Genomic DNA, 115,343 nt, shown 5'->3' with positions numbered 1-115,343 from the left:
GTTCCCATTCTGACAGATTAGCTTCCGGACAGTTCAAGCTGAATCGTTTACAAATATAATCGTCAAGGCCCTGGGATTTCAACAGGCCCGGAATTTTATAGATGGAATCGACATCTTTCAGAGAAATCACCGCTTTTTCCGGAACGTTACAGAATAATGCAATTTTTGCACGTTCATTAGCCGGAACTGCGCGATCGGAGCGACAAATCAGGATATCTGGCTGAATACCGATAGAAAGCAACTCTTTTACCGAGTGCTGAGTCGGTTTAGTTTTGACTTCACCTGCCGCCGCCATGTACGGAACCAGCGTCAGATGCATAAACAGCGTGTGCTCGCGGCCAATTTCTACGGCCATCTGGCGAATCGCTTCAAGGAACGGCAGAGATTCGATATCCCCAACGGTTCCGCCGATTTCAACCAGAACAACATCATGACCTTCACCGCCTTCCAGAACACGTTCTTTAATGGCATTCGTGATGTGCGGGATAACCTGAACGGTAGCGCCCAGGTAGTCGCCACGGCGTTCTTTACGCAGAACGTCGGAGTAAATACGACCCGTGGTGAAGTTGTTGCGGCGACTCATTTTAGTACGAATGAAACGCTCGTAGTGACCCAGGTCCAGGTCGGTTTCAGCGCCGTCTTCGGTAACGAACACTTCCCCGTGTTGGATTGGGCTCATAGTACCTGGATCAACGTTGATGTACGGATCCAGTTTCATCATGGTCACATTGAGGCCACGGGCTTCAAGAATGGCTGCCAGGGAGGCTGCGGCAATGCCTTTTCCCAGAGAGGATACGACCCCGCCGGTCACAAAAATATAGTTCGTTGTCATGCTGGACCTGAGAAGTTAGGGTGAAACGATGGAATTACCAAGACGGGAAAGTAGTATACCCGAACATGACGAGCGCCACAAACTTTCATTATTCCTCCTCTTCACCAGGCTCACATTAACATCGGGAGTGAAAAAATAGCCCCTTTGGGGTAAATGTTTTTGACGTAAATCAAGCGCTTGTTATTTAAAAAATCACACAAATCGCCCTTGACCGACGAAATCCCTTAGAGATCAATTTCCTGCCGTTTTACCTGTTGCCAGACTTCTTCCATAGTTTCCAGATCAACACCAGTCATTTCCAGACCCCGAGCCGCCACAATTCGTTCAACCTCACGAAAACGTCGCTCAAATTTCTCGTTCGCTTTTTGCAATGCGGTCTCTGCTTTAGTGCCTAAATGGCGCGCCATATTGACCGTGGCAAACAGCAGATCGCCCATTTCCTCCTCCAGTTTAGCCTGGTCGACAACAGCCTGCCTCGCCTCAAACATGACTTCATCGATCTCTTCGTAAACCTTGTCGACAACCGGTCCTAATGTTTTCCAGTCGAAGCCAACATTTGAGCAGCGTTTCTGGATTTTTTGTGCACGCATTAACGCCGGTAAACTACGGGGAATATCGTCGAGTGCGGAATGCTGTGCCTTCTCAGCGCGCTCTTCGGTTTTGATTTGCTCCCAACGGGTTAGCACCTCGGTGCTGTTACTGGCGGAAACATCAGCAAAAACATGCGGGTGGCGACGTTCAAGCTTATCGCTTATCGCTGCACAGATATCATCAAAGTTGAAGCGCCCTTCTTCCTGCGCCATCTGGGCATAAAATACCACCTGAAACAGCAGGTCACCCAGTTCTCCACGCAGGTCATCGAAGTCTTCACGCGCAATCGCGTCCAGCACTTCATAGGTTTCTTCGAGAGTGTAAGGGGCAATAGTGGCGAATGTCTGCTCTTTGTCCCACGGACAGCCGTTTTCCGGATCACGCAGGCGCTGCATTATACCGAGCAGCCGATCGATTTGGTTCATGTGACAATCCTGGAGATTTGAGTAACTGTTGGCCGGATAAGGCATTTATGCCGCCATCCGGCCTACGTTCGTATTAATTACCGTGCAGACGGCGTGCGTCGATCACATCCGGCACCTGGTTAAGCTTGCCGAGCACGCGTCCGAGCACCTGCAGGTTGTAGATTTCGATGGTCATATCGATGGTGGCAAGCTGTTGTTTGGTATCACTCCGGCTGGCAACGCCCAGCACGTTCACCTTCTCGTTGGCAAGAATAGTGGTGATATCACGCAACAAGCCGCTGCGATCGTTAGCCTGGACGCGAACCACCAGCGAATATCCTGCCGAGTAGCTTTCGCCCCAAACCGCGTCAACAATACGTTCCGGCGCATGCGAGCGCAGTTCATTCAGCTGTTCGCAATCCGCCCGGTGGACCGAAATACCACGTCCTTGAGTGATAAACCCGACAATTTCATCACCTGGAATCGGCTGGCAACAGCGAGCGATGTGGTGCATCAGATTACCCACCCCTTCAACCACCACGCGACCATCGTCTTTACGGCGGCTCTGCGGCGCTTGCGTTTTCTGCTGAAGCTGTTTCAGCGCGGCGGCATCCTGCTCTGCAGCGCTTGGCTTATTAAACTGCGCCTGCAGGAAGTTCACCATCTGGTTAAGGCGGATGTCGCCTCCACCAATCGCCGCCAGAAGCTCATCCAGTTCATTGAAGCTGTAGCGCGGCAGCAGGTGCTTTTCCGCTTCTTTCAGGCTAATACCTAAATGCGCCAGCTCATCGTCGAGGATCTGGCGACCCGCCAGGATATTTTTATCGCGATCCTGTTTACGGAACCAGGCGTGGATCTTCGAACGCCCACGACTGGTGGTCACGTAGCCGAGGTTAGGATTCAACCAGTCGCGGCTTGGGTTTGGCTGTTTCTGGGTGATAATTTCAATTTGATCGCCCATCTGCAGTTGGTAAGTAAACGGTACGATGCGCCCGCCAATTTTCGCGCCAATGCAACGATGGCCCACATCGCTGTGGATGTGATAAGCAAAATCGAGCGGCGTGGAGCCTGCAGGCAGATCTACAACGTCGCCTTTCGGCGTAAAGACGTAAACCCGGTCATCAAAGACCTGGCTACGGACTTCATCCAGCATTTCGCCGGAATCAGCCATCTCTTCCTGCCAGGCGATCAGTTTACGCAGCCATGCGATACGATCTTCATGACCGGAGCGTGCCGCGCCTGAGGCTGTGCCCTCTTTGTATTTCCAGTGCGCAGCAACGCCCAGTTCGGCATCTTCGTGCATCTGTTTGGTGCGGATCTGAATTTCAATGGTTTTCCCGCCCGGCCCCAGCACAACCGTATGGATTGACTGGTAGCCGTTGGGTTTCGGGTTCGCGACGTAGTCATCGAACTCATCCGGCAGATGGCGATAGTGAGTATGTACTATTCCGAGCGCGGCGTAGCAATCCTGTAAACGCTCCGCCACGATACGCACCGCGCGCACATCGAACAGTTCATCAAAGGCTAACTGTTTTTTCTGCATTTTGCGCCAGATGCTGTAGATGTGCTTCGGACGTCCGTAAACTTCGGCTTTGACGCCTTCCGTTTTCATCTCTGAGCGCAAATGACCGACGAATTCATCAATGTAGTGTTCGCGATCGATACGACGTTCATGCAGCAGCTTGGCAATACGTTTGTATTCAGCCGGGTGCAGATAACGGAAGCAGTAATCTTCCAGCTCCCATTTTAACTGCCCAATACCCAACCGGTTAGCCAGCGGGGCATAGATATTGGTGCACTCTTTTGCTGCCAGAACGCGTTCATCTTCCGGTGCGTCTTTCACTTCACGCAGATGTGCAATGCGCTCCGCCAGCTTGATGACCACACAGCGGAAATCATCCACCATAGCCAGCAGCATGCGGCGGACGTTATCGACCTGCTCGGAAGAGACTGAATCGGTATGCGTGGCTTTAAGCTGGCGTATCGCCGCCATGTCACGCACACCGTGGATAAGATGAACAATGGATTTGCCCACGCTCTCGCGCAGGATGTCTTCACTGACGACGTTGGCATCAGCCAGAGGGAAAAGCATTGCTGCGCGCAACGTGTCGATATCCATGCTCAACATAGAGAGGATTTCTACCATCTCCACGCCACGCCACAGCAGCAGCTCTGCATCCGGATGCCCCTGTGTTTGCTGCAGGCAGTACGCCCAGGTTTCGGCTAAGCGTTCACACGACTGCTGGCTGGAGATCCCCAGACTCGCGATCCATTTCTTTGGATCAAACTCACCAGCTTTATTTAAATGTGCACTTCTTACCGCAACCATCGTCCTCTCCTTAAGGGGCATGGCCTGTCGAAGTCGACAAGCCGAACCCATTGTTTTTCACACAGCATTACAACCCGAAATCCAATGGGTATTAAGTTCATTACAAACGCTCAAACAGGACCATTGATTCCAGGTGTCCTGTGTGCGGGAACATATCGAGCATCGCCAGCCGCCGGATGGCATATCCCGCATTGAGCAAAGCATCGCTGTCACGAGCCAGCGTTGCCGGGTTACAGGATACATAAACAACGCGTATAGGTTCTAATTTTATAATATGTTGCATCACACCAGCAGCACCCGCACGCGCAGGATCGAGCAAAACTTTGTCGAATCCGTTTTTAGCCCAAGGCTGCCGGGTAACATCTTCCTCAAGGTTTTCATGAAAGAATGTCACATTGTGTAATCCGTTATTCAGCGCATTTTCCCGGCCTTTTTCCACCAGCGCCGGTACCCCTTCCACGCCGACCACGCTTGCAGCTCGGGTCGCCAGCGGCAGAGTAAAATTGCCCATTCCGCAGAACAGATCGAGCACACGCTCTCCTGGTTGAACATCGAGCCATTCCAACGCTCGGGCCACCATTTGCTGGTTTACCCCTTCATTGACCTGAATAAAATCACGCGGGCTGAAGGTTAACCGTAGTCCATTTGAATCATACCAGGGCGATTCTTCTGATATTGATTCCAGTATCTCGCTTTGCGGGGCCAGAAACAAAGACAGCCCCTGAGAATGCGAAAAGCATTCCAGTTTTTCTTTATCCACAGCACTTAATGGCGCCGTGTGGCGCAAAATCATCAGGGTTCCGCTCCCTGCCTGCACCAGTTCGACATGCCCAAGATGGCGTAACCCTTGTAGACTTTCCAGGCACGCCCTGATGTGGGGCAATAGCGCCTCAAGCTGGGGCACCAAAACAGGGCATTGTTTGACATCGATAATGTCGTTAGAGCCGGATTTGCGAAAACCCATCTGCAATTTTTGCTCTTTTGGCCGATAGCTCAGGCTCAAACGTGCACGGCGACGATAGCCCCACGGCGTATCAGCTATAACATCCGACACTTCACATTTCATTAAACGCGACAACGCCGCGCTTTTACTACGCTGCTGTAACGAGATGCTGGCATGCTGTTGCTGGCAGCCACCACACACGCCAAAATGCGGGCAACGTGGCACTTCACGCTCAGGGCTGTTGTTCAAACGTCGTTTTACTTGCGCGCGGGCGAACTGTTTTTTATCTTCGGTAATCACCACCTCGGCGCTTTCCTGAGGTAGCAATTCCGGTATAAACAACGCCTTTCCGTTATGGCGAGCAACACCCTGACCAAAAGGATCGAGGTCATTGACGGTAACGGTTATGATCTGACGCGTCGTCACGCGTCGTTTTGCAGAGTAGAATTGCGCCATCGACGAGATATGTCTCTTTTTAACAGTGTGACCCTAATTGTCCCATAACGGAACTCCATGACCAACTACAGCCTGCGCGCACGCATGATGATTCTGATCCTGGCCCCGACCGTCCTGATTGGTTTGCTGCTCAGTATCTTTTTTGTTGTGCATCGCTATAACGACTTGCAGCGTCAACTGGAAGATGCTGGCGCCAGCATCATTGAGCCACTCGCGGTCTCAAGCGAATATGGCATGAACCTGCAAAACAGGGAATCCATCGGCCAACTGATCAGCGTACTGCATCGTCGCCATTCCGATATCGTGCGGGCAATTTCTGTCTATGACGAAAATAACCGACTGTTTGTCACATCCAATTTTCATCTCGATCCGTCTGAAATGCAGCTGGCTACCGGGTCACCGTTTCCCCGTAAGCTGAGCGTCACGCGACTCGGAGATATCATGATCCTGCGCACCCCGATTATCTCGGAAAGGTATTCGCCGGATGAATCTGCCTTAAGCGACGCGAAAAATGACAAAAATATGTTGGGGTACGTGGCGCTGGAGTTAGACCTTAAGTCAGTAAGATTGCAGCAGTATAAAGAGATTTTTATCTCCAGCGTAATGATGCTGTTTTGTATCGGGATTGCGTTAATTTTTGGCTGGCGCCTGATGCGCGACGTGACCGGCCCGATTCGCAATATGGTGAATACCGTTGACCGAATACGACGAGGACAGCTCGATAGCCGCGTGGAGGGTTTCATGCTGGGCGAGCTGGATATGCTCAAAAATGGTATTAACTCGATGGCGATGTCACTTGCGGCCTACCATGAAGAGATGCAGCACAACATCGATCAGGCCACCTCTGATCTGCGCGAAACGTTGGAACAGATGGAAATCCAGAACGTCGAACTGGATCTGGCTAAAAAGCGGGCCCAGGAAGCGGCGCGTATTAAGTCTGAGTTTCTGGCTAACATGTCGCACGAGCTGCGAACCCCGCTCAATGGCGTGATTGGTTTCACCCGTCTGACACTAAAAACCGAGCTCAACTCCACGCAGCGCGATCACCTGAATACGATTGAACGCTCGGCCAACAATCTGCTGGCCATCATCAATGATGTGCTCGACTTCTCCAAACTTGAGGCGGGCAAGCTGATTCTGGAAAGTATCCCATTCCCGCTGCGCAGCACACTCGATGACGTCGTCACGCTGTTAGCGCACTCATCCCACGATAAAGGGCTTGAGCTGACGCTGAATATTAAGAATGACGTACCGGACAACGTCATCGGCGATCCGCTGCGCTTACAGCAGGTGATCACTAATCTGGTCGGCAATGCCATCAAATTTACCGAAGGCGGTAATATCGATATATTGGTCGAGAAACGCGCGCTCAGTAATACAAAAGTACAAATTGAAGTGCAAATCCGCGATACCGGAATTGGTATCCCCGAGCGCGATCAGTCACGCCTGTTCCAGGCCTTCCGCCAGGCGGATGCCAGTATTTCCCGCCGCCACGGCGGTACCGGACTGGGCCTGGTCATTACGCAAAAACTGGTCAATGAAATGGGCGGAGATATCTCCTTCCACAGTCAGCCGAACCGGGGATCCACGTTCTGGTTCCATATCAGCCTCGATCTCAACCCTAACGTTCTCATTGATCGCTCAACCACGCTTTGTCTGGCCGGTAAGCGACTGGCTTACGTCGAACCTAACGCCACTGCAGCACAATGCACATTAGATATTTTGAGTGAAACGCCGCTGGAGGTGATTTACAGCCCTTCATTCTCTGGGCTGCCGAAGGATCACTACGATATTCTGTTGCTTGGCGTACCGGTCACGTTACGCGAACCGCTCACCATGCAGCATGAGCGCCTGGCAAGCGCAGCGGCGATGACCGACTTTTTGTTACTGGCCTTGCCTTGCCATGCGCAAATTAACGCCGAGAAATTGAAACAGGGCGGCGCGGCGGCGTGCCTGTTGAAACCGCTCACCTCAACCCGTTTACTGCCTGCATTGACAGAGTATTGTCAACTGAACCACAGCATAGATCCGCTGTTGTCAGACGAGAGCAAAATCGCGATGACCGTCATGGCAGTGGACGACAACCCGGCGAACCTCAAGCTTATTGGCGCACTGCTGGAGGATAAAGTGCAGCAAGTTGTGCTCTGCGACAGCGGGCACCAGGCAGTGGATCGCGCCAAACAGATGCAGTTTGATCTGATCCTGATGGATATTCAGATGCCAGACATGGACGGTATTCGCGCCTGCGAGCTGATCCACCAGCTTCCTCATCAACAACAGACGCCGGTCATTGCGGTCACCGCGCATGCTATGGCCGGGCAGAAAGAGAAGTTGCTCAGCGCCGGGATGAACGATTACCTGGCGAAGCCTATCGAGGAAGATAAGCTACATAATCTGCTGTTACGCTATAAACCCGGCGCAAGCGCAGCGCTTAGGGCGCTCGCCGTTGACCCCGTTGAGCCGATCGTCAATCCGAATACCACGCTCGACTGGCAGTTGGCATTAAGACAAGCCGCAGGTAAAAACGATCTGGCGCGGGATATGCTGCAAATGCTGCTCGATTTTCTGCCCGAGGTACGTAATAAAATTGAAGAACAGCTGGTCGGTGAAAACCCTGAAGGGCTGGTGGATATGATCCATAAGCTGCACGGTAGCTGCGGTTATAGCGGCGTTCCCCGCATGAAAAACCTGTGTCAGCTTATTGAGCAGCAATTACGTAGCGGGACCAAAGAAGAAGAGCTGGAACCTGAGTTTTTAGAGCTTCTGGATGAAATGGATAACGTTGCCCGTGAAGCAAAGCGCTTATTAGGGTAAAAATCGCCGGATGCGGAATGAGCACCGCATCCGGCCTGAAAATTCAACGTAATTGCTGCCCTGCTTTGAGCGTCGCAGCCACGTTTCGCGCTGTCATTCGGACATTCTCACTCGCGTTCTTCAACGCCTCATCCAGCGTACAAATGGTATAGATAACGCTGAAAACTGCATCCAGCCCATGCTCATGCACAACACCGACATCGGCCGTCAGGCTACCAGCAATACCAATCACCGGTTTGTTATAACGCTTTGCAACTTTTGCCACGCCAACCGGAACCTTACCGTGAATGGTCTGGCTGTCGATGCGTCCTTCACCAGTAACCACTAAGTCCGCATCCGCAACGCAGGCGTCAAGATGTAACGCATCCGTCACTATCTCAATACCGCAGCGTAGCTGTGCGCCACAGAAGGCATACAGCGCCGCCTCCATACCACCAGCAGCACCACCGCCGTCCAGATCCAGCACGTTGACATCCAGATCGCGAGCGATCAGCTGCGCATAGTGCGAAAGCGCCCGATCGAGGCGGGTAATCATCTCCGGCGTTGCCCCCTTTTGCGGGCCAAAAACCGCAGAAGCGCCCTCTTCACCGGTCAACGGGTTGGTGACATCGCAAGCCACTTCAATACGACACGCGGCAAGGCGCTGGTCTAACTGAGATATATCAATCCGCGAGAGCGATTCGAGGCCAGCACCGCCATGGCCAATATCGTTATCTTGCGCATTCAGCAATTTTGCTCCCAGCGCTTGTACCATCCCCGCGCCGCCATCATTGGTGGCGCTGCCGCCAATCCCGATAATGATATGCTCAACGCCAGCGTCCAGCGCATGACGGATTAACTCCCCGGTTCCCCAGGAAGTGGTTTTCAGCGGATCGCGTAACCCCACGGGAACTTGCTCCAGCCCACTGGCGGCAGCCATTTCGATAAACGCCGAACGCTCATCACCAGATAAACCGTAAAATGCCCGAATCGTGTTGCCCAAAGGGCCGGTAACATCAACATGCACAAGGTGACCTTGTGTTGCGGCAACCATCGCTTCGACCGTTCCCTCACCGCCGTCAGCGACCGGGAGCTTCACGTAATCCGCGTCAGGCCAGATCTCACGAAATCCCATCTCAATAGCCGTTGCCACTTCAAGCGCACTCAAACTTTCCTTATAGGAATCCGGTGCGATTACTATTTTCATAAAGCATCCTTACGCATGTTGACTGTGTTAAGCATACACCAGGAGAAAAACCGCCCACCAATTGGGAGCGGTCCCAGCTCACTTAGCGTACCATGCACGGACGCTTATTATCAAACGTCCAGTTAGGGATCAGATACTGCATGCCCATCGCATCATCACGCGCCCCCAGCCCATGTTGCTGATACAGCTCGTGGGCTTTCATCACCTGATCCATATCCAGCTCCACACCCAGACCCGGTTTTGCCGGTACCTGCACCATGCCGCCTTTAATCTCAAACGGCTCTTTGGTCAGGCGTTGGTTACCTTCCTGCCAGATCCAGTGGGTATCGATCGCGGTAATTTTGCCCGGAGCCGCCGCCGCAACATGCGTAAACATCGCCAGTGAAATATCAAAGTGGTTGTTAGAGTGCGAGCCCCAGGTTAACCCGAATTCATGGCACATCTGCGCCACGCGGACAGAACCCTGCATCGTCCAGAAATGCGGGTCCGCCAGCGGGATGTCCACTGACTGCAATGACAGGGTATGCCCCATCTGACGCCAGTCGGTGGCGATCATATTGGTGGCGGTCGGCAGGCCAGTGGCACGACGGAATTCCGCCATGACTTCACGACCGGAGAAGCCCTGCTCGGCGCCACAAGGATCTTCCGCATACGCCAGCGATCCTTTCAGGTACTTACCAATTTTAATCGCTTCATTTAGCGACCACGCGCCGTTTGGATCCAGCGTCACGCGGGCCTGCGGGAAACGCTTCGCCAGCGCAACGATAGATTCCGCTTCCTCTTCCCCGGCCAGCACGCCGCCTTTCAGTTTAAAGTCGTTGAAACCATACTTCTCATACGCAGCTTCCGCCAGGCGCACTACCGCATCCGGAGTCATCGCCTCTTCATGACGCAGGCGATACCAGTCGCACTTCTCATCCGGCTGACTCTGGTACGGCAGCGGCGTCGCTTTACGGTTGCCGACAAAGAACAGATAACCCAGCATTTCAACTTCGCTACGCTGTTGTCCGTCACCCAGCAGAGAGGCGACGTTAACACCCAAATGCTGACCCAGCAGATCCAACATGGCCGCTTCGATCCCGGTAACCACATGAATAGTGGTACGTAAATCAAAGGTCTGCAAACCGCGACCGCCCGCATCACGATCGGCAAAAGTATTGCGTACCGCATTCAGCACGTTTTTGTATTCACCTAACGTTTTGCCTACCACCAGCGGGATCGCATCTTCCAGCGTTTTGCGGATTTTTTCTCCGCCGGGAATTTCACCCACGCCGGTGTGGCCGGAGTTATCTTTGATAATCACAATATTACGCGTGAAGAATGGAGCATGTGCGCCGCTCAGGTTCATCAGCATACTGTCATGACCCGCAACCGGGATCACCTGCATCGCGGTCACGACTGGGGTAGTAAATTGTGCACTCATCATTAAGTCCTTATTCAAAATTAGTGGCGGCCGAAAACGGGACGTTTACGGTCAAAAGTCCATCCGGGGATCAGATACTGCATTGGACCCGCGTCATTACGCGCACCACCGGGCAGTCTCTTGTAGGCTTCATGAGCCTTGTTAACCTGATCCCAGTCCAGCTCTACGCCCAGTCCAGGCGCTTCAGGAACAGCAATTTTCCCGTTCTTAATCTCCAGCGGATTTTTGGTCAGACGGCAATCGCCCTCCTGCCAGATCCAGTGGGTATCGATAGCCGTCGGGGTGCCCGGCGCAGCGGCGCCAACGTGGGTGAACATCGCCAGCGAAATATCAAAATGATTGTTAGAGTGGCAGCCCCAGGTCAGTCCCCAGTCATCGCATAACTGTGCCACGCGTACCGCGCCGGAAAGGGTCCAGAAGTGCGGATCGGCCAGCGGAATATCGACTGAGTTCAGCATCACCGCATGGCCCATCTCACGCCAGTTGGTGGCTATCATGTTCGTTGCTACCGGTAAACCAGTTGCACGGCGGAACTCGGCCATCACTTCGCGCCCGGAAAAGCCCTGTTCAGCGCCGCACGGATCTTCGGCGTAGGTCAGCACATCGTTCAGGCCTTTACACAGGGAGATGGCCTCATCCAGCAACCAGGCACCGTTGGGATCAACCGTAATACGCGCATCCGGGAAGCATTTTTTCAGCGCACGAGCGGTGTCGATTTCCTGCTCGCCAGGCAGTACACCGCCTTTGAGTTTGAAGTCTTTAAAACCGTATCGATCCTGAGAAGCCTGGGCCAGACGTACCACGGCTTCGCTATTCATTGCGTGCTGGTGACGCAGGTGATACCACTCATGGTTTCCCGGCGTGCTTTCCAGATACGGTAAATCGGTCTTTGTGCGATCGCCCACGTAGAACAGATAGCCGAGCACGGTGACCGCATCGCGCTGCTTGCCCGGCCCTAAAAGTTCACAGACCGGTACGTTGAGCGCCTTACCCAACAGGTCGAGCAGCGCTGCTTCCAGCGCTGCCACCGCGTTTACCCGTAGCTCAAACGTCCAGGCGCCTTTGCCAAAGGTGTCAAAATCAGCGGCCTGATTACCTTTGTGCACCTGCTGAACCACCTTATTCAGGCGCGCGACTTCCTGACCCAAAACCATCGGAATAGCGTCAACCAGCGTCTGATAAATCACTTCGCCGCCCGGCGCTTCACCGACGCCGGTATTGCCGGCGTTATCGGTAAGAACCACAATATTGCGGGTGAAATATGCATTGTGCGCACCGCCAATATTTAGCAGCATGCTGTCATGACCGGCCACCGGGATGACCTTCATATCGGTAATAACGGGGCTTGATTGTGTTGTCATCATCATTGTCCTGCGACAGGTTTCAGTTCGATACGTTTAATATCACCCACCAGCACCAGATAGCTCACCACCGCAATCAGCGCATGCAACCCGACGTAAATCAACGCGCCATTAAACGAGCCGGTGGTCCCTACGATGTAGCCGATAGCAATTGGCGTGACGATGCCGGAGATGTTGCCAAACATGTTGAACAAACCGCCGCTCAGACCGCTGATCTCTTTAGGTGCAGTATCAGCCATCACCGCCCAGCCCAGGGCACCGATACCTTTGCCGAAGAAGGCCAGCGCCATAAAGCCGATGATCATCCACTCCACGTTGACGTAGTTACAGAACACCATCACCATCGACAGCAGCATGCCGAGTACGATTGGTGTTTTACGGGCGATATTCAGCGAACCGGTACGACGCATCAGCCAGTCGGAAATAATGCCCCCGAGCACGCCGCCTGCAAATCCGCAAATGGCCGGAACCGAAGCGACAAAACCGGCTTTCAAAATCGACATACCGCGAGCCTGCACCAGATAAACCGGGAACCAGGTGATAAAGAAGTAGGTCAGCGCGTTAATGCAGTATTGCCCGATGTAAATACCGATCATCATCCGTGAGCCCAGCAGCTGTTTGATTTGCCCCCACTTCACGCTGAACGGCACTTTAGCTTTGGCGGCCGCCTGATCCATGTTGATCAGCGCCCCGCCTTCAGCAATGTACTCCAGCTCTTTTTGGTTTACGCCCGGGTGCTGGTTTGGTTCATGAATCACCTTCAGCCAGATAAAGCTGATAACAATCCCGAGGCCGCCCATAAAGAAGAACACATGCGACCAGCCCACTTCGTGGGTCAGCCACCCCATGATTGGCGCAAAAATAACGGTGGCAAAGTACTGCGCAGAGTTAAAGATTGCGACTGCCGTGCCCCTCTCCTGTGCCGGGAACCATGCCGCAACTATCCGACTATTGCCAGGGAAGGAAGGTGCTTCAGCTAAACCGACAAGGAATCGCAACGTAAACAGCGCAACGATAATGCCGAAGCCGCTAAAGATATCGACGAAGCCCTGCAGCAGGGTAAACATGGACCAGATAAAGATGGACCAGAAATAAACACGTTTTGAACCGAAGCGGTCGAGCAACCAGCCGCCAGGGATCTGACCGATAACATAGGCCCATGAGAATGCGGAGAAGACGTACCCCATCCCGACGGCATCCAGGCCAATGTCTTTGGCCATCTCCGAACCGGCAATAGATAAAGTGGCGCGATCGCCGTAGTTAAAGGATGTGACGATAAACAACATCACCACTATCCAGTAGCGAGCGTTAGTGCGTTTTTCCGCGCTGCTCGCCGCCTGACTTAATGAACTCATTGTTGCACTCCTGAATCTTGGCTGTCGCCAGTTCATTCTGTACAGCACCTGTAGGGTGATCAGAATGAGAGGTTAGTGTGTGGCAGTTTTGGTACAGCTCAGGGCCGTTTTATTCTGACTCGCTGCCTTTCCGGGAACTGACGGGAAAAGTATATGAAGGAGTGGCTCTTACCCTCACCGTGCATGAACACAACATTAGAGAGGCAGTAAGAATTTGTTTGGGGCATAAGCCCAAAGCAGTGGAAGTTAGTTCACGTAATTGGGGTTTTATTGCCGGGTGGCGGCTTCGCCTGACCCGGCCTACGGTTCAAACGGGGGTTGTATGCCCGTACGGGCGAGAGATTATTTGAGCAAGGTTCCCCAGTTTTCTACCCAGGGGTTGGATTCGCTTTCTGGTTCAGGATGTTCGCTGGCGTCAATCAGCAACATTTCACCCACGCGCTGTGCGCTTTGCTCCTGTAACAGCGCATCAAACTGTTTGCCACCATTGCAGAAATTAACGTAGCTGCTGTCGCCCAGCGCAATGACTCCGTAATGCAGATTTGGCTGGAAACCGAGATTATCTTTGATCCCCTGAAACAGCGGCACGATGCTATCGGGCAGATCGCCCTGCCCGGTCGTTGAGGTCACCACCAGCACATATTTATCCTGATATACCTGCCAGTCGCTGAGCTCCGGATCTTCAAACACCGTGGCTTTATGACCCTGTGCCGTCAAAATTGCCTCGGCCTCTTCAGCAACCAGCAGTGCGTTTCCGTACATCGTGCCGACAAAAATTCCAATTTCCGCCATAACCGTAATCTCCTGGGACTTAAGAATCTATCTGCTCATCCTGACCTGACCGCTCGACGAACTCAACCCTTTCATTCTCAGGGAGAAGTCCACGCCAGCCAAATTGTGACAATGCCTGCATCCAGACGTCATCCAGCCCGGCGCGAATAACCAGCGGTTCGCCGGTGAAAGGATGGGTCAGCGCAAGCTGGCTGGCATGCAGCATTAATCGCTGACAACCGAAATGCTCCGCGGCGCTGCGGTTTTGCCGTAAATCACCGTGCTTGCTGTCGCCAATAATCGGATGGCGCAAGTGCGCCAGATGGCGTCTGAGCTGGTGTTTTCGACCGGTTTTAGGATCCAGCTCCACCAGTCCATAACGGGTGGTCGGATAACGTCCGGTCGCCACCGGCATTTCTACCGTTGCCAGGCCGCGATAATGAGTGACGGCAGGCTGCGGGCCTTTATCATCACGGGCAAACTTATCGGCGATCTTATCCAGCTCTTCTACCAACGGGTAATCCAGCACGGCCTCATCCATCAACCAGCCACGCACAATCGCATGATAGCGCTTGTGAATTTTATGCTGTTCAAACTGCTGGGACAGCAACCGTCCGGCTTCGCTGGATAGCCCCATCAGAAGTACGCCGGAGGTTGGTCTGTCGAGTCGATGGGCGGTAAAAACGTGCTGACCAATCTGGTCGCGCACCGTTTGCATCACCACCACTTTTTCATCCCGGTCGAGCCAACTGCGGTGAACCAACCAGCCAGATGGTTTATTGACTGCAACCAGCCATTCGTCCTGATAGAGAATCTCCAGCATCAGGCGTTATCACTGGTAAACAGCGCATCCAGCTCCTGCAATGCCGCCAGGAGAATTTCGCGTTGTGGGTGATCGGCAGCCAACGCCATTTCGTAATACGGTGCGACAGCAAAAGCCTGCGGAAGCGGCTGCGCGTTATCGAGCAGCATATGCATGCGCGGAATCAATACCCATTGCAGCCACTCAACCGGCTCCATGGTATCCATACAAAAAGGCTGCGTGCTGGTAAACAGATGCTCTGCGGGCTCATCCATCCGCCAGTGATGATGTTCACGCAGTAGCGCTTCAAGCGTGTGTAACTGCTGGCGCACACGGTCATGAGTCGTCATGAAATTAACCTCAATGATGAAAAAATCTGGCGCGAAGAATAGCACTAGTGAAGGGAAATAAAAAAAGGGAGCACTGTAAAAACAGTGCTCCCGGTTCGTTTCGCAGCATTCCAGCTACTTTTAGTGCTCCCTGCTCATCCGTGACAACTTTTCCTGTGGTCTTGCGACCGCGTTCATCCTGAACTTTTGCATCCTGCTCACATCACCCCGATATGAAAACTTCATCCTGAAGTGTCCTGGCCATCCTGACCCGCCGAACATCCTGACCGGCTCTCATTCTCCATCCTGGAGGTGTCCTTTAACGCATCCAGCGTTTTCCTCTTTGCTTCGTCCTGAAGCCTGTCCTTGCAACACCGTCCTGGTGTGTCCTGCCGAAAAGCCATCATCCTGATGTTCTCTTCGTTGTACGACTCCTTGTCGACAGGTATAGAATCGCCTGTTTCGCCTTATCTTACAAGACGCTTATAGACATACCCTTAAGATTATTTTCGTATGAAAGCGGAAAATAAAACATTAACAACATGAATAATAAGGAATTAAATTTTTACCCATTCGTTAAGTCTTCACTCATTATCTGACAATGTCCTACAGGGTTTGTAAGAGATCTCTCACAAGGTTCAGAGTAAACTGGATTACAGAACTGGCTTAAGTTGAGTGAGGAATTCCGCAAGTGAGGCCGCAAGTACCGTCCGTTTACGGGTTCCCAGCGTTTCTTTGCACACTTCACCGGACAGATTGCACACCGAAATGACGTCAAGCTCATTGTCCTGTGTGGCAATAAAAAGCGTAGGAGAGAGCTTAAGGCGTTTTTGCGTAACCAAGTGGCCAATCAGGTTTTCCTGTACGCGTCTGAAGTCATCTTCAGACCAGGTTTGCAGAAGAGTAAGTTTCTCATCCGCAAATTGTGCGTGCATGTCCCCGGCAAACTGAGTGGTATAAAAAGCGTGAATGGCAGGTTGTATCACAATATCAAAAGCGCGTTCAACCGCACTGACGTTTTCTTCGCCAACAAAAGGCTGTGGTTGCCAGAAAACCGCATCGCCTGTGGAAGAAATGATACACGGAGAGGGTACGCCATACAGCTCTTCGCTGAGCGGCCAGCTGTCATTTTTCTCATGCCACGCGTCGCAATAACGCGTCGTAAAGGCTGTTAACGCCTGCGCTGTCAATTCGTCCACTGATTTCTCTCTTCACAAAAGCCAGGATACACTTGTCGCATAGTGTATCTGGTTTATGACGGTGAAACATGTCCTCTTATGAAAATCATCAGGCGCTTGACGGCCTGACTCTCGGTAAATCAACAGATTACCGGGATAATTACGATGCCAGCCTGCTTCAGGGCGTGCCACGCAGCCTGAATCGCGATCCGTTGGATTTAAAAGCTGACAATCTGCCTTTTCACGGTGCCGATATCTGGACGCTGTATGAGTTGTCATGGTTGAATGCCAACGGTTTACCACAGGTCGCGGTCGGTCATGTAGAACTGGATTACACCAGCGTCAACCTGATTGAATCGAAAAGCTTTAAGCTTTACCTGAACAGTTTTAACCAGACCCGTTTTGACTCCTGGGAAGCGGTACGCCAGACGCTGGAAAACGACCTGCGCGCCTGTGCTCAGGGCCATGTCAGCGTGGCGCTGTTCCGCCTTGACGAAATGGAAGGGCAGCCGATAGCCCACTTTAACGGCACCTGTATCGACAATCAGGATATCGTCATCGATAACTACCAGTTCAGCACTGAGTATCTGGAAAATGCCGTAAGCGGTGAAAAAGCGGTGGAAGAGACGCTGGTCAGCCATCTGCTGAAGTCCAACTGTTTAATCACACACCAGCCAGACTGGGGCTCCATACAAATTCAGTATCGCGGACGTAAAATCGACAGAGAGAAGCTGCTGCGTTACCTGGTCTCCTTCCGCCACCATAATGAGTTTCATGAACAGTGCGTGGAACGCATTTTCAATGACATTCTGCGCTTCTGCCAGCCGGAGAAACTGAGCGTCTACGCGCGCTACACGCGACGTGGCGGCCTGGACATTAACCCATGGCGCACTAACACCGATTTCACTCCGGCAACCGGTCGTCTGGTACGTCAGTAATCTTTTTTCTCAATTTTGCGTGTCGAATTCCGCGCGCAAGGTTGTGAAAGGTCATAAGCCAGGGCTATTGTAATCAATAGAGGATGATGTCTCTCGTCCCGTAAGGAGTTTACTTGATTACACATATTAGCCCACTTGGCTCAATGGACATGTTGTCGCAGCTGGAAGTCGAATTGCTTAAACGCACGGCCAGCAGCGACCTGTATCAACTGTTTCGTAACTGTTCGCTTGCCGTTCTGAACTCCGGCAGTTTGACCGACAACAGCAAAGAGCTGCTGTCACGCTTTGAAAGTTTCGACATAAACGTGCTGCGCCGCGAACGGGGCGTGAAGCTGGAACTGATCAACCCGCCTGAAGATGCGTTTGTTGATGGACGCATTATTCGCGCGCTGCAGGCCAACCTGTTCGCCGTGCTGCGCGACATTCTGTTCGTCAATGGCCAAATCCATAACGCCGGCCGTTTTCAGCATCTGGATCTCGAAAGCTCGGTGCATATTACCAACCTGGTATTCTCGATCCTGCGTAATGCCCGCGCGCTACACGTTGGTGAAGCGCCTAATATGGTCGTCTGCTGGGGCGGTCACTCAATCAACGAAAATGAGTACCTGTACGCTCGTCGCGTCGGCACCCAGTTAGGCCTGCGCGAACTGAACATCTGCACCGGCTGCGGTCCGGGGGCGATGGAAGCGCCAATGAAAGGCGCTGCTGTCGGTCACGCCCAGCAGCGATACAAAGACAGCCGCTTTATTGGCATGACCGAACCGTCAATCATTGCCGCTGAGCCACCTAACCCGCTGGTTAACGAACTGATCATCATGCCGGACATTGAAAAACGTCTGGAAGCATTCGTACGCATCGCCCACGGTATTATCATCTTCCCGGGCGGCGTAGGGACAGCAGAAGAGCTGTTGTATCTGCTGGGGATCCTGATGAACCCGGCGAACAAAGATCAGGTGTTGCCGCTGATCCTGACCGGACCAAAAGAGAGCGCCGACTACTTCCGCGTGCTGGACGAATTTATTGTGCACACGCTGGGAGAAGACGCGCGTCGCCACTATCGCATTATCATTGACGACGCTGCGGAAGTGGCGCGCCTGATGAAAAAAGCGATGCCGCTGGTGAAAGAGAACCGCCGCGATACCGGTGATGCCTATAGCTTTAACTGGTCGATTCGTATTGCACCTGATTTGCAGATGCCGTTCGAGCCGTCCCATGAAAACATGGCTAACCTGAAGCTGTACCCGGATCAGCCCGTTGAAGTACTGGCGGCCGACCTGCGCCGTGCATTCTCGGGGATTGTGGCGGGTAACGTGAAGGAAGTTGGGATCCGCGCCATTGAAGAGTTTGGCCCGTATAAAATCCACGGCGACCGCGAAATGATGCGCCGCATGGACGATCTCCTGCAGGGCTTTGTCGCACAGCATCGCATGAAGTTACCAGGCTCTGCGTATATCCCTTGCTACGAGATTAGCGCCTGACCACCTACATCCGCGAGCAGTCGCTTTTGCGGTGACAATTTTGTCCATACCGAAGCCGGGGCTGGCGCATCAGCCACCCGGCTTTTTTTAGTGATACCAGTCACATAGCTCGGAACATTATATAGATATCAGTGATTTTTCTTTAAAAATGACACGCAAGGCAAACGATTGCCTACAAAATCCAACCGTGATTTATCTTAGGAAATTATTATCAATCGCTAAATTCCTCTAAAAACAACATCTTTTGTAGCGTAACCCTCGTATCCCCGCACCTTCGCTTTCATGATATATGTCGTTAATGTTAGCCTTCGCGCCAGTAAATTCGCTTTGACTATTTTTTAACAGCTTAATGGTCCAAATTTATCCACATAAAAGGTGGATTATTGCATTTGAGATCGCGATCACTGATAGATTCATTACTTAAATGTATCTTTCCGCCCGCAAATTATTACGGCGAAAAATTACATAAAAAATCGCTCAACGAATTTTGATTTACAGTCGGGTTCTTTTTCATTGGATTGACCCAAAACCCGACTTTTTAAGCTTCCTCCAGGAGAAATAGATGGAAAACACTCAAACCAGCACTATCGTTACGGGCCAGACCCGCAGCGCATGGCGCAAGACAGACACCATGTGGATGCTGGGCCTTTACGGCACGGCGATTGGCGCGGGTGTATTGTTCCTGCCAATCAACGCAGGCGTAGGCGGTATGATTCCGCTGATCATCATGGCGATCCTTGCTTTCCCGATGACCTTCTTTGCACACCGCGGCCTGACTCGCTTTGTGCTGTCCGGTAAAAATCCGGGTGAAGACATCACTGAAGTAGTAGAAGAACACTTCGGTGTTGGCGCGGGTAAACTGATTACTCTGCTCTATTTCTTCGCTATCTACCCGATTCTGTTGGTTTACAGCGTAGCAATCACCAATACCGTGGAAAGCTTCCTGACCCACCAGTTGGCCATTACGCCGCCACCGCGCGCAATTCTGTCTCTGATCCTGATTGTCGGCATGATGACCATCGTGCGTTTCGGCGAGCAGATGATCGTGAAAGCGATGAGCATCCTGGTATTCCCGTTCGTTGCAGCCCTGATGCTGCTGGCGCTGTACCTGATCCCTCAGTGGAGCGGCGCGGTTCTGGAAACCCTGTCCTTTGACTCTGCAGCAACCACCGGCAACGGTCTGCTGTTGACCCTGTGGCTGGCAATTCCGGTAATGGTGTTCTCCTTCAACCACTCACCGATCATCTCCTCTTTCGCCGTGGCGAAACGTGAAGAATACGGTGATGAAGCTGAGAAGAAATGCTCCAAGATTCTGGCATTCGCTCACATCATGATGGTACTGACCGTTATGTTCTTCGTCTTCAGCTGCGTATTCAGCCTGACCCCGGCGGATCTGGCTGCGGCGAAAGAGCAGAACATCTCTATCCTGTCTTACCTGGCGAACCACTTTAACGCACCGATCATTGCCTGGATGGCACCGATCATCGCGATTATCGCTATCACCAAATCCTTCCTCGGCCACTACCTGGGCGCGCGTGAAGGTTTCAACGGTATGGTGATTAAGTCTCTGCGTGGTAAAGGCAAATCCATCGAAATCAACAAACTGAACAAAATCACTGCGCTGTTCATGCTGGTCACCACCTGGATTGTGGCAACGCTGAACCCGAGCATCCTCGGTATGATTGAGACCCTGGGTGGCCCAATCATCGCGATGATTCTGTTCCTGATGCCGATGTATGCCATTCAGAAAGTACCGGCAATGCGTAAGTACAGCGGCCATATCAGCAACGTCTTCGTTGTCATTATGGGCCTGATCGCTATCTCCGCTATTTTCTACTCTCTGTTCAGTTAATTCCCCTGCGCCGCTCCTTGGGGCGGCGCACCTCGATACACAATGGACGCCTCATGATTAGCGTATTCGATATTTTCAAAATCGGCATTGGCCCTTCCAGCTCCCATACTGTTGGCCCGATGAAAGCAGGCAAACAATTCACGGATGACCTGATTGCACGCGGAATTCTCACTGACGTAACCCGCGTAGTGGTTGATGTCTATGGCTCCTTGTCTCTGACGGGGAAAGGTCACCATACCGACATCGCGATTATTATGGGCCTGGCGGGTAATCTGCCGGATACCGTCGATATTGATGCCATCCCGGCCTTTATCCAGGATGTGAATACTCATGGACGTTTGCTACTGGCGGACGGCCAACATGAGGTCGAATTCCCGGTCGACAAGTGCATGAACTTCCATACGGACAATTTGTCTCTACACGAAAACGGGATGCGTATTACCGCACTGGCAGGCGAAAAAGCCATTTACAGCCAGACATACTATTCCATTGGCGGTGGGTTCATCGTTGATGAAGAACATTTTGGTTTACCGAATAACTCTCCGGTAAACGTGCCGTATCCGTATAAATCTGCGGCTGATTTACAACGTCATTGCCAGGAAACCGGCCTGTCGCTTTCCGGTCTGATGATGCAAAACGAACTGGCGCTGCACAGCAAAGAAGAGCTGGAACAACACTTTGCCAACGTTTGGGAAGTCATGCGCAGCGGCATTGAGCGCGGCATCACCACCGAAGGCGTATTGCCGGGCAAACTGCGCGTTCCACGTCGTGCGGCGGCGCTGCGTCGTATGCTGGTTAGTAGCGATAAAACCACCACTGATCCGATGGCGGTTGTTGACTGGATCAACATGTTCGCACTGGCCGTAAATGAAGAAAACGCAGCCGGTGGACGCGTAGTCACTGCGCCAACTAACGGTGCATGCGGGATTGTTCCTGCCGTGCTGGCTTACTACGACAAGTTTATCCGCGAAGTGAACGCTAACTCGCTGGCACGCTACATGCTGGTCGCGAGCGCCATTGGTTCACTGTACAAGATGAACGCCTCTATCTCTGGCGCCGAAGTTGGCTGTCAGGGTGAAGTCGGCGTAGCCTGCTCCATGGCAGCGGCCGGTCTGGCTGAACTGCTTGGCGGTAGCCCAATGCAGGTGTGCATCGCGGCGGAAATCGGTATGGAACACAACCTGGGTCTGACCTGCGATCCGGTTGCCGGCCAGGTACAGGTACCGTGCATTGAGCGTAACGCGATTGCGTCCGTGAAAGCGGTTAACGCCGCACGTATGGCGCTGCGCCGTACCAGTGAGCCGCGCGTGTGCCTCGACAAAGTTATCGAGACCATGTACGAAACCGGTAAAGACATGAACGCCAAATACCGCGAAACCTCTCGCGGCGGTCTGGCAATGAAGATTGTCACCTGCGATTAAGTCCCCTGAAGAGGTCTCTTTTGCGAGGCCTCTTCCTGTTTTGCTGCCAACTATTCGCCTCCACCCGCCGTGAATGTTACCCTACAGACTGATTTGTTAGGGAGAACACTGTGGCCGTCCACCTGCTCATTGTCGATGCACTGAATCTTATCCGCCGCATTCACGCCGTACAGGGTTCACCCTGCGTGGAGACGTGTCAGCACGCGCTCGATCAGCTGATTGTGCACAGTCAGCCTACCCACGCCGTGGCGGTATTTGATGACGAAGCGCGCAACAGCGGCTGGCGTCATCAACGATTGCCTGACTATAAAGCCGGCCGCCCGCCGATGCCTGATGAATTGCACCAGGAAATGCCCGCCTTACGGGCCGCTTTTGAACAGCGTGGCGTCTGCTGCTGGGTGTCGAGCGGTAATGAGGCCGATGATTTAGCCGCCACACTGGCGGTAAAGGTGACTCAAGCCGGGCACCAGGCCACGATTGTCTCCACTGATAAAGGCTATTGCCAGTTGCTCTCCCCTACGCTGCGCATTCGCGACTACTTCCAGAAGCGCTGGCTGGATGCCCCATTCATTGAGAAAGAGTTCGGAGTGCTTCCGCAACAATTGCCGGACTACTGGGGACTGGCAGGAATAAGCAGCTCAAAAGTGCCCGGTGTCGCGGGCATTGGTCCGAAAAGTGCGACCCAGCTACTCGTTCAGTTTCAGCATCTGGAAGGGATTTACACGCATCTTGATGAGGTACCGGAGAAGTGGCGCAAGAAACTGGAGATACACCACGAGATGGCGTTTCTGTGTCGTGATATCGCACGGCTGCAAACGGACTTACATATCGATGGAAACCTACAACAGCTACGGCTAGCGCGGTAGTCTTATTGCCGGATGGCGCTGCGCTTATCCGGCCTACTTATCGTCCCCCTGTAGGCCAGATAAACGCCAGGTGATTACCAGGCAGTATGGTACAGCTCGACGATATCACCAAGACTCGCTTCACGCGGGTTTCCACCGGTACAAACATCGTCTAATGCCGCTTGCGCCAGCGCAGGTATATCCTCTTTACGTACACCAACGTCGCGTAAGTGCAGGGGGATCCCTACATCGCGGTTAAGCGCAAAGACGGCATCCACTGCTGCTTTCCGCGCTTCTGTCAACGTTAATCCTTCAACCTTAACCCCCATCACCCGGGCGATATCGCGGAATTTATCTCCGGTGAATTCGGCGTTGTAGTGCATCACGTGCGGCAGCAAAATAGCATTCGCTACGCCATGCGGCGTGTTATAAAACGCACCTAACGGATGTGCCATGCCATGCACTAGCCCCAGACCGACGTTTGAAAAGCCCATCCCGGCTACGTACTGGCCCAGCGCCATTGCTTCACCTGCCTGGCTCTCACCTGCAACCGAACCGCGTAATGCCCCGGCAATAATTTCAATGGCTTTGATGTGCAGCGCATCGGTCAACGCCCACGCCGCCCGCGTGATGTATCCTTCAATAGCATGCGTCAGTGCATCCACGCCGGTCGCGGCTTTTAACGCAGCAGGCATGCCGTCCATCATGTCAGCATCGATGAACGCCACCTGTGGGATGTCATGTGGATCAACACAAACAAACTTACGCCGATTTTCTTCGTCAGTGATCACATAGTTAATGGTCACTTCTGCCGCCGTTCCCGCGGTGGTTGGGATAGCCATAACCGGCACACTCGGGCTACGCGTCGGTGATAACCCTTCAAGGCTGCGTACATCGGCAAACTCAGGATTATTATTGATAATGCCAATCGCCTTACAGGTATCCTGCGGGGAGCCTCCGCCGATGGCAATCAGATAGTCTGCGCCACTTCGCTGAAAAACCCCCAATCCTTCCTGCACCACTGCAATGGTTGGATTAGGAATAACGCCAGCATAGATTTCCCATGCCAGACCTGCAGCATCCATTCGGGAAGTCACCTTATCGACAACGCCGCACTGCAGCAGATTTTTATCTGTCACAATCAACGCTTTGCGATAACCGCGACGGATAACTTCATCGGTTAATGCGCCAACAGCTCCCCGGCCAAACCATGCCGTTTCGTTCAGAATCATTCTGTTCGCCATCGTATTTATCTCCTATTCTTCAATACGCAATCCATATGTTTTGAATTTTTCCAGCACAATAGCGATAGCCTCGTCGTCCAGCACTGGAACCGGATCGGTGATCGCCAGCGTACTGAGATAAAGCTGCGCCAGCACTTCCACTTCATGGGCTAACCACAGAGCTTTTTCCAGATTTTCTTCACAAGCGATCAGACCATGATGTTGCAACAGCGTCGCTTTACGGTTTTTCAACGCTACCGCAACGTGCTCTGACAGCTCTCGTGTGCCAAACGTCGCATAAGGCGCACACGGAATAGAGTTTCCCCCCGCCGCCGCAATCATGTAATGGATTGCCGGGATTGGACGATTGAGAATAGAAACAGCCGTGCAATGTACGGCGTGGTTATGAACCACCGCCTGAGCATCCGGACGTGTTTGATAGGCTGCCATATGGAACCGCCACTCGCTGGAAGGTAACTTCCCTTCTTCGTGCTGTCCCTCAGCATTGATATAGACAATGTGGGATTCAGTGAGTTTTTCATATGGAATGCCCGTCGGGGTAATTAACATCCCGTCCTGAAAGCGCACGCTTACGTTACCCGCAGTCCCCTGATTCAACCCCAGACGGGTCATTTCCAGGCAGGTATCGATAATCTGCCGTGCCAGCGTATTTCGTTCCATTACTTACCTCTCTCAGTGAGTCAAAATGCGACAACAGAACATTGCTAATACCTCGGCGCTCTGTTGAATTAGGCGGCTATTTGCTAACTATCATCATGCTGAATAAAGAGAAGGGAATTTTTAGCACTGGATTTTGTGACCTTCATCAACTAATAACACAGAATAAAAAAAAAGCAGGATAAATATCATATTGTAAAAATGTCCGTTCTTAATGAAAGCATTATAAAACGGTCATTTGCGAATAATTTGTTAAAGCTGCCCGTTTTCTTCCCAACTAATTAATTCGGGCATTTACTCTGTGGGTTTTAATAACTTATTTCTCAAACGGTCATTATTTTACAGAAATTAAAGTGATGATAATCACATAAACTCGCGCCCTGAGCATAAGTGTGACCGTCATCATATTAATAGCCGTTTTTTATTTGAAAATGAATTCATGAGTTCATTTGTGAAGGCCAATTCTGGCTGGCAGATTACCGGAACTCACCTGGATTAGCAGGTTGGTGAAATCACCCGCCTTACTCTTAAGCTGTTGAACATGCTTATGAACTGATGAGGATGCTATGGGAAACACATCAATACAAACGCAAAGTTTTCGTGCAGTAGACCGGGGGCAGACAAAAAATTATGTCATTCCCTTCGCGTTACTCTGCTCTCTGTTTTTTCTTTGGGCTGTTGCTAATAATCTTAATGACATCTTATTACCACAGTTTCAGCAAGCTTTTACACTGACTAACTTTCAAGCTGGCCTGATTCAATCTGCTTTTTATTTTGGTTATTTCATCATTCCAATCCCGGCAGGGATCCTGATGAAAAAATTAAGTTACAAAGCAGGGATTATTACCGGACTATTTTTATACGCCGTCGGCGCGGCATTATTCTGGCCCGCAGCCGAGGTAATGAATTACACCCTGTTCCTGATTGGTTTATTTATTATCGCTGCTGGTTTAGGTTGCCTTGAAACTGCAGCCAACCCGTTTGTAACGGTACTGGGCCCGGAAAGCGGCGGCCACTTCCGACTCAATCTGGCACAAACTTTTAACTCATTTGGTGCCATTATTGCGGTCGTTTTTGGGCAAAGTCTTATTTTGTCTAATGTGCCGCATCAATCTCAGGACGTACTCGATAAAATGGCTCCGGAACAACTGAGTGCCTACAAGCACAGCCTGGTTTTATCGGTACAAACCCCTTATATGATCATCGTCGCGGTCGTTTTACTGGTCGCCCTGCTGATTATGTTTACAAAATTTCCGACCCTGCAAAGTGACGACCACAGTGACAACGCTCAGAGTTCATTCTCCGCATCCCTTTCCCGTCTGGTGCGTATTCGTCACTGGCGTTGGGCTGTGCTGGCGCAATTCTGCTACGTCGGCGCGCAAACTGCCTGCTGGAGCTACCTGATCCGTTACGCTATCGAAGAGATCCCTGGCATGACCCCAGGTTTCGCCGCTAACTATCTGACCGGCACCATGGTGTGCTTTTTTATCGGTCGTTTCTCCGGCACATGGCTTATCAGCCGCTTCGCGCCGCATAAAGTGCTGGCCGCTTATGCCCTGCTCGCCATGGTCTTGTGCCTGATTTCCGCCTTCACCGGTGGTCAAATCGGCCTGTTGGCTCTGACGTTATGCAGCGCATTTATGTCGATTCAGTATCCAACCATTTTCTCTTTGGGGATCAAAAACCTGGGACAGGACACTAAATACGGCTCGTCTTTTATTGTCATGACCATTATTGGCGGCGGCATTGTGACGCCTGTAATGGGTTTTGTCAGCGACGCCGCTGGCAATATCCCTACAGCAGAACTGGTCCCAGCACTTTGCTTCGCCATCATCTTTATTTTTGCCCGCTTCCGCTCACAAACGGCAGCCAACTAAATATTTATCCGAATAACGTGAGGAATCTGTGATGAAAAAAATCAGCTTACCAAAAATTGGTATTCGCCCGGTTATTGACGGACGTCGTATGGGTGTACGTGAGTCCCTCGAAGAACAAACCATGAATATGGCTAAAGCCACCGCCACGCTGATCACGGAAAAACTTCGGCATGCCTGTGGCGCACAAATTGAATGTGTGGTTGCCGACACCTGCATCGCCGGGATGGCTGAATCTGCCGCTTGTGAAGAAAAATTCAGCAGTCAAAACGTGGGCGTGACAATTACCGTTACCCCATGCTGGTGCTATGGGAGCGAAACCATCGACATGGACCCGATGCGCCCGAAAGCTATCTGGGGCTTCAACGGCACGGAACGTCCGGGGGCCGTTTATCTGGCGGCCGCGTTGGCAGCCCACAACCAGAAAGGTCTTCCTGCGTTCTCCATTTATGGTCATGACGTACAAGACGCGGACGACACCTCGATTCCTGCTGATGTTGAAGAAAAACTGCTGCGCTTTGCCCGCGCGGGCTTAGCCGTTGCCAATATGAAAGGCAAAAGCTATCTGTCTGTCGGTGGCGTGTCTATGGGTATTGCAGGTTCTATCGTCGACCATAACTTCTTTGAATCCTGGCTGGGCATGAAGGTGCAGGCGGTGGATATGACCGAGTTGCGTCGTCGTATTGACCAGAAAATATATGATGAAACCGAGCTGGAAATGGCGCTGGCGTGGGCGGACAAAAACTTCCGCTACGGCGAGGATCAGAACGCGCAGCAATATAAACGCAATGCAGAACAGAGCCGCGCGGTGCTGAAAGAGAGTCTGCTGATGGCCATGTGCATTCGCGACATGATGCAGGGTAACCAGAAGCTGGCAGACAAAGGTCTGGTCGAAGAATCTCTGGGTTACAACGCGATTGCCGCAGGCTTTCAGGGTCAACGTCACTGGACGGATCAATATCCGAATGGTGACACCGCCGAAGCGTTGCTCAACAGCTCTTTTGACTGGAATGGGATACGTGAACCGTTTGTTGTCGCCACCGAAAATGACAGCCTGAACGGCGTAGCGATGCTGTTCGGTCATCAACTTACTGGCACGGCGCAGGTCTTTGCCGATGTGCGTACCTACTGGTCGCCAGAGGCGGTTGAACGCGTCACGGGTAAACCGCTGACCGGCCTTGCTGAGCACGGCATCATTCACCTGATTAACTCCGGATCCGCAGCGCTGGACGGCTCCTGCAAACAGCGCGACGGCGAAGGGAAACCAACCATGAAACCGCACTGGGAAATCTCGCAGAAAGAAGCGGATGATTGCCTGGCGGCAACCGAATGGTGTCCTGCTATTCACGAATACTTCCGTGGGGGCGGCTACTCTTCTCGCTTCCTGACCGAAGGCGGCGTGCCGTTCACCATGACCCGCATCAACATCATCAAGGGCCTGGGACCGGTGCTGCAAATCGCCGAAGGTTGGAGCGTAGAATTGCCGAAAGACATGCATGACCAGCTTGATGCGCGCACCAACTCCACCTGGCCGACCACCTGGTTTGCCCCGCGCTTAACCGGTAAAGGTCCATTCAGCGATGTCTATTCCGTGATGGCTAACTGGGGCGCAAACCACGGCGTACTGACGATTGGTCACGTGGGTGCGGACTTTATCACTCTTGCCGCCATGCTGCGTATCCCGGTGTGTATGCACAACGTGATCGATGAGAAAATTTACCGTCCTTCCTCCTGGGCTGCCCATGGTATGGACACTGAAGGCCAGGATTACCGCGCCTGCCAGAACTATGGCCCGCTTTATAAGCGTTAATGCGACTCAGCCCGGTGGCGCAAGCTTACCGGGCCTTACAGCAGTGGCTTTTGTAGGCCGGATACGGCTTTAACCCCATCATCCGGCAACGTTTCAGGAGTTTTTATGAAACAAGACGTTATCCTGGTCCTCGACTGTGGCGCGACCAACGTACGGGCTATCGCCGTTGACCGACAGGGAAAGATTGTCGCTCGTGCGTCGACCCCAAACGCCAGTGACATCGCTGCTGAAAACAGCACCTGGCATCAGTGGTCGCTGGAGGCCATTCTGCAACGTTTTGCCGACTGCAGTCAGCGGCTCTCTGCGCAACTGGCCGCCTGCCAGGTTCGTGCGATCGCCGTCACCACCTTTGGCGTAGACGGCGCGTTGGTTGATAAAAATGGCAAACAACTCTATCCGGTGATCAGCTGGAAATGCCCACGCACCACGGCGGTAATGGAGAATATCCACCGCTACATGTCACCGCAGCAGCTGCAGGAAATTTCCGGCGTCGGCGCGTTTAGCTTCAACACACTGTATAAACTGGTTTGGCTAAAAGAAAACCATCCGCAACTACTGGAACAGGCGCACGCCTGGCTATTCATCTCGTCGCTCATTAACCACCGTTTAACCGGCGAGTTCACTACCGATATCACCATGGCGGGCACCAGCCAGATGCTGGACATCCAGCAGCGCGATTTTAGTCATGACATCTTACAGGCAACGGGTATACCGCGCCGTCTGTTCCCACGTTTGGTTGAAGCGGGAGAACAGATAGGCGTTCTGCAACAGGAGGCCGCCAGCCTGCTTGGGCTTAAGGCGGGTATTCCGGTCATATCTGCCGGACACGACACGCAGTTTGCGCTATTTGGCGCTGGAGCCCAGCCAAATGAACCGGTGCTCTCCTCCGGTACATGGGAAATTCTGATGGTGCGCAGCGCGCAGGTGGATACCTCCCAGCTTAGCCATTATGCGGGTTCAACCTGTGAACTGGATAGCCAGCCCGGACTGAATAATCCCGGTATGCAGTGGCTGGCTTCCGGTGTCCTCGAATGGGTACGCAAGTTGTTGTGGACTGCTGATACCCCATGGCAAACCCTGATTGACGAAGCCAGGGCAATCCCGGCAGGTGCCGAAGGCGTGAAGATGCACTGCGACCTGCTGGCCTGTCAAAATGCGGGCTGGCAAGGCGTCACCCTCAATACTACCCGCGGACACTTCTATCGCGCCGCGCTGGAAGGTCTGACAGAACAACTGCAGCGAAATCTGCACACGCTGGAAAAAATCGGTCACTTCCAGGCGACAGAGCTGCTTTTGGTTGGCGGGGGAAGCCGCAACGCATTGTGGAATCAGATCAAAGCGAACGTGCTCAAAATCCCGGTCAAAGTGCTGGATGATGCCGAAACCACCGTAGCGGGCGCCGCGATGTTTGCCTGGTCAGGCATCGGGGAATTTACCTCTCCCGAACAGGCGCGCGCGCAGGTGCGGTATCAGTACCGTTACTTTTATCCGCAAACCGAATCCGAACTCACAGGAGTCGAGTAACATGCTCAAAACGATATCTCCCTTAATTTCGCCCGACCTGCTGAAGGTGCTGGCTGAAATGGGCCACGGCGATGAGATTATCTTTTCCGATGCCCACTTCCCGGCCCACAGCATGGGGCCGCAGGTTATTCGCGCTGACGGCCTGATAGTCAGCGACCTGCTGCAGGCGGTTATTCCACTCTTTGAACTGGACAGCTATGCCCCACCGCTGGTGATGATGGCCGCTGTTGAAGGAGACGCCCTCGATCCTGACGTCGAGGCTCGCTACCGTCAGGCGCTTTCACTACAGACCCCTTGCCCGGACATTACGCGTATTGATCGCTACGCCTTCTATGAACGCGCACAAAAGGCGTTTGCGATCGTTATCACAGGAGAGCGGGCAAAGTACGGGAATATTCTTTTAAAAAAAGGGGTAACGCCGTAATCTCTGGTCAGAATGCCCGTCTGGTACGGGCATTCATCATATAATGAGGATCAGAACATGAAAGCGGCGCGCCAGCAGGCAATCGTAGATCTGCTTACTAACCATAAAAGCCTGACAACCGAAGCTCTGGCGTTGCAACTGAACGTCAGCAAAGAGACCATCCGCCGCGATCTCAGTGAGTTACAGACCCAGGGAAAAGTGCTACGTAATCACGGGCGGGCGAAAGTTATTCACCGGGAAAACAAGGACAGCGGCGATCCGTTTCATATGCGACTCAAAAGCCACTATGCCCACAAAGCGGATATTGCCCGCGAAGCGCTGGCATGGATCGAAGAAGGTATGGTGATAGCCTTAGACGCCAGCTCAACATGCTGGTACCTGGCGCGACAGCTACCGGACATCAACATTCACGTTTTTACCAACAGCCAGCCCATTTGCCAGGAATTGGCTAAGCGTGAACACATTCAACTCATCAGCTCCGGCGGTCGCCTTGAGCGAAAATACGGTTGCTACGTTAACTCCTCGCTCATCTCGCAGCTCAAATCTCTTGAGATTGACCTGTTTATTTTTTCCTGTGAGGGGATCGACAACGACGGTGCGCTCTGGGACTCCAATGCCACCAACGCCGACTTCAAGTCCATTCTGCTTAAGCGCTCAGCACAATCTTTATTGCTGATCGATAAAAGTAAGTTTAATCGTTCGGGGGAGGCCCGGATTGGGCATCTGGATGACGTGACGCATATCGTTTCAGATACGCCGCTGATTGAAACAATTCAGGCCGAATAAGACGTTGACGCTTCATCCGGCCTGCAATGTTAACTTATCGCTCGTCGCGACGACCACCGACGGCAGCCCACAGACGGCGCACGTGTACGGTTACTTCTTCACGATCATGGTACAGCTGACGCGCCTGAATCTGGGCATTTACGCCATGCTCGTCAAGCTGAGCCTGAATGTAAGCCAGGTTTTGCGACACCTCTTCGTAGCGTTTTTTCATCGGCAGTTTGAGGTTGAAGATCGTCTCACGACACCAGCCGTTGACCAGCCACTGCGCCATCAGGGCGGCAACCTTTGCGGGTTTCTCCACCATGTCGCACACCATCCACGAAATGTTGTTGCGGTTTGGGCGATACTTAAATCCGTCTTCACGCAGCCAGGTAACTTGTCCGGTATCCATCAGGCTTTGCGCCATCGGGCCATTATCCACGGAATAAACCCACATGTTGCGTTTAACCAACTGATAAGTCCAACCGCCAGGACACGCTCCTAAATCCACCGCATACATTCCGTTAGCCAGACGCTCATCCCACTCATCGGCAGGGATAAACACGTGCAGCGCTTCTTCCAGCTTCAGCGTTGATCGGCTCGGCGCATCCGCCGGGAACTTCAGACGCGGAATCCCCATGTAGAACGGAGAGTTATTGTCAGGCCAGGAATAGCCGGTATAGCAACAGCCAGGTGCGATAAAGAAGACGTGAACCACCGGACGTTTTGGCGTTTCATACTTTGCCAGCACGCCCGCTTCGCGCAGTGCCGCACGTAGCGGTACGGTAAATTTACGGCAAAATTTCACCAGCTCTTTGCTTTCATTGGTGTCAGCAACTTCGACACGCAGATCACCACCTTTCTCCACCACGCCCTGCAACATGCCGACAATCGGCGTAATGCGGTCTTCCGGCGGCAAATATTGCAGCAACTCTCCCACCACAAACATTTGACGGGCAAAAATCAGCGAGCTAAACGGCAACTCTTTCACGAGCTTTTCGGCATCGTCCTGCTGATAACATTCGAAGATGACGTAACCCGCATTATCTTTCACCCGGGCAAACCCGAAGATTTCCCGACGTCCTGCTTTATCCGTAATTTCTGCGGCGCACTCTTTTTCAAAACCCGGGCGACACAACAGTACTACCTTATTCATGGCTAACGCCCTTACGTTTCAATCGAATAGCACCCACTAGCATCAGCGCCCAACCCACAAGGAAACTGAAGCCGCCAACGGGGGTAACAAACGCCCACAGGCGTAAATGAGAGAGCGCGAGGCAATAAAGGCTGCCGCTAAACAGCACCGTTCCTAATGCCAGAAACACGCTACTCCAGTAAAACCAAATGCTAATGCGTCGCTGCATGGCGACGGCCAGGCCAAAGATGGCCAGCGTGTGAAAAGCCTGATATTCGAGGCCAGTCTGGATCCACCCCATTTCAACGACACCGAGGGTTTTACTCAGAACATGTGCCCCAAAGGCGCCCAGCGCCACAAAGATAAAGCCACTGATGGCGGCAAAAATCAGCATAAAACGGCTGGTCATGTGAATACCCTACGTAAAATTATTGTTCATAACGAAAGCGGAATTTTTCTTGTTCCGTGGCCGCTTTCGCCAGAATCCACTGACGAAAGGCGGCTATTTTACCCAGTTCTGCCTGACTGTCATGACAAACCAGATAAAATGCGTTTTTGCTGACCAGAACATCATTAAACGGACAGACCAGACGTCCGGCTTCAATCTCGGACTGCGCCATGACGTTATTAGCCAACGCAATTCCCTGTCCATGGATAGCAGCCTGGAGCACCATGGCGCTATGGCTGAAGATGGGTCCCTGCTGTACGTTAATGTGGTTCAGGCCAAGCTGGCGCGTATAAGCCTGCCAGTCGCGGCGCGAGGCATCGTGCAACAGTGTGTGTTTTGCCAAATCTTCGGGTGTCTTTAACGGTTTATCACCGGTAAGTAATAGCGGCGAGCAGACCGGCAATAAATATTCTGCGTACAATTTTTCAACGCGCAGACCCGGCCAGTTGCCTCGTCCGTAGAAAATCGCCACATCAACATCATCAGCCAGTTTGTCTTCCTGACGGTCCACCGCCTGGATCCTGACATCGATTCCCGGATAAGCTGAATTAAAGCTAGAGAGTCTGGGCACCAGCCATTGGATCGCAAAACTGGGCAATAAACTAACCGTAAGCGCGCCTTTTGCACTGCGTGCCTGAAGTTTACGCGTCGCGTCGGTTAATTGCGAAAAAATCTCTTTGATGTCGAGGAAGTAGCTTTGGCCTTCTTCCGTTAACAGTAAAGATCGATTGCGTCGACGAAACAGCTTCAGCCCCAGGAAATCCTCGAGTGACTTGATTTGATGACTTACTGCGGCCTGCGTCACAAAAAGCTCTTCTGCTGCGCGCGTAAAGCTCAAATGACGCGCTGCAGCATCAAAAACACGCAACGCATTTAAGGGTGGTAATCGTTTTGACATGACTTTTAGGCTTTGATGTTAAATCAATTTAACAATTAGCTAACAGGGTGTAACCTATTAGTTTTTTTTATCTGAGCCATTATAAATTGTCCGTTGAGGTTCTACCAGCAAATACCTATAGTGGCGGCACTTCCTGAAGCCGGAACGAAAAGTTTTATCGGAATGCGTGTTCTGGTGGGCTTTTGGCTTACGGTTGTGATGTTGTGTTGTTGTGTTTGCAATTGGTCTGCGATTCAGACCATGGTAGCAAAGCTACCCTTTTTCACTTCCTGTACATTTACCCTGTCTGTCCATAGTGATTAATGTAGCACCGCCAAATTGCGGTGCTTTTTTTTGTCAGACGCTTTGTCGATGGACGACGACCGGTTAGTTATCCAGCTCAACCATCTCTTTCACATCGGTACGGTTAATCTGCTGTTTGTTGCCATTAGCGTCTTTATACGAAATCATCCCCGTATCATTATCGGTCTGTGGCTTACCATCAGATACGATCGTTCGACCATCGTTGGTGTGCATCACGTAATTCGAACCGGAACAGGCGCTCAGGGCAAAAGTCAGCATACAAGCAGAGATAATTGCGGCAGTCTTTTTCATCTTCTTCTCCTTAAAGCGATTTATGCTATTAAAAACACACTCCGTAACAGGCTAAATTGCTAGCCTAACGCTAATTAGCATAAGACACTACGCAGACTTTGCCAGGATATCCAGAGTATTCCGATGGTTAGCACAACCCTTGTATCAGCGCCCTTTTTGCGCCACGATCGGGTTACTGAACTGAGGAATACCATGAACGCTTTTAACCCCGCGCAGTTTCGCGCACAATTTCCCGCACTCAACGATGCAGGCGTTTATCTCGACAGCGCTGCCACAGCGCTGAAGCCGCAGGCGGTAATTGAGGCCACCCATCAGTTTTATAGCCTCAGCGCCGGGAACGTCCATCGCAGCCAGTTTACCGAAGCACAGCGCCTGACCGCTCGCTATGAAGCCGCGCGGGAAAAAGTCGCACGGCTGATTAACGCGCCGGATGACAAAACAATCGTCTGGACCCGTGGCACGACGGAAGCTATCAATATGGTTGCCCAAAGCTATGCGCGGCCGCGTTTACAACCGGGCGATGAAATTATCGTTAGCGTGGCGGAACATCATGCCAACCTCGTTCCCTGGCTAATGGTTGCGCAACAAACGGGGGCTAAGGTCGTCAGACTGCCGCTCAACGCCCAGTTCTTGCCAGACGTTGAGCGCCTCGCGCAACTCATCACCCCACGCAGCCGCATTCTGGCGCTCGGACAGATGTCGAACGTCACCGGGGGGTGTCCGGACCTGGTCCGCGCCATTACGCTCGCCCATGCGACTGGGATGGTGGTGATGGTCGATGGCGCTCAGGGGATTGTCCATTTTCCCGCCGACGTTCAGCAGTTAGATATTGATTTCTATGCGTTCTCGGGCCACAAGCTGTACGGCCCCACTGGCATTGGCGTGCTGTACGGAAAACCGGAACTGCTGAAAGCCATGTCCCCCTGGCTCGGCGGCGGTAAGATGATTAGTGAAGTCAGTTTTGACGGTTTCACCACTCAGGCTGCGCCATGGAAGCTTGAGGCCGGGACGCCTAACGTTGCTGGCGTTATCGGGCTAAGCGCAGCGCTCGAATGGCTGGATGACATTGATGCTGCACAGGCTGAAAACTGGAGCCGTGGTCTGGCGACGCTGGCAGAAGATGCGCTGGCGAAACGCCCCGGTTTTCGGTCCTTCCGCTGCCAGGACTCCAGTCTGTTATCCTTTGATTTCGCAGGTGTTCATCACAGCGACATGGTGACGTTGCTGGCCGAATATGGTATTGCGCTGCGTGCAGGACAACACTGCGCTCAGCCTCTGCTGTCAGAACTGGGCGTATCCGGGACGCTACGCGCCTCATTTGCACCTTATAATACGCAAAATGATGTGGAAGCGTTGGTCGCAGCCGTTGACCGCGCCCTGGAAATATTGGTGGATTAATGACAAGCCCTCTGTTCGCCGGACACCCGTTTGGCACAACCGTAACTGAAGAGACATTGCGCAATATCTTTATCCCGCTCACCCAATGGGAAGATAAATATCGCCAGTTGATTCTGCTGGGGAAGCAGCTTCCTGCGCTTCCGGATGCGCTAAAAGCTCAGGCCAAAGAGATTGCGGGCTGCGAAAACCGCGTCTGGCTGGGGCATAGCCTTCATGAGAATGGCACTCTGCATTTCTTCGGCGATAGCGAAGGTCGCATTGTGCGCGGGCTGTTGGCCGTCTTACTCACGGCCGTCGAAGGTAAAACGGCCACCGAGTTACTGGCGCATTCGCCAATGGCATTATTTGACGAGCTGGGTTTACGCACGCAGCTCAGCGCCTCGCGTAGCCAGGGGCTGCATGCCCTGAACGAGGCGATTTTTGAGGTTGCCCGACAAATTTGAGGGTTGTTTGCCGGAGAGCGAAGTCACCATCCGGCATATCAAACTCAATGCTGACGCGCCGCTTTCGCCATCATCTTCTTCAGTGCGTGTGAAACGGCAACAAAACCAAAGGTAGCGGTCACCATCGTGGCCGCGCCAAATCCGGATGCACAATCCATACGTTTCGGCCCTTCAGCCGTCGCTTTCATCGCACATACAGAGCCATCTGCTTGCGGGTAAACCAGCGCTTCGGTCGAGAACACACAATCCACGCCCAGTTTGCCTTTGCTGTTTTTCACCACGCCAAAATCGCTTTTCAGCCGCTCACGTAGTTTGGCCGCCAGCGGATCCTGGATGGTTTTTGCCAAATCAACGACCTGTATTTGTGTCGGGTCGATCTGCCCGCCCGCACCACCGGTCGTCACCAGCGGGATTTTGTTACGCCGGCAGTAAGCGATCAGCGCCGCTTTTGGACGCACGCTATCAATCGCATCAATGACATACGAAAATCCCGCGTTCATATATTCTGCAACGTTGTCCGGCGTAACAAAATCATCGACCACGTTAACCCGGCACTCTGGGTTAATCTGGCGGATACGTTCCGCCATCACCTCAGCTTTTGCTAAACCAACGTTATCGCGTAGAGCATGGATCTGGCGGTTAGTATTGGTGACGCACACATCATCCATATCAATGAGCGTAATGGCGCCAATGCCGGTGCGCGCCAGTGCTTCCGCCGCCCAGGATCCCACGCCGCCAATCCCGACCACACAAACGTGCGATTGGGCAAACAGTTGCAGCGCATTTTCGCCATACAGACGCGCCGTACCGCCAAAACGCTGACGCCAGGCATCACTTATAACCACAGACATAACACCTCAAATTCATTAATACCGAGCAATATGACTGCCTGATGGCGGCTGCGCCTTATCAGGCCTACTTAATAATCCAGGCCGGATAAGCACAGCACTATCCGGCAATTAACCGCTGAACACGTTACCCGCACCCGGCGCGGTTTTCAGTACCCACACACGACCGTAGTGATTATACCACCCCGCACGATGTCCAGCGTCGGCTCCAATGCCCTGGTAAATATCGAAGTGTTGCCCTTTAATCGCCCCGCCCACATCCAACGCCACCATCAGGCGCAGTTCGTACTGGCCGGTAAACTTGCCGTTATTGTCCAGTAAGGGAACTTCCGCGAGTAACGTTGTGCCCGCAGGAATGATGCTGCGGTCAGAAGCCACGGATGCGCGACCAATCAGCGGTACCGCGCTGGCCCCTTTGACCGGCGCAAAAGATTGCGGTTTAAAGAAGACAAACGATGGGTTCTGCTCCAGCAGCTCACGCACTTCGGCTTCGCTGTGGGTTTCACCCCAATGACGAATGGCCTGCATCGACATATCTTCTTTTTTCACTTCACCACGGTCGATAAGTACCTTCCCGATACTGCGATAGGCGTGACCGTTTTTCCCGGAATAGCTAAAGAAGTTCAGCGGGCTGCCATCGCCAAAATCGATGTAACCACTGCCCTGAACATCCATAATGAAGTTATCCATCAGGGAGTTGCTGTACGCCAGAATATAATTGTCGCTCAGGGCACCCGCATAAATCTCGGCACGGCTGGGTAAGCGCCCACGTTTTGGCGGCATGCGATAGATAGGGTACTGAAATTCGCCCTGACGCGTATGGCGCGCCTGGATTACCGGCGTGTAGTAGCCCGTAAACTGGACGTTACCGTAGTTGTCCGCCCCTTCCATTTGCCAGGCATCGATACCAAACTGGCGCATACTGCGCGTATCGCCGCCCGCACGTAGCCATTGCTGGATAGCGTTGTAAACGTTGCTCTGGTTACCGTACAAACGTGGCGATGCGCTGCGAATTTGATTAACCTGCTCGGCGAAATCACCGGCATTAATTGGCGCACCAACCGCATCAGGTTGATTCACCAGTGAGAAAGGCTGGGTAAATTTCCCGTCTTTATACTGCTGCCCACGATCGGTGGGTTTTGAGGAACACGCGGCGAGCATCGCGACTACTACTCCCGCCAGAAGATATTTTGCCCAACGTCCTTTCATTGTTCTCGTCTTATGTTGCCTGAATGCGAGACGAAGATAACAAACCCCCGAACCTAATGAAATGCGTATACCTATCCGAACGCAAATTTTGCGCAAAAAACAATCCAGAATGCGTTGTTTTTGTTCATTTTCACCCTAAAAACGTGATCAGGGTGAAAAAAGGGTTGCATGAAATCATTAGCAGAGTATAGTGCGCATCCACGGACGCGGGGTGGAGCAGCCTGGTAGCTCGTCGGGCTCATAACCCGAAGGTCGTCGGTTCAAATCCGGCCCCCGCAACCAATTAAAATCAGAAGCAGTAACGTTACTCGATGGAAGAGTAATGACGGACGCGGGGTGGAGCAGCCTGGTAGCTCGTCGGGCTCATAACCCGAAGGTCGTCGGTTCAAATCCGGCCCCCGCAACCAATTAAAATCTGATGTAATATTTTTGCATAGTAGTTCAAATCACAGCAAGGCGGCGACGCAGTGAATCCTTAGGAGCTTACTCCAGTAAGTGACTGAGGTGAAAGAGGAAAGCCAACGCAGATGTGGTTTGAAATACGAAGCAAAAAGACGGACGCGGGGTGGAGCAGCCTGGTAGCTCGTCGGGCTCATAACCCGAAGGTCGTCGGTTCAAATCCGGCCCCCGCAACCAACACATTAAACACCTTAACGGGTGTTTTTTTGTATCTGCAATCCGTAAAAAAAGCGCTTTTCAGCGCTTTTTTGTTATCCCCTTCTCGCCAGCGTCGCCCCATCGGCAAAGTAGGCTTTAATCCCCGCCAGAATCGACTCTGCAACTTCCTGCTGGAAGGTCGCCGTTTTGAGTTTGCGCTCTTCCTCAACGTTACTGATAAACGCTGTTTCTACCAGAATGGACGGAATATCCGGCGCTTTTAGCACCGCAAACCCGGCTTGTTCAACCTGGTTCTTATGCAGATTGTTGATTTTACCAAGCTTATTTAATACCGCTTTACCAAACTTCAGGCTGTCGGCGATGGTCAGGGATTGCACCATGTCGAACATAGTATGGTCGACGTAGCGGTCGCCGCTCTTGCTAACGCCACCGATGAGATCCGAGGCGTTCTGGGTTTGCGCCAGATATTTCGCAGCGGTACTGGTTGCGCCTTTGGTCGAGAGCGCAAACACCGACGAACCGCTGGGCTGTCGACTGGTAAAGGCATCGGCGTGAATAGAGACAAACAGGTCTGCGCGCTGCTTCTGCGCTTTCGCCACGCGGACTTTAAGCGGAATGAAGATATCTTCATTTCGCGTCATAAAGACCTTCATGTTGCCCTCTTTCTCTATGAGGGCTCGCAGGCGGCGGGCAATCTGCAGCACCACATCCTTTTCACGCGTCTTGTATTTCCCCACCGCACCGGAGTCTTCTCCGCCGTGGCCTGGATCCAACATAATGACAATGGGACGATCGCGCCCCGCTTTACCCGGCTGCGGGCCACTTTGTGCAGGTGGCACCTGTTTATCCAGATCGCCCTTGTTGTAATCTTCCAGCAATGCCAGCAGCGGATCCTGGACATCCTGAGCATTTGCAGGATAGAGGTCCATCACCAGACGTTCTTTAAAGCCCGCCACCGGAGCCAGCGCAAAAAGTTGCGGCTTCACATTCTGTTTCAGCTCGAACACCATCCGCACGGTCTTTGGATCAAACTGGCCAACGCGCGCCGACTTAATATACGGATCGTCAGGACGAATCTGTGCTCCCATACCCTTGAGCACCGAGTTCAAATTAACGTCTTCAATATCCACAACCACACGCTCAGGATTACTCAGGGCAAACTGTTTGTATTTCAGCAGACGGTTAGATTCCACCGTGACGCGGGTATAGCTGGACGCAGGCCAGATACGTACGGCAACGACCTGACTCGCGGCAGCCAAACCAACCTGGCTGACGCTTAAAAGCCACATAGCACCCGCACCTTTCAGTAAACGGCGGCGACTGATTGCTGAGTTGGATCCCGACATGCTTCTCCCGAGCAAAAGAAATCTGTATTGAGTAATACGTAAAACGTCCGAATTGACCGGAAACTTTAGCGAATGACGCATAATCTGTCATCTATAAAAGGGTAAACATTCTTTTTATATTCACGGTATTACTGATAAAAATCTTCAGCATGAGTAAAAATTACGCTTGCGCACAGGACTAAAACAGAATAAAAATACACAAATTACGAATAATCATGCAATGAGGGTGTGCCGTGGTGAAGGAGCGTAGAACCGAACTGGTACAGGGATTCCGCCATTCTGTTCCCTATATCAATACCCATCGGGGAAAAACGTTTGTCATTATGCTGGGCGGTGAAGCCATCGAGCATGAAAACTTTTCCAGTATCGTCAATGACATTGGTCTTCTTCATAGCCTCGGCATCCGCCTGGTCGTGGTCTATGGCGCTCGACCGCAGATTGATGCCAATCTTGCGGCGCATCATCATGAGCCGGTGTACCACAAAAACACGCGCGTCACCGATGCGAAAACCCTGGAGCTGGTCAAACAGGCTGCGGGGCTACTTCAGCTTGATATCACCGCCCGCCTGTCGATGAGCCTGAATAATACGCCGTTGCAGGGGGCGCATATCAATGTGGTCAGTGGTAATTTTATTATCTCCCAGCCGCTGGGCGTTGATGACGGCGTAGATTACTGCCATAGCGGGCGTATTCGTCGTATTGATGAAGATGCTATTCACCGCCAGCTGGACAGCGGCGCAATTGTGCTGATGGGCCCGGTCGCCGTTTCCGTCACTGGTGAAAGCTTTAATCTGACGTCAGAAGAGGTCGCCACGCAGCTGGCTATCAAACTGAAGGCAGAGAAAATGATCGGTTTTTGCTCGTCTCAGGGTGTCACCAACGATGATGGCGATATTATTTCCGAGTTGTTTCCTAACGAAGCTCAGGCTCGCGTTGAGTTGCAGGAAGAGAAAGGCGATTACAGCTCCGGTACGGTGCGTTTCCTGCGCGGAGCAGTGAAAGCCTGTCGCAGTGGCGTACGCCGCTGCCATCTGATCAGCTATCAGGAAGATGGCGCCTTGCTGCAGGAACTGTTCTCCCGCGACGGCATCGGGACGCAGATTGTAATGGAAAGCGCCGAGCAGATCCGTCGCGCTACCATTAACGATATCGGCGGGATTCTGGAGCTTATCCGCCCGCTGGAACAGCAAGGTATTCTGGTCCGCCGCTCGCGCGAACAACTGGAAATGGAGATCGACAAATTCACCATTATTCAGCGCGATAACCTGACTATCGCCTGCGCCGCTCTGTACCCTTTCCCGGAAGAGCGGATTGGTGAAATGGCATGCGTGGCTGTGCATCCCGACTACCGTAGTTCGTCCCGCGGGGAAGTGTTGCTGGAGCGAATCGCCGCGCAGGCCCGGCAAATGGGGCTGAGCAAGCTGTTCGTGCTGACCACACGCAGCATTCACTGGTTCCAGGAGCGAGGCTTCACGCCGGTGGATATCGACCTGCTGCCGGAAAGTAAAAAAGAGATGTACAACTATCAACGGCGGTCAAAAGTGCTGATGGCGGATTTAGGGTAGTGATCGTTGCCGGATACGGCACAACTGCCTTATCCGGCCAGCAAATGTTATTGATTAAACAGCGCCGACAATCCGCTGCGTCGTTCAGTGCGGGTGGCAATGGCGCCACTCAATATCCGCTCATCGGCATACAGCGACAAACGACGACGCGCGCGGGTAACGGCGGTATAGACCAGCTCGCGAGTCACCACAGGTGAATGCTGGTTGGGCAAAATCAACGCCGCGTGGTCAAACTCAGATCCCTGCGATTTATGGACGGTCATTGCCCAGGTGGTTTCATGTTCAGGCAAGCGACTGGGCTGAACCGATTTGATAGAACCGTCCGGCAGCGCAAACCATACCCTCAGACCCTGCCCACGATCGAGGGCAATGCCAATATCACCGTTAAATAATCCCAACGAACTGTCATTGCGCGCGATCATCACTGGCCTTCCCTCATACCAGCGGCTATGCGTCGCACGGTGAATTTTGCGTTTTTGCGCCATCACCTGCTCAATGCGTTCATTCAAACCACTCACGCCAAACGGACCTTCCCGCAGGGCGCACAATAGCTGATACTCATTGAAGGCCTGAATGACAGCATCCGGCTCGGCGCGCTCGCGCAATAAATCCAGATAGTGACCATAACCCGCCAGCGCTTCCTCCAGCATCGCAGAGTAATCTTCGCTGCTGTGCAGAGAGCGTTTTTCGATGTCGCTAAATCCCTGCTGGAAGACCGTTTTTATCGCGGCTTTGTCACCACGATTAATCGCTGCAGCCAACTGACCGATTCCGGAATCGCTACCGAAACGGTAGCTCTTTTGCAGCAGGCACAAACTGTCACGCAGAGCAGCCGCCTGAGTTCCCGAACCGGCCGGAATAGTGGTTTCAGTCAGACGACTAAGCTGGCGGGCACGCTCCGGGGTAAAACCATCACCGACGAAAGCACAGATATCTCCCAGTACTGCCCCCGCTTCAACAGAAGCGAGCTGGTCGCGATCGCCTAGAAATATCACCCGCCCATGTGGCGGCAGCGCATCGATAAGGCGCGACATCATCGGCAAATCGATCATCGAGGCTTCATCCACTACCAGCACGTCCAGATGCAACGGGTTTCCTGCATGATGCCGCAGGCGTTGGCTACCAGGCTGAGCCCCCAATAAGCGGTGCAACGTACTGGCGTCATCGGGAATGCGCTTCTTTTGCTCATCGGTCAGCGGCAGTTCACGCAACGCCGCGCCCAGCGAGGCGGTCAGACGTGCTGCTGCTTTTCCCGTGGGTGCCGCCAGACGAATACGACAGCGTTCACCCTCCGCCATCTGAATCAACGCCGCCAGAAGCCTCGCCACCGTTGTTGTTTTTCCGGTCCCCGGTCCGCCGGAGATAACCGATATACGGCGGGTCAGCGCTACGGCAGCAGCCACTTTTTGCCAGTCAACGCCTTCAACGGGTGGAAACAGCGCCGCCAGCGTGTGAGTCAGCCGTTGTTCATCCACCTCAATGGCGTGGTTAACTTCACCGAAAAAGCGCGCCACCGCGCGTTCGTTATGCCACATCCGGTTCAGATACAAACGATCGCCGTACAGCACCAGCGGCGTCGGCTGATCGCCACGGCTTACCGCCCCGGAGGCCAGCAGGCATTCAACCCAGTCTTCAGGCTCTCCCGCTTCAGCGAGCCAGGCGCTTAACAGCGGATGCGCGTCCTCGCTTCGGGATAGACGCGAAAGCGGTAAGCAGACGTGCCCTTCTCCAGCTTCACGGCTGAGCAACGCCGCTGCCAGTGCAACGGCAGGGTTATCATTTCCGGCAACCGCCAGTGCAAACTGGGCATCCAGTGGCCGGAGCTGCTTTTGCTCAACGGCTTCCAGTAATCGTTTCTGGATTGTCATGACATCTCCTCCAGCGGCACACCGGCAAACAACTCGTCCATCAAGGCGATCAACTCCCCCTCTGGTCGGGTCGCGAAAATTCCCTGCTGCGGATTTTCACGGTCAACACCACGCAGGAAGAGATAGATAACGCCGCCAAAATGGCGTTCATAATCGTAATCAGCAATGCGATGGCGCAAGTAGCGATGCAGCGCGAGGGTATAAAGTTGATACTGCAGGTCGTAGCGATGCGCCTGCATGGCAGAGGCCATCGCCTGCTGTGTATAGGCTGAGCTGTCTTCGCCCAGCCAGTTCGATTTGTAATCGAGCAGGTAATAACGTCCCTGATGGCGGAATACCAGGTCAATGAACCCTTTTAGCATGCCGCGCACCTGCATAAAATCCAGCGCAGGGCACCCTGCCGAAACCGGATCGTATTGGCGGATCAACGCATCAAGTTGGCTGGCCATTAGGGGCTGCGAAATCGGCAGATAAAACTCCATCTCCACCTGTTTTTCACGCGCGGAAAGCTGACTCAGGCTCACGCCATTCTCATTGAGAGGCGCCTGCAAAATAGCGTCCAACCATGCGGTCAAAACCGGCGTCCAGTGTGCGTCATAACCGCCCAACGCCAATTTTTCTTCGACCCAATCTGGCTCTACTGGTTGGGTAAAGTCGAGATCTTCAAACAAGCTATGCAAGAATGTACCCGGCGAAGCGCCACGCGGGAACTGATGCGGCGTGAGTCCTGATTCTTCAATAACCTCACCGACGCCTGCGGCATCGATATCCAGTCGCGGGATCAGATCCTGCGCAATACCATGTCCACGCTGTTGCAGACCGGAATAACTGGTCACGCGCCAGCTGTCGCCGGGCGTACGCTGCAGTATTTTCGCACTCAGTTCACCGCTGACGTTCTGCGCAACCTGCCAGGGTTCACCGTCAGGCTGTGCTGGCGTCTGGCAGGCAATATCATCGCAGCACAGCGCTTCAATCGCGCCACGCAGACCCGCGGCATCCATCGGTTCGCCTTTTTGCAACAGGCGGCCAAGCGCGCTCTGATGCACATCGGTATCCCCTTTTTTATCGCCCCGACGGCGCACCAACGGCGCAACGCCAAGACTGCAGTGCCATACCGAACGGGTCAGTGCGACATAGAGTAAGCGCAGATCCTCCGCCAGACGTTCCGCTTCGGCCAGCTCAACGCTCTCCGCGGCATCGCTGAGATCCAGCACCGCTTCAAAGGAGCTGCGATCGTGATAGAAAGCCTGATCCTGGACGCGGAAATTGGTGATAAACGGCAGCCAGACCAGCGGATATTCCAACCCTTTCGATTTGTGGATAGTGACGATTTTGACCAAATGCTTGTCGCTTTCGAGCCTGAGCTGCTGACTGGAGGCATTGCTGTCGGGTTCAAGAATATGCTGAGATAGCCAGCGCACCAGCGCATGCTCGCTTTCGAGTTGCGAGCCGGCTTCCTGTAACAGTTCACTGATGTGTAAAATGTCAGTCAGGCGACGTTCGCCCCCCGCCGTCGCCAGCAAGTTTTCCGCAATCTGGCGGGCCGACATCAGCGCGCGCAGCATCGGCATCACGCCGCGTTTATGCCAGATCTGACGATAGCCATCAAACTCTTCAACCACCGCATCCCAGGCATTTTCGTCGTTATTTAACGCTTCAAGATCCTGCGCATTCAGGCCCATCATTGAGGTCGCCAGCGCGCTACGCAGCGTGTTCTCACGCTCCGGCGTCATCACCGCCTGCAGCACCCACAGCAGTTCCTGCGCTTCGAGCGTTTCAAACACGCTGTCACGGTTGGAGAGATAAACAGAGGGAATGGCCAGTTGCGTCAGCGCATCACGGACCAGCGCCGCCTCCTGGCGGCTACGAACCAGTACGCTGATGTCCGAGGCGCGTACCGGCCTGGACGCTTTACTGCTGACCAGTTGCGCAGCCCCAGAATGCCCAGCCTTAAGCCAGTCGCGAATGTGCGTGGCGCACACCTGCGCCATATAGTTCTGATAGTCGCCTACGCCACAGCTTTCCCCTTCCATCAGCCACATACTCATGGCTGGCTGCGTTTCACCGTGTATAACAAACTGAAGCGACTGGTTTTTTTCTGCGAATTTGACCGGGCTGAAGGGGATTTCGCGGAACATAAAGGCGTCATTCATCTGGCTGAAAATCGTATTCACGCTATTGACCATGCCAGGAGCCGAACGCCAGTTAGTATCAAGCGTATAGTGTGCGCTGACTTCGCTACGCGCCTTCATGTAGGTAAAGATATCCGCACCACGAAACGCGTAAATGGCCTGTTTCGGATCGCCAATCAGCAGCAGCGCGGTATCCGGCTGATGTTGCCAGATCCGGCGAAAAATACGGTACTGCTGCGGGTCGGTATCCTGGAATTCATCGATCATCGCGACCGGAAAACGGGTACGAATCGCCGTTGCCAGCGCATCACCACTTTCACTGCGCAGCGCCGCATCCAGACGGCTGAGCATATCGTCAAAACCCAGCTCGCCTCGGCGGCGTTTCTCCTCGGCAACCGCCAAACGGATCTCCGCCAGCGCCCGGGTGATCACCAAATCGCGGAGAGTTAACGGTTCGCTAAGCAGTTCATCAATTGCGACAAACAGCGGGTGCTGAGGCGTTACGCCGCCCGCTTTGGTTCGCTCTTCTAAAAAGCGCTGGGAGAATTTCTCCAGCGCATCAGGCAGTTGATAGCTTTGTGTTTCTTCCTGCGCCCATGCGCTGATCTTTTCGATCCACTTGCCCTGGTTACCGCGATTAAATTTACGCCGGTCAATCCCGGAGGCCTCCAGCAGGCCATCAAGCTCATCAACGGCATCGCGCCATTGCTGCTTAATTTGATTAATACGCGCGAGAATGTGTTCGTGCCGGGTTGCCAGCGTTTCATCATCGGGCGGCGGAGCCTTAATAACCGGCGCTTCCCCTTGCAGATAGCGATCGATATCCCTTAACAGCGCCTGCGGCCCTTTCCACGTTTCAAAAATCACCTGCGCAATATCGCGGGGCAGCGGATAGCAGTGTCGACGCCAGAAATCCGCGCAGGCCTGATAACGCAGTAGTGATTCATCTTCGATCAGCTGTTGTTCAAACAGCATGCCTGATTCAAAGGCGTTGAGGCTGAGCATACGCTGGCAAAAACCATGAATGGTAAACACCGCCGCTTCATCCATCTGCCTTTCAGCCAATAGCAGCCACTGGGCTGCCTGTTTTTTATCGGCGATTTCATCTAACAGACGGGCGTATAGCGGGTTGTCAGTGGTTTCACGCAGGCAGGCAATGCGCAGTTCATGGATGTTGCTACGGATACGACCGCGCAACTCTTCAGTAGCCGCCTCGGTGAAGGTGACCACTAACAGTTCTTCGACGGTCAGCGGACGGGGAAAGGCGGCAGAGCCGCCCAGTCCAAGCAGCAAACGTAAATACAGGGCGGCGATGGTAAAGGTTTTACCGGTGCCCGCAGAGGCTTCAATCAGGCGCTCGCCCGTCAGGGGCAAGCGGAGAGGATCAAGGGACTCAGCGGCATCATTCATTCTTATCACTCATCAGGGGTAAGGTTTGCTGCAACGCGCTGACGGTCTGCCACACTTTCCAGCCTTCCGGGTGCACATATTCTGCTTTCCCGTTCTGACTGCCGGAAATCTGTGACAGTATCGCCATGCCTTGCGGCTCAACCACCGCCTGATGGAAGAAGTCGGCAAGTTTTTGCGGCGTCAGCAGTTTAATCTGAGCCACTATTTTATCACGTGAATCGAAGCGCATATTGCCGCGATCAAAATCTTTGCTTAACTGCGAGGCTTCTTCCCCCAGCGTTTGCGGCGCCTGCAGCATTTGCGCAATAATCGCCTGCTGAATTTGCGCGAACTCTTCAGGTTTCATCGCCCGCAATTTCGCTTCCGCCGTCGGGAAAAACGCTTTATAACGCTCCCAAAGGTAAGATGGTTGCTTATCGCTGCTTTGCAACAGGAACCCCATTCCCCACTGACGTCCAACGCTCATCGGGAAAGCAAATACAGCGTAGCCTAATTGCTCTTCAGTACGCAGTTGATTGTAGAACCACGGTTGAACAATCTGCCCTAACATGGCGCTATAGGCTGAACTGGTGTATTCGTCGTAGCCAGTTGGCACAAATACCGCCGCCAGCGCGGAATCCGTGCTGCTGCCCGCTTTTTCAAAGATGACGGACTGCTTCTTGTCTACAACCACATCTTTATTGCGACACCACTGTGACCCGTTAGCGCCAAGCTGTTTTTGGATATCCCGCGCCATGGTCGTCGCCTGAGCTTCGCTCATATTGCCAATGACCAGGAATTCAGGCCGCGCCCCGGTTTTCAAGGCATCGCGATAGGCCATTACCTCTTTCAGGGTGATGGAAGGCAGCAGCTTACGGCGCTCATCGCGTGAGAAGTACGGCACCTGAGAAAGCATCTGTACCGGCATAATAGCCTGATCGTAGGCTTTCCCCTTCTCTGCGGAATCCATCATCTGGGCATACCAGGATTTTGCCTGTTCCAGTTGTTCATCTGTTGAACTGTAGCTGAAATAGCCACTCAGCAGCGCCTGAAAAAGCTGCGGCAAACGTTGGGTGTAGCCGTTAGCATTTAGCATCAAACCATTATTAGCGTTGGTAGAGAAACCAATCCCCCCCACTGATGCCTGGTTGCTTAACTGATCGAGCGCAACGCCCGCCAGGTAATCGTTAAGTGCGAATAATACCTGATTGCGGGCGCTGTCCATCGCTTTCGGGTTACGCAGGATCACGCTGACATCGGCTTTCGGCTCACTGGCAAAATACTGGCTCGGCGCATACACCACGCGTAAATCCGGCTCATCAACGATCAGTTCCGGGTGAGCGTATTTTTTATCCGCCTTAATCAGCGTGAAATCATCAGGAATGTAGGGGTTCAACTCCGGTAATGACAACGCAATGCCTTGCGCTTTTTGCTGCCAGTCGGCAAAGGTTTTGTCGCTGATTTTATCTACCTGATAAGGTGCATCGACAAAGTAAGCCGTTTTATTATGCGGCTCTTTCGCGCTGATATACCAGATACGCGCATTCTGCGGCGTCATCATTGCCAGACGTTGCTCAACGGCCTTCGCATCGTATTGATCGGCAATATTCACCGCATCCAGAGTATGCTCGACGGGAACGCGGATCATGGTGTCTGCCAGCCATTCCACGTAGTCCATATCACGCGTGATGGAAGGATAACGGAAATCGAGATCCAGCACGTGCGCCAGTTCGTCAAAATAGCGTTTGTCTACGCCTTTCTCGCGTAACAGATTGAGATAGCTAAAGATTGCAGCAACAACCTCATCGCGGTTCGCAAGACCTTTGTCGGTTAACGTCGCGGAAATGGCTAACACGCCGCTATTACCATTGACTACCGGATCGGAATCCGCACGAATACCTTCCACCAGCCCCTGCTTTTGCAACCAGTCAGACAATGTGCCCAGGCTACGATTGCCAATCAGGTAGGTCACCAGCTCATCGGTTTTACTGCGGAATTGCGCGCTATTGTTATCAATACGAAACTCGACGCGCAGCACTTTACGCGGCATTGCCGGAACATAGTGGATGATGACGCCCTTTTGCGCGTCAGTGACTACCGGTACGGTAATTTCAGGCTTGTCGATATTTCTGTTCGGCACGCGTCCAAACGTGTCAGCCGCTATCCGCGCCAGCTCTGGCAATGGTTTATTGCTATAAATCACCGCCTTCATCAGGTTCGCAGAGTAGTACTTTTCATGAAATTTTTGTAAAGCCTGCACCACCGGGTTGCCCGGTTTATCGCTTAATGTCTCAAGATTTCCGCCAGAGAAACGCGAGCCTGGGTGCGCCGGGTTAATGGTTTCAGCACTCACCTGCGCCATACGCATCCCGTCTCGGGTACGCGCCAGCGTCAGCTCGGAGTTAACCGCGTTACGCTCGCGATCGGCATATTTTTTATCCAGTAACGGATCGGCAATAGCGTCCGCCAGGCGATCTACCGCCCCCACCAGCGCGTCGTTTTCAACCTCAAGATAGAAAGCCGTACGATAAGGCGCGGTGCTGGCATTATGGCTGCCGCCGTGCATTTTCAGGAATTCAGACAGACTGTCCGGCTGTGGATATTTTTTCGACCCCATTAAACACATGTGTTCGAGATAATGCGCCAGCCCCTGATGATCGTCCGGATCTTCCAGTGAGCCCACGGGGACCACCAGCGCAGAAAGGGATTTCACGGCCTGCGGATCGGATACCAGCAATACGACCATACCGTTATCAAGGCGTACGGCCTGATACTGACGGGTGTCTTTATCGCTTTTACGGATGGTTTCAGCTAAAGGCTGCCAACCGGTATCTGCCTGACTTACGGGAACCCAAAGGGCGACGAACAACAGTAATGCGCTGAACCAGGTGCTGCGGGGCATTCACAAACCTCATCATTAACGTATTCACCTGTTCACTGCAAAACACGTATAAATACGTGATCTGAACAGGGCAAGACTCTGCGCTGAGCAAGTCAGCATCTTCTCTTTGTAAGAATCAGTCCGTGACAGAATGCGCATCATAGTGGAAGCCATTAAATTGCGCAATTTTTATACAACCATCATGACTGATTAAACCGAAAAATCGGTAACAGGTAGTGCTGCGACTGTAAGACAATAGTCTCCAGCGTACCTGCATCCAGTTGACGCCAAAGACGCTGATACCAGATGTCATCGCCTTCGCCACGTACCATCATGTTGCCTTCATAGGCCTGCAGAAACTTACTGCGCGCCTTTTGCAACGTTTCATCGTCATCTAACATGGCATCATTTGCGGCGTCATAACAGGTTTTTATCCATGCGCCTCCGCTTTCCGGCAATACCAGCAACGGTGATGACATGCCTTCCCGATAACCCTCAATGAGTTGCGACAGGTACAGCAGCGCCTGTTCTGCTTCCAGTGGTGGAAAACGCCATTCCCCGTCTTTACGCAGGAATAATCGGCTCTCTCCCGTACCGCCACTCGCACAATAGACAAGATGTTCCAGCCAAAGTTGCACGCCCTGCGCAATGCTGATCAAAGATGGGCGCCAGCGCAACAAACCGTCCTCTTGTACCTGCGGCAACCAACCGGTGATTTGCACGCCGTTACAGGTAAGATCGATTTCCATGCTCTGACAAGGCTGACGACAGGCGATAATGCGTTCAGCCAGCGTCTGCATCTCCTGACGCTGCGTATCCCACAGAATTTCGCCAAATGGCCCATAGGGAAGCACGCCCGCCGCACGAAAACGGCGAAACAGTCGTTCAGCGTCGTTCTCTTCAACCAGTGTATTAAGCAATTGCTGATTAAGCTGATAGCGGGTTAATCCCTCAAGGGTGAAAGGTTCCGTGTCCGGGATCTCACTCTCCTCAGAGCGGAAGTTGACCCTCAGACGCATCTGGAAAAAGGCCCGCACCGGATGAGCCCAAAATCGCTGCAGCGTTTCCAGCGTCAGTGTTTCAGGCATCTCAAAGGGAAGAGGCTGAACAAAATCCGTGTGCGCTTTTCCTGACAGGCTCGCCGCAGGTAGCCATTCCCGGGCATAGCTTTGCTGTTCCCCCGGGAGATAGTTTTGCGCGTCGAAGGGCATCCGGGTATGCAAACGAGTAATGTGCGCTTTGACCCTGGCTTCGCTTTCATCACAAGTGAGCGCTTCATCACCCGGTAAATAGTGGCTTTGCCCGATGTAGTCCAGCAACTCCTGCACCAGTACCGACGGGAAGCGTTCGCTGTTGTCCTGAATGGAGCGACCAATGTAGCTGATATAGAGCGTTTGCTGCGCTGAGATCAATGCTTCAAGGAACAGATAGCGGTCATCATCACGACGGCTGCGATCGCCCCGCATCGGTTTTTGACTCATTAAATCAAAGCCCAGCGGCGCAAGCTGGCGCGGATAAACGCCATCGTTCATACCCAGCAGGCACACCACTTTGAACGGAATGGAGCGCATCGGCATCAGCGTACAAATGTTAACGGGACCCGCCAGGAAGCGCTGGCTGATGCGCTCCTGGTCAAGACGCTGCGCCAGCTCATCACGTAACAGAGAGAGCGGTATGGCCTCGCCATACTCGGCTCCCAAACCTTCAGTGATGATGGCCTGCCACTGCTGTTCAATCAGCGTCATCGCCGCTTCGGTATCCGCGTCCGGCAGGAAGAAATCATTAAGCATGTCCCGGCATACGGGCAGCCACTCTTCCAGAGGTCGTTCCTGAGCTAACCCTCTGCGCCAGAGATTTAGCTGCATCAGCAAAGAGGCCAGATGCCCGACCAGCTCAGCAATCAAACCGCTGGACTCATCGTAAGGTAATACCGATTGCCACTCGCCCTGCGCACTTTCCATCGCGTAGCCGAGCAGCATACGCGTTAAACCAAATTGCCAGGTATGCTGACCTGTAGGCGGAAGTTCCAGTTCACGCACGTTATCGTCGTCAATTCCCCAGCGAATCCCGGATTCATTGACCCATAAGCGAAGATAGCGCAGCCCTTCTTCATCAATATTGAAACGTGCCGCCAGCACGGGAACATCCAGTAACGCCAGTACATCCTCAGAGACAAAACGGCTATCCGGCAGCGACAGCAGACTGATAAAGGCCTGCAAGACGGGATGAGACTGACGCGCCCGACGGTCAGAAATCGCATATGGCAGGTAACGCTCGGCTGGCGCACTACCAAAGACCGATTGAATGAATGGACTGTAGCTGTCGATATCCGCCACCATCACGATAATATCGCGCGGCGTCAGCGTTGGATCCGCTTCCAGCATTGCCAGCAGGCGGTCATGAAGAACTTCCACCTCGCGCTGTGGGCTATGGCAGACATGAAAAGTCACGCTGGTATCGTTCAGATCCAGCCTTCGTTTATTGTCGCTACGGGAATATTCCTCCAGCGTAACGCCCGCCACAGCATAGTTTTCGAGTTCCAGAATATCCGATTGAATATTATGCAAAAGATTGTCAGGAGTAATGTCGACAAACGCATCCAGTTCCTGACTATTTTCCAGTTCTGCAAGCAGGTATATGTAGTCGCGCCCCAGTTTGCCCCACGAAGCCAGCATCGGGTTGCCCACGTCCTGCTCACCATCGCTATTGAATAATCCTTCGACTTTCTCACTATCACGAAACAGCGGCAGGTGCCGTTCTTCAAAACTGTGTCGACGCTGACGTGCCACCAGCTTCGCCAGCCAGGCAGGATCTTTAATATCTCCCCAGTAGTAGCGACAAGGGTTGGTAAACAGCAGATGAATATCAATGTGCTTACCCAGCGCCTGCAGTGCCTGCAAATAAACCGGCGGCAACGCCGAAATGCCGCAAATAAATACGCGAGAAGGCAGCCCCTGGGGGCACTCGGACGCACTTTCCAGAGTCTGAATAAATCGTTGGTATAAATTGGCACGATGCCAGCGCGGCTGGCCCATTTCCTCGGTATATTCCACCAGCGCTTTCCACAACGGCGCCTGCCAGTCCTGAGACTCGCCAAGTCCTTCAACCCGTCTTCCCGCCTCCCACTGGGTCAACCAGTCAGGGCGGTAAACTAAATACTGGTCGAAAAGGTCAGCCGCGCGTGAGGAGAGCTGAAACAGCTTACGTTTATCAGTATCGTCCGTCAGATAGTGGCGCAGCAATGCAAAGTCATCGCCATCCAGCAATTGCGGTAACAGCGTCATCAACTTCCAGCTCATGCTCTGCTTGCTGAACGCGCTCTCTTTCGGGATGTCAGGTAGCACACGCACAAACATATCCCAGATAAAACTCGCGGGCAGCGGAAAATCGATGTTGGCGGCAATACTAAACTTCTGTGCAAGAGTCATTTGCAGCCACTGCGCCATGCCGGTGCTTTGAACCAGCATCATCTCAGGTTCAAAGGGGTCGTCCAGCCGCTCGCGCTCAACGATAAATTCCATTAACGCTTCAAGCACATCCAGACGATTGGAGTGGTAGACCCTTAACATAGCGACTCCTGACTACTGACGATTCGGGCAATGCAGACGCATCATCTGACCCTGCCTGCCCAAGGGTGAAGATATTTTAACGTTGATGCTGACACATCCCGCTCGCGTTGTCTGCATTCGGTTAACCTGCCAGTTCACAGGCGATGAAAACTGATACAACTGGGTTTGCTGCCAGGCGTGACGCCAGAGTTGTTGATACTGATTTCTGATGATAAAGCTGTTCATCAGTGCTCGCTGGTATCCCGACAACGCAGTAACAATCATAATCATCAGCGCCATTGCCAGCATCACTTCCGGCAGGCTAAAGCCACGCTGCCTGTTCAGGGGATCTGGCATAACGCTTGATCCTTTAGTGGACAAAAATCGCTCCAGCCATGCGCTAAAAATTCGAGGTTGCCCTCGGTGACAATACCCTGACGCCATAGCGATCCCCCTTCATGATGGGCAATGAGCAGCACGAAATTAATGCTCAGCAGTCGCAGGCAAACTACGGCATCTTGCGTGATATAGCGCCGACACTGCACGGCTTGTTGTATGCTCCAGGGCTGCATACGTCCCCATTCCATAGCAGATTGCAGCACCGCCTGGCGCTGCAAAGCCTGACTTTGCGTGGCCACTCGTGAAGCAAAACTGGCCTCCTGTCTGTTAACGCCATGCAGCAGTAGGCTACCGAGCACCAGCAGCAACAGGACCATCCCCAGGGATGAAACGCCTCGCTCACGATTCACAGGTTAAATCCTGTCACGCTGTAGACTGCTTCGATAACCTTTTGTGGTTCGACGTTGCTCACTCCGCGCAAACGCAGAGTAAGGAGTGGTGAATATCCGCTGAGATTCAGCCGTTCAACCTGAAATGCTTCAATCTGTATCGTGGCTGGATCGGTCATTTTCTCCCACCCTTTTCCATTACATCCAGTTGCTCCTCGCAAGGTCTCCAGCACCTTGTCCTGTAAACGAAATCCGATTACATCGGCCTCTTTCGCGGGACTGCTCTCCCAAACGCCGTTGCTGTTGGCATCCCAGCGAGCAATAACGCAGTCGCCCTTCGCCGATATCACCAACCCCTCTCCGACACAGTTTCCCCGGCAATACCCTGCCCGTTGAAGGTGCTTCGCTACGGTGTAGACCCGTTGCCATATTTCATCTTCCAGCGCTAACAGGCGTGTGTTGCGCAGAATCTCTTGCTGCAGTGCCGGTAAAAATCGTACTGAACTAAGCAGTAAAATGCTGCTAATCGCCATGGCGATTAGCACTTCCAGCAGAGAAAAACCTCGTTCGCTTACTGACATAATCTGGCCTCATCGCGCTCACAAAGCCTGATCCGCCCCCAGCCAGACACCACCACGCGCCATTCTCCTGCCGCATTTTTCAGGCGAATATGTCCGGTCCATGCCGTATTGCGCAGGCCAAAAAAGGCCAGTGAAGGGGTTATCTCTGCCATTTCAACATCGTCCCACAATGGCGTAAAAACCAAAGACGAAACAGGTCGACACGTGGTTTGCAAAGCCGCAGAGCTGACAAAACACCAGGATGTGCCATCCCGAACCACGCTGATGACATGATCTCGGTTACGCCAGTTAGCATCGTCACGCAGTTGCAGCAGGTAATCTCTTACCTGGCTGGCGGTCTGCCACAGTCGCTGTTGCTGCTGCCAGCCCTGCCAACCATACAGCCCCGATGCGCCAAGCGCCGCGATGATCAGCATCGCTATCAGGGTTTCAAGAAGCGTGTAGCCTTGTTGTTTTTTCATGCCGCCAGTATGGCGTGAGGAAAATGAATAACGAGCGGGAAATTCGGTTTCTACGGCGAGCTACGGGAAATATTTGTCGCGTTGCAGGCCGTTGCACTATTTCAGGAATCTACGCCGAAGAACGTGATTTTAGATAAAAAAAACCGACGCTCACGGGCGTCGGTTGTGTCAGCATGAAGCTGGTTAGATAGCCACCGGCGCTTTAATACCCGGGTGCGGATCGTAGCCTTCAATTTCGAAGTCTTCGAAGCGGTAGTCAAAGATGGATTCAGGCTTACGTTTGATGACCAGCTTCGGCAGCGCGCGCGGTTCGCGGCTAAGCTGCAGATGCGTTTGTTCCATGTGATTGCTGTACAGATGCGTGTCGCCGCCGGTCCAGACAAAATCACCGACTTCCAGATCGCACTGCTGCGCCATCATGTGCACCAGCAAGGCGTAGCTGGCAATGTTAAACGGCAGGCCGAGGAACACATCGCACGAACGCTGATACAGCTGGCAAGAGAGCTTGCCATCCGCCACATAGAACTGGAAGAAAGCATGGCACGGCGCCAGCGCCATCTTATCCAGCTCACCAACGTTCCATGCGGAAACGATGATACGCCGAGAATCCGGGTCATTTTTGAGCTGGTTTAACACCGTAGTGATCTGGTCAATATGGCGGCCGTCGGGTGTAGGCCATGCGCGCCACTGTTTACCATAAACCGGACCTAAATTACCGTTTTCATCCGCCCATTCGTCCCAGATGGAGACATTGTTTTCATGCAGGTAGGCCACGTTAGTGTCGCCCTGCAAAAACCACAACAGCTCATGAATGATCGAGCGTAAATGGCAGCGTTTAGTCGTAACCAGCGGGAACCCTTCCTGCAGATTAAAACGCATCTGATGACCAAAAATGGAAAGCGTTCCGGTTCCGGTGCGGTCGTTTTTCTGTGTGCCTTCATCCAGCACTTTTTGCATCAGTTCTAAATACTGTTTCATGGTTCCTCAGGAAACGTGTTGCTGTGGGCTACGGCGATACGCCCAAACCATCATAATAATGCCTGCGACAATCATCGGGATTGAGAGAATCTGCCCCATGCTGATGTACTGTACCCAGGTGCCGGTAAACTGCGCATCTGGCTGGCGGAAGAATTCAACGATGATACGAAATGCGCCATAGCCAATCAGGAACAGACCGGATACCGAGCCCATTGGGCGCGGTTTGCGAATGTACAGGTTAAGAATGATAAACAGCACCACCCCTTCCAGCGCCATCTCATAAAGCTGTGAGGCGTGGCGCGGCAACGAGCCATAGGTATCAAAAATAGACTGCCATTGCGGATTAGTTTGCAGCAGTAAAATATCTTCGGTGCGAGAGCCAGGGAACAGCATGGCGTACTTGAAGTTCGGGTCAACGCGTCCCCACAGTTCACCGTTAATAAAGTTGCCCAAACGCCCTGCGCCCAGGCCAAACGGAATCAGTGGGGCAATGAAATCAGAAACCTGGAAGAACGAACGCTTGGTGCGTTTGGCGAAGATAATCATCACCAGGATCACACCGATAAGCCCACCGTGGAAGGACATCCCACCATCCCAGACACGGAACAGATACAGCGGATTATCAAGGAATAACGAGAAGTTATAGAACAGTACATAGCCAATACGCCCACCGAGGAAAACCCCGAGGAAGCCGGCATACAATAAGTTTTCTACTTCATTTTTGGTCCAGCCACTGCCCGGACGATTAGCGCGGCGCGTCGCCAGCCACATCGCAAAAATAAAGCCCACCAGATACATCAAGCCGTACCAGTGAAGCGCGACGGGTCCGATTGAGAAAATGACCGGATCGAAATCCGGAAAATGCAGATAGCTACTGGTCATCTGTCACCACAAGTTCTTGTTATTTCGCTGAAGTCAGACAGCAATTGATAAGCGCGCCTGCATGATTCAGGCGCTCCAAAGGTGCGAATGATAGCACAAGGGGATCGCAGCGGATGCCGGGAAGATGTAAAAGATCTGTATAAGTAATCTTTACCCCCGTAATGCCTGATAGCGCTAAGCTTATCAGGCTTACAATCCTCCGCGAATCAGCCCCCCCATGCCACGGCGCTCCATAAAGGCCGCCACCTGATGGCGTACTTCTGTCGCCATCTGCGCTTCCAGGCTGCGCTGCGCCAGCGTTTGCGCCTCATCAAAATCGATGTGGCGCAGCAGATATTTAACGCGAGCCACCGAACGACCGTTCATCGACAAATGGCGAAAACCCAGGCCGATCAGAATGGCCACGCACATCGGGTCGCCCGCCATTTCACCGCACAAGCGCAAATCAATGCCGCTTCTTTCGGCTTCCTGTGCAATCATCGCCAGCGCGCGTAACATTCCCGGATGCAGACTGTCATAAATGCTGGCTACCCGCGTATTGTTACGATCGACAGCCAGAATGTACTGGGTGAGATCGTTGGTTCCGACCGAGATAAAATCGATCCGGTTTGTCAGATGCGGCAGCATGAACACCATCGACGGAACTTCCAGCATGATGCCAATGCGCGGTTTCGGGATCGCATAGCCGATCATCTCTTCCACTTCGCGTCCGGCGCGTTCAATCAAACGTCGCGCTTCGTCGACTTCATCAATGCTGGTTACCATCGGCAACAAAATGCTTAGGTTGCCGGTTGCCGCGTTGGCACGCAGCATCGCTCGAACCTGGATCAAAAAGATCTCCGGTTGATCGAGCGTGATGCGGATCCCACGCCAACCGAGGCACGGGTTTTCTTCACTGATCGGCATGTAGGGCAGTTGCTTGTCGGCACCGACATCCAGCGTACGCAGGGTCACCGGCTTGTCGTTAAACATTTGCAGCATGCCCTGATACTGCGCAACCTGTTCTTCTTCTGAAGGAAAACCGCTTTGCAGCATGAACGGAATTTCGGTGCGATACAGGCCAATACCGTCGATCCGGCTACCCAGCTTCTCTTCATGCTCCGGGCTGAGACCCGCATTGAGCATCACCTTCACGCGCTCGCCGCTTTTTAACTGTGCAGGTTGGTTGACGTCGTCTTCCGCCAGGCGGCTCAGTTCAACTTCTTCACTGATAAGACGCTGGTATTCCTGGATCAATACCGGTTCCGGATCGACCAGCAGTTCACCGCGATAACCGTCCACCACCAACGTACGGCGATGCAACACCGACGGCTGGATATCGGCCCCCATGACGGTAGGGATACCCAGCGCGCGAACCATAATTGCCGCATGAGAGTTGGCTGCGCCATCCCGGACAACCACGCCGACTAAACGGTCCTGAGGAAGTTCCGCCAGCGTGGTGGCGGAAAGCTCATCCGCCACCAGCACAAAGCGTTCCGGCCAGGCATTCGGTCCCTGGACTGAATCGTCAAGATGGAACAGCAGACGCTGGCCCAGCGCGCGTAAATCACCGGCGCGCTCTTTAAGATAGTTATCGCTCAGCGCGGCGAACTGTTCGGCAAACTTTTCGATGATCGTTTTAACGGCCCATTCGGCCACCGAGCCATTATCCACTTCCGCAAATAGCTCTCGGCGCAAACGGGTATCGGAAAGCAGGTGCGAGTAGAGATCAAAGATCGCCGCCGTTTCTTTCTGCGCCCCGGCGGTAAAGCGTTTGCTGTAGCGGCGGAATTCGTTCGCCGCTTCCTCCAGCGCACCGGTGAGTCGCTCGCGCTCAAGCACCGGATCCAGCGTTGAAGCCTGATAGACCTGCTCCATCAGCGGCAGCGTCGCGTCCTGCCAGCCTTCGGCTATCGCCACGCCGGGGGCGGCAGGCAATGCACGAATGCGCGTTTGCCGATATTGACCGAACAGCGCATTTAGCTGCGATTGCGAAAGAATAGCCGCCATTTGCGTGGCGAGCGTGACGAGGAAAGACTCTTCACTTTCATCGTACTGGCGCAATTCGCGCTGCTGTACCACCAAAACGCCTAAAAGCTGGCGGCGCTGAATGATCGGTACACCTAAGAACGCCCGAAAACGCTCTTCTTTTACCGAAGGAATGTATTTAAAGCTGGGATGTTTTTGCGCATCAGCGAGGTTGATAGGTTCCGCCAGCCTGCCAACCAGGCCAACGATACCTTCATCAAACGCGAGTGCGACAGTGCGACCACGCGGTTTTTTTAGTCCCCGGGTCGCCATGAGGTAATAACAACGTCGATCGTGGTCAGCCAGATAAACCGAACAGACCTCTGTATCCATCGCAAGACAGATGTCAGTAACCAGAATATTCAGCGCTTCATTCAGACGCGGAGCACTGGCCACCTTTTCGACTATTTCGCGCAGGCGGGTGAGCATAATTTGCGTAGCTTAACCTCTTTTACGTCTGTACGCAGGTGCGCTTTGCGGCTTAGGAGTGCTCTCCTGAAGCGCCATGACAACACTTGCGAATTCTTTCATCACCCTGCGATAGACATCGCGTTTAAATGACACCACCTGTCGAACCGGATACCAGTAACTCACCCAGCGCCAGCCGTCGAACTCAGGTGTACTGCTGGTTTGCATATTAATTTCAGCATCGCTGCTGACCAATTGCAGAAGAAACCATTTTTGTTTCTGGCCGATACAAACCGGCTTCGTGTCCCAACGCACCAAACGTTTCGGTAACTTGTAACGCAACCAGTTACGAGTAGAAGCAAGGATCCGTACATCTTTACGGCTGAGCCCCACTTCTTCAAAGAGTTCCCGGTACATCGCCTGCTCTGCTGTCTCTCCTGCGTTTATCCCACCTTGCGGGAATTGCCAGGAGTGCTGACCAAATCGCCGGGCCCACATGACCTGCCCCTGGCGGTTACAAATTACTATCCCTACATTCGGGCGGTAGCCATCGTCATCAATCACCGGACTACCTCAACATAAACCTTATATACAAACGATTGTTTCACACTCCTGAGGGGCGGTAAACCACTCTGTTAAGGGTGCGATATTCTAATAACAATTGAATAACTCACAGTTAAGGGCAGAGTTATAAACAGAAGAAGGGCAACGAAGGCGATTTTATTCACCTTTTCTGTGGATATAGTTGTGAAGAAGTACGGAATTACTATGGGAAAACCCAGAACAGTCCGAATAAGACATTCGTCACAGAGTAAAAATAGTCTTCTATATTCATCAAGTTAAAACCATTCAGCGCAAATAAACGCATGGAAATGTGACATGCATCACGCACACGATCTTCAGGCTGATGAAAGATCGACCAGCGTCGGTTTTATCCACAGATTATGCCAATAAGTTAGGCACAATTTGTGTGAAAATTCGATTTTCGTCGCACGTCAAGGCTGTAAATTGAAACAGTAGTAGGGGTTTTTCACAGTTATCCCATCTTTCTGTGGATAACATGGTGTAAGATCCTGTTCATTGTCAGTGACCAGAATTGGAAAACCCGCTTCGCTGTTGCGCAACTCTGCGCAAGTGAATTTAAAAACCAATATAAATCATAGAATTGAATAAAGCATGTGGAAAAAGATAAACTCTATCCACACGGTATAAAATCATTGCTCATTTTTTCACCTAAGGGTCATCCCGATGTCAGAACTGCATCCGTTGCTTTCTCCACCTGAATCTGAAGCCCAATTGCTGAGCCAGGCGCGGCAGCTTTCAGGCTACACGTTGGGAGAGTTGGCGGCGATGGCGGGGCTCGTCACGCCAAAGGATCTTAAGCGCGATAAAGGCTGGATTGGCGTGCTACTGGAAATCTGGCTCGGCGCCAGCGCGGGCAGTAAACCGGAACAGGACTTCGCAGCGCTGGGCGTGGAGTTGAAGACAATCCCTGTGGACAATCTTGGCAGACCGCTGGAAACCACCTTTGTGTGCGTTGCGCCATTAACCGGCAATACCGGCGTCACCTGGGAAACCAGCCATGTGCGGCACAAACTTAAACGCGTCTTGTGGATCCCGGTAGAAGGCGAACGCAGCATCCCGCTGGCTGAGCGCCGCGTCGGTTCTCCCCTGCTATGGAGCCCGAGCGAAGAGGAAGACCAGCAATTGCGTCTGGACTGGGAAGAGTTAATGGACATGATTGTGCTAGGCCACGTCGAACGCATCACCGCTCGCCATGGGGAAGTACTGCAACTGCGTCCTAAGGCCGCTAACGCCCGGGCGCTTACCGAGGCCATTGGCGCCCATGGCGAACCCATCCTGACCCTGCCCCGCGGTTTTTACTTGAAAAAGAACTTCACCCACGCATTGCTTGAGCGACATTTCTTATTCCAGGCGCAATAGCCTCCTCCGGCCTTTCACCCGCTGCGTTACGGGCCTATAATTACCGCTTCTTTTTTTTGGCAGGACTTTGTTCGATGTTATTTGCATGGATAACCGATCCTAACGCCTGGCTTGCGCTCGGTACGCTGACGCTGCTGGAGATCGTTCTTGGGATCGACAATATTATTTTCCTCTCTCTGGTTGTAGCTAAACTCCCGACAGCGCAACGCAATCATGCCCGACGTATTGGGCTTGCAGCGGCGATGATCATGCGTCTGGCACTGCTGGCCTCTATCGCCTGGGTAACGCGGCTGACAAACCCGTTATTCGAAGTGTTTGGTGAGGAGATATCCGCACGCGACCTGATCCTTCTACTGGGGGGATTGTTCCTGATCTGGAAAGCCAGTAAGGAGATCCACGAATCCATTGAAGGTGAGGAAGAGGGGCTGAAAACCCGCGTATCTTCTTTCCTGGGCGCAATTGTGCAGATCATGTTGTTAGACATTATCTTCAGCCTGGATTCCGTAATTACTGCGGTTGGCCTGTCTGACCATCTGTTTATTATGATGGCGGCGGTGGTGATTGCCGTAGGTGTAATGATGTTTGCTGCACGTCCGATTGGCGAGTTTGTCGATCGACACCCTTCGGTGAAAATGCTGGCACTCTCGTTCCTGATTCTGGTCGGTTTTACGCTAATTCTGGAAAGTTTCGACGTCCACGTTCCGAAAGGATATATCTATTTCGCCATGTTCTTCTCTATCGCGGTAGAGACCCTGAACCTGTGGCGTAATAAAAAAAATCCGCTCTGATAAAATTCATCGCTCCCCGCAAGGGGAGCGAATGCCCACCACACCTACCTCTTCTCACAGTTTAAGATTTTACTGCTTTCACCCTGCACAACTTCGCGTTATTACTAAACTATTGAAAGACGCAGGCCATGTGAGGATAAGCAGATGAAAAAATGGGCAGTTTTGATTTCCGCCGTAGGACTGGCTTTTGCCGTTTCCGGATGCAGCAGCGATTATGTAATGGCGACAAAAGATGGTCGAATGATCCTGACCGATGGAAAACCAGAAATTGACGATGATACCGGTCTGGTGAGCTATCACGACCAGCAGGGCAATGCGATGCAGATTAACCGCGATGATGTGTCTCAAATCATTGAACGCTGATGGTTGAGGTCAGCAGCGCGCTGGCCTTAACAATTTTACTTCCCTTTTTCTCTTCCCTCAGCCATTTTTATAATCCTTATGTCGTGATTATAAAAAGGAAACGGCTATGCAATATCACCGTATACCCCACAGCTCGCTGGAAGTCAGTACACTGGGGCTGGGCACAATGACGTTTGGTGAACAAAACAGCGAAGCCGACGCCCATGCACAGCTCGATTATGCCGTCGCTCAAGGCATAAATTTGATCGACGTTGCCGAGATGTATCCGGTTCCGCCGCGTCCTGAAACCCAGGGTCTTACTGAAACATACGTAGGTAACTGGCTTGCCAAACATGGCAGCCGTGAAAAGCTGATTGTGGCTTCTAAGGTCAGTGGACCATCACGTAACAACGACAGCGGCATTCGCCCGAATCAGGCGCTGGATCGTAAAAATATCCGTGAAGCGCTGCACGACAGCCTGAAAAGGCTGCAAACCGATTATCTGGATCTGTATCAGGTTCACTGGCCACAGCGCCCGACCAACTGCTTTGGTAAGTTAGGCTACAGTTGGACGGACTCCGCCCCGGTCGTTTCCCTGCTGGACACGCTGGATGCATTGTCAGAGTTTCAGCGTGCCGGGAAAATTCGCTACATCGGCGTGTCCAATGAAACCGCGTTTGGCGTAATGCGCTATCTGCACCTGGCGGACAAACACGATCTGCCGCGTATCGTCACCATCCAGAACCCCTACAGCCTGCTGAACCGCAGCTTTGAGGTTGGACTGGCGGAAGTGAGCCAGTATGAAGGCGTTGAACTGCTGGCATACTCTTGTCTGGGCTTCGGTACGTTAACCGGTAAATACCTGAACGGCGCGAAACCTGCCGGCGCACGCAATACGTTGTTTAGCCGCTTCACACGCTACAGCGGCGAGCAAACGCAAAAAGCCGTCGCTGCCTACGTCGATATCGCGAAACGCCATAATCTGGATCCTGCGCAAATGGCGCTGGCATTCGTGCGGCGTCAGCCGTTTGTCGCCAGCACCCTGCTGGGCGCCACGACGATGGAGCAGCTAAAAACCAACGTTGAAAGTCTACATCTGGAGTTGAGCGAAGAGGTATTGGCAGAGATTGAAGCGGTGCATCAGGTGTATACCTATCCTGCACCGTGATGATGTGTACCTGATGGCGCTGCGCTTATCCGGCCTCCATATCGTTCTTGCTGTAGGCCGATAAGACAACGCCGCCATCCGGCAATGTTACCGGCGGCGCTGCCAAATCCACAGCGCCGCAATCGCCAGCGCAAACAGCGCGCCAAACCCAATCCCAATCGCGACCGCCGGGATCCCCACCAGAACCGCCAGTGAGTAAATACCCAGCATCAGCAGCATCGCGCTGTTTTCGCCCAGGTTTTGCACCGCAATCGCATTGCCCGCACCGACGCTTTTCTTACCCCGCTCCTGCAGTAACGCGTTCAGCGGCACCACAAAGAACCCACCACACACGCCGATAAGCAGCAGCAACGCGTAGGCCGGAAGCAGCGAATGTTGAAGAGAAAAAATCAGCACCACGACGCCGATCAGTATCCCCGCAGGCATACAGCGCGACACAGTTTCCAGCGTCACCAGTTTCGCAGCCGCCCCTGCGCCGACAACAATCCCGATCGCTACCATGGCATTGAGATAGGTAGGCGTGGCGTTATCGGTGATGCCGAGCGCCACCGGAACCCACAGCACCAGCAGAAAACGCAGCGTGACGCCCGCGCCCCAGAAAAGGCTGGTTCCGACCAATGAGAAACGCGTTTCACCATTGCGCCACAGTGAGGTTGCGGCACAGAAAAAACTGCGCGTCATTTTGCCCAGATGCCAGGACTGGCCTGGGCGAGCCGCGGCGAGCTTCGGAATATACACGTTAGCGACCACCGCGCCTGCATAGGCCAGTGCACAAGCAGAAAGCGCAGCAATCACGTGCCAGTCGGCCAGAACGCCGCCAGCGACGGACCCGAGCAAAATCGCAGCAATGGTGGAAGCTTCCATCAGGCCGTTGGCTTTCACCAGTTTGTCGCCGGTGGTCAGTTCACCGAGAATGCCATACTTGGCCGGTGAATACGCCGCCGCGCCAATCCCCACCAGCGTGTACCCGAGGAACGGATTAATGCCAAAGCAAATACTCGCCGCTCCCAGCAGCTTCAGGCCGTTCGCGAACATCATCACCCTGCCTTTGGCAAAGCTATCCGCCACCTGTCCAACAAAGGGCGCAAACAGAATGTAAGCGCCCACAAACACCATCTGGAGGATTGGCTGACTCCAGTCCGGATAAAATTGCTCCTTCAGCAGCGCCAGTGTAGCAAACAGCAACGCGTTATCGCCAAACGCCGACAGAAACTGCGCGGCGATCACGGACATCATCCCTTTGGACCAGATTGACGTGTTAGTGTGCACTGACTCACTCATGTTGTTTTTCCGCCTCGTCGACCCAGCTTTTCAGCGTAACAAAATCCGGCTTACCGCTGCCAAGTAATGGAAGTTGCTTCAGGTGGCGTATATCACGCGGTACGGCGAGTTCAGGTACGCCGTGCGCCCGCGCATACTGCTGTAGTTTTTCACGCGTGAGTTCGCTGTCGGTAGTGAACAGCACCAGGGCCTCACCTTTGCTGACATCGCTCTTGATCGCCGTGGCATGCATTTTGTCTGCAGACACCGCCAATGCCAGTTGCTCAACCATTTCCAGTGAGACCATCTCTCCGGCAATTTTCGCAAAACGTTTGGCGCGCCCCTGGATCTGGACAAAGCCGTTTTCATCAAAGCGCACAATGTCTCCGGTGTCGTACCAGCCGCGCTCAATCTCACCCTGCGCATTTTCTGCCGTCGGCACTTCCAGCACGCCCGGTTTTTCAACGCGCAGATAACCGCTCATGATATTAGGACCTTTCAGTTGTAAACGCCCACCATCCTCAATGCCCGGCACGGCCAACAGTCGGGCATCCATACCAGGCAGGATACGCCCTACCGTGCCGGATTTTGCCGCCATCGGTACGTTGATCGACACCACCGGCGCACATTCCGTCACGCCATAGCCTTCAAGAACGCGCAGGCCAAATTTCTCCTGCCACAGCTGCTTTGTGCTGTCCTGCAGTTTTTCCGCTCCCGCTACCACATAGCGCAGGCGGTGGAAGTCATACGGATGCGCGAAACGCGCGTAGTTGCCGAGGAACGTTGACGTACCAAACAACACGGTGCAGTTCCGGTCATAGACCAGCTCCGGCACAATGCGGTAATGCAGCGGGCTGGGATAAAGAAACACTTCTGCGCCGGTCAATAATGGCGTGAATAATCCCACCGTCAGGCCAAAAGAGTGGAACAGCGGCAGCGCCGACATAAAGCGGTCATCGGCGGTGAAATCGGCAATCGTTTTAATCTGCTCAACGTTCGCCAGAATGCTCTTGTGGCTGTGGACCACACCTTTCGGATGGCCTTCCGAACCAGACGTAAAGAGGATCACCGCAGCCTCTTCCGGCTGCTGCTTTACCTGTGCCAGATGCGGAGCCAGCAGATGTGAGAAGATCCACAGCTTATCGCTAAAGGTCACATCTGCTTTTAAGTCTTCCAGATAAACCCAGCGCACCTGGGTAAGCTGTTCAGGCAAGTGCCAGAGTTTGCCTTTATCGAGAAATTGTCGGGAAGTGAAGATCGTTTTGATTTCGGACGCAGTAATGGCGCTGGTCAATCCCTTCACGCCCGCGGTGTAGTTCATCATGGCCGGAATGCGTCGACGCGCAATCGCGCCAAAAATAACCGCTGCGCTGATCCCCGCATTTGGCAGCATCAGGCCGATTTTTTCGCCTTCGGCGCTATATTTCTCCAGAATACGGGCCACAAATAGTGTCTTCGTCAGCAATTTGCGGTAGCTGTCCGGCGTAAAGTTAACATCTTCAATGCAGTTTTTGCCTGCGCCAAAACGGTATTTTGCCGCCAGTAGCGACTCGTACAGCGTTTCACGCGGGCGGACCGCCATGCGGGCTTCCATCATAATTTGATGCAGCATTTCACCGGCGATTTTACGGCGATCGCGAGCACGCGGCGCTTCCGGCATCGGCATTTGGGTCGGCGGCAAAATATGCAGTTGAATACGCGGGAAAAATCGCTGTTTAACCAGACCTTTCAGGCGGCTAAAGCGGGTAAGCTCTGCGCCCTCGATGCGTACAGGAACGACCGTCGCTCCCGACTTAGCGGCAACAAACCCGGCACCATCATATATTTTCATCAACGAACCGGTGGTAGAAATACGCCCTTCCGGGAAAATAACCACCGGACGACCCTGTTCGACCAGGCGAACCAGATGCTTAATCGACATCGGTTTGGTTGGGTCTAACGGCACGAAATCAATCAGCGGGGTTAGCCAGCGCATATACCATTGCTGGCTGATCGAGGTGTAAACAGCAAAGACGGGACGAATCGGTAAAAAGAGTGCCAGCAGGATGCCGTCTATAAATGAGACATGGTTGGGAGTGATTAGAACGCGTTCTCCCTGTAGCGCGCTGACATCGCCCGTGACGCGAACGCGGAAAAGCACGCGAAACAGATTACGAAAAAGGCCAAATAGCATCTCAACTCCCTGTGCCATTAATTATATAACCATCAATGGTGGGAGAGTATACGAGTTGGAGAAGGGGCGCGACAGATTACTGGTAAATACAATCCGAAAAAAAACCTGCGCATCCGCGCAGGTCGGTGCAAGAGACAGGTACGAAGTGCGTACCGAATAATCTCACCAATCAATACCTCTGGGATCTTGATTGTGGTCGTCAGCAGCCAGATACGCCAGCGCGAAAACGCAAAGGAATGAACCCAAATGCAACGAGTTGTGTAAATTATCGGTTACTGTTACAGACAGGCTGAAAATAAAAAAAACCTGCGCATCTGCGCAGGCTGGTGTAATTCTAGTGATCAACCCGAAAGTTGATTTCACCTATCAATACCTCTGGGATCCCAACTCTAGCAATCCGCTCCGTTCTCCCACCAGCTAACAATCGCAACAGCGCATCGCAAAGTGTAAGCAAAAATTAGCATTTCCTGTTTTTCTGTCTTGCCTCGCTCGCGCGCGCTCACATTTGCGACGTCCTGACGGGCAATCTGCTTGAACAGTCAGCCATTTTCCGTAACACTGACGGAATGTAAGCGTTTACCCACAACAGGTACTATCATGGCGACCATAAAGGATGTAGCCCGACTGGCTGGTGTATCAGTCGCCACCGTTTCTCGCGTGATCAATGACTCCCCTAAAGCCAGCGAAGCATCGCGTCTGGCCGTAACGAGTGCAATGGAATCACTCAGCTACCACCCCAATGCCAATGCGCGGGCGCTGGCACAACAATCAACAGAAACCATCGGCCTGGTGGTCGGTGATGTGTCCGATCCATTCTTTGGGGCAATGGTTAAAGCTGTCGAGCAGGTGGCCTATAACACCGGAAATTTTTTGCTGATTGGCAACGGCTACCATAACGAACAGAAGGAACGTCAAGCGATTGAACAGCTCATTCGCCACCGCTGTGCAGCACTTGTTGTCCATGCCAAAATTATCCCGGATGCTGAACTGGCTTCATTAATGAAGCAAATCCCCGGTATGGTTTTGATTAACCGAATTCTTCCGGGATTCGAACAACGCTGCGTTGCCCTCGATGACCGATTCGGCGCGTGGCTCGCTACCCGACACCTTATTCAGCAAGGCCATACGCGCATCGGTTATCTGTGTTCCAATCACACGATTTCAGATGCAGAAGATCGTTTGCAAGGCTATTACGACGCGCTGGCGGAGAGCAATATACCGGTAAGCGATCGGCTGGTGACATTCGGCGAACCGGATGAAAGCGGTGGTGAACTGGCAATGACCGAGTTGCTTGGCCGTGGCAAAAACTTCACTGCGGTAGCCTGCTACAACGACTCAATGGCGGCTGGCGCCATGGGCGTATTGAATGACAATGGCATTGATGTGCCGGGAGAAATATCGCTGATTGGCTTTGATGACGTGCTAATTTCCCGCTATGTTCGCCCACGTCTGACCACAGTACGCTATCCCATCGTGACGATGGCAACCCAGGCCGCCGAACTGGCACTCGCGCTGGCGGAGAAGCGTCCCGAGCCTGAAATTACCCACATCTTTAACCCAACTCTGGTGCGTCGCCATTCCGTTTCGACGCTGACAGAGCCAGGGAATTCAACGTCAAACGATTAACCAGGATTGCGTCATGACTACGATGTTGGACGTTTCACGACACGCAGGCGTCTCAAAAGCGACCGTTTCGCGCGTGCTGAATGGCACGGGTCAGGTAAAAGAGAGCACGCGCCAGAAAGTGTTTAAGGCCATGCAGGCACTCGATTATCGGCCCAATTTTTTAGCGCGTTCTTTGGCGAATCGCACCAGCAACAGCATTGGTCTGGTGGTTTCCACATTTGATGGCTTCTACTTTGGTCGCCTGCTGCAACAGGCTTCGCGCCAGACGGAGTCTCACGGCAAGCAGTTGATCGTCACCGACGGCCACGACACGCCGGAGCGGGAGCTGGAAGCCGTACAAATGCTGGCTGACAGGCAGTGCGACGCCATTATTCTCTATACCCGCTATATGAGTGAAAAGGCGATTTTGTCGCTGATGAACAGCATTGATATGCCCTTGCTGGTCATTAACCGGGATGTCAGTCAGGCCCGGGATCGCGCGATTTTCTTCGAACAAGAAGACGCCGCGTATCAGGCGGTTAATTATCTGATCTCGCAGGGACATCGCGATATTGCCTGCATCACCGTGCCAGGGCATACCCCTACCGGCAAATCACGTCTGATGGGGTATCGTAAGGCGCTGGAAAAAAACGGTATTCCCTGGGATCCGAGCAAGATCAAATACGGCGATTCCACAATGACACGAGGCTACGAAGCGTGTCTTGAACTGCTGGAGGAAGGGGTAAAATTCAGCGCCCTGTTCGCCTGTAACGATGACATGGCATTAGGTGCATCAAAAGCGTTACATCAGGCCGGACTGAGGATCCCAATGGACGTCTCACTGTTTGGTTTTGATGACGCACCCAGCGCCAAATGGCTGGAGCCGGGGCTGTCTACCGTTTATCTGCCGATTGATACCATGATAACTACGGCCATCGACCAGGCTATCCGGCTGGCCAACGGCGAAAGCGTGGAGCCGATCCCACCGTTTACCGGCAAGCTGGTGTTGCGTGATTCAGTAACGCCCGGACCGTACTTTAAGTAATTAAATGCCGAATGGCAGGCAAGCGCCATCCGGCATTCAATCAAATAAGTTCCAGCGCTAACAGCTCATCAATAGTCTGACGACGGCGAATGAGTCGCGCCACGCCGTTATCGAACAGAACCTCCGGCAGCAGCGGGCGACTGTTGTAGTTTGACGACATTGAAGCTCCATACGCCCCGGTATCATGCAGCACAAGATAATCACCCGGCACCACCGCAGGCAGCAGACGAGTCTCCACATTTCCGCCTTCCTGCTGGGTAAACACGTCACCGGATTCACACAGCGGCCCGGCCACCACCGTCTCAATTTGCGCCGCATGATCCAGAGAACGTCCATCCCCCGCCAGCGCGGAGATATGGTGATAGCTACCGTACATGGCCGGGCGCATAAGATCGTTGAAACCCGCGTCGATCAACACAAAGTGACGACTGCCCATCTCTTTTACGCTACGCACCTGCGCCACCAACACGCCTGCTTCCGCCACCAGGAAGCGCCCGGGTTCGATCTCCAGTTTGACGGCGTGTCCCAGATGTTTAGCTATTTGATCTCGTGCGGCGCTCCACAAACCAAAGTAGTGATCGGTGTCGATCGCCTCTTCACCTTCGCGATACGGAATTGATAAACCGCCCCCCGCGGAGATCGCCTCCAGATCCTGACCAAATTCAACCACCTGGCGCACCATCGCGCCGCATACCTGCTCCAGATGCGCGTAGTCTACGCCGGAGCCGATATGCATATGAATCCCCACCAGCTTCAGCTTATAGAGCTGAATCACTTCCAGCGCCGCAGGGAGTGAGCTATACCAGATGCCGTGCTTGCTGTTTTCGCCGCCAGTATTGGTTTTTTGACTGTGCCCATGCCCAAAGCCTGGGTTTACGCGCAGCCACACGCGATGGCCCGGCGAGACCTGGCCCAGTTGCTCCAGCATGTCTACCGACCCGGCATTTACCGGAATACTCAATTCATGTACCCGCGCAAGCGTCGCTTTATCAATCATATCGGCGGTAAAGACTATCTCATCTTTCCCCGGCACAAAGCCTGCCGCCAGCGCACGTTCAATCTCGCCAAGCGAGACGGAATCAACCTTCACGCCCTGCTCACGCATCAGGCGCAGAATATGAATGTTCGAACAGGCCTTCTGGGCAAAACGCACCACGTCAAACTGTTTGAGTTTGGCAATCTGCGCCCGAATGATTTGCGCATCGTAAACCCATACCGGGCAGCCAAATTCTGCGGGCAGGCGTAACAGATTGTCGGCGGTCAGGTCGGTGTCTGTGCTGTTGAGTGGGCGTGGCATGCTGTGCTCCGATAGTGGCTTTTTTATGATTACGCCACAGCCCGAAAAGAATAAAAAATATCGTTTTATCGTGAGTCTATGCAAAAATGATATGGATTAGATCATTCGAGGATTAGCTATGCCCGCCGTTAACCTGCGTCACATCGAAATTTTCCACGCCATCATGACCGCAGGCAATCTGACGGAAGCCGCACGCATGCTCCACACCTCACAACCCACCGTCAGTCGGGAACTGGCAAGATTCGAAAAAGTGCTGGGGTTAACGCTGTTTGAGCGTAGCCGCGGGCGACTGCACCCAACGGTACAGGGGCTACGTCTGTTTGAAGAGGTGCAACGTTCATGGTATGGCCTGGACAGAATTGTGAGCGCCGCTGAGAGCCTGCGTGAGTTTCGCCAGGGAGAATTATCGATTGTTTGTCTGCCGGTATTCTCACAGTCCTTTTTACCGCCGCTGCTGCAGCCATTTCTCGCGCGCTATCCGCAGGTCAATATTCAGATAGTGCCGCAGGAATCGCCGCTGCTGGAAGAGTGGCTGTCGGCACAGCGCCACGATCTGGGGTTAACGGAAACGTTGCAAACGCCTGCCGGAACAAAACGCACCGAGCTGCTGGCACTGGATGAAGTATGTGTACTGCCACAGGGGCATCCGTTGACCAAGAAAGCGGTATTAACGCCGCAGGATTTTCAGGGAGAGAACTACATCAGCTTGTCGCGGACCGACAGTTACCGCCAGCTACTGGATACCCTTTTCAACGAGCATCAGGTGAAGCGCCGTATGGTGATAGAAACCCACAGCGCCGCTTCGATTTGCGCGATGGTGCGGGCGGGTGTGGGGATCTCAGTGGTCAACCCACTCACCGCACTGGATTGCGCCAGCAGCGGAGTCGTTATCCGCCGCTTCAGTATTTCAGTACCCTTTACGGTCAGTCTGATTCACCCACTTCATCGCCCCGCCTCAGCGCTGGTTGATGCTTTTACAGCACATCTGCAAGCCCATCTCCCTAGGCTTATCGATCCGCTGGAGGCTATTTTGCATCCACAGACGAAAGCATAAACGCCACCGCATCTTGCGCATGGATTGCCGCCGTGTCGAAAACCGGGAGTGGGCTTAGCTCGGCTGGAACTAACAGACCAATCTCGGTACAGCCAAAGATCACCCCTTGCGCGCCCTGTTTCGCCAACTGATCAATGACGCTCAGGTAATAGTCGCGGGAGGTTTCATTGAACTCACCGAGACACAATTCGTCGAAAATAATCTGGTTTATTCTCTGACGGTCATCAGCTTCAGGAGTAAGCGTGCTGATGCCAAATTCAGCCTGTAAGCGCCCGCGATAAAAATCCTGCTCCATGGTGTAACGCGTGCCCAGTAGCGCCACGTTGCGCATCTGCTGCTTTTGTATCGCCCGGCCCGTCGCATCGGCAATATGCAAGAACGGCACATCACAGGCAGTTTCAATCGCCTCAGCAACTTTGTGCATGGTGTTGGTACACAGCACGATCCCTTCCGCTCCGGCTTGCTGAATTCCGATGGCGGCCTGCGCAAGGATCTCCCCGGCCCGCTGCCAGTCACCGCTTGACTGACAGGCTTCAATCTCGTGAAAATCCACGCTGTGCAACAGAATCTGCGCAGAGTGCAGACCACCCAAACGCTGTTTAATCCCTTCATTAATGAGTCGATAATAAGGAATGGTGGATTCCCAGCTCATACCACCTAACAGACCGATCGTTTTCATTATTTCCCCTTATTCGTTGTTGTTTTTTCAGTGGACCAAAGATGCGATCAACTTTCCACAACTATTAGTCAATATTTTCTTTTGATTTATTATGATATAAATTTAATGAAACATTGCTTTATTATTTAACGGAGAGGCCGGATGTTTATTTTTCATAAAGAGACCACGCTTGAAGATCTGGGCAATGGCGTTACCCGGCGCATTCTTGCTCACGACGGTAACATGATGGCGGTTGAGGTAAACTTTGAGCAAGGTGCAATCGGCCCGATGCACAATCACCCGCACGAGCAGCTGACTTACGTGTTGTCCGGTGAGTTTGAATTTACCATCGGTGACGAAAAACATATCGTTAGAGCAGGCGACACCCTGTATAAACAGCCCAATGTTATGCATGGCTGCGTCTGCTTAACACCGGGAACGCTGCTGGATACCTTTACCCCCATTCGCGAAGATTTTCTGCACGGGTAAAGTGCTAAATAAAAAAGCCGGGTATTGCTTACGCTTACCCGGCCTCCATGAGACGTCATCCGACATTCCGTCTCAACATTTACACCCCAATATCTCTTAACTTCTCGCCCGCCATTAACTTGCGTTCGATATGTTCCAGCGTGACGTTTTTGGTTTCAGGAATGAGCCAAAATGTAATCCCGATAAACGCGACGTTTAGCGCGGTGTAAAGCCAGAACGTACCGGCAGCGCCAATGCTGTCGAGCAGCGTCAGGAACGTTGCGCCAATGATCATGTTCGACACCCAGTTAGTGGTGGTGGAACAGGTAATACCGAAATCGCGGCATTTCAGCGGCTGAATTTCCGAACACAGGATCCACACGACCGGCGCGGCGCTCATTGCGTAACCTGCAATACACATCATCGTCATGCCAACCGAGAGCCAGGACAGCCCACTGGAAGCCGTGCCGTTATCAAATTGCATCAGGCAATAACCAAGCACCAGCGTCCCGATAGCCATTACGCTGAAACCAATTTTCAGCGCCGGTTTACGCCCTGCTTTGTCTACCGTAAAGACAGCGATAAAAGTAGCAAACATAAACGTTAAACCGACCACCAGTGTGGCAATCATCTGCTGCTCAGTGGTGGTAAACCCCGCCATTTTAAAAATGCGTGGCGCGTAGTACATGATAATGTTCATCCCGGTGAACTGCTGCATCGCCTGCAACAACATGCCGAGGAAAACCGCGCGACGCACGTTACGGTTAATTTTAAACAGTGCCCAACCGCCCTGCTTAAGCTTCAGGCTTTCACGAATTTCGTTCAGCTCATCGCGGGCTTTTTCTGACGTATCACGCAGCATACGCAATACTTCTTCGGCTTCGATATGGCGGCCTTTCTCCGCCAGCCAGCGCGGGCTGTTTGGCAGGAAAACAACCAGGATAATCAGTAACACCGCCGGAAGTGCCAGCACGCCCAGCATAGCGCGCCAGTTACCGCTGTAGCTGAACGCCGTATCAGATAAAAAGGCCAGCACGATCCCCAGCGTCACCATCAGTTGATACATGCTGATCATCTTGCCGCGCACGTTCTCACTGGCCATTTCGGAGAGATAGAGCGGCGCGGTGTAAGAGGCGATCCCCACCGCAACACCCAGCACCACGCGGGCAAAAATGAGCATTTCTACGCTGGACGCAAACGCCGAACCCAGAGATCCAACGACGAAAAGGATCGCGCCCGCCATCAGACTGTATTTGCGCCCCAGACGGAATGACAGCCAGCCGTTAAACAGCGCACCAATTGCCGCGCCCAGCATCATGCTGCTTACCACCCACTCCTGCAGACGGCTGGTCAGGACAAAGTGATCGGTGATAAAAGGCAATGCGCCGGCTATCACGCCAATATCCAGGCCGAATAACAACCCTGCGACGGCCGCAGAGATCGAAACAAACATATTCATACGTCGCGTATCGCGCGCAGTGCGCGGCGCTAAAGCAGCATCATTATTAATTGAGACCATTTTTTCCTGCCAGATACAGAGTAACCATGGCATTGAAAGTAAGGGATCCCTTACAGGAAGCGTCAGGCGGGAAACGGCAAAAACATGGATAAAATTGCTGCACCACATCGTTATGTGATGGATATTCCAATTTTAAAATTTATCGATAATCACTCAATTAAATTTAATTGATTGATATTAATGTATATTAAAAATAAAGGAACCATATACAGGGAAAGTAATATGGAATAATTTATAACCACAATATGGATTTTAATGATCCGAATATAAAAAAACCCTGCCAGATGGCAGGGTTTGTCGGTACAGGAAAGCTGATTAACGCGCCAGCCAGCCGCCGTCTACCGCTACGGTATAACCGTTGATGTAGTCAGAGGCGCTGGATGCCAGGAACACGACAGGCCCCATCAGGTCGCTCGGCAGCCCCCAACGACCCGCCGGGATACGATCGAGGATTTCTGCGCTACGCTGTTCATCAGCACGCAGCTGTTGAGTGTTGTTCGTCGCCATGTAACCCGGCGCAATTGCGTTAACGTTGATGTTATGTTTTGCCCACTCGTTCGCCATCAGACGGGTGACACCCATAACGCCGCTTTTAGACGCGGTGTAAGACGGTACACGGATGCCCCCCTGGAAGGAAAGCATAGAGGCGATGTTGATAATTTTGCCGCCATTACCCTGCGCGATAAAGTGCTTCGCCGCGGCCTGAGACATAAAGAACACGCTCTTAATGTTCAGGTTCATCACGTCATCCCAGTCTTTTTCGCTGAAGTCGATCGCATCGTCACGACGGATAAGCCCCGCGTTGTTGACCAGAATATCGATATGACCAAATTCCGCCACCGCGCGCTCCAGCAGCGCCGGAATGCCATCAATTTGACGCAGGTCAGCGGTCAGACTTAAAAAACGACGGCCCAGTGCGGTCACACGTTCGATGGTTTCCGTCGGTTCAACAATGTTGATACCCACGATATCGCAGCCCGCTTCAGCCAGGCCAAGCGCCATACCCTGACCCAGACCGGTGTCACAACCAGTCACAACAGCGACTTTACCTTCAAGAGAGAATGCATTCAAAATCATTGTAAATCCTTAATTTTTTATAATGCCCGCCACAGGCAGGCAAGGCTGTCGCCCGCTACTAGCGCAGATCTTTGACTGCAACATGGTCCATATCATCAAAGACCTGGTTTTCGCCGACCATGCCCCAAATGAACGTATACGCTTTTGTGCCAACACCGGAGTGAATTGACCAGCTCGGAGAAATCACCGCCTGCTCGTTATGCATCACAATATGACGCGTTTCCTGAGGCTGTCCCATCATGTGGAAGACGCAGGTATCTTCTTCCATATTGAAATAGAAATAGACTTCCATACGACGTTCATGGGTATGACACGGCATGGTGTTCCACAGGTTACCCGGCGCCAGTTCGGTCAGGCCCATGCTCAACTGGCAGGTTTCCAGCACATCTGGCACAAAGTATTTATTGATAGTACGACGGTTACTGGTGAGGTTATCGCCCAGCGTCACTGGCGCAACGTCTGCTGGCGTGACTTTTTTGGTTGGATAAGTCGTGTGGGCCGGCGCGCAGTTGTAATAAAACTTTGCCGGCTTCGCCGCATCGATGCTTGCAAAAACCACTTCTTTTGCCCCTTTCCCGACGTACAGCGCGTCACGATGGCCAATTTCATAGCACTGACCGTCAACGGTAATCGTGCCCAGGCCACCAATGTTGATCACACCCAGCTCACGACGCTCAAGGAAGTAAGTTACGCCCAGCTGTTTGCCAACTTCACCACCCACTGAGACGGTTTTGGCCACAGGCATAATGCCGCCAACAATGATGCGGTCAATGTGGCTGTAGACCATGGTGTATTCATCTGCGACAAACACTTTTTCGACCAAAAACTCATTACGCAGCCCCTGAGTGTCCAGGGTTTTCGCATGCGCACTATGGATGCTTTGTCTTACGTCCACATTTACCTCCAGTGATAAATTGACCGTGAATGCTTAAATGAATAACAAAACGCTGTTCCGTTTTATCTTATGCATTCATGATATCCCTCCCGGAATGGGTTTTCAATGATAAGTAAAACGTTGTTTCACTTTTTCTGCGTCTTATTATCAAAAGTGTAAGTGCGATCACGCCAGCGCGTATAAATAGCGAAGCCGTTTTAAATAAAATGATGAATAACAATAAGATAAGTTATTCATTAAGGGCGGGGATAAAAATGGAAAATTCAGCCGAAATCATCGGTCGAAAAGACAACTTTTCTAACAAAGTGCGCAGTTAATCACATGAAATGAAACAACGTTTTGATAAGTTGAATGTGTTTAGAGTGTATGTTTCTGTAACTGGCCTTGCCCTCCTGCTGGAGGGCTTTTTTACAGGTGCAGCGAAACACTTAGAAAGGCGTTTAAGACGGTAAATCTAAGATCGTTAATCTCGTTCGATAGCAAGTGCCACACCCTGGCCGCCGCCGATACACAGCGTTGCCAGGCCTTTGTGCGCCCGACGTTTCACCATTTCATGAACCAGTGACACCAGAATCCGGCAGCCTGATGCGCCAATCGGGTGACCGAGCGCAATAGCTCCGCCGTTCACATTCACTCGCCGTTCATCCCACTCCAGCATTTTTCCAACGGATAACGCCTGCGCGGCGAAGGCTTCGTTAGCTTCAATAAGGTCAACATCAGCCAGTTGCCAGCCAACGCGCTCAAGGCAGCGCCGCGTCGCGTAGACCGGAGCAATCCCCATGAGCGCAGGATCGACCCCGACACTGGCAAAGGCGCGAATGCGCGCCAGTATGGGTAAATTCAGCTCCTGCGCCTTGGCTTCGCTCATCATCATCACCGCGGCAGCGCCATCATTGATAGATGACGCGTTACCCGCTGTGACCGAACCGAGTCTGTCGAAGGTAGGATCCAGGCGCGCCAGCCCTTCAGCGCTTGCATCGGTGCGCGGTTGTTCATCGGTATCCACTACCAACGATTGCCCGTTACGCTGCGTCACCACTGGCACGATTTCATCTTTGAAGCGTCCGGCGTCAATTGCCATCCGCGCCTTGTGTTGCGAATGCAGCGCGTAGGCATCCTGTAGTTCACGGCTGATGCCATATTCCCGCGCCAGATTTTCTGCGGTAACGCCCATATGGTAATCGTTGAAGGCATCCCACAGCCCGTCATGCACCAGACTGTCGACCAGTTGACTGTTACCCAGTTGCGCCCCGGTGCGACTATCAGTCAGGACATGCGGCGCGCGGCTCATATTCTCTTGTCCGCCCGCAATCACAATGTCGGCCTCGCCGCACTGGATAGCCTGAGTCGCCAGATGCAGCGCTTTCAGACCCGAACCGCAGACATCGTTTATGGTGATAGCGGAAACGGTATTGGGCAACCCACCATTGATGGCTGACTGACGCGCCGGGTTCTGCCCGGCGCCTGCGGTAAGCACCTGACCGAGGATCACTTCATCCACAGCGTGAACGTCCACGCCCGTGCGTTCCAGTAACGCCCTAACCACCATGCTGCCTAATTCAACGGCAGAGTGGCGCGCCAGCGTCCCCTGGAAGCAGCCAATCGGTGTCCTTAACGCCCCGACTATCACAACCTCTTTCATCACCACCTCAGCGCAAAATAACCTCGCAATAGTAGATGATTGTTAAAAATAGTTATCAAGGTTGTTTAAAAACGGTGATTTTTATCACAAAGGAAATTCGTATCATTTATTAGTCATCTGAACGCCACTCTGCTGTAAATGGTCGCGCAACCAACTTCCCGCCACGCCAGGCGGGGATTTCTTATTCCACAACAGATCGATAGAGATAGCCTTTGGCCAGCCGGGCAGCGTCAATTGAACCAACGGTTTTTCTGCCGCAAATTCTTCTACCAGCGCGCAAGGCAGCGCGCACCAGCCGAATCCCTGAACCGCCATACTCAGCAGCAACAAATAGTTGGGAGCAGACCATACGGGGCCGCGCGCCACGTTGGTACCGCTTTCCAGATAGGTATTCAGACGCAGCTCGCGCCAGGTGTGGAGCTGTTCCCACTGCAGTTTTTCCTGGCCCGCCAGCGGATGCGAAGCCGCAACATATAACCCCATCCATGATTGCATCGGCAGACGAGTGACCCCCATGTCGGTCGGGTAATCCTCCCGCGCTTCGATCAACCCCACCTGAGCACGTCCTTTTTGCAGCAGATCGATCACGTCTTCATCTTCGCCAATCAGACATTCAAACTCGGTATGAGGAAACTTGCGGTCAAACTGCACCATCAGTTCTTCCAGCACATCCGGGTGCAGCGTGTCTGACAACACGAAGGTCAGGCGCGCTTCCGTTTCACCCGACAATGAGATCGCCGCCTCATCAAGGCGCTCACTGGCCGTCAAAATTGCCTGCACATAGCCCAGCACCCGCTTACCTTCTTCGGTCAGCGTTGGCTGCCGGGATGAACGGTCAAACAGCGCAAAACCAAGGTCGGCTTCCAGATGCGCAACGGCTGTACTGATGGTGGACTGGCTTTTGCGTAGCCGACGGGCCGCAGCAGAAAATGAGCCGCAGGAAACGGTCTCTACAAATGCCGTTAACGCTTCAGGAGAGTAACGCATGAACTATCTACTTTATCGATGGATACTATCTTTTAGATATCACATAAAACGATAAAATTGCCACCATTCCGTTATCCAGGCATCAAAGAAGGTTTTAGGTTATGCAACACGATACAGTCCAACGTCGCTCGTTAATGGAGCGCATTTTTCATGCCGTCTGCTTTGAAGGCATTGCCACCGCGATCCTCGCACCAACCACCGCATGGTTGATGCAGCGCTCGGTGCTGGAAATGGGCGGACTGACCATTATTCTCGCTACCACGGCGATGATCTGGAATATCATTTATAACGCTCTGTTTGACCGCTTATGGCCGTCACATCTGGTGAAACGTACGGCGAAAGTACGGGCATTCCACGCCTTAGGTTTTGAGAGTGGTTTTATTGTGATCGGGGTGAGCATCGTGGCGTATGTGCTGAACGTCAGCCTGCTTCAGGCATTCACGCTGGAAATAGGTTTCTTCCTGTTCTTCCTGCCATACACCATGTTTTATAACTGGGCATATGACACGTTACGCGAGCGCGTTATGAAGCGCCGCCAGCAGCGCGTTACTGCCTGATAACTCAAACAATAGTCGGAATCTTCTTGGTTCCGGCTATTCATCCAATCCCCCTCCAGCTTGTTCACACCTCCCCCAGCCCCTGCCATTTGTGGTAAATTGCGCTTCTTTTTGTTTATTTTATAGTTGATACGTTCAAATAATGTCGAAATTTTGGTCAAAAGAAGAGACTCTTTGGAGCTTCGCACTATATGGGACTGCCGTTGGCGCAGGAACCCTCTTCCTTCCCATACAGCTGGGTTCTGCAGGCGCGGTGGTGTTGTTTATCACCGCACTCGTCGCCTGGCCTTTAACCTACTGGCCGCATAAGGCGCTGTGCCAGTTTATCCTGTCGTCAAAAACCTCTGCAGGTGAAGGGATCACCGGCGCAGTCACCCATTACTACGGTAAGAAGATCGGCAGTCTGATCACCACCCTCTATTTTATTGCCTTCTTTGTGGTGGTACTGATCTACGCCGTGGCGATAACCAATTCACTCACCGAACAGCTGGCAAAACATTTCGAGATAGATCTTCGCGTGCGTATGCTGGTCAGTTTGGGCGTGGTACTGGTGCTGAATTTAATTTTTCTGATGGGTCGACAAGCTACCATCCGGGTGATGGGCTTTTTGGTGTTTCCGCTCATCGCATACTTTTTATTCCTTTCGCTCTACCTGACCGGAAGCTGGCAGCCAACGCTACTCACCGGCCAGATGTCTTTCGATCGGCACACGCTTCATCAGGTTTGGATATCTATTCCCGTGATGGTTTTCGCTTTTAGCCATACGCCAATTATCTCTACGTTCGCCATCGACCGTCGTGAGAAATACGGCGAGCAGGCCATGGGTAAATGCAAAAAAATCATGAAGGTAGCCTACGTCATCATCTGCCTGAGCGTACTGTTTTTCGTTTTCAGCTGTTTGCTTTCGATTCCGACAAACTATATCGAGGATGCAAAAAATGAAGGCGTGACCATTCTGTCAGCGCTTTCGATGATGCCAAACGCGCCGGCCTGGCTGTCGATTTCCGGGATCGTTGTCGCCGTTGTGGCGATGTCAAAATCGTTCCTCGGCACCTACTTTGGCGTGATTGAAGGGGCAACGGAAGTGGTAAAAACGTCGTTGCATCAGGTGGGAGTGAAGAAAAGCCGGGCTTTTAACCGCGCCCTGTCCATTATGTTGGTTTCGGCCATTACGTTTATCATCTGCTGCATTAACCCTAATGCTATTTCAATGATTTACGCGATAAGTGGACCGCTGATCGCCATGATTCTGTTTATCATGCCGACATTATCTACCTATCTAATCCCGGCGCTGAAACCGTACCGTTCAGTGGGTAACCTGGTCACGTTGATTGTCGGTCTGCTGTGTGTATCTGTGATGTTTTTTGGCTAGAACGTGTTGTTTAACGGTTCATTCCTCGGTAAGTGGATGAGCCGTTAAACTGATTTATTTGATGTACGAATCCAGTACCTTCAGAACTACATCTAAATCTTCTTCACGCTTAATTTCATCGCCCTGATGAACAATGTGCTCGGTCAGATGCCCCTTAATCACTTCGCGCATTAATCCGTTTACCGCCCCGCGAATTGCCGCTATCTGCTGCAATACTGCCGCGCATTCATGCGGTTCATCCAACATGGTTTTCAATGCCGCCACCTGCCCCTGAATCTTACTGGTTCGGGCTTTCAGCTTTTGTTTGTCCCGGATCGTATGTGACATAGCAATACCTTTTTAACGTCTGACTACAGCGACAATATCATTGTCGTTCTACTGGGGGGTAGTATTTGATACTGGGGGGGAGTAGAATCAGGCGAAATTAAACAACTAAGAATCATTCTCATGAGTGAATTTTCTACGCTTCTTCAGCAAGGCAACGCCTGGTTTTTCATTCCCAGTGCGATCTTATTGGGTGTGTTACACGGCCTTGAACCGGGGCATTCCAAAACGATGATGGCGGCCTTTATTATCGCCATTAAGGGAACCATCAAACAGGCGGTGATGCTGGGACTGGCGGCAACGCTGTCGCATACCGCTGTGGTATGGTTGATTGCACTCGGCGGGATGTATATCAGCAAAGCGTTTACTGCCCAGACCGTCGAGCCCTGGCTGCAGTTTATCTCGGCAATTATTATTCTTGGTACCGCGTTCTGGATGTTCTGGCGAACCTGGCAGGGAGAGCAGAACTGGCTGGCCCAGACGCATCACGACCACGATCACGGGCATCACCACCACCATGATCATGACGACCATCACCACCATCATGACCACGATGACGATCATCACCATCATCATGACCACGATCATAACCATGCCGCGTTAGCAGGGCTGAGCGAGGGTTCGAAAGCGTATCAGGACGCCCACGAACGGGCGCATGCCACCGATATTCAGCGCCGCTTTGCGGGCAAAGAGGTCACCAACGGCCAAATATTATTGTTCGGTCTGACCGGTGGGCTGATCCCGTGCCCTGCTGCCATTACGGTGCTGCTGATATGCATCCAGCTCAAAGCCTTCACGCTGGGTGCCACCATGGTGCTGTGCTTCAGCCTCGGGCTGGCGATAACGCTGGTAACGGTGGGCGTGGCCGCGGCAATCAGCGTGCAACAGGCGGCCAAACGCTGGAACGGGTTTAACACACTGGCGCGTAAAGCGCCCTATTTTTCCAGCGCACTCATCGCGATGGTCGGCGTATATATGGGGGTTCACGGCTATCTGGGGATCGTCGGTTAACGGTAAGAGCGCGCAGCAGCGATTGCCGCTGCGCGGAAAACCAAACTAGCTTGCGACATTCCCCCGCACCAGTTGCCCTTTATGGAAGGTCGCGGTACGTGGAGAGATTCGCGCGACCGCTTCCGCTGAGCAGGAGGCATCCACCAGCACAAAGCTGGCTTCATCCTGCGCTTTCGGCCAGACGCGCTCACCTTTATCGTTAAGCGGCAGCACATCGCCGGTTGCAAGGAACAGCGCCCGCGACAGATTGAGTTCGTTCGGGCGAATATAGAGCTGCGCGTACAGATTCGCCTTTTCCAGCATATCCCCCAGGCCGTACGGCGACCAGTGGTCAATCACGCTGTCGGTCCCGGTAATCACTTCCACGCCTTTGTCGCGCAGCTGTTTTAGCGGCATGTGCATCGTGCCAATCGGCACCGTCGAAGCAATGGTAATCTGCTGCGCCGCCATGCGGGTTGCGAGTTCATCCACCTGCTGTTCGTTCAGCGTAGACAGCGCAAACGCATGGCTGATGGTCAGCTTGCCTTTCAGTTGCGGGGTTTTCTCAACCGTTTCCACCATGTAATTCACCGCCGCTACGCCTGCCGGACTGGTTTCATGCAGATGGATATCCACGCCTTTGTTGTAATCGAGCGCTATCTGGAACATGGTATCGAGTGATTTTTCCATCGCCCCATCCACGCTGGTTGGGTCCAGACCACCGACATAATGCGCCCCCGCCTGCATCGCTTCGCGCATCAGTGGTTCAGATTTTGATAACAGCAGGCCATGTTGTGGAAACGCCACGATTTCGCAGGCAAAACCCGACTGGCGACGCGCCAGCACCGCCTGCAGGTTTTCCAGGTTTTTCAGCCCGGAAACCGGTTCGATATTGCAATGGCTGCGGGCGATCGAGGTGCCTTTGGATTGCAGCAGATCGATGAGCTTTTCCGCGCGCTCCTGGGTATAAGGCTGGAGTTCAGGCAGCAGCTTTTGTTCCAGACGAATCATATCCTGAATGGTGGTGCCCGCCGGGCGGTTCAGTGAACGCCACGGACCGCCGTAAAAGGTTTTATCCAGATGGATGTGCATGTCGCGCATGGCGGGCAACATCAGCTTTCCACCTGCATCGTAGTGCGGCAGCGTCGTATCCGGATGCTGCTTATTCTCGCGCAGCGCAACAATTTTCCCGTCCTGGACTTCAACAGTTTGCAGCGCGGTACGGGTATGCACCACCACCGAGTTTTCGTAATCAAACCCCACTTCCAGCAGGACGTTATCAAGGTAATAGTGCTTATCATTAATCGTCATTGTGCTCTTCGCCCCGCAGGTGTTCCCGACAGGATTAGCAGCATACGCGACCGGGGCCACTGCGCCAAACAGCGCGGCAGCGGTCACCATTTTTCCGCTCTGACTTAAAAATTCACGACGGCTGTTACTTTCCTTCATTCGCATCTCCTCTCAGGAATGGACAATATGGGTGCCCGTTTCACCGCGCAGTGCGGCGGGCAGGCATTCCGGCGTGGTGATGATCACCCGCTTACCGCCACGCGCCAGGAACGTCAGGCTGGCAACGATCTTGGGTAACATGCTGCCCGGCGGGAAATGCCCTTCCTGCATATAACGCGTCATCGTGGCGACATCCACCGTATCCAGCGCCTGCTGATTGGGTTTGCCAAAATGAATACAGACCTGCTCGACGCCGGTGGTGATCACCAGAATGTCGGCGCGAATCTCCTGCGCCAGCAGCGCCGTGGAGAGATCTTTATCAATCACTGCGTCCACGCTCTGGTAATCCCCCTGATCGCTACGAACCACCGGGATCCCGCCACCGCCCGCGCCAATCACCACAAAGCCTTGCTGTGTCAGCGTTTTGATCGCCTCTGCTTCAACAATACGTTTTGGTTCAGGGGAGGCCACAACCCGGCGGTAGCCGCGCCCCGAATCCTCCACAAAATGCCAGCCCGGGTTGACTCGCAGCAGCTCGTCACGCTGCGCTTCATTGAAGAACGCCCCGATTGGCTTGGTCGGGTTAGCAAAGCCCGGATCGTTTTTGTCGACCTCCACCTGCGTGACCACCGTGACCGCCTTTTGCTCGCCGCGTCGTGCCAGACGGTTGTTCAGCGCCTGTTGGATCAAATAGCCGATGCCGCCCTGCGTATCGGCGACGCAGTTTGCCAGTGGGGTAAGCGGCAGTCCTTCACGTTCGTGCGCGATTTCCGCACGCCGGAGATCCAGCCCTACCTGCGGCCCGTTACCGTGTGTCAGCACAATGTTGTAGTCCGATGCCAGCATCTCCAGCACCGTATCCGCCACTGCCTTCACCGCCTCAGCCTGGTGCTCAATCGACTGGCTGGCGTTATCTTTGATAATGCTGTTGCCGCCAATGGCAACGACCACAAGTTCTTTCATAGTGTTATCTTCCGCTTACAGGCGATTCAGGTCGTTTTTGACGGTTCCTGCTCAGGCGCAGTCACCGCTTCACGGCTATCAAGAACATGCTTGAGGACAAACATGCCGCTCATCATCAGGTAGGCCACAACAAACATCATCGAGCTGCCTTCAGCAAAGCCAACCGCCGGGGAGTGGATCACGCCAAACAGCGATAACAGTGCCCCAAAGGCTGCGGCGATCGACCCGCGTAACGGCTTATTCATAATGGCGAAGATAGCGACGCAGCCCCACAGCATACTGGCCAGCGGCGCGCCGCTACCCAGATGCACCAGTCCGTCGTAATAGACACCTTTGCTGTGCAGCAGATCGCTCCCCAGTTTCCCCGCAGATGTTCCGGCAGCGCCCATCACGCTGTTGACGATGGTTAGCGCCCAGTTAGCGATCCACGGGAACAGGCAGATGAAGATCACGGGAACCTCGACTTTGGGCGTTTCTCGCACCACCTGATTGGCGGTCACTACGCCGATAAACACCAGAATCGGCACGATCGCGGTCATCGGAATAATGGCGAGCATAAACGCGCCAAGGCCAAACAGCGGCACCAGGAACATGGTGATACCAGATGCCAAGGTATAGCCGATGCTGGCGCCCATCGCTTTCCAGCCCGCATGCCCAACATACACGGTCACCGGGAACGGGTTGCCCAGCATGCAGCCAAGCATGGAGGCGAAACCGTTCGCCATCATCACCTTGCGGGTGTTGTACTCATCACCTGCCGCATGTGCGCTTTCAATGTTCTCGAGGTCAAAAATGTAGTTCGCCAGACCCAAAGGGACCGCAGAGGCCAGATACGGCAGCGCGTGCGGCAAACCTTGCAGGAAGCTGTCGACATGAATTTCCGGCGGGTTGAAGCCAAAGGAAGACATCGAGGATTTAATCGCTTCCGGGCTTTGCAAACCGGAGATCCACGCCAGGGCCGTACCGGCAATTAGCAGCAGTAAGCCGGTAGGAATGCGGGCAAAAATCGGCTTCTTACCGAACCAGTTAATGAAGATCAGTAACAAGACGATGAAAGAGACGGTCGGCGCTTCAAATGCCTGCAGCATCGGGTTCATCGCCAGTAGCAGCAATCCCAGGCCGGACAGACAAGAAAGCAGTACCGTACGCGGGATCATCTTGCGGATGGTCTCGCCCAGGAAGGAGCCGCCCACCAGGATCAACGCTTCGACAAAACACCACACCAGCGCGATTTGGATCGCGAAGTTGGCATCTTTGGTTTGCTGATAAACCGGCATCAGTACCAGGAAGGTGACGGTAAAGATTGACGGTGCGCTCGGTCCGGACGGCAGTGCCGTCACGTCATTACGCCCTGTGTGCTTTGCCATCTGCAGGCCAAACCAGGCATAGCAGACACTGGCCACCAGTACCGCCAGACCAAAGGCAGGCGCAATGCGCCCATACACAATTTCGGTAGGGATCCCGACGACAAAAATGAGCAGCCCCATCATTGTCAGCAGGTTAGTCAGGTTGTTGGTCATCAGCCCGAAGTAAGCCGCCCAGTCACCACGTTTCCATTCTAGTTTTATGCTGTTCATGGAATATCCTTCACAGGTTAAGCATCGTTTGCGATCTCAGGGATCGCCCAGCCCTGCAGGTAAGCAACGTTTTGCGCTTTGCTACTGTGGGGCTAACGCCGTTAGCCCCGATTGTTGTTATTAGCAGTAGCGGTCACGCCAGTTGAGGATCGCCTTTTCAAAACAGGCGAACGGCGGGTGGACTATTCCGGCGCCGATCATGCCGATCCCTGCGTCTTTGTGCGCAATTGCGGTGTTAATCACCGGCAAAATACCGGTGCTGCCTACGCGTGTAATATCTATCGCGGTCGGTACCCCCATAAAACCCAGCAGCGGAATCGTGACGTTGGGGTTTTCACCGAGGGTGATTTCGCGCATCTGGCGAGAGAAATCGACCGCCTCTTCGACCGTTCCCCCCACCAGCGCCACGATAGCCGGTGCCGTCGCCATGGCAAAACCGCCAATGCCGTAGGTTTCGGTAATCGCGCTATCGCCGATATCACGACCGGAATCTTCCGGCTTATAGCCCGCAAACATCGGACCTATCACCTGTTGCGCCGGACCGGTAAACCATTGCCCCGGCAACCCGCTGACGCGCAGACCGAACTCAACGCCGTTACGCGCCATCGTCGTCACCACGGTGCTGTATTCAATACCGTGGGCGGCGTCCATTGCCGCTTTACACATTGCCATCCAGGTCGGCCCGGAGAAGTAATCGCTGCTAAGGACGAATTCGAACACCTCACGCTGCTGCTCAACCGGATAACCGGTCTGAATAATCCACGGTGTCAGCGCCTGAATCAGCAGCGCCGTCCCGGCGTTGTTGCGGTTATGACACTCATCGCCCATGTGCAGCGCCTGTGCCAACATCAGGCGCAGATCGATTTCTCCCGCCAGCTTCATGGCATCGCGCAACATCGGTCCCATCACATCACGCATCCAGTTCAGACGATCGATAACGCTCTGATCGTTCGCTCCCATGCGCAGGATCTTCGCCATCTGCTCGCTCATATTGGTATATGCGCGGTTGCCGTAGGTTTTGTTCTCTACGATGTGCATAAACATCGACGCCGACGTCACACCCGCCATAGAACCAACGCAGTCATGCTCGTGGCATGGAGAGAAGATAATTTCGCCGGAGGCGGCAAGCTCGGCGGCTTCATCCAGATCTTTCGCCAGGCCTTCAAACACCAACGCCCCGGTTACCGCGCCCTTCATTGCGCCGCACATTTTTTCCCAGCGGATCGGCGGTCCGGCGTGCAGGATGGTGTTGCGGGTCATCCCCGGCACGACATTGATTGCCTGGTCATAGCCAATAAGCACCGGATGCGACTGGATAATACGTTCCAGCGCCTGCTGGTTAGCGGCAGCGATTTTGTCTGCCAGCGGCGAATCGGCAATCTCGTCCAGGGCGGCCACTACCTGCATGTTGCCCTGCCCCGGCGGTGTCCAGTCGAGCTGAGTCACGGGTACGTTCTGCTTTTTCAGGTCATCGCTGAACATCGCGATGCCGACATTAATCACATTCAGCGGCTGGTTAAACAGTGTCTGGCTCATCAGGCTTCCTCCCCTTTACAGATAAATTCACGCGCCAGCAATCCGGTGTTGGTGCTACTGCTCGCCCAGATGACGCCAGCATCGGTCAGCATCTGGCACTGTTTTTCCAGTGACGGCGTATCGAGGGAGGTGCCCAACACGTAGCCGAGGATCTCCAGCGGACGGTCGTCTGCGGCAGCGATCGCTTTGGCTTCAACGATCGCGTCGAGCATCACACCGACCGGATCTTCATGCGCTCCAAATCCAAGCACGAAGTCCATCACGATCACGCCGACTTCAGGATCGCGCGCTTCCTGCAACAGACGACTAATGCGGTTGGTGGGATCGATCATCGGGTGCGGTTTACCGTTGGTGAAATCATCATCACCGAAATCGAGGAAGGTATGCCCGACGCTGCGGTTGAGATCTTGCAGGCGGAACGCCGGATCCGGATGAATGTTGCTGTAAACTTCCGCGTGTTTTTCCATGGCGGCAAACATCGCCTCATCGCACAGCGTGCCACCGCAGAACAAGCCGCGAATATACTTTTGCTGCGGGGTCAGACGGGCGCGGACCTCTTCAATCAGCGGCCAGTTGAGCGGATGTAGATCCAAACTCTCTTTTTTAACGCCGGTCAGCAGCACCGCTTTCAGCGCCGCTTCTTTGGTGCCGCGTGCAAACAGCAGGCCTTTTTCATCCGCAGGAGCGGCTTCACGCCCAAGGAAACACACCACAACGGGCTTATGGCAAGCGCGCGCGCGTTCCAGCACCTTGCGCGCCACCGCTGGCGCAGGCGGTTTGGAGATCAGCGCAATGATCTCCGTTTGCGGATCAGCCTCCAGCATGCCAATCGCGTCAAGCATCATCAGGCCGCCAATCTTTTCACTCAGATCGCGTCCACCGGTACCAATCAGTTGGGAAATCCCGCCGCCAAACTCGTGAATGCGTACGCTCAGTTCCTGACTTCCGGTACCAGACGCACCGACAATTCCGATGTTGCCGCGACGCACCGCGTTGCCAAAACACAACGCCGCGCCGTTAATAATGGCGGTTCCGCAGTCTGGCCCCATCATCAACAGCCCTTTTTCATGCGCCAGCTGCTTGAGTGCCAGCTCGTCCTCAAGAGAGACGTTGTCAGAGAACAGCATCACGTTGAGGTTATTTTGCAGCGCCTGACGCGCTTCACGCGCAGCAAACAGTCCATTGACCGAGATCACCGCCAGGTTGCTGTCAGGAACATGTTTCTTCGCGCTGGCGAGCGTGGCATAGCGCGCTTCATGCTGGCCGCCCTGCTCTTTATGCGTAAACAGTTCTTCAATCGCCACCAGCGTCTGGTCGTTCGCCGCTTCGCTGGCACCTTTAATGACAATCATCAGATCGCCACTTTTCGCCTCTTCCAGCTCAGGCGTGAGCAAGCCAAGATTCTTCAGCACGCCCTTATTCATTTCTGTCGCCATAGCTACGAACGCCTGCTCAACGCCATCGAGCTTATTTGCGCGTGTAGAGATAGACATCAGTGAGACAGAATCAAAATACGTATTCTTTTTAACAACTATCCTGATCGACATAATTCCCTCCGGACCTGTAGCTCAGGGCACAGGCATCCGCCATGCCATACAGCATGTCGCAGCCAGAACTTGAGCCAATATTTTTAATGTCAATAATATATTGTGTAGAAACGGGGTGTTGCTCAGTAATAATATGTTTTACCAGCCGCCCAACGCTTTCCCGAAAACGTTGATGAAAAGCTTCCTGCAGCGTTATTTTGCTGAGTAGCGTCGTATTATTTCCGGCACATTGTAAGGCCGCTAAAAAATCTTCACGATATTTCCTCAGCGGATGTCCAGGAATAAATAGAATAGTGCTTAAGCCCACTAAATAATCATCAGATGAAGGCGTCAGACCAATCCCCAGACCAATTAAATAACTGACCGCTGTAGAGATATTTTCTCCTGTATGCAACGCCGTCAGTAATCTTTGTCGGCGATTGAGTAATTGACGGGTGATTTCCTGATAAAACGGGTTATCACCCTGGTACAGAAATAATGTGTCGTCGCTTGTTAGCTGTTGGCGGATAACCCCTTCCCAGCGCTGCCAGTAGACTGCAGCGAGGCTTACTGTATCTGGCGTCCACCGTGGTATGCGCCACCGCAGACAACCGGAGGTTTCTATCCATTTATCGTTGCCAACGGCTATCCCCGACTCGGAAAAACTGACCCATTCACCAGAGTGAAACAGGTCTTCACAATGCGTCAGCGCCAGCCGACAGCTGTTAGGCGCGTTATCACAATCTTCACTCAGTAACGTCAGCAGTTGCTGCTGTTCAGGTATTAACAGGTTTACTGCGCGGGAAAAAACCTGTTCAACCCGTGCGATTCCCCGGAAAGCGAGAAACGCGCCGTCTGCGGTTAACGCCCGTACACATCGCCGTGATGGCGTAGCGATAGTGGCGCTCCTCGGTCAGGCTCCGGCCGCAATCAGCAGCTCGGCAATTTCGTGGTAACCTTTCTCCCGCGCCAATTCCAGCGGGGATTTACCGTATTTATCCGTCATGTGCGGATTCGCACCATGGTCGAGCAGCAGCTTGACGATCTCCTGCTGCTTCGCACCGCCATCATTCAGCACGATGGCTTCCAGCAGCGGCGTCCAGCCGACAAAGTTGGTGTGATTAACATTGATGTCGGTCCGCAGCAGCAGTTCACGCACGATGTCCACATGGCCTTTTTCACTGGCAGGCGTAATACCCACACCGCCAAAACGGCTCAGGCAATTAAGATCGGGGTTAGCCGGTAATACCAAACGCAGTAGCGTTAAGTCATTCGTCAGGCAGCTAATCAAGAATGGATTAAAGCAGGTTTGATCTTGTTTATTAATATCAGCACCTGCGGCAATCAATAAAGAAACACAGTCGTAATGTTTATTCAGACTGGCGATAATTATGGCGGTACGCCCCTGGCGGTTAGTGGCATTAATATCCACATTTTTTGCCAGACAGGATTTTAATCCCTGTGCATTGCCCTGCTCTGCCGCCAGCAAAAATTCAGTAATGAGTTCTTTCTCTGACATAGTCCCTCTCCTGCAGTTTTTAAGGCTTTTAAAATTTCGATAAGCTGAGAATAGCAACAGAGTGATAAGAATAATATCCGCTTAAATTTCATTCATCGTTAGCGAGGCGATTGTTGAACACAATTTAATAATGAGAGTAAAACGTGCTGTAGTGCAATCTTTCCCTTATGGCTGACGTTCTTTTACGCGCTAATCAGTCATCCAGGTTAAAAAGCGGCATGCTGCGCAGATAGCGGCCTACAACTAAAGGACAGAAGTGTGATTGCCTTCAAATCAAATGTAAAACTGGTGTTAAATTCTGTTCAAAACTGATTGCTCTGTATAAGGATTACAAATACATTCAACAATCATCGTATGGGGGCGGTAGCCTTGAGGCCTGGGAGGAGAGAGGATGAATTCAATTTTTACCGAGGAGAACCTGCTGGCGTTCACCATGGCGGCGCGCTACAGCAGTTTCAGCAAGGCCGCTGAGGAGCTGGGTTTAACCACCTCCGCCATTAGCTACACCATCAAGCGAATGGAGACAGGGCTGGACGTGGTACTGTTTACCCGCAGTACTCGCAGCATTGAGCTGACCGAGTCCGGGCGCTACTTGTTCCGTAAGGCGACAGATCTGCTGAACGATTTCCACGCCATCAAGCGCAGCATTGATACCATCGCCCAGGGCATCGAGGCTCGGGTGCGCATCTGCATTAACCAGTTGCTCTACACCCCGCAGCATACCGCACGGCTGCTGCAGGTACTTAAGAAACAGTTTCCAACCTGCCAGATAACCGTCACCACCGAGGTGTATAACGGCGTCTGGGATTCGATCATCAACAACCTCGCCAACATCGCCATCGGTGCGCCCGATACGTTACTGGACGGCGGAGGGATTGATTACACCGAGATCGGCGCAATCCGTTGGTCGTTTGCGATCGCACCGGATCATCCGCTGGCCTTTATGCCTGAACCCATCTCTGAGAGCCAGCTGCGCCTGTACCCGAACATCATGGTGGAAGACACCGCGCACACCATTAACAAAAAGGTCGGCTGGCTGTTACACGGACAGGAGTCGATCCTGGTTCCCGATTTTAATACCAAATGCCAGTGCCAGATTCTGGGTGAGGGTATCGGTTTTCTGCCGGACTATATGGTGCGCGAGGCGATGGAAAAGTCGTTGCTGGTCACGCGGCAGATCCACAACCCGCGTCAGGACTCACGGATGCTGCTGGCGACCCAGCATTCGGCAACCGGTCGAGTGACTCAGTGGATTAAAAAGGAATTTGGCCCAAGCGGAGTGCTGACGGGAATTTATCAGGATTTGCTACATCGGGAGTGATGCGCCGGATGGGGGATGCGTTCCGGCGCTCGTGTGATAATCAAGCGCGAATATCGTCGTACTCGCGGGTCTTATCAAACTCATGTTTGGCAAACGGGCACAGCGGAATCACTTTGCGGTTTTCAGCGCGCATTTTCTCCACCACTTTCGCCACCAGCAGTTTGCCGACCCCCTGACCTTTAAGGCTGGGATCGACATCGGTATGCTCAATGATGCTCAAATGCTCACCTGTCGGCACAAAGACAATCTCGGCGACCTGATTGCCCTCAGCATCATTCACATAAAACTTATTGTGGCCTGCAAGAATCTCCATGGTTCCCTCACTTATTTCTGGCGATATTTCAGCGCACCGCTCGGGCAGGTATCAATGACCTTAATCACCGTCGCGACATCCACTTCATCCGGGATGATCCACGGTTTACGCTTCAGGTTAAAAAGCTTTGCGCTTCCCCGCACGCAGTTTCCCGAATGCTGACATATCGTCGTATTGAAGTAGACGTCAATCTTCTCGCCGGTATAGGCCCGATAACCTGCACTCAGTAGTTCTTTATCCACGACATTGCCTCACATTTTTTTATTGTCTGGGTCTAATCATAGACCGATGCGAGGCTGAAGGAGGTCGCTGAAAGCAGAAATATCACTCAGATCTTTTCTGCAACGACGGCTCCCGCTCTGGCGGCAAATACTCCAGCATCGCAGGCGTCGGCGGCGGCAGACGGTTATCGGCGATATCCCTGTCCACATCGATATGACTGATCTCACCACTTTCATAATGGTGAACCGTCAGCACTCTCGCCTTGTTCAGTTCTGTCACCAGCTCACGGGTAATGCGTAAACTTTCCGCCAGTTCATGGTCTTCCAGTCCTGGTCTACGGCTGCGGCGTTCCACCCGGAAGCGAAACTGGTTGTACTTCGCCCAGCCAATCAGCACCAGGCCATTCACCAGAGCAACAAGGATATAAAACGTCACCGTATCCAGCGTGGTGAAAAAGGGTCGTACGCCCATATAGGGCGAGTGCGTCAGCGCCGTGATCAGCCCTTTATAAATCAGGTAAATAAACCCAATCCAGGCAACCAGCGTCAACAGCACGTCGATCGCCCTTGGCAGAAAACGCTGTTCGGTAAAGATCAGTGGCTGATTCATGACTCGATCCTCCCAATGCCACGGTCAGGACTCACCCAGCGCGCCCTGCCGCGTTTGCGTTTGAGCATCACTTTCGGAAACGCCACCAGCGTGGTGAAAAGACTTAGCATCCAGTACACCACCGGGAACCAGATAATCCAGAACAACGAGGCGCCAATGCCTTTTTCATAGCGTCGTTCGATGATCAGACTTACCGCAAACTGTATTAAGCAGACCACGCCAAGGATAAGTCCGGTAAAGGCTGGCGGGAACAGATGCTGCACGTACAGTGAGTCCGGCATCGGGATCATCAACCCTAGCAGGAACAGCACGATACTGATCGCGTAAGCGAACGACCACGCGGTAGAAAAACAGAACTCGAAAAACAACGGCCACATGCGACGAAACTCCCACGACCACAGGCGGCGCATGTTCACGATAAATACCTCCGCGCCGCCTTGCGCCCAACGCAGACGCTGCTTCCATAGTCCTTTTAACGTTTCAGGCATCAGGATCCAGCACAGTGCGCGTGGCTCAAAGAATATCGACCAGTGGCGCAATTGCAGCTTCCAACTGATGTCGATATCTTCGGTGATCATGTCCGGGCTCCAGTAACCGACCTCCGCCAGCGCGCGGCGACGAAACGCCGCCACCACGCCGGAAACGGTAAAGATCTGCCCATAGACTCGCTGCGTACGTTTAATCAAGCCGATAATGGAAGAGAACTCACCGACCTGCACACGGCCAATTAACGTGGAGCGGGTACGAATACGTGGATTCCCGGTCACCGCACCGACGCGCGGGAACTGGATTAGCGGAGCCACAATATAGGCGACGGCATCGCGATCCAGTAATGCATCACCGTCAATACAAACCAGGTAATCACTGCGCGCCGCTGCCGCACCGGTCTTCAACGCCAGCGCTTTACCCTGGTTTTCAGCCAGATGAATCACGCGCAGGCTTGGATATTCCACGGCCAGCTGTTCCAGAACCTCGTATGTATCGTCCGTCGAACCATCGTTGATGGCAATCACTTCAATATTTTTATATCGCTGCGCCATCGCAGCACCAATGGTTTCACGCGCATTAATCCCTTCGTTAAAACAGGGGATTAGAATGGAAACCAGCGGATTCCCTTCCAGGGTCGGTGGCGGTGTATTATCTCCCCATTTCCAGTGACGCTCACGGTAAAACCAGAAATAGGCTCCGCCGCTTATCCACAGTGCAGACATGAACAAGGGCCAGAAGAAGACGAAGTTCAACATCATTTCACCTGTAAAAATGACAGCCACGCCAAACGGCAGGCTGAACATCAGGCAAAGTATCAGGAAAGCAATTATGCGATCGGTCATTTTTGCGGGTACCAGTATGAGGAGAACGTCGAGCGAATCTCTGACATCTCAGGTTTGTCGCTGATGAAATCATCCGGGTAATAGCCGTAGTTACCTGCACCGCTTAATTTCAGCTGGCGCATCCATTCGGCGATTTGTTTTCCGCTGATTTCTGCCTCGTCCCCGGATTTACGCCAGTCTCGTGCCTGCAGTTCAAACACGGTTTTGTCCAGCGCGCCGGGCGTTTGTGCAACAGCATTCACTAATCTGTCGAGCCAGGCGTTGGCATCATTGGCCGGGATTTGCTCCATATATGGCATCGCCATGGGTGCCGTCCAGTCATAGGTATTGAGGAAATCATTCAGGTTCTGCGCAAACCAGGCCTCACTCTCCGGCTCCAGTACCGGCATCGCGTAAATATTGCGCGCAGTTTGCACCTGCGGACCGCGAATATTACGCACCGACTGGGTCAGTTGTTTGGTGAAGTCGATCAGCATCTTACTTTTCAGGCGCGTCCAGCGCTCAAAGGTCTGAGGGTTGCTACGGATTTGCTCAATACTTCCCGGAAGCCCTGCGGCGCGGTAGGCGGCTAACGCCTCCGGTGACGCGTCTTCAAAGTCCGTCAGGAAAGCATCATCGTGGAACAAGATTCCTTTGAAGCTTGCGTGTTTCGCCAGGTCTTCATAGATTTCAGTGATGCGCTGACGCGCTTCGCCGCTCCAGGGTGAAAGGCGGACATAGTTCTCGCGATTGATAGCAGTACGTCCCGTTTTCGGATCCCATGCGGTTACACGTGGAATAGAAGCGTCGAGATCGAAAGCCAGAACCGGCATCCAGGCATATACCGTCACCCCTGCCCGCGTTTGTAATTGCCAGGAAATATAGTTAAACAGGTCGGCGCGCATCGGCAGCCAGCGGTTAGGGAAATAAAGCTCGCGAATATTCCCGTCACCTTTAGGGTCGGCATACGCCTGCAGGAAAACGTGAGAAATGCGCATGTCATAAACGCGCTGGATCAGCTTATCGATGTTGCGCTTCTGCTGGGCCGGGTCTTTGTCATACACGTAATCCAGATCCACATGCATCACACGCATCGTCTGCGGTTCACGCACCTGAGCGACCTGACTTGCAAAGCGCTTTAGAGAGGGATTATCAGAGATCAGCACGCGCGGGATGTCATCAAGAAACGCGGCATTCGCCAACCCTTCGTTGAGCGTGAAGGCCATCTTGTAGCCATGTTCTTTGGTCAGATTTAAGGTTGTGCCACTGGCCGCACCATAAGGCCACACCCACGCGCGCGGCGATTTCCCTGTCACCGATTTAATCTTATTGGTGATCAGTGAAATATCGGTATTAATGCGCCGCGTATACTGCTCATCCGTTTCGTAAGTTCCTGTTTTCTTATCGTAAAGACGATTCGCCACCGCCGGTTCTTTACTCCCCTGCGGGTTGGCATCACCACCGAAATGCGACGCCCAGGTATGCGCACCAATTTCTACCAGCGGCGATTTGCCCATCTCTTCGACCATCTTCCAGGTGGCGAATTTATCGCGCGCGGTCATTAAGCCGCCAAAATCGACTTTTTTATTGGCTGGCGCATCGACCCAACTGCCTACCGGCGCCCAGAGTGCAGGCCAGTTGTAGGCTTTCAGCAGCGGCCAGACTCGGGTATAAAAACTGCTGTATCCGTCATCAAAGGTGAGCAGTACAGCCTTTTCCGGCAGTACGATTTTACCGTCATGGGCGTCCAGGATTTGCTGCACGCTGATCGGGTTATAGCCATTATCACGCAGCCAGGCCATTTGGTCGCTCAATGCGCTGGTGCGCACAGAAAGATAGCGCTGATCCGCTGCGCCATCTTCAACATCGTGATAACCCAGTACCAGGAAGCTATTTTTTGGCCATGGATGATCAGCCGTCAGCGGCGTTCTCTCTGCGGGAGGAACATAACGAGGCGTTGTATTGTGCGCACTACTGCACGCGGTAATCATCAACCAGCCAGCGATTAATGCGCTAAGCCACAGGCATCTTTTCAGCATGAACAATCCTTAAAACCTGACATTTAAATCGAAAGCGAGGGAGATATTCCGCTCACGTTTACCGTCGTAGGGGCGTTTATCCCAAATCAGCATCACCCCGCCATCTACGACGTTGTTCCATTTGAGTCGTTGTCCGTATCCCACCTGAACAATAGCGCCTGCGTCCTGGCCTTGCTGCCAATAGCCGCCCACGCCAGCCAGGCCTTGCTGCGTCCACACTGTGTCATAGTGGCGGTAAAGAACCTGCTCAGCGCTCAGACCGGGTACCACGGAAAAATCACTCTTCGGGTTGTAATACGGCACATTTTCTTTGGTGTTGGTGCTCCCGCCGATGCCCGGAGTAAAGTCCAGCGTGAAGCGCGGCGTCGTCCAGATGCGCTCTTTTCCGCTGAGTCCGTATTCGATACGATCGTTACCGTCCGAGAAATGTGAGGCGGCAAACGACAGTTGATATTCACGTCGTTCGTTTTGATACCAGCGGACAAACATATCTCCGCCGTTGGCATACACGCCGCTACGCAGCGCACGCAGTGGCGTATTACGCGATAAGCGCTCGGCCGAACCGCCTACGCGCCAGTTGTCATTGAAGTCATGCCAGCCGGAAAGACGGCCACCAATCTTCTGACCATCGCCATAATTTCGGCCAGACACTTCCATTTCCGCCCAGTAATCACGGGAAGTCCATTCTGCGCCAGCCGCCAGATCGCGGCTGATTCCCTTCCCTTCTTCAAATTCACCGGTAGCAAAGTTGAATCCGGTAAACAGTCGCCAGTTGTCGTTAATTGGCGGGCTGTAAATAGCCGTATTGATGTTGAAATCATTCTTACCGCTGACTGGGCTATCGGACGAAATCCCCTGCGTGCCGCTAATGCGCACTTCCGACATTTTGTGAACATCACGAATACGCGCGAGGCGCAGAGTCGCTTCATCATCCGGGCTACGGGCGATAACGTCATCCGTTAGTTCATCGGCCTGCTTCCACTCCTGGAGATCCAATGCCACGTAAGCCTGTTGACGCTCCAGCTCAAGGTTGCTTGGCTCGATCACTTCCGCCAGCTTCAGCTCTTTCTCTGCCGCATGCGGCAAGCCACGTGCTTCAAGAACAGAGGCATAGGATATGCGCAGCCCCTGGTTACCAGAGCCGGTTCGCGCCAGATGCTCTGAGAGCTTTTCTGCCTCTGGTAGTTCATTAGCAGCGATATGGTATTGCGTCAGCAGCGACTGCCCGAGCAGCCAGTTATCGTTCGGCTGCGGCGTTGGCGAACCATAGATGCGTCGCAGGTACGGACTCTCTTTGATTAAGTTTTCGACCTGTTTTTTAGCAGCATCAAAGTTTTCGTTATCAATATGGGCGTAGAACAGATCCTGCTGATCCTCAGGACCGAGCGGCGTCACAGGAATCGGTCCATTGGGGTAGTAGATGCTCATCAGCATCGCTTCGGTTTTTTCCGGCTGGCGTTCACTTAACCATGCCGATGCTACCCAGCGTTTAGCATAGTTTGGCACTTCGCCGCTCGCAGACAGTGATTCGTATTCCTTAATCACTTCAGAAGTTCGTTTACGTACCAGAAGGGCGCCCATGCGGTCAATTCTCGCCCGACGAACATCATTCTGTGCGGACGGTTCATCCTTCCAGGCCGTCAGCAACTGGTCATAACGGGCCAGCGCTTTGTCCGCCACGATGAATCGTTCTTCTTCATTACGTGCGGAGGTATAGGAAGAACGCACCATTTCGGCGGCCGCATCGAGCTCAAGGCGACGCTTTACAGGATCCGCCGTGGGTACGACTTCCGCCATATTTAAAGCGGGTCCGGAAACGCGGTTTGCTGACAGCGCAGACAGCAGCGTAGCTTGCGCATTTTTGTTGCCCGGCTCAACGTCATCCGCCTGGCTGGCAACCAACAGCGCGTCCCAATTTTTCCCCTGAGAGTGATATACATAGGCAAGTAGCGCGTCGGAATCAGCCCCCGGATGCGCCTGCGCCCATTTGTTCGCTTCAGTAAGCGCTTGCTGATTGTAGCGAGCATCCGCTAACGTCATTATCCAGCCGGTACGTACATCAACGTTGTCAGGCTCTTCCTGTAAAACGCTATTCCACACCGCTAACGAATCATTCCAGTTCTTCAGATTACGATACGCGCGCGCGGCAGCAACTTTCCCTCGTGCAGGCACATCCATCTGCGCACGATACTGCAGCCAGATTTCAATGGTGGTTTTATCGTTGTTATCAACCCAACCGGAAACCTGCAGCCAGTCGGCAACCTGATTTGGCGTTAGCGCGCTTTTCTTTCCCTGATCCTCAAGATAATGCAATAACGGTGCACTATTACCTCCCCGAGCTTTAATAACCAAATCGTCATAATCAGATACCGCTGCGGAGATTTGCATCGGGAAAAGTACGCTTGCCGTAAATAAACAGCTAACAGACTTTAAACGTTTAATAAAATTGGCATGTCGACGCATACTTAACATATCTGCCCTTATATCTTACATCATAGTAAAAATAAGCGTTTTCAATAAGTTACGGTCATTCACTGACAGTTGTCGACCATGTAAGATGCACTGCCGCTTATTTCGTAATAGGGTTATGAAGCAATTAATTCTTTCGTCTTATTGACTATCCACACCCCATCCTCTAATCCTAGGAAAGGAGGTATAAACCCAGGGATTTTATCATTCAGTGCCTGTTGTTTCTACGCAACAAGAATACTCTTGGGCAAAAAAAGTATTTTAGGTCAAATTATCCTAATCCACCTGGTATTGAATACTGGATTTAGATTAAGTTTGCGAAACGAAGCCTTGTGACGATGATAACTATTGCTGGTTAGCATAGCTACACTGCGCAACTGTTTGCACGGTAACTATTATGTGCGGATAGAGAAAATTCTGATAATAATGACTCCGATAACAGTAAAGACAACAATGTAGACAATATAACTTAATTTTAAGTAGCAGACATAGTCAATGAAATGAAAATACAGGTACAGTCACTTGCAGGACTAAGTACAGTAAAAATGCAATGAAATCAAATAACTTCTTAACTCATGATTGAAACCTACCATAATTAGTATTTTGATATCCGGCAGAATACGCGCGCGAAGAGTTGTACATGGTTTTGCTCGTTATTGTATTTACCAACCTTGCGTATTATTGACAGCATCAACCGCAATCGATTTTTATTCCCTACAATCTATAAGACTATTTACATTGAAAAAGCAAATAGAAGCATAATTTTTTGCACTTACCCTCTCCTCCTGACTTTCAGGTAATCTGGATAAAGATGCCAATGGGAGCTGGTCAATGAAAATCGTTAACGCAGAAGAAAAGCATATCCCCGCCATACGCGATATTTACGCCCATCATGTTATTCACGGTACAGGCAGCTTTGAAACAGACCCACCGGATTTGCGCGAAATGCAGGCACGCCTGGAAAAAATCCGCAGCCAGGGATTGCCGTGGGTGGTCGTGCTACAAGAAGAAAAGGTCATCGGGTATTGCTATCTCACCCGCTACCGTGAGCGTTATGCCTACCGCTATACCCTCGAAGATTCGATTTACATTGACCCGACAGCACAGCGCCAGGGGGCAGGAAAAGCGTTGCTAAGCCATGTCATTGACTGGGCCGAAACGCAGGGTTACCGGCAGTTGATTGCCATCGTCGGTGATAGCAATAATCAGGGTTCGCTGAAGGTCCATCAGCAGGCTGGGTTCACGGAAATCGGCACGCTGAAGAACATTGGCTTCAAACATGGACGCTGGCTCGACACGGTTTTACTTCAACGCAGCCTGGGTGAAGGTATCCACCAGCCTGGCGGATAGCGAGCCTGACGGAAGAATGATAGTAGTTGATTATTCTGGTGATACTACGCCGGGAATCAGCTTGCTTAAAGCCGTTCCAGGTGTATCTGGTTGGCTATACCTTTTTATAACAAATATTGAGATTAAAAGAGTCTGCCATAATGGCAGACTCTTTTAATTTAAAATTAGAGATTTGCAACGTTATGATATACTTTTTGGACATCATCGTCATCTTCAAGGGCATCAACAAGTCCTGCAAAGATTTCTAAATCTTCTGGTGAAAGCTCAATTTCTGATTGAGCAATCATTTCTAATTCTGTTGTAGAGAATTCGGTAATGCCAGCTGCTTTTAGTGCTGCAATTCCTTTGTGAAGATCTGTAGACTCAGTATAAATAACGATATTTCCTTCTTCTTCGGTTACATCGCGCACTTCAACTTCAGCTTCAAGCAAAATTTCAAAAATACGGTCAGGGTCTGTTCCTTCAAAAACAATCACGCCAGTATTGTCGAACATATAGCTGACAGAACCTGTCGCGCCGATATTCCCACCTTTTTTATTGAAAATGTTGCGAACATTAGCAATGGTACGGTTAACATTGGAAGTCAGCGTTTCAGCAATAATCATTGAGCCATTGGGTCCAAAGCCTTCATAACGCCCTTGCACAAACGTTTCATCGCTGCCGCCTTTAGCTTTATCAATGGCTTTATCAATTACGTGCTTTGGAACCTGGGCTTGTTTCGCACGTTCAATAACGAATTTTAAAGCTGAGTTTGATTCTGGGTCTGGTTCACCTTGTTTAGCAGCAGCATAGATTTCTACACCGAATTTTGCATATACGTTAGACGTTGCACCGTCTTTAGCGGTTTTTTTTGCAACAATGTTGGCCCATTTACGTCCCACTGGAATAATCCCCTCGAAAATTTATTTACATTACTGACAAGTTATTAACCTGTATGTTTTCCCGCCATATTATACCATGGTGTTGAAATCTTCGTCCATGAGAAATAAAAACATTAAAAACTTACGAGATGTTACTTTAATTTTAACAATAGTAATTGTTGTTGGAAGGTTGATGATCAAAGTGCTAAATACGGATAAAAATCATAATAGACTTTTACGCAAGTTTTCTCTAAAAATATAATTTACTACTATTAAGGTATAGAACGTTGAAAAACAAAATAAATGCTATCCAGACCATTCAAATCATCTGAACATCACCAGAATATAATTTCTATCATAGTAGAAATTTGCTCTGATTTACGCTTAAAACCAGAGCATTTATTATCCTATTGCTATCGCACTCGTTTACCTGCTTCATCAACGACTTTCTCGCCATCTTCCTTAGCGAAAGCCCCTTTCTGGGCTTCTGGAAGGATATCCAGAACAACTTCAGAAGGACGGCACAGTTTCGTTCCCAGCGGTGTCACCACGATGGGACGGTTAATCAGGATCGGATGCTGCAGCATAAAGTCAATTAACTGGTCGTCAGTGAAGTTATCTTCGGCAAGACCAAGTTGTTCATAAGGCTCAACATTTTTACGCAGCAGTGCCCGTACCGAGATCGCCATATCTGCAATAAGTTTGACCAGCTCATCGCGCGATGGTGGAGTCTCAAGGTAATAAATAACGGTTGGTTCAGTACCGCTATTGCGGATCATCTCCAATGTATTACGCGACGTACCGCAGGCCGGGTTGTGATAAATGGTGATGTTGTTCATTTCAGGATCTCATTACAAAGTGAAAGAGAGACGTATCGCCAGCGCGGCCAGCGTTACAAACAGCACAGGTAGAGTCATGATGATCCCGGTGCGGAAATAGTATCCCCAGGTGATGGTCATGTTCTTCTGTGAAAGTACATGTAGCCAGAGCAGCGTTGCCAGGCTACCAATAGGTGTAATTTTCGGGCCCAGATCGCAGCCAATCACGTTGGCGTAGACCATCGCCTCTTTGATAACACCGGTTGCGGTGCTGCCATCAATAGAGAGCGCACCAACCAGCACGGTAGGCATGTTGTTCATGATGGAAGACAGGAAAGCCGTCAGGAAGCCAGTACCCAACGTCGCAGCCCAGAGACCTTTATCCGCCAGTACGTTCAGTACAGAAGAGAGGTATTCCGTTAGCCCGGCGTTGCGCAGGCCATAGACCACCAGATACATCCCCAGCGAGAAGATAACAATCTGCCAGGGCGCACCACGTAACACTTTACCGGTGTCAATGGCATGGCCTCGCTTCGCCACCGCAAACAGGATCACAGCCCCAACCGCCGCAATCGCGCTAACGGGAATACCCAGCGGCTCGAGGACGAAAAAGCCAACCAGAAGAAGGATCAACACTATCCAGCCGGTTCTGAAGGTTGCCAGATCTTTAATCGCTTTTGCCGGTGCTTTCAGGAGTGCCAGGTCGTAAGTCGGTGGAATATCCTTGCGGAAGAAAAGATGCAGCATAACCAGTGTGGCAACAATGGCTGCAATATCCACCGGCACCATTACCGACGCATATTCGGTGAATCCCAGACCAAAGAAATCCGCCGAGACGATATTCACCAGGTTCGACACGATAAGCGGCAGGCTGGCCGTATCGGCAATAAACCCGGCAGCCATGACGAATGCCAGTGTCGTGCCTTTACTGAATCCTAATGCCAGCAGCATGGCAATAACGATGGGTGTCAGTATTAATGCCGCGCCATCGTTAGCAAACAGTGCCGCCACCGCTGCACCAAGCAGAACGATATACGTAAAGAGCAAACGTCCACGACCATTACCCCAACGAGAAACGTGCAGCGCAGCCCATTCGAAAAAGCCGGATTCATCGAGCAGCAGGCTGATAATAATCACAGCTATAAACGTTGCCGTCGCGTTCCAGACGATATTCCAAACCACCGGGATATCGCCTAAATGGACAACGCCAGAAATCAACGCCAGTACCGCCCCCAGCGTAGCGCTCCAGCCGATCCCTAATCCCTTCGGCTGCCAGATAACCAAAACAATGGTCAGGACAAAAATAGCGCCTGCCAGTAACATAAAACCTCCTGACAGGGCGACGTTGCCGCCCTGCATTAACCAAAAATAATTAACGCATCAACTCTCTGAGCTTTTCAATACCAGCGGGCTCTGACGCCAGCACAGGAACAAGCGCTATACGGTCAGCGTGCTGATTCTTGACAGCCTCAATCTGAGGCTGTTCCTGCCGGGCGCGCTGGCAAAGCAACGGAGAAAGCGTATCCGCAATGGAAAGACTGTTATTGATAATCCAGCCCCACGGATGAATCCCCGCTCTTTCAAGGTCAGCCTGCAGGTTTGCCGCCTCCAGCACTGGTGTGGTTTCAGGGAGCGTAACCAGCAGAACTTTGGTTCTATCCGGATCCTGAAGCTGCATCATTGGGGTAGTAAAATGTCCTTTATTCCCCATTTTTTTGGCAATCTCTCGGTGGTAAGCCCCGGTCGCATCCAGCAACAAAAGCGTGTGTCCCGTAGGGGCGGTATCCATAACAACAAACCGCTTACTCGCTTCACGAATCACGCGGGAAAAGGCCTGAAACACGGCAATTTCTTCAGTACAGGGAGAGCGTAAATCTTCTTCGAGCAGCCGTTTCCCTGCTTCGTCCAGATCTTTTCCCTTCGTCTCAAGGACATGTTGGCGATAGCGTTCGGTTTCATCATGTGGATTGATTCTACTGACCTGAAGATTTTTGAGGCTACCGTTCAGCGTTGTACTCAGGTGCGCAGCAGGATCAGAGGTCGTGAGATGCACGTCAAACCCCATGTCTGCCAGCCTGACGGCGATAGCCGCAGCCATCGTGGTTTTCCCTACACCACCTTTGCCCATCAGCATAATCAGGCCGTGTTCACTGCGAGCGATATCATCGACCAGGCCAGAGAGCGATAGGTTTTCAGACGTGTACTGGACGTTCGTTGAAGGATACGGTAATACCTCAGAACGGGTATCCAGCAGTCCCTTCAATGCAGCCACTCCAACCATATTGACTGCCTGGAGCAATAGGGTATCTGTCGGTAGCCCGGATAAACCGGCAGGAAGATTTGCCAGTGCTTCCTGCTCCCGTTGCCATATCGCAGCGGCCAGGGCGTCATGTTCAGCTTCTGCTTTGGGCAGCACACCATTAATTACCAGGTACTGGTTTTTCAGGCCAATCGCAGCCAGTTCTTCATGGGTGCGGGCGACTTCCTGCAGCGTAGATTTTTGCAGTCGTGCAACCAGAACCAGGCGGGTACGTTCAGGATCGGATAACGCCTCTACCGCATGAGCATACTGCTCTCGCTGCTTTTCCAACCCGGCCATTGGGCCAAGGCAGGAAGCTCCGTCCGGGTTACTTTCGATGAAGCTGCTCCAGGCTCCGGGAAGCTGGAGCAGACGAATCGTGTGGCCCGTCGGCGCGGTATCAAAAATGATGTGATCGAAGCGGGTCAGCAGGGAAGCGTCTGTCAATAAGCCAGTGAACTCATCGAACGCCGCAATCTCAGTGGTACAGGCCCCCGAAAGCTGCTCGCTGATGCTGTTAACAACGTCATCAGGCAGAAGACCTTTGATAGGATCAACGATTCTGGCACGGTATTGCTGGGCGGCTTCCTGCGGATCAATCTCCAGTGCGGAAAGTCCAGGAACTGCTGTCACAGGGCGAATGGTGTTACCGATAGCCAGGTCGAATACCTGGCCGACATTGGAGGCCGGATCGGTACTGACCAGCAAAACCCGCTTACCCTGTTCGGCAAGGCGGACAGCCGTCGCGCAGGAAATGGACGTTTTTCCTACGCCTCCCTTGCCGGTAAAGAACAGGTAAGGCGGGATGTTCTGTATGAATTTCATATGTCCCCCTGACATATTCAGCAACAGGAAGTATTACCACCACAACAGCTGGTGGGAGCTAACCCTACCTTCTCCAGCGGAATACCGAACCAGCGAGCCAGCTCAGCGCGTTTTGGGTATCGCCCAGCCATCACCGTTTCACCGTCTAACAGCAGTAACGGAAGCCCTTCTGCCCCAGATGCTTCGAGGAATGCTTTCGCTTTCTCATTCTGAACAAAGCTCATGGGCTGCTGCGCCAGGTTGTAACGTTCAACCTGTACGCCACGTCCTTTCAGCCACTGCACATCGGCAGAGAAATCAACCAGAACCTGATCGACATCTGAGCCACATACGCCGGTACTGCAGCACATTGCCGGGTCAAACACCGTTAACGTTTTCATTCTGAATACCTCACATTTGAAAAATCATATATGTTCAGGCAAATTTTTTAGATGCAAACAGCCTTACCGCTACCAGAGCAGTTTGCCGATGCCAGCTTACGGGCGATGGCCTGTACGTCGTCCTGTTGGCTTAACCAGGCTTGCTCAATCACCTGAGCGGCCCAGGAAGGAATATGCGGAGATAAGCGGTAGTGAACCCACTTGCCCTGTTTGCGATCCAGCAATAGACCACTTTCCCGTAGCATTGCCAGGTGGCGGGAAATCTTGGGCTGTGACTGATCCAGCGCCGTGCAGAGATCGCACACGCACAGCTCTCCCATCTCCCTGAGCAATAATACGATGCCCAGCCGGGTTTCATCAGACAGATTCTTGAAAAGTTGTAAGGAAGTAAACGACATTATTCCCCCTGCTCGTTTGCGGATCAGAATACGCCAGTGGGGAACAAAATCAATATCACATGCGTAAAAACACATATGTAGTGAAATAAAAAAGGTTGCTATTGATTTCTGAATACAGGAGAAATGATAGAACTTTAGAACAGCTGAAATTGGAGCGGGCGAAGGGAATCGAACCCTCGTATAGAGCTTGGGAAGCTCTCGTTCTACCATTGAACTACGCCCGCTTTGAAGTGCGTAAGGGATTATAAACCTTACGCTCTTCCTGGCAAGGGGCTGACCGTCTGACTGGCGATTAATTCACCGTTAGCATTTTGGTTTACTGCCCTGCGGCGGTAAATAACGCAGCGGATCGATCGCTGTTGCCCGATAGCGGATCTGGAAATGCAGCCGCACTGTCGTCGCATCCGAGCTGCCCATTGTCGCTATCTTTTGCCCGGCCTTCACGTTTTGGCCGTTGTTCACCAGCATGGTGTCATTATGTGCATACGCAGTGATGTAGTCCTCACTGTGCTTAATCATAATGAGATTACCGTATCCCCGCAGTTGATTCCCGACATAAACTACCTTCCCGGCTCCTGCTGCATAAATCGGCGTACCGCGCGCAGCAGAGATATCAATACCTTTATTACCGCCGTCCGCAGTTGAATAAGGCAGAATCACTTTACCGCTGGCAGGCCACAACCAGCAGCGTTGCCCCACTGGCGGCCAGGATGACTGCGGCACAGATGAAGACGGTCTGACCGCCGCCGTTTTGGTCGAGGATTTCTTGGTTGTTTTGCCAGAGCTTGAACTGGTTTTCGCACCGCCGCTGACCTTCAGCTTTTGCCCCACTTCAATCGTATAGGGCGGTGGAATGTTATTCAGGCGGGCGATCTCTTTCACGCTGGTACCGGTGGCGCGCGAAATACGGTATAGCGTATCTCCCCGCTTCACGGTATATAGGGAGCCGGAATAACTTCCTGTATCAGACGACTTGCTACCGGAACAGCCTACTAACAGCAGACCTACACACAGCAGCATCACGATACTTAAGCTATTTTTCTTCAGGCGTCCTGCACTCAAAACAATACCTCGCAACATTTCCAGACGCTTTATCATAGCAGCCAGAAACCGGATGCCAAATCATATCGCGCAACGAAGCGTCAGCCCTTGCATTTCACACCCTCAGTTAATCAATATGCCTTAATTAAGCATATAATATGGGTGCTTAAGATTGAGGGTGGACGCAATGCGACAGGAACATGTCATTTTATTGAACGAGCAGGACCAACCCTGTGGAACGCTGGAAAAGTATACGGCGCATACCGCCGCAACCCTCCTGCACTCCGCTTTCTCATGCTGGATATTTAACGAGCAAGGTCAACTGCTGGTCACCCGCCGGTCGCTGCACAAAAAAGCCTGGCCAGGCGTCTGGACCAATTCGGTTTGCGGACACCCACAGCTGGGTGAAACTACCGAAGCGGCTATTGTCCGCCGCGCTCGCTTCGAGCTGGGTGCCGATATTAGCGATCTTACACCCGTCTATCCTGATTTCCGTTATTGCGCGACGGATCCGAGTGGAATAGTGGAAAATGAAGTCTGCCCGGTTTACACCGCGCACATCGTCAGTCAGTTACAGCCGAACGCGGATGAAGTGATGGATTACCAATGGAGCAATCTTGAGGATGTTTTAAGCGGGATTGACGCGACGCCATGGGCCTTTAGCCCGTGGATGGTAATGCAGGTTGCAAATAATAAGGCGCGAGAATTGCTGCGCAAGTTTGCCAACGGGAATTGATTGCCGGATGGCGCTACGCTTACCTGGCCTACGTAACGGATCGTAGGCCGGATAATGCATCAGCCGCCATTCGGCATTTCACATCTTACTTAACCGGACGCATCGCCGGGAACAGGATCACATCGCGAATGGTGTGGCTGTTGGTGAACAGCATAACCATACGGTCGATACCAATACCCAGGCCCGCAGTCGGCGGCAGACCGTGTTCCAGAGCGGTAACGTAGTCTTCGTCGTAGAACATCGCTTCGTCATCACCCGCATCTTTAGCGTTAACCTGATCCTGGAAACGCTGCGCTTGATCTTCTGCATCGTTCAGCTCGCTGAAGCCGTTACCGATTTCACGTCCGCCGATAAAGAATTCGAAGCGATCGGTGATTTCCGGATTTTCGTCATTACGACGCGCCAGTGGAGAAACTTCTGCCGGGTACTCGGTAATGAAGGTCGGCTGAATCAGGTGCACTTCCGCAACTTCTTCAAAAATCTCGGTCACGATACGGCCCAGACCCCAGCTCTTCTCAACTTTGATGCCGATAGATTCAGCAATCGCTTTTGCAGAATCGAAGTTATCCAGATCGGCCATATTGGTTTCCGGACGGTATTTCTGAATCGCTTCGCGCATGGTCAGTTTTTCGAACGGCTTACCGAAGTCGAAGACTTCTTCGCCGTAAGGCACTTCCGTCGTACCCAGAACGTTCTGCGCCAACGTACGGAACAGAGATTCGGTGAGTTCGATGAGATCTTTGTAGTCCGCATAAGCCATGTAGAGTTCCATCATGGTGAACTCAGGGTTATGGCGAACAGAGATGCCTTCGTTACGGAAGTTACGGTTAATTTCGAATACGCGTTCGAAGCCACCAACCACCAGACGCTTGAGGTACAGTTCCGGCGCGATACGCAGGTACATGTCCAGATCCAGCGCGTTATGATGGGTGATAAACGGACGCGCCGCCGCACCGCCAGGGATTACCTGCATCATTGGGGTTTCGACTTCCATAAAGCCGCGACCAACCATGAACTGACGGATGCCAGCCATAATCTGTGAACGCACTTTAAAGGTATTGCGGGATTCATCGTTAGAGATGAGATCCAGGTAGCGTTGACGATAGCGCGCTTCCTGATCCTGCAGACCGTGGAATTTGTCCGGCAGCGGGCGCAACGCTTTGGTCAGCAGACGCAGCTCGGTGCAGTGGATAGACAGCTCACCGGTCTTGGTCTTGAACAACTTACCTTTCGCGCCGAGGATATCGCCCAGATCCCATTTTTTGAACTGCTCGTTGTAAACGCCTTCCGGCAGATCGTCGCGAGCAACGTACAGCTGAATGCGGCCGCCAACGTCCTGCAACGTAACGAATGATGCTTTACCCATAATACGACGGGTCATCATACGACCAGCAACGGAGACCTCAATATTCAGCGCTTCCAGCTCTTCATTTTCTTTCGCATCGAAGTCAGCATGCAGTTGGTCTGAGGTATGATCGCGACGGAAGTCGTTCGGGAACGGGATCCCCTGCTCACGCAGGCTCGCCAGCTTCTCACGGCGCGTTTTCAGTTCATTGTTAAGGTCGGCTACCGCGTCAGCGCCCTGTACGTGTTGTTCAGACATGTTGGTTCCTCATAACCCTGCTTTCAAACTTGCTTCGATAAATTGATCCAGGCTGCCATCCAGCACCGCCTGCGTGTTGCGGGTTTCAACCCCGGTACGCAGATCTTTGATGCGGGAGTCATCAAGGACATAAGAACGAATCTGGCTACCCCAGCCGATATCTGACTTGGTGTCTTCCATCGCCTGTTTCTCGGCATTCTTCTTCTGCATTTCCAGTTCATAAAGCTTCGCTTTCATCTGCTTCATGGCCTGGTCTTTGTTCTTGTGCTGGGAACGGTCGTTCTGACACTGCGTCACAATCCCGGTCGGGATGTGGGTAATACGCACCGCAGATTCTGTACGGTTAACGTGCTGACCGCCCGCACCAGAGGCGCGATAAACGTCGATACGCAGATCCGCCGGGTTGATATCGATATCAATATCATCGTCAACTTCCGGGTAGACAAACGCCGAACTGAACGACGTATGGCGACGGCCACCTGAATCGAACGGGCTTTTACGTACCAGACGGTGTACGCCGGTTTCAGTACGCAGCCAACCGTAAGCATACTCGCCAGCAATTCTGATGGTCACGGATTTAATACCCGCGACTTCACCTTCAGACTCTTCAATAATTTCGGTCTTAAAGCCGCGCGCTTCAGCCCAACGCAGATACATACGCATCAGCATGCTTGCCCAGTCCTGCGCTTCCGTACCGCCGGATCCAGCCTGGATATCGAGATAGCAATCTGCGCTGTCATATTCACCGGAGAACATACGACGGAATTCCAGCTGGGCCAGCTTATCTTCCAGGGTATCAAGTTCTGCTACGGCTTCGTTAAAGGTTTCTTCGTCATCGGCTTCTACAGCCAGCTCCAGCAGGCCGGAGACATCTTCCAGGCCCTGGCTCATCTGATCGAGCGTATCAACGATGGCCTCAAGGGAGGAACGCTCTTTACCCAGCGCCTGGGCACGTTCGGGTTCGTTCCACACGTCCGGCTGTTCCAGCTCGGCGTTTACTTCTTCCAGACGCTCTTTCTTGGCATCATAGTCAAAGATACCCCCTAAGAACGTCAGAGCGCTCCGTGAGGTCCTGAATGCGGTTATTTACCGGATTAATTTCAAACATTGTCTGATTTCTTTTATTGGACTAGTCAAAATGCGGTTATAAGAGCGGGATTGTAACTAATCCACGCCCTTTTTTATAGCGATTAGTGACGCTAAAGTGGCCAGATATTGTCGATTATAATCTGCAAGCTGCGGTTGCCACGAAACTCGTTAATATCCAGTTTGTAGGCAAGCTGAACTTCGCGAACACCGTTGTCGGGCCAGCAGGTGGTATCAACATTAAATGCAATACCGTCCAGCAGTGGGCCGCCGCCAACAGGCTCAACCATTACCTTCAGATGACGCTCACCGACCAGGCGTTGCTGAAGCAGCCGGAAATGCCCGTCAAACAGCGGTTCTGGGAACATTTGCCCCCACGGTCCGGCATCACGCAGCATTTGCGCGACCTCCATGGTCATCTCCGCTGCGCTCAGAGCACCATCTGATACCACTTCACCCTGTAGTAAGGCGGGATCCAGCCACTCGGTTACCAGTTCGCCGAAACGCTGCTGGAAACGCTCAAACTGCGCCTCCTCCAGCGACAAACCTGCTGCCATAGCGTGGCCGCCAAACTTGAGGATCATGCCAGGATAAAGGGTGTCCAGGCGCTCCAGCGCATCGCGCATGTGTAGCCCCTGAATCGAGCGTCCGGAGCCTTTGAGCGTACCGTCGCCGGCAGGCGCAAACGCAATCACCGGACGGTGGAAGCGCTCCTTAATGCGTGATGCCAGAATCCCCACCACGCCCTGATGCCACTCAGGGTGGTACATTGCCAGACCGCCCGGTAGCGTATCACTACTGCGTTCCAACTTTTCACACAGAGTCAGCGCTTCCGTCTGCATCCCCTGCTCGATCTCTTTGCGTGTTTGGTTGAGCGCGTCCAGCTCATTGGCCAGCACGCGCGCTTCACCAATGTTGTCGCACAGTAGCAGCGCCACACCAACGGACATATCGTCCAGACGCCCCGCCGCATTCAGCCGTGGCCCGAGGGCAAAACCTAAATCGCTGGCAGCCAGTTTGAGTGGGTCGCGATTGGAAATCTCCAACAGCGCTTTAATACCCGGACGGCACTTTCCGGCACGAATACGGCTTAAGCCCTGCCACGTCAGAATGCGATTATTGGCATCCAACGGAACCACGTCGGCCACCGTGCCAAGCGCAACCAGATCGAGCAAATCCGCCAGATTCGGCGGTGCAATGCCGCGTTCATCAAACCAGCCTTTGTCACGCAAAAAGGTGCGCAGCGCCAGCATCAGGTAGAAGGCAACACCAACGCCCGCCAGCGATTTCGACGGGAATTCACAGTCGGGCAGGTTAGGGTTGATAATAGCCTCTGCGCCCGGCAGCGTGTCTCCGGGCAGATGGTGATCGGTCACCACGACCGGGATCTTCAACGTTCTGGCATGTTCAACGCCCGCGTGGGACGAAATGCCATTGTCGACAGTAACAATCAGCTGAGCGCCCCGTGCATGGGCCTGATCCACCACTTCCGGGCTTAAACCATAGCCGTCTTCAAAACGATTCGGCACCAGATAGTCAACGTTGCTGCAGCCCAACGCACGCATCGCCAGGATGCTCAGCGCCGTGCTGGTCGCGCCATCGGCGTCAAAATCGCCGACCACGATGATTCGGGTTCCTTCGCGAAAGGCGTTATAGAGGATCTCAACTGCTTTTTCGACGCCATTTAAATGCTGCCACGGCAACATGCCTTTCACGCTACGCTCAAGCTCCTGCGTGCTGCGCACGCCCCGACTGGCGTACAAACGACGTAGCAGTGGCGGCAGGTCGGCAGGTAGCTCGGCGGTCTCGTCGGCTTTACGCCGACGAAGTTGTATCTGTTGTTTCACGCGAATTATTTACCGCTGGTTTGTTTGGCATGTGCGTCAAGGAATTCTTTCATCTCTTTCGGCCCCTGATAGCCAGGCACTACATAGCCATTGCTCAATACAATCGCCGGCGTACCGCTGACGCCAAACTGTACGCCCAGTGCGTAGTGGTTAGCGATGTCCACATCACAGGTCGCTGGTTTCACGCCCTTGCCTGCCATTGCATCGTCAAAGGCTTTGTTTTTATCCTTCGCACACCAGATAGACTTCATGTCCTGCTCTGCCTGGCTTTCCAGTCCCTGACGAGGGAAGGCCAGATAGCGTACGGTGATCCCTAACGCATTGTAGTCTTTCATCTCTTCATGCAGCTTGTGGCAGTAGCCACAGGTGATGTCGGTGAAAACGGTAATGACATGTTTTTCCTGCGGCGCTTTGTAGACGATCATCTCGTTTTCCAGCGCGTTCAAATGCTTCATCAGCAGTTGGTTAGTGACGTTTACCGGGCTTGCGCCGCTCACGTCGTACATTGGTCCCTGAATAATATGTTTACCGTCTTCGGTAACGTATAGTACGCCGCTATTGGTCAGTACGGTTTTCATGCCCGCAACCGGAGCTGACTGAATCTCGGTACTCTGAACGCCCAGCTTCGCTAATGACTGGCGAATCGCCGCATCGTCAGCATGTACCATGCCAGAAAAAGCCGTTGCCAGCAGAGTGAACATCATAAAACGTTTTTTCATAACCTATCCTTTCTTGTCAGCACTCACGCTCGCGGGTGATGCTGTTGATGTAGTTGCCGCAAGCGCTCCGTTGCGACATGAGTATAAATCTGCGTTGTCGAGAGGTCGCTATGCCCCAGCAGCATCTGCACCACGCGCAGGTCAGCGCCATGATTGAGCAGATGCGTGGCAAACGCGTGGCGCAGGACATGCGGTGACAGCTTTTCGCTATCGATTCCAGCCAACACAGCATAGTGTTTAATACGATGCCAGAAGGTTTGACGAGTCATCTGTTGCGCGCGCTGGCTGGGAAACAGCACATCAATCGATACGCCATTGAGTAACCATGGACGCCCATGCTCCAGGTACGTTTCCAGCCAGTACACCGCCTCTTCACCTAACGGGACAAGACGCTCTTTATTTCCTTTGCCGATTACCCGAACCACGCCCTGACGCAGGCTGACATCGCTCATCGTCAGCCCCACCAGTTCTGACACGCGCAGGCCCGTGGCATACAATACTTCCAGCATGGCTTTGTCGCGAAGTTCCAGCGGTTGCTCGATAAGCGGTGCCTGCAGCAGTCGTTCTACCTGCGCTTCGCTGAGATCTTTGGGCAGACGCTGTGGAAGCTTAGGTGATGCCAGCGCAGCGCTGGGGTCATCTTCGCGAAATTTCTCACGGTAAAGATGCTGAAAAAAGCGCCGTGTCGCACTGAGCAAGCGTGCAGAACTGGTGGCCTTATATCCCCCATCCATCCGCTCAGCCAGCAATGCTTGCAGGTCATCACTCTGCGCGGTCGCCAGCGAAGCACCGCGGTGATGTAACCATTCGACAAGCATGGTCAGATCGCGACGATACGCACTTAACGTATTTTCCGCCAGATTTCGTTCCAGCCACAGTGCATCAAGAAACTGCTCGATGCGCGCCAGATCCTGTTCCACTCGCACCCCTTATTCCACTCTCATTTTTGATGCATTATGCCTCATTGTGCCGAGAATGCGGCGATTCTGTTACACTACCCGCAACGCTACAGCAGAATTGAGATGTTTACGTCATGAACATGGGTCTTTTTTACGGTTCAAGCACCTGCTACACCGAAATGGCAGCAGAAAAAATCCGCGATATCCTGGGTCCCGAACTGGTGACACTGCACAACCTCAAAGATGATTCCCCGAGCTTAATGGAGCAGTATGACGTGCTCATTTTGGGCATCCCGACCTGGGATTTCGGTGAAATTCAGGAGGATTGGGAAGCAGTCTGGGCGCAACTGGACGACCTCAACCTGGAAGGCAAAATTGTTGCGCTTTACGGTATGGGCGATCAGTTGGGATACGGCGAATGGTTCCTGGATGCACTGGGTATGCTGCACGATAAACTGGTTACAAAAGGCGTTAAATTTGTGGGTTACTGGCC

97 protein-coding genes and 4 tRNA genes (2 of these 101 cut by a window edge) are annotated in these 115,343 nt (G+C 52.7%); 32 read left to right on the top strand and 69 right to left on the bottom strand.

Going from position 1 to position 115,343, the window contains the following annotated elements:
- The 4 genes from pyrG to rlmD all read right to left on the bottom strand — a co-directional run.
- Positions 1 to 832, bottom strand: partial view of a glutamine hydrolyzing CTP synthase gene (gene pyrG / locus NMD08_RS05530; protein WP_003034127.1) — the 5' portion only. It extends 806 nt beyond the left edge of the window; only the first 832 of its 1,638 coding nucleotides appear in the window; its start codon is at positions 830 to 832; the stop codon falls past the left edge of the window.
- A 224-nt stretch (positions 833 to 1,056) separates the two neighbouring features.
- Positions 1,057 to 1,848 carry a nucleoside triphosphate pyrophosphohydrolase gene (gene mazG / locus NMD08_RS05525; RefSeq protein WP_151218249.1) on the bottom strand — a complete coding sequence of 264 codons (792 nt, stop codon included), beginning with the start codon at positions 1,846 to 1,848 and terminating at the stop codon, positions 1,057 to 1,059.
- A gap of 73 nt (positions 1,849 to 1,921) precedes the next feature.
- Positions 1,922 to 4,156: a GTP diphosphokinase gene (relA, locus tag NMD08_RS05520; protein ID WP_151218250.1), complete on the bottom strand. Its 2,235-nt coding sequence runs from the start codon at positions 4,154 to 4,156 to the stop codon at positions 1,922 to 1,924.
- A gap of 100 nt (positions 4,157 to 4,256) precedes the next feature.
- A complete protein-coding gene (gene rlmD, locus NMD08_RS05515) occupies positions 4,257 to 5,555 on the bottom strand; it encodes a 23S rRNA (uracil(1939)-C(5))-methyltransferase RlmD (RefSeq protein ID WP_151224273.1) in 1,299 nt (432 codons plus the stop codon).
- A gap of 57 nt (positions 5,556 to 5,612) precedes the next feature.
- Here rlmD and barA point away from each other — a divergent pair, with 57 nt between their 5' ends.
- On the top strand, positions 5,613 to 8,369 hold the full coding sequence (barA, locus tag NMD08_RS05510) for a two-component sensor histidine kinase BarA (protein ID WP_151224274.1): 2,757 nt from the start codon (positions 5,613 to 5,615) through the stop codon (positions 8,367 to 8,369).
- A 43-nt stretch (positions 8,370 to 8,412) separates the two neighbouring features.
- On the opposite strand, the gene NMD08_RS05505 is transcribed toward barA, so the two are convergent.
- The 8 genes from NMD08_RS05505 to syd all read right to left on the bottom strand — a co-directional run bounded on the left by NMD08_RS05505 (position 8,413) and on the right by syd (position 16,795).
- Positions 8,413 to 9,555, bottom strand: a complete 1,143-nt coding sequence (locus NMD08_RS05505) for a glycerate kinase (RefSeq protein ID WP_370619697.1) — start codon at positions 9,553 to 9,555, stop codon at positions 8,413 to 8,415.
- 82 nt (positions 9,556 to 9,637) lie between these two features.
- The gene (gene gudD / locus NMD08_RS05500; protein WP_151218254.1) at positions 9,638 to 10,978 is read right to left on the bottom strand and encodes a glucarate dehydratase; all 1,341 of its coding nucleotides are present in this window, start codon (positions 10,976 to 10,978) and stop codon (positions 9,638 to 9,640) included.
- Positions 10,979 to 10,998: 20 nt separating this feature from the next.
- Positions 10,999 to 12,339, bottom strand: a complete 1,341-nt coding sequence (locus tag NMD08_RS05495) for a glucarate dehydratase family protein (protein ID WP_252838645.1) — start codon at positions 12,337 to 12,339, stop codon at positions 10,999 to 11,001.
- 2 nt (positions 12,340 to 12,341) lie between these two features.
- Positions 12,342 to 13,694: a galactarate/glucarate/glycerate transporter GudP gene (gene gudP / locus NMD08_RS05490; RefSeq protein ID WP_370619695.1), complete on the bottom strand. Its 1,353-nt coding sequence runs from the start codon at positions 13,692 to 13,694 to the stop codon at positions 12,342 to 12,344.
- Positions 13,695 to 14,036: 342 nt separating this feature from the next.
- The gene (locus NMD08_RS05485) at positions 14,037 to 14,486 is read right to left on the bottom strand and encodes a flavodoxin (RefSeq protein ID WP_003846536.1); all 450 of its coding nucleotides are present in this window, start codon (positions 14,484 to 14,486) and stop codon (positions 14,037 to 14,039) included.
- A gap of 19 nt (positions 14,487 to 14,505) precedes the next feature.
- The gene (gene truC, locus NMD08_RS05480) at positions 14,506 to 15,288 is read right to left on the bottom strand and encodes a tRNA pseudouridine(65) synthase TruC (RefSeq protein ID WP_187258932.1); all 783 of its coding nucleotides are present in this window, start codon (positions 15,286 to 15,288) and stop codon (positions 14,506 to 14,508) included.
- A complete protein-coding gene (locus tag NMD08_RS05475; RefSeq protein WP_151218257.1) occupies positions 15,288 to 15,617 on the bottom strand; it encodes a YqcC family protein in 330 nt (109 codons plus the stop codon). The genes truC and NMD08_RS05475 overlap by 1 nt, the downstream gene beginning before the upstream one ends.
- A gap of 632 nt (positions 15,618 to 16,249) precedes the next feature.
- Positions 16,250 to 16,795: a SecY-interacting protein gene (syd, locus tag NMD08_RS05470; protein ID WP_151218258.1), complete on the bottom strand. Its 546-nt coding sequence runs from the start codon at positions 16,793 to 16,795 to the stop codon at positions 16,250 to 16,252.
- 68 nt (positions 16,796 to 16,863) lie between these two features.
- On the opposite strand from syd, the gene queF reads away from it, so the two are divergent.
- The 5 genes from queF to xni all read left to right on the top strand — a co-directional run bounded on the left by queF (position 16,864) and on the right by xni (position 23,329).
- Positions 16,864 to 17,712, top strand: a complete 849-nt coding sequence (gene queF / locus NMD08_RS05465) for an NADPH-dependent 7-cyano-7-deazaguanine reductase QueF (protein WP_151218259.1) — start codon at positions 16,864 to 16,866, stop codon at positions 17,710 to 17,712.
- A 113-nt stretch (positions 17,713 to 17,825) separates the two neighbouring features.
- A complete protein-coding gene (gene ppnN, locus NMD08_RS05460; RefSeq protein ID WP_151224277.1) occupies positions 17,826 to 19,190 on the top strand; it encodes a nucleotide 5'-monophosphate nucleosidase PpnN in 1,365 nt (454 codons plus the stop codon).
- A gap of 562 nt (positions 19,191 to 19,752) precedes the next feature.
- On the top strand, positions 19,753 to 21,042 hold the full coding sequence (locus tag NMD08_RS05455; RefSeq protein WP_151218260.1) for an HAAAP family serine/threonine permease: 1,290 nt from the start codon (positions 19,753 to 19,755) through the stop codon (positions 21,040 to 21,042).
- A gap of 53 nt (positions 21,043 to 21,095) precedes the next feature.
- Positions 21,096 to 22,463 carry an L-serine ammonia-lyase gene (locus tag NMD08_RS05450; RefSeq protein ID WP_151218261.1) on the top strand — a complete coding sequence of 456 codons (1,368 nt, stop codon included), beginning with the start codon at positions 21,096 to 21,098 and terminating at the stop codon, positions 22,461 to 22,463.
- A 110-nt stretch (positions 22,464 to 22,573) separates the two neighbouring features.
- On the top strand, positions 22,574 to 23,329 hold the full coding sequence (gene xni / locus NMD08_RS05445) for a flap endonuclease Xni (RefSeq protein WP_370619693.1): 756 nt from the start codon (positions 22,574 to 22,576) through the stop codon (positions 23,327 to 23,329).
- Positions 23,330 to 23,403: 74 nt separating this feature from the next.
- On the opposite strand, the gene fucO is transcribed toward xni, so the two are convergent.
- Together fucO and fucA are read right to left on the bottom strand one after the other, a co-directional pair.
- Positions 23,404 to 24,552, bottom strand: coding sequence for a lactaldehyde reductase (gene fucO / locus NMD08_RS05440; RefSeq protein WP_151224279.1), 1,149 nt, complete (start codon positions 24,550 to 24,552; stop codon positions 23,404 to 23,406).
- A gap of 12 nt (positions 24,553 to 24,564) precedes the next feature.
- Positions 24,565 to 25,212 carry an L-fuculose-phosphate aldolase gene (fucA, locus tag NMD08_RS05435; RefSeq protein WP_151218264.1) on the bottom strand — a complete coding sequence of 216 codons (648 nt, stop codon included), beginning with the start codon at positions 25,210 to 25,212 and terminating at the stop codon, positions 24,565 to 24,567.
- A 563-nt stretch (positions 25,213 to 25,775) separates the two neighbouring features.
- Between fucA and fucP the strand changes: the two genes are divergently transcribed.
- The 5 genes from fucP to fucR all read left to right on the top strand — a co-directional run bounded on the left by fucP (position 25,776) and on the right by fucR (position 31,627).
- A complete protein-coding gene (gene fucP, locus NMD08_RS05430) occupies positions 25,776 to 27,086 on the top strand; it encodes an L-fucose:H+ symporter permease (RefSeq protein ID WP_151218266.1) in 1,311 nt (436 codons plus the stop codon).
- A gap of 31 nt (positions 27,087 to 27,117) precedes the next feature.
- The gene (gene fucI, locus NMD08_RS05425; protein ID WP_151218267.1) at positions 27,118 to 28,893 is read left to right on the top strand and encodes an L-fucose isomerase; all 1,776 of its coding nucleotides are present in this window, start codon (positions 27,118 to 27,120) and stop codon (positions 28,891 to 28,893) included.
- A gap of 105 nt (positions 28,894 to 28,998) precedes the next feature.
- Positions 28,999 to 30,417: an L-fuculokinase gene (gene fucK, locus NMD08_RS05420; protein ID WP_252838640.1), complete on the top strand. Its 1,419-nt coding sequence runs from the start codon at positions 28,999 to 29,001 to the stop codon at positions 30,415 to 30,417.
- Position 30,418: 1 nt separating this feature from the next.
- On the top strand, positions 30,419 to 30,841 hold the full coding sequence (gene fucU / locus NMD08_RS05415) for an L-fucose mutarotase (RefSeq protein WP_187253135.1): 423 nt from the start codon (positions 30,419 to 30,421) through the stop codon (positions 30,839 to 30,841).
- Positions 30,842 to 30,898: 57 nt separating this feature from the next.
- Complete coding sequence (fucR, locus tag NMD08_RS05410) at positions 30,899 to 31,627, top strand: L-fucose operon activator (protein ID WP_151218270.1); 729 nt, start codon at positions 30,899 to 30,901, stop codon at positions 31,625 to 31,627.
- A 34-nt stretch (positions 31,628 to 31,661) separates the two neighbouring features.
- Here the strand turns inward: fucR and rlmM are convergent, their stop codons facing one another.
- The 4 genes from rlmM to NMD08_RS05390 all read right to left on the bottom strand — a co-directional run bounded on the left by rlmM (position 31,662) and on the right by NMD08_RS05390 (position 34,681).
- A complete protein-coding gene (gene rlmM, locus NMD08_RS05405) occupies positions 31,662 to 32,762 on the bottom strand; it encodes a 23S rRNA (cytidine(2498)-2'-O)-methyltransferase RlmM (RefSeq protein WP_003034040.1) in 1,101 nt (366 codons plus the stop codon).
- A complete protein-coding gene (locus tag NMD08_RS05400) occupies positions 32,755 to 33,150 on the bottom strand; it encodes a DUF423 domain-containing protein (RefSeq protein WP_005130969.1) in 396 nt (131 codons plus the stop codon). The genes rlmM and NMD08_RS05400 overlap by 8 nt, the downstream gene beginning before the upstream one ends.
- Positions 33,151 to 33,169: 19 nt before the next feature.
- On the bottom strand, positions 33,170 to 34,087 hold the full coding sequence (gcvA, locus tag NMD08_RS05395; protein ID WP_151218271.1) for a glycine cleavage system transcriptional regulator GcvA: 918 nt from the start codon (positions 34,085 to 34,087) through the stop codon (positions 33,170 to 33,172).
- A gap of 366 nt (positions 34,088 to 34,453) precedes the next feature.
- Entirely contained in the window at positions 34,454 to 34,681 is a 228-nt protein-coding gene (locus NMD08_RS05390; protein WP_151218272.1) for a YgdI/YgdR family lipoprotein, read from the bottom strand.
- A gap of 192 nt (positions 34,682 to 34,873) precedes the next feature.
- Here NMD08_RS05390 and csdA point away from each other — a divergent pair, with 192 nt between their 5' ends.
- Entirely contained in the window at positions 34,874 to 36,079 is a 1,206-nt protein-coding gene (gene csdA / locus NMD08_RS05385) for a cysteine desulfurase CsdA (RefSeq protein ID WP_252838639.1), read from the top strand.
- Positions 36,079 to 36,522, top strand: coding sequence for a cysteine desulfurase sulfur acceptor subunit CsdE (gene csdE, locus NMD08_RS05380; RefSeq protein ID WP_252838638.1), 444 nt, complete (start codon positions 36,079 to 36,081; stop codon positions 36,520 to 36,522). Before csdA ends, csdE begins: the two co-directional genes overlap by 1 nt.
- A 44-nt stretch (positions 36,523 to 36,566) precedes the next feature.
- Here csdE and tcdA read toward each other — a convergent pair whose 3' ends face one another.
- Together tcdA and mltA are read right to left on the bottom strand one after the other, a co-directional pair.
- Positions 36,567 to 37,373 carry a tRNA cyclic N6-threonylcarbamoyladenosine(37) synthase TcdA gene (gene tcdA / locus NMD08_RS05375; protein WP_151218275.1) on the bottom strand — a complete coding sequence of 269 codons (807 nt, stop codon included), beginning with the start codon at positions 37,371 to 37,373 and terminating at the stop codon, positions 36,567 to 36,569.
- A 108-nt stretch (positions 37,374 to 37,481) separates the two neighbouring features.
- Complete coding sequence (mltA, locus tag NMD08_RS05370; protein WP_187253140.1) at positions 37,482 to 38,579, bottom strand: murein transglycosylase A; 1,098 nt, start codon at positions 38,577 to 38,579, stop codon at positions 37,482 to 37,484.
- A gap of 205 nt (positions 38,580 to 38,784) precedes the next feature.
- On the opposite strand from mltA, the gene NMD08_RS05365 reads away from it, so the two are divergent.
- The 3 genes from NMD08_RS05365 (at position 38,785) to NMD08_RS05355 (ending at position 39,215) form a co-directional block, all read left to right on the top strand.
- Positions 38,785 to 38,861, top strand: a tRNA-Met gene (locus NMD08_RS05365).
- Between the two features lie 48 nt (positions 38,862 to 38,909).
- Positions 38,910 to 38,986, top strand: a tRNA-Met gene (locus NMD08_RS05360).
- Positions 38,987 to 39,138: 152 nt separating this feature from the next.
- Positions 39,139 to 39,215, top strand: a tRNA-Met gene (locus tag NMD08_RS05355).
- Between the two features lie 74 nt (positions 39,216 to 39,289).
- On the opposite strand, the gene amiC is transcribed toward NMD08_RS05355, so the two are convergent.
- Entirely contained in the window at positions 39,290 to 40,543 is a 1,254-nt protein-coding gene (gene amiC, locus NMD08_RS05350) for an N-acetylmuramoyl-L-alanine amidase AmiC (protein ID WP_032937467.1), read from the bottom strand.
- Positions 40,544 to 40,776: 233 nt separating this feature from the next.
- Between amiC and argA the strand changes: the two genes are divergently transcribed.
- Positions 40,777 to 42,108, top strand: coding sequence for an amino-acid N-acetyltransferase (gene argA / locus NMD08_RS05345; RefSeq protein ID WP_008785703.1), 1,332 nt, complete (start codon positions 40,777 to 40,779; stop codon positions 42,106 to 42,108).
- A gap of 47 nt (positions 42,109 to 42,155) precedes the next feature.
- On the opposite strand, the gene recD is transcribed toward argA, so the two are convergent.
- The 12 genes from recD to rppH all read right to left on the bottom strand — a co-directional run bounded on the left by recD (position 42,156) and on the right by rppH (position 60,535).
- The gene (gene recD, locus NMD08_RS05340; protein WP_151218278.1) at positions 42,156 to 43,976 is read right to left on the bottom strand and encodes an exodeoxyribonuclease V subunit alpha; all 1,821 of its coding nucleotides are present in this window, start codon (positions 43,974 to 43,976) and stop codon (positions 42,156 to 42,158) included.
- A complete protein-coding gene (gene recB, locus NMD08_RS05335; RefSeq protein ID WP_278238344.1) occupies positions 43,973 to 47,518 on the bottom strand; it encodes an exodeoxyribonuclease V subunit beta in 3,546 nt (1,181 codons plus the stop codon). The genes recD and recB overlap by 4 nt, the downstream gene beginning before the upstream one ends.
- Positions 47,511 to 50,399, bottom strand: a complete 2,889-nt coding sequence (ptrA, locus tag NMD08_RS05330) for a pitrilysin (RefSeq protein WP_252838635.1) — start codon at positions 50,397 to 50,399, stop codon at positions 47,511 to 47,513. The genes recB and ptrA overlap by 8 nt, the downstream gene beginning before the upstream one ends.
- Positions 50,400 to 50,578: 179 nt before the next feature.
- Entirely contained in the window at positions 50,579 to 53,947 is a 3,369-nt protein-coding gene (recC, locus tag NMD08_RS05325; RefSeq protein WP_370619689.1) for an exodeoxyribonuclease V subunit gamma, read from the bottom strand.
- A gap of 12 nt (positions 53,948 to 53,959) precedes the next feature.
- Positions 53,960 to 54,283: a prepilin-type N-terminal cleavage/methylation domain-containing protein gene (locus tag NMD08_RS05320; protein WP_151218282.1), complete on the bottom strand. Its 324-nt coding sequence runs from the start codon at positions 54,281 to 54,283 to the stop codon at positions 53,960 to 53,962.
- Positions 54,268 to 54,675, bottom strand: a complete 408-nt coding sequence (locus NMD08_RS05315; RefSeq protein WP_286543858.1) for a DUF2509 family protein — start codon at positions 54,673 to 54,675, stop codon at positions 54,268 to 54,270. The genes NMD08_RS05320 and NMD08_RS05315 overlap by 16 nt, the downstream gene beginning before the upstream one ends.
- Positions 54,672 to 55,235: a prepilin peptidase-dependent protein gene (locus NMD08_RS05310; protein ID WP_370619686.1), complete on the bottom strand. Its 564-nt coding sequence runs from the start codon at positions 55,233 to 55,235 to the stop codon at positions 54,672 to 54,674. Before NMD08_RS05310 ends, NMD08_RS05315 begins: the two co-directional genes overlap by 4 nt.
- Positions 55,226 to 55,696 carry a prepilin peptidase-dependent protein gene (locus NMD08_RS05305; RefSeq protein ID WP_151218285.1) on the bottom strand — a complete coding sequence of 157 codons (471 nt, stop codon included), beginning with the start codon at positions 55,694 to 55,696 and terminating at the stop codon, positions 55,226 to 55,228. Before NMD08_RS05305 ends, NMD08_RS05310 begins: the two co-directional genes overlap by 10 nt.
- A gap of 183 nt (positions 55,697 to 55,879) precedes the next feature.
- Entirely contained in the window at positions 55,880 to 56,674 is a 795-nt protein-coding gene (gene thyA / locus NMD08_RS05300; protein ID WP_151218286.1) for a thymidylate synthase, read from the bottom strand.
- Between the two features lie 6 nt (positions 56,675 to 56,680).
- On the bottom strand, positions 56,681 to 57,556 hold the full coding sequence (gene lgt / locus NMD08_RS05295; protein WP_100271949.1) for a prolipoprotein diacylglyceryl transferase: 876 nt from the start codon (positions 57,554 to 57,556) through the stop codon (positions 56,681 to 56,683).
- 189 nt (positions 57,557 to 57,745) lie between these two features.
- Positions 57,746 to 59,992 (bottom strand): phosphoenolpyruvate--protein phosphotransferase, encoded by a 2,247-nt coding sequence (gene ptsP, locus NMD08_RS05290; protein ID WP_151218287.1) that lies wholly within the window; start codon positions 59,990 to 59,992, stop codon positions 57,746 to 57,748.
- A gap of 12 nt (positions 59,993 to 60,004) precedes the next feature.
- Positions 60,005 to 60,535 carry an RNA pyrophosphohydrolase gene (rppH, locus tag NMD08_RS05285; protein WP_003825602.1) on the bottom strand — a complete coding sequence of 177 codons (531 nt, stop codon included), beginning with the start codon at positions 60,533 to 60,535 and terminating at the stop codon, positions 60,005 to 60,007.
- Positions 60,536 to 61,219: 684 nt separating this feature from the next.
- Between rppH and mutH the strand changes: the two genes are divergently transcribed.
- From mutH to NMD08_RS05265, 4 genes are all read left to right on the top strand, one after another.
- Positions 61,220 to 61,915 carry a DNA mismatch repair endonuclease MutH gene (gene mutH, locus NMD08_RS05280; protein ID WP_210905331.1) on the top strand — a complete coding sequence of 232 codons (696 nt, stop codon included), beginning with the start codon at positions 61,220 to 61,222 and terminating at the stop codon, positions 61,913 to 61,915.
- 74 nt (positions 61,916 to 61,989) lie between these two features.
- On the top strand, positions 61,990 to 62,703 hold the full coding sequence (locus tag NMD08_RS05275; protein WP_187253148.1) for a TerC family protein: 714 nt from the start codon (positions 61,990 to 61,992) through the stop codon (positions 62,701 to 62,703).
- A 144-nt stretch (positions 62,704 to 62,847) separates the two neighbouring features.
- Positions 62,848 to 63,066, top strand: a complete 219-nt coding sequence (gene ygdR, locus NMD08_RS05270; RefSeq protein WP_000758660.1) for a lipoprotein YgdR — start codon at positions 62,848 to 62,850, stop codon at positions 63,064 to 63,066.
- A 106-nt stretch (positions 63,067 to 63,172) separates the two neighbouring features.
- The gene (locus tag NMD08_RS05265) at positions 63,173 to 64,213 is read left to right on the top strand and encodes an NADP(H)-dependent aldo-keto reductase (protein ID WP_151224285.1); all 1,041 of its coding nucleotides are present in this window, start codon (positions 63,173 to 63,175) and stop codon (positions 64,211 to 64,213) included.
- Positions 64,214 to 64,300: 87 nt separating this feature from the next.
- Here NMD08_RS05265 and lplT read toward each other — a convergent pair whose 3' ends face one another.
- Both lplT and aas read right to left on the bottom strand, forming a co-directional pair.
- Positions 64,301 to 65,494, bottom strand: a complete 1,194-nt coding sequence (lplT, locus tag NMD08_RS05260) for a lysophospholipid transporter LplT (protein ID WP_151218290.1) — start codon at positions 65,492 to 65,494, stop codon at positions 64,301 to 64,303.
- The gene (aas, locus tag NMD08_RS05255; RefSeq protein ID WP_187253149.1) at positions 65,487 to 67,646 is read right to left on the bottom strand and encodes a bifunctional acyl-ACP--phospholipid O-acyltransferase/long-chain-fatty-acid--ACP ligase; all 2,160 of its coding nucleotides are present in this window, start codon (positions 67,644 to 67,646) and stop codon (positions 65,487 to 65,489) included. The genes lplT and aas overlap by 8 nt, the downstream gene beginning before the upstream one ends.
- 597 nt (positions 67,647 to 68,243) lie before the next feature.
- Here aas and galR point away from each other — a divergent pair.
- Both galR and NMD08_RS05245 read left to right on the top strand, forming a co-directional pair.
- Positions 68,244 to 69,272, top strand: coding sequence for an HTH-type transcriptional regulator GalR (gene galR, locus NMD08_RS05250; protein ID WP_278238348.1), 1,029 nt, complete (start codon positions 68,244 to 68,246; stop codon positions 69,270 to 69,272).
- Positions 69,273 to 69,285: 13 nt separating this feature from the next.
- The gene (locus tag NMD08_RS05245; protein ID WP_151218291.1) at positions 69,286 to 70,296 is read left to right on the top strand and encodes a LacI family DNA-binding transcriptional regulator; all 1,011 of its coding nucleotides are present in this window, start codon (positions 69,286 to 69,288) and stop codon (positions 70,294 to 70,296) included.
- A gap of 40 nt (positions 70,297 to 70,336) precedes the next feature.
- Here the strand turns inward: NMD08_RS05245 and lysA are convergent, their stop codons facing one another.
- Positions 70,337 to 71,593 carry a diaminopimelate decarboxylase gene (gene lysA / locus NMD08_RS05240; protein ID WP_151218292.1) on the bottom strand — a complete coding sequence of 419 codons (1,257 nt, stop codon included), beginning with the start codon at positions 71,591 to 71,593 and terminating at the stop codon, positions 70,337 to 70,339.
- Positions 71,594 to 71,711: 118 nt separating this feature from the next.
- On the opposite strand from lysA, the gene NMD08_RS05235 reads away from it, so the two are divergent.
- On the top strand, positions 71,712 to 72,647 hold the full coding sequence (locus NMD08_RS05235) for a LysR family transcriptional regulator (RefSeq protein ID WP_370619683.1): 936 nt from the start codon (positions 71,712 to 71,714) through the stop codon (positions 72,645 to 72,647).
- Here NMD08_RS05235 and NMD08_RS05230 read toward each other — a convergent pair.
- On the bottom strand, positions 72,619 to 73,326 hold the full coding sequence (locus NMD08_RS05230) for an aspartate/glutamate racemase (RefSeq protein WP_370619681.1): 708 nt from the start codon (positions 73,324 to 73,326) through the stop codon (positions 72,619 to 72,621). The genes NMD08_RS05235 and NMD08_RS05230 overlap by 29 nt on opposite strands.
- A gap of 141 nt (positions 73,327 to 73,467) precedes the next feature.
- Between NMD08_RS05230 and NMD08_RS05225 the strand changes: the two genes are divergently transcribed.
- The gene (locus tag NMD08_RS05225) at positions 73,468 to 73,794 is read left to right on the top strand and encodes a cupin domain-containing protein (protein WP_151218294.1); all 327 of its coding nucleotides are present in this window, start codon (positions 73,468 to 73,470) and stop codon (positions 73,792 to 73,794) included.
- Between the two features lie 79 nt (positions 73,795 to 73,873).
- Here the strand turns inward: NMD08_RS05225 and araE are convergent, their stop codons facing one another.
- From araE to NMD08_RS05200, 5 genes are all read right to left on the bottom strand, one after another.
- Positions 73,874 to 75,292 (bottom strand): arabinose-proton symporter AraE, encoded by a 1,419-nt coding sequence (gene araE / locus NMD08_RS05220; RefSeq protein WP_151218398.1) that lies wholly within the window; start codon positions 75,290 to 75,292, stop codon positions 73,874 to 73,876.
- Positions 75,293 to 75,607: 315 nt separating this feature from the next.
- The gene (gene kduD, locus NMD08_RS05215; protein WP_003033923.1) at positions 75,608 to 76,369 is read right to left on the bottom strand and encodes a 2-dehydro-3-deoxy-D-gluconate 5-dehydrogenase KduD; all 762 of its coding nucleotides are present in this window, start codon (positions 76,367 to 76,369) and stop codon (positions 75,608 to 75,610) included.
- Between the two features lie 58 nt (positions 76,370 to 76,427).
- On the bottom strand, positions 76,428 to 77,264 hold the full coding sequence (kduI, locus tag NMD08_RS05210; RefSeq protein WP_370619679.1) for a 5-dehydro-4-deoxy-D-glucuronate isomerase: 837 nt from the start codon (positions 77,262 to 77,264) through the stop codon (positions 76,428 to 76,430).
- A 463-nt stretch (positions 77,265 to 77,727) separates the two neighbouring features.
- Positions 77,728 to 78,906 carry an acetyl-CoA C-acetyltransferase gene (locus tag NMD08_RS05205; RefSeq protein ID WP_151224288.1) on the bottom strand — a complete coding sequence of 393 codons (1,179 nt, stop codon included), beginning with the start codon at positions 78,904 to 78,906 and terminating at the stop codon, positions 77,728 to 77,730.
- A 102-nt stretch (positions 78,907 to 79,008) separates the two neighbouring features.
- Positions 79,009 to 79,893, bottom strand: coding sequence for a LysR family transcriptional regulator (locus NMD08_RS05200; RefSeq protein ID WP_151218296.1), 885 nt, complete (start codon positions 79,891 to 79,893; stop codon positions 79,009 to 79,011).
- A gap of 101 nt (positions 79,894 to 79,994) precedes the next feature.
- Between NMD08_RS05200 and NMD08_RS05195 the strand changes: the two genes are divergently transcribed.
- Positions 79,995 to 80,450: a multidrug/biocide efflux PACE transporter gene (locus NMD08_RS05195; protein WP_040232158.1), complete on the top strand. Its 456-nt coding sequence runs from the start codon at positions 79,995 to 79,997 to the stop codon at positions 80,448 to 80,450.
- A 142-nt stretch (positions 80,451 to 80,592) separates the two neighbouring features.
- A complete protein-coding gene (locus NMD08_RS05190; protein ID WP_210905336.1) occupies positions 80,593 to 81,822 on the top strand; it encodes an amino acid permease in 1,230 nt (409 codons plus the stop codon).
- Between the two features lie 54 nt (positions 81,823 to 81,876).
- Here the strand turns inward: NMD08_RS05190 and rcnR are convergent, their stop codons facing one another.
- Positions 81,877 to 82,149, bottom strand: coding sequence for a Ni(II)/Co(II)-binding transcriptional repressor RcnR (rcnR, locus tag NMD08_RS05185; protein ID WP_003825567.1), 273 nt, complete (start codon positions 82,147 to 82,149; stop codon positions 81,877 to 81,879).
- A gap of 120 nt (positions 82,150 to 82,269) precedes the next feature.
- Between rcnR and NMD08_RS05180 the strand changes: the two genes are divergently transcribed.
- Positions 82,270 to 83,157, top strand: coding sequence for a nickel/cobalt efflux protein RcnA (locus NMD08_RS05180; RefSeq protein WP_151218298.1), 888 nt, complete (start codon positions 82,270 to 82,272; stop codon positions 83,155 to 83,157).
- Between the two features lie 45 nt (positions 83,158 to 83,202).
- Here the strand turns inward: NMD08_RS05180 and NMD08_RS05175 are convergent, their stop codons facing one another.
- From NMD08_RS05175 to NMD08_RS05145, 7 genes are all read right to left on the bottom strand, one after another.
- On the bottom strand, positions 83,203 to 84,585 hold the full coding sequence (locus tag NMD08_RS05175; protein ID WP_370619676.1) for an amidohydrolase family protein: 1,383 nt from the start codon (positions 84,583 to 84,585) through the stop codon (positions 83,203 to 83,205).
- A 12-nt stretch (positions 84,586 to 84,597) separates the two neighbouring features.
- A complete protein-coding gene (locus NMD08_RS05170) occupies positions 84,598 to 85,548 on the bottom strand; it encodes a carbamate kinase family protein (protein ID WP_151218300.1) in 951 nt (316 codons plus the stop codon).
- Positions 85,549 to 85,574: 26 nt separating this feature from the next.
- Positions 85,575 to 87,125 carry a xanthine permease gene (locus NMD08_RS05165; RefSeq protein WP_286538377.1) on the bottom strand — a complete coding sequence of 517 codons (1,551 nt, stop codon included), beginning with the start codon at positions 87,123 to 87,125 and terminating at the stop codon, positions 85,575 to 85,577.
- A 120-nt stretch (positions 87,126 to 87,245) separates the two neighbouring features.
- Positions 87,246 to 88,661, bottom strand: a complete 1,416-nt coding sequence (locus NMD08_RS05160; RefSeq protein ID WP_151218301.1) for a DUF1116 domain-containing protein — start codon at positions 88,659 to 88,661, stop codon at positions 87,246 to 87,248.
- Positions 88,661 to 90,208 (bottom strand): acyl-CoA synthetase FdrA, encoded by a 1,548-nt coding sequence (fdrA, locus tag NMD08_RS05155; protein ID WP_151224291.1) that lies wholly within the window; start codon positions 90,206 to 90,208, stop codon positions 88,661 to 88,663. The genes NMD08_RS05160 and fdrA overlap by 1 nt, the downstream gene beginning before the upstream one ends.
- Positions 90,186 to 91,016 (bottom strand): DUF2877 domain-containing protein, encoded by an 831-nt coding sequence (locus tag NMD08_RS05150; RefSeq protein ID WP_187253159.1) that lies wholly within the window; start codon positions 91,014 to 91,016, stop codon positions 90,186 to 90,188. The genes fdrA and NMD08_RS05150 overlap by 23 nt, the downstream gene beginning before the upstream one ends.
- A gap of 84 nt (positions 91,017 to 91,100) precedes the next feature.
- Entirely contained in the window at positions 91,101 to 91,706 is a 606-nt protein-coding gene (locus NMD08_RS05145) for an ankyrin repeat domain-containing protein (protein WP_151218304.1), read from the bottom strand.
- 391 nt (positions 91,707 to 92,097) lie between these two features.
- On the opposite strand from NMD08_RS05145, the gene NMD08_RS05140 reads away from it, so the two are divergent.
- Positions 92,098 to 93,027 (top strand): LysR substrate-binding domain-containing protein, encoded by a 930-nt coding sequence (locus NMD08_RS05140; protein ID WP_151218305.1) that lies wholly within the window; start codon positions 92,098 to 92,100, stop codon positions 93,025 to 93,027.
- A gap of 40 nt (positions 93,028 to 93,067) precedes the next feature.
- On the opposite strand, the gene NMD08_RS05135 is transcribed toward NMD08_RS05140, so the two are convergent.
- The 6 genes from NMD08_RS05135 to pgaA all read right to left on the bottom strand — a co-directional run bounded on the left by NMD08_RS05135 (position 93,068) and on the right by pgaA (position 99,992).
- A complete protein-coding gene (locus NMD08_RS05135; protein WP_016157396.1) occupies positions 93,068 to 93,340 on the bottom strand; it encodes a GNAT family N-acetyltransferase in 273 nt (90 codons plus the stop codon).
- A gap of 11 nt (positions 93,341 to 93,351) precedes the next feature.
- A complete protein-coding gene (gene yjdI / locus NMD08_RS05130; RefSeq protein WP_151218306.1) occupies positions 93,352 to 93,582 on the bottom strand; it encodes a 4Fe-4S mono-cluster protein YjdI in 231 nt (76 codons plus the stop codon).
- An 82-nt stretch (positions 93,583 to 93,664) separates the two neighbouring features.
- The gene (gene pgaD, locus NMD08_RS05125; RefSeq protein WP_151224294.1) at positions 93,665 to 94,171 is read right to left on the bottom strand and encodes a poly-beta-1,6-N-acetyl-D-glucosamine biosynthesis protein PgaD; all 507 of its coding nucleotides are present in this window, start codon (positions 94,169 to 94,171) and stop codon (positions 93,665 to 93,667) included.
- Positions 94,168 to 95,502: a poly-beta-1,6-N-acetyl-D-glucosamine synthase gene (gene pgaC, locus NMD08_RS05120; RefSeq protein ID WP_151218307.1), complete on the bottom strand. Its 1,335-nt coding sequence runs from the start codon at positions 95,500 to 95,502 to the stop codon at positions 94,168 to 94,170. Before pgaC ends, pgaD begins: the two co-directional genes overlap by 4 nt.
- The gene (gene pgaB, locus NMD08_RS05115; protein WP_286538392.1) at positions 95,499 to 97,520 is read right to left on the bottom strand and encodes a poly-beta-1,6-N-acetyl-D-glucosamine N-deacetylase PgaB; all 2,022 of its coding nucleotides are present in this window, start codon (positions 97,518 to 97,520) and stop codon (positions 95,499 to 95,501) included. The genes pgaC and pgaB overlap by 4 nt, the downstream gene beginning before the upstream one ends.
- Before the next feature lie 9 nt (positions 97,521 to 97,529).
- A complete protein-coding gene (gene pgaA, locus NMD08_RS05110; protein WP_370619674.1) occupies positions 97,530 to 99,992 on the bottom strand; it encodes a poly-beta-1,6 N-acetyl-D-glucosamine export porin PgaA in 2,463 nt (820 codons plus the stop codon).
- Positions 99,993 to 100,820: 828 nt separating this feature from the next.
- On the opposite strand from pgaA, the gene NMD08_RS05105 reads away from it, so the two are divergent.
- The gene (locus NMD08_RS05105; protein ID WP_286538396.1) at positions 100,821 to 101,339 is read left to right on the top strand and encodes a GNAT family N-acetyltransferase; all 519 of its coding nucleotides are present in this window, start codon (positions 100,821 to 100,823) and stop codon (positions 101,337 to 101,339) included.
- Between the two features lie 164 nt (positions 101,340 to 101,503).
- Here NMD08_RS05105 and NMD08_RS05100 read toward each other — a convergent pair whose 3' ends face one another.
- The 8 genes from NMD08_RS05100 to actS all read right to left on the bottom strand — a co-directional run bounded on the left by NMD08_RS05100 (position 101,504) and on the right by actS (position 107,981).
- Positions 101,504 to 102,220, bottom strand: coding sequence for a YebC/PmpR family DNA-binding transcriptional regulator (locus NMD08_RS05100; RefSeq protein ID WP_151224296.1), 717 nt, complete (start codon positions 102,218 to 102,220; stop codon positions 101,504 to 101,506).
- A 392-nt stretch (positions 102,221 to 102,612) separates the two neighbouring features.
- Complete coding sequence (gene arsC / locus NMD08_RS05095; protein WP_151224297.1) at positions 102,613 to 103,038, bottom strand: glutaredoxin-dependent arsenate reductase; 426 nt, start codon at positions 103,036 to 103,038, stop codon at positions 102,613 to 102,615.
- A gap of 12 nt (positions 103,039 to 103,050) precedes the next feature.
- Positions 103,051 to 104,340: an arsenite efflux transporter membrane subunit ArsB gene (gene arsB / locus NMD08_RS05090; protein WP_370619671.1), complete on the bottom strand. Its 1,290-nt coding sequence runs from the start codon at positions 104,338 to 104,340 to the stop codon at positions 103,051 to 103,053.
- Between the two features lie 49 nt (positions 104,341 to 104,389).
- Positions 104,390 to 106,141, bottom strand: a complete 1,752-nt coding sequence (gene arsA / locus NMD08_RS05085) for an arsenite efflux transporter ATPase subunit ArsA (RefSeq protein WP_151218313.1) — start codon at positions 106,139 to 106,141, stop codon at positions 104,390 to 104,392.
- A 17-nt stretch (positions 106,142 to 106,158) separates the two neighbouring features.
- Complete coding sequence (gene arsD / locus NMD08_RS05080) at positions 106,159 to 106,521, bottom strand: arsenite efflux transporter metallochaperone ArsD (protein ID WP_000855179.1); 363 nt, start codon at positions 106,519 to 106,521, stop codon at positions 106,159 to 106,161.
- 47 nt (positions 106,522 to 106,568) lie between these two features.
- A complete protein-coding gene (gene arsR / locus NMD08_RS05075; RefSeq protein ID WP_151218314.1) occupies positions 106,569 to 106,919 on the bottom strand; it encodes an As(III)-sensing metalloregulatory transcriptional repressor ArsR in 351 nt (116 codons plus the stop codon).
- Positions 106,920 to 107,069: 150 nt separating this feature from the next.
- Positions 107,070 to 107,143, bottom strand: a tRNA-Gly gene (locus tag NMD08_RS05070).
- A gap of 79 nt (positions 107,144 to 107,222) precedes the next feature.
- Positions 107,223 to 107,981: an amidase activator ActS gene (gene actS, locus NMD08_RS05065; RefSeq protein WP_187253165.1), complete on the bottom strand. Its 759-nt coding sequence runs from the start codon at positions 107,979 to 107,981 to the stop codon at positions 107,223 to 107,225.
- 166 nt (positions 107,982 to 108,147) lie between these two features.
- Between actS and idi the strand changes: the two genes are divergently transcribed.
- Positions 108,148 to 108,696, top strand: a complete 549-nt coding sequence (gene idi, locus NMD08_RS05060) for an isopentenyl-diphosphate Delta-isomerase (protein WP_151224302.1) — start codon at positions 108,148 to 108,150, stop codon at positions 108,694 to 108,696.
- An 85-nt stretch (positions 108,697 to 108,781) separates the two neighbouring features.
- Here idi and lysS read toward each other — a convergent pair whose 3' ends face one another.
- The 5 genes from lysS to xerD form a co-directional block, all read right to left on the bottom strand.
- Entirely contained in the window at positions 108,782 to 110,299 is a 1,518-nt protein-coding gene (gene lysS, locus NMD08_RS05055) for a lysine--tRNA ligase (protein WP_370619669.1), read from the bottom strand.
- Positions 110,300 to 110,308: 9 nt separating this feature from the next.
- A protein-coding gene (gene prfB / locus NMD08_RS05050; protein WP_096878465.1) for a peptide chain release factor 2 occupies positions 110,309 to 111,407 on the bottom strand; the annotation gives its coding sequence in 2 pieces (ribosomal slippage) (positions 110,309 to 111,331 and positions 111,333 to 111,407; 1,098 coding nt in all).
- A 91-nt stretch (positions 111,408 to 111,498) separates the two neighbouring features.
- Complete coding sequence (gene recJ, locus NMD08_RS05045) at positions 111,499 to 113,232, bottom strand: single-stranded-DNA-specific exonuclease RecJ (protein ID WP_187258963.1); 1,734 nt, start codon at positions 113,230 to 113,232, stop codon at positions 111,499 to 111,501.
- 5 nt (positions 113,233 to 113,237) lie between these two features.
- Positions 113,238 to 113,951, bottom strand: a complete 714-nt coding sequence (gene dsbC / locus NMD08_RS05040) for a bifunctional protein-disulfide isomerase/oxidoreductase DsbC (RefSeq protein ID WP_210905343.1) — start codon at positions 113,949 to 113,951, stop codon at positions 113,238 to 113,240.
- Positions 113,952 to 113,974: 23 nt separating this feature from the next.
- Positions 113,975 to 114,871: a site-specific tyrosine recombinase XerD gene (xerD, locus tag NMD08_RS05035; RefSeq protein WP_187253168.1), complete on the bottom strand. Its 897-nt coding sequence runs from the start codon at positions 114,869 to 114,871 to the stop codon at positions 113,975 to 113,977.
- A gap of 113 nt (positions 114,872 to 114,984) precedes the next feature.
- Here xerD and fldB point away from each other — a divergent pair, with 113 nt between their 5' ends.
- Positions 114,985 to 115,343, top strand: partial view of a flavodoxin FldB gene (fldB, locus tag NMD08_RS05030; RefSeq protein WP_151218318.1) — the 5' portion only. The gene runs 163 nt beyond the window's last position; the window shows 359 of its 522 coding nt (coding positions 1-359); the start codon lies at positions 114,985 to 114,987; its stop codon lies off the right edge, out of view.

Origin of the sequence: Citrobacter meridianamericanus, from assembly GCF_041320245.1 — a bacterium.
Classification (GTDB): Bacteria; Pseudomonadota; Gammaproteobacteria; order Enterobacterales; family Enterobacteriaceae; genus Citrobacter; species Citrobacter meridianamericanus.
Note: the sequence above shows the minus strand (reverse complement) of the source record. Positions and strands in the feature narration are given on the sequence as shown.

Excerpts from the sequence above, each read along its gene's own strand:
- NMD08_RS05205 (WP_151224288.1), bottom strand. The coding sequence starts at position 78,906 with ATGAAAGAGGTTGTGATAGTCGGGGCGTTAAGGACACCGATTGGCTGC.
- idi (WP_151224302.1), top strand. The coding sequence starts at position 108,148 with ATGCGACAGGAACATGTCATTTTATTGAACGAGCAGGACCAACCCTGT.
- NMD08_RS05165 (WP_286538377.1), bottom strand. The coding sequence starts at position 87,125 with ATGAACAGCATAAAACTAGAATGGAAACGTGGTGACTGGGCGGCTTAC.
- NMD08_RS05275 (WP_187253148.1), top strand. The coding sequence starts at position 61,990 with ATGTTATTTGCATGGATAACCGATCCTAACGCCTGGCTTGCGCTCGGT.
- NMD08_RS05305 (WP_151218285.1), bottom strand. The coding sequence starts at position 55,696 with ATGAAAAAACAACAAGGCTACACGCTTCTTGAAACCCTGATAGCGATG.
- csdE (WP_252838638.1), top strand. The coding sequence starts at position 36,079 with ATGACAAGCCCTCTGTTCGCCGGACACCCGTTTGGCACAACCGTAACT.
- NMD08_RS05140 (WP_151218305.1), top strand. The coding sequence starts at position 92,098 with ATGAATTCAATTTTTACCGAGGAGAACCTGCTGGCGTTCACCATGGCG.
- araE (WP_151218398.1), bottom strand. The coding sequence starts at position 75,292 with ATGGTCTCAATTAATAATGATGCTGCTTTAGCGCCGCGCACTGCGCGC.
- gudD (WP_151218254.1), bottom strand. The coding sequence starts at position 10,978 with ATGAGTGCACAATTTACTACCCCAGTCGTGACCGCGATGCAGGTGATC.
- pgaB (WP_286538392.1), bottom strand. The coding sequence starts at position 97,520 with ATGCTGAAAAGATGCCTGTGGCTTAGCGCATTAATCGCTGGCTGGTTG.
- NMD08_RS05180 (WP_151218298.1), top strand. The coding sequence starts at position 82,270 with ATGAGTGAATTTTCTACGCTTCTTCAGCAAGGCAACGCCTGGTTTTTC.
- recB (WP_278238344.1), bottom strand. The coding sequence starts at position 47,518 with ATGAATGATGCCGCTGAGTCCCTTGATCCTCTCCGCTTGCCCCTGACG.
- pgaD (WP_151224294.1), bottom strand. The coding sequence starts at position 94,171 with ATGAATCAGCCACTGATCTTTACCGAACAGCGTTTTCTGCCAAGGGCG.
- NMD08_RS05310 (WP_370619686.1), bottom strand. The coding sequence starts at position 55,235 with ATGTCAGTAAGCGAACGAGGTTTTTCTCTGCTGGAAGTGCTAATCGCC.
- aas (WP_187253149.1), bottom strand. The coding sequence starts at position 67,646 with ATGCTATTTGGCCTTTTTCGTAATCTGTTTCGCGTGCTTTTCCGCGTT.
- pgaC (WP_151218307.1), bottom strand. The coding sequence starts at position 95,502 with ATGACCGATCGCATAATTGCTTTCCTGATACTTTGCCTGATGTTCAGC.
- NMD08_RS05230 (WP_370619681.1), bottom strand. The coding sequence starts at position 73,326 with ATGAAAACGATCGGTCTGTTAGGTGGTATGAGCTGGGAATCCACCATT.
- ygdR (WP_000758660.1), top strand. The coding sequence starts at position 62,848 with ATGAAAAAATGGGCAGTTTTGATTTCCGCCGTAGGACTGGCTTTTGCC.
- NMD08_RS05320 (WP_151218282.1), bottom strand. The coding sequence starts at position 54,283 with ATGCCAGATCCCCTGAACAGGCAGCGTGGCTTTAGCCTGCCGGAAGTG.
- mazG (WP_151218249.1), bottom strand. The coding sequence starts at position 1,848 with ATGAACCAAATCGATCGGCTGCTCGGTATAATGCAGCGCCTGCGTGAT.
- barA (WP_151224274.1), top strand. The coding sequence starts at position 5,613 with ATGACCAACTACAGCCTGCGCGCACGCATGATGATTCTGATCCTGGCC.
- gcvA (WP_151218271.1), bottom strand. The coding sequence starts at position 34,087 with ATGTCAAAACGATTACCACCCTTAAATGCGTTGCGTGTTTTTGATGCT.
- rlmM (WP_003034040.1), bottom strand. The coding sequence starts at position 32,762 with ATGAATAAGGTAGTACTGTTGTGTCGCCCGGGTTTTGAAAAAGAGTGC.
- NMD08_RS05475 (WP_151218257.1), bottom strand. The coding sequence starts at position 15,617 with ATGACGACTCATGACCGTGTGCGCCAGCAGTTACACACGCTTGAAGCG.
- mltA (WP_187253140.1), bottom strand. The coding sequence starts at position 38,579 with ATGAAAGGACGTTGGGCAAAATATCTTCTGGCGGGAGTAGTAGTCGCG.
- NMD08_RS05495 (WP_252838645.1), bottom strand. The coding sequence starts at position 12,339 with ATGACAACACAATCAAGCCCCGTTATTACCGATATGAAGGTCATCCCG.
- mutH (WP_210905331.1), top strand. The coding sequence starts at position 61,220 with ATGTCAGAACTGCATCCGTTGCTTTCTCCACCTGAATCTGAAGCCCAA.
- fucR (WP_151218270.1), top strand. The coding sequence starts at position 30,899 with ATGAAAGCGGCGCGCCAGCAGGCAATCGTAGATCTGCTTACTAACCAT.
- amiC (WP_032937467.1), bottom strand. The coding sequence starts at position 40,543 with ATGTCGGGATCCAACTCAGCAATCAGTCGCCGCCGTTTACTGAAAGGT.
- ptrA (WP_252838635.1), bottom strand. The coding sequence starts at position 50,399 with ATGCCCCGCAGCACCTGGTTCAGCGCATTACTGTTGTTCGTCGCCCTT.
- relA (WP_151218250.1), bottom strand. The coding sequence starts at position 4,156 with ATGGTTGCGGTAAGAAGTGCACATTTAAATAAAGCTGGTGAGTTTGAT.
- kduD (WP_003033923.1), bottom strand. The coding sequence starts at position 76,369 with ATGATTTTGAATGCATTCTCTCTTGAAGGTAAAGTCGCTGTTGTGACT.
- queF (WP_151218259.1), top strand. The coding sequence starts at position 16,864 with ATGTCCTCTTATGAAAATCATCAGGCGCTTGACGGCCTGACTCTCGGT.
- lysA (WP_151218292.1), bottom strand. The coding sequence starts at position 71,593 with ATGCCACGCCCACTCAACAGCACAGACACCGACCTGACCGCCGACAAT.
- fucA (WP_151218264.1), bottom strand. The coding sequence starts at position 25,212 with ATGGAACGAAATACGCTGGCACGGCAGATTATCGATACCTGCCTGGAA.
- galR (WP_278238348.1), top strand. The coding sequence starts at position 68,244 with ATGGCGACCATAAAGGATGTAGCCCGACTGGCTGGTGTATCAGTCGCC.
- NMD08_RS05485 (WP_003846536.1), bottom strand. The coding sequence starts at position 14,486 with ATGGCGGAAATTGGAATTTTTGTCGGCACGATGTACGGAAACGCACTG.
- fucK (WP_252838640.1), top strand. The coding sequence starts at position 28,999 with ATGAAACAAGACGTTATCCTGGTCCTCGACTGTGGCGCGACCAACGTA.
- NMD08_RS05195 (WP_040232158.1), top strand. The coding sequence starts at position 79,995 with ATGCAACACGATACAGTCCAACGTCGCTCGTTAATGGAGCGCATTTTT.
- NMD08_RS05455 (WP_151218260.1), top strand. The coding sequence starts at position 19,753 with ATGGAAAACACTCAAACCAGCACTATCGTTACGGGCCAGACCCGCAGC.
- NMD08_RS05135 (WP_016157396.1), bottom strand. The coding sequence starts at position 93,340 with ATGGAGATTCTTGCAGGCCACAATAAGTTTTATGTGAATGATGCTGAG.
- truC (WP_187258932.1), bottom strand. The coding sequence starts at position 15,288 with ATGCTGGAGATTCTCTATCAGGACGAATGGCTGGTTGCAGTCAATAAA.
- csdA (WP_252838639.1), top strand. The coding sequence starts at position 34,874 with ATGAACGCTTTTAACCCCGCGCAGTTTCGCGCACAATTTCCCGCACTC.
- NMD08_RS05175 (WP_370619676.1), bottom strand. The coding sequence starts at position 84,585 with ATGAAGGAAAGTAACAGCCGTCGTGAATTTTTAAGTCAGAGCGGAAAA.
- lplT (WP_151218290.1), bottom strand. The coding sequence starts at position 65,494 with ATGAGTGAGTCAGTGCACACTAACACGTCAATCTGGTCCAAAGGGATG.
- NMD08_RS05145 (WP_151218304.1), bottom strand. The coding sequence starts at position 91,706 with ATGTCAGAGAAAGAACTCATTACTGAATTTTTGCTGGCGGCAGAGCAG.
- fucI (WP_151218267.1), top strand. The coding sequence starts at position 27,118 with ATGAAAAAAATCAGCTTACCAAAAATTGGTATTCGCCCGGTTATTGAC.
- fucP (WP_151218266.1), top strand. The coding sequence starts at position 25,776 with ATGGGAAACACATCAATACAAACGCAAAGTTTTCGTGCAGTAGACCGG.
- recC (WP_370619689.1), bottom strand. The coding sequence starts at position 53,947 with ATGTTAAGGGTCTACCACTCCAATCGTCTGGATGTGCTTGAAGCGTTA.
- fucU (WP_187253135.1), top strand. The coding sequence starts at position 30,419 with ATGCTCAAAACGATATCTCCCTTAATTTCGCCCGACCTGCTGAAGGTG.
- NMD08_RS05105 (WP_286538396.1), top strand. The coding sequence starts at position 100,821 with ATGAAAATCGTTAACGCAGAAGAAAAGCATATCCCCGCCATACGCGAT.
- fdrA (WP_151224291.1), bottom strand. The coding sequence starts at position 90,208 with ATGTCGATCAGGATAGTTGTTAAAAAGAATACGTATTTTGATTCTGTC.
- lgt (WP_100271949.1), bottom strand. The coding sequence starts at position 57,556 with ATGACCAGTAGCTATCTGCATTTTCCGGATTTCGATCCGGTCATTTTC.
- NMD08_RS05390 (WP_151218272.1), bottom strand. The coding sequence starts at position 34,681 with ATGAAAAAGACTGCCGCAATTATCTCTGCTTGTATGCTGACTTTTGCC.
- ptsP (WP_151218287.1), bottom strand. The coding sequence starts at position 59,992 with ATGCTCACCCGCCTGCGCGAAATAGTCGAAAAGGTGGCCAGTGCTCCG.
- arsR (WP_151218314.1), bottom strand. The coding sequence starts at position 106,919 with ATGTCGTTTACTTCCTTACAACTTTTCAAGAATCTGTCTGATGAAACC.
- recD (WP_151218278.1), bottom strand. The coding sequence starts at position 43,976 with ATGACAATCCAGAAACGATTACTGGAAGCCGTTGAGCAAAAGCAGCTC.
- fucO (WP_151224279.1), bottom strand. The coding sequence starts at position 24,552 with ATGGCGAACAGAATGATTCTGAACGAAACGGCATGGTTTGGCCGGGGA.
- lysS (WP_370619669.1), bottom strand. The coding sequence starts at position 110,299 with ATGTCTGAACAACACGTACAGGGCGCTGACGCGGTAGCCGACCTTAAC.
- NMD08_RS05450 (WP_151218261.1), top strand. The coding sequence starts at position 21,096 with ATGATTAGCGTATTCGATATTTTCAAAATCGGCATTGGCCCTTCCAGC.
- rlmD (WP_151224273.1), bottom strand. The coding sequence starts at position 5,555 with ATGGCGCAATTCTACTCTGCAAAACGACGCGTGACGACGCGTCAGATC.
- arsA (WP_151218313.1), bottom strand. The coding sequence starts at position 106,141 with ATGAAATTCATACAGAACATCCCGCCTTACCTGTTCTTTACCGGCAAG.
- NMD08_RS05235 (WP_370619683.1), top strand. The coding sequence starts at position 71,712 with ATGCCCGCCGTTAACCTGCGTCACATCGAAATTTTCCACGCCATCATG.
- NMD08_RS05225 (WP_151218294.1), top strand. The coding sequence starts at position 73,468 with ATGTTTATTTTTCATAAAGAGACCACGCTTGAAGATCTGGGCAATGGC.
- NMD08_RS05160 (WP_151218301.1), bottom strand. The coding sequence starts at position 88,661 with ATGAGCCAGACACTGTTTAACCAGCCGCTGAATGTGATTAATGTCGGC.
- NMD08_RS05200 (WP_151218296.1), bottom strand. The coding sequence starts at position 79,893 with ATGCGTTACTCTCCTGAAGCGTTAACGGCATTTGTAGAGACCGTTTCC.
- arsD (WP_000855179.1), bottom strand. The coding sequence starts at position 106,521 with ATGAAAACGTTAACGGTGTTTGACCCGGCAATGTGCTGCAGTACCGGC.
- NMD08_RS05400 (WP_005130969.1), bottom strand. The coding sequence starts at position 33,150 with ATGACCAGCCGTTTTATGCTGATTTTTGCCGCCATCAGTGGCTTTATC.
- dsbC (WP_210905343.1), bottom strand. The coding sequence starts at position 113,951 with ATGAAAAAACGTTTTATGATGTTCACTCTGCTGGCAACGGCTTTTTCT.
- arsB (WP_370619671.1), bottom strand. The coding sequence starts at position 104,340 with ATGTTACTGGCAGGCGCTATTTTTGTCCTGACCATTGTTTTGGTTATC.
- tcdA (WP_151218275.1), bottom strand. The coding sequence starts at position 37,373 with ATGTCTGTGGTTATAAGTGATGCCTGGCGTCAGCGTTTTGGCGGTACG.
- pgaA (WP_370619674.1), bottom strand. The coding sequence starts at position 99,992 with ATGTTAAGTATGCGTCGACATGCCAATTTTATTAAACGTTTAAAGTCT.
- NMD08_RS05190 (WP_210905336.1), top strand. The coding sequence starts at position 80,593 with ATGTCGAAATTTTGGTCAAAAGAAGAGACTCTTTGGAGCTTCGCACTA.
- gudP (WP_370619695.1), bottom strand. The coding sequence starts at position 13,694 with ATGAGTTCATTAAGTCAGGCGGCGAGCAGCGCGGAAAAACGCACTAAC.
- NMD08_RS05170 (WP_151218300.1), bottom strand. The coding sequence starts at position 85,548 with ATGAAAGAACTTGTGGTCGTTGCCATTGGCGGCAACAGCATTATCAAA.
- NMD08_RS05245 (WP_151218291.1), top strand. The coding sequence starts at position 69,286 with ATGACTACGATGTTGGACGTTTCACGACACGCAGGCGTCTCAAAAGCG.
- NMD08_RS05505 (WP_370619697.1), bottom strand. The coding sequence starts at position 9,555 with ATGAAAATAGTAATCGCACCGGATTCCTATAAGGAAAGTTTGAGTGCG.
- thyA (WP_151218286.1), bottom strand. The coding sequence starts at position 56,674 with ATGAAACAGTATTTAGAACTGATGCAAAAAGTGCTGGATGAAGGCACA.
- NMD08_RS05265 (WP_151224285.1), top strand. The coding sequence starts at position 63,173 with ATGCAATATCACCGTATACCCCACAGCTCGCTGGAAGTCAGTACACTG.
- arsC (WP_151224297.1), bottom strand. The coding sequence starts at position 103,038 with ATGAACAACATCACCATTTATCACAACCCGGCCTGCGGTACGTCGCGT.
- rcnR (WP_003825567.1), bottom strand. The coding sequence starts at position 82,149 with ATGTCACATACGATCCGGGACAAACAAAAGCTGAAAGCCCGAACCAGT.